This window comes from Geomicrobium sediminis (assembly GCF_016908595.1).
GTDB classification, from domain to species: domain Bacteria; phylum Bacillota; class Bacilli; order Bacillales; family Marinococcaceae; genus Geomicrobium_A; species Geomicrobium_A sediminis.
In genome coordinates this window covers 1-115,343 of record NZ_JAFBEC010000002.1, presented here as the reverse complement: position 1 = coordinate 115,343, position 115,343 = coordinate 1, and the positions used below count along the sequence as shown (strand labels likewise).

128 protein-coding genes, 1 pseudogene and 1 riboswitch are annotated in these 115,343 nt (G+C 41.3%); of the genes and pseudogenes, 79 read left to right on the top strand and 50 right to left on the bottom strand.

Annotated features, from left to right (window positions below; genetic code table 11):
• The first annotated feature begins 58 nt into the window (after positions 1–58).
• From JOD17_RS03470 to JOD17_RS03455, 4 genes are all read left to right on the top strand, one after another.
• A complete protein-coding gene (locus JOD17_RS03470) occupies positions 59–1,339 on the top strand; it encodes an aspartate aminotransferase type Ic (protein ID WP_239575195.1) in 1,281 nt (426 codons plus the stop codon).
• Positions 1,340–1,667: 328 nt separating this feature from the next.
• Positions 1,668–2,591 carry a transporter substrate-binding domain-containing protein gene (locus JOD17_RS03465; protein ID WP_239575193.1) on the top strand — a complete coding sequence of 308 codons (924 nt, stop codon included), beginning with the start codon at positions 1,668–1,670 and terminating at the stop codon, positions 2,589–2,591.
• Between the two features lie 82 nt (positions 2,592–2,673).
• Positions 2,674–3,330: an amino acid ABC transporter permease gene (locus tag JOD17_RS03460; RefSeq protein ID WP_204695728.1), complete on the top strand. Its 657-nt coding sequence runs from the start codon at positions 2,674–2,676 to the stop codon at positions 3,328–3,330.
• Entirely contained in the window at positions 3,327–4,049 is a 723-nt protein-coding gene (locus JOD17_RS03455; protein WP_204695727.1) for an amino acid ABC transporter ATP-binding protein, read from the top strand. The genes JOD17_RS03460 and JOD17_RS03455 overlap by 4 nt, the downstream gene beginning before the upstream one ends.
• 46 nt (positions 4,050–4,095) lie before the next feature.
• On the opposite strand, the gene JOD17_RS03450 is transcribed toward JOD17_RS03455, so the two are convergent.
• The 6 genes from JOD17_RS03450 to JOD17_RS03425 form a co-directional block, all read right to left on the bottom strand.
• Positions 4,096–5,265: a serine hydrolase domain-containing protein gene (locus JOD17_RS03450; RefSeq protein ID WP_204695726.1), complete on the bottom strand. Its 1,170-nt coding sequence runs from the start codon at positions 5,263–5,265 to the stop codon at positions 4,096–4,098.
• Between the two features lie 16 nt (positions 5,266–5,281).
• Positions 5,282–6,106 carry a polysaccharide deacetylase family protein gene (locus JOD17_RS03445; RefSeq protein WP_204695725.1) on the bottom strand — a complete coding sequence of 275 codons (825 nt, stop codon included), beginning with the start codon at positions 6,104–6,106 and terminating at the stop codon, positions 5,282–5,284.
• 75 nt (positions 6,107–6,181) lie between these two features.
• Positions 6,182–7,072 (bottom strand): metal ABC transporter permease, encoded by an 891-nt coding sequence (locus JOD17_RS03440; RefSeq protein WP_204695724.1) that lies wholly within the window; start codon positions 7,070–7,072, stop codon positions 6,182–6,184.
• Positions 7,069–8,340, bottom strand: a complete 1,272-nt coding sequence (locus JOD17_RS03435) for a metal ABC transporter permease (RefSeq protein WP_239575191.1) — start codon at positions 8,338–8,340, stop codon at positions 7,069–7,071. The genes JOD17_RS03440 and JOD17_RS03435 overlap by 4 nt, the downstream gene beginning before the upstream one ends.
• Entirely contained in the window at positions 8,333–9,085 is a 753-nt protein-coding gene (locus JOD17_RS03430) for a metal ABC transporter ATP-binding protein (RefSeq protein ID WP_204695723.1), read from the bottom strand. The genes JOD17_RS03435 and JOD17_RS03430 overlap by 8 nt, the downstream gene beginning before the upstream one ends.
• A 39-nt stretch (positions 9,086–9,124) precedes the next feature.
• On the bottom strand, positions 9,125–10,063 hold the full coding sequence (locus JOD17_RS03425; protein ID WP_204695722.1) for a metal ABC transporter solute-binding protein, Zn/Mn family: 939 nt from the start codon (positions 10,061–10,063) through the stop codon (positions 9,125–9,127).
• A 330-nt stretch (positions 10,064–10,393) separates the two neighbouring features.
• Between JOD17_RS03425 and JOD17_RS03420 the strand changes: the two genes are divergently transcribed.
• Positions 10,394–12,448: a Na+/H+ antiporter gene (locus JOD17_RS03420; RefSeq protein ID WP_204695721.1), complete on the top strand. Its 2,055-nt coding sequence runs from the start codon at positions 10,394–10,396 to the stop codon at positions 12,446–12,448.
• 23 nt (positions 12,449–12,471) lie between these two features.
• Here the strand turns inward: JOD17_RS03420 and JOD17_RS03415 are convergent, their stop codons facing one another.
• Positions 12,472–13,020 (bottom strand): cysteine hydrolase family protein, encoded by a 549-nt coding sequence (locus tag JOD17_RS03415; protein WP_204695720.1) that lies wholly within the window; start codon positions 13,018–13,020, stop codon positions 12,472–12,474.
• A 195-nt stretch (positions 13,021–13,215) separates the two neighbouring features.
• On the opposite strand from JOD17_RS03415, the gene resA reads away from it, so the two are divergent.
• On the top strand, positions 13,216–13,773 hold the full coding sequence (gene resA / locus JOD17_RS03410) for a thiol-disulfide oxidoreductase ResA (protein WP_204695719.1): 558 nt from the start codon (positions 13,216–13,218) through the stop codon (positions 13,771–13,773).
• Positions 13,774–13,835: 62 nt separating this feature from the next.
• On the top strand, positions 13,836–14,441 hold the full coding sequence (locus JOD17_RS03405; RefSeq protein WP_204695718.1) for a CPBP family intramembrane glutamic endopeptidase: 606 nt from the start codon (positions 13,836–13,838) through the stop codon (positions 14,439–14,441).
• Positions 14,442–14,457: 16 nt separating this feature from the next.
• Here JOD17_RS03405 and JOD17_RS03400 read toward each other — a convergent pair whose 3' ends face one another.
• Positions 14,458–14,772 carry an AzlD domain-containing protein gene (locus JOD17_RS03400; RefSeq protein WP_204695717.1) on the bottom strand — a complete coding sequence of 105 codons (315 nt, stop codon included), beginning with the start codon at positions 14,770–14,772 and terminating at the stop codon, positions 14,458–14,460.
• A 7-nt stretch (positions 14,773–14,779) separates the two neighbouring features.
• On the bottom strand, positions 14,780–15,457 hold the full coding sequence (locus JOD17_RS03395; protein ID WP_204695716.1) for an AzlC family ABC transporter permease: 678 nt from the start codon (positions 15,455–15,457) through the stop codon (positions 14,780–14,782).
• A 115-nt stretch (positions 15,458–15,572) separates the two neighbouring features.
• Here JOD17_RS03395 and JOD17_RS03390 point away from each other — a divergent pair, with 115 nt between their 5' ends.
• A complete protein-coding gene (locus tag JOD17_RS03390; RefSeq protein WP_204695715.1) occupies positions 15,573–16,127 on the top strand; it encodes a helix-turn-helix domain-containing protein in 555 nt (184 codons plus the stop codon).
• Between the two features lie 69 nt (positions 16,128–16,196).
• Positions 16,197–16,430, top strand: a complete 234-nt coding sequence (locus JOD17_RS03385; RefSeq protein ID WP_204695714.1) for a hypothetical protein — start codon at positions 16,197–16,199, stop codon at positions 16,428–16,430.
• A 34-nt stretch (positions 16,431–16,464) separates the two neighbouring features.
• Here the strand turns inward: JOD17_RS03385 and JOD17_RS03380 are convergent, their stop codons facing one another.
• Positions 16,465–17,190, bottom strand: coding sequence for an SDR family NAD(P)-dependent oxidoreductase (locus JOD17_RS03380; RefSeq protein WP_204695713.1), 726 nt, complete (start codon positions 17,188–17,190; stop codon positions 16,465–16,467).
• A 12-nt stretch (positions 17,191–17,202) separates the two neighbouring features.
• Positions 17,203–17,847 carry a DUF4328 domain-containing protein gene (locus tag JOD17_RS03375; protein ID WP_204695712.1) on the bottom strand — a complete coding sequence of 215 codons (645 nt, stop codon included), beginning with the start codon at positions 17,845–17,847 and terminating at the stop codon, positions 17,203–17,205.
• Positions 17,848–17,961: 114 nt separating this feature from the next.
• On the opposite strand from JOD17_RS03375, the gene aldA reads away from it, so the two are divergent.
• On the top strand, positions 17,962–19,404 hold the full coding sequence (gene aldA / locus JOD17_RS03370) for an aldehyde dehydrogenase (protein WP_204695711.1): 1,443 nt from the start codon (positions 17,962–17,964) through the stop codon (positions 19,402–19,404).
• A gap of 40 nt (positions 19,405–19,444) precedes the next feature.
• Here the strand turns inward: aldA and JOD17_RS03365 are convergent, their stop codons facing one another.
• Entirely contained in the window at positions 19,445–20,899 is a 1,455-nt protein-coding gene (locus JOD17_RS03365) for a spore germination protein (protein ID WP_204695710.1), read from the bottom strand.
• A gap of 129 nt (positions 20,900–21,028) precedes the next feature.
• Positions 21,029–21,193, top strand: a riboswitch (M-box (ykoK) riboswitch).
• A 230-nt stretch (positions 21,194–21,423) separates the two neighbouring features.
• On the opposite strand from JOD17_RS03365, the gene mgtE reads away from it, so the two are divergent.
• The 3 genes from mgtE to JOD17_RS03350 all read left to right on the top strand — a co-directional run bounded on the left by mgtE (position 21,424) and on the right by JOD17_RS03350 (position 24,912).
• Positions 21,424–22,788, top strand: coding sequence for a magnesium transporter (gene mgtE, locus JOD17_RS03360; protein ID WP_042419499.1), 1,365 nt, complete (start codon positions 21,424–21,426; stop codon positions 22,786–22,788).
• Positions 22,789–22,942: 154 nt separating this feature from the next.
• Positions 22,943–24,151: an aminotransferase-like domain-containing protein gene (locus tag JOD17_RS03355; RefSeq protein ID WP_204695709.1), complete on the top strand. Its 1,209-nt coding sequence runs from the start codon at positions 22,943–22,945 to the stop codon at positions 24,149–24,151.
• 14 nt (positions 24,152–24,165) lie between these two features.
• Positions 24,166–24,912 carry a TMEM164-related integral membrane acyltransferase gene (locus JOD17_RS03350; protein ID WP_204695708.1) on the top strand — a complete coding sequence of 249 codons (747 nt, stop codon included), beginning with the start codon at positions 24,166–24,168 and terminating at the stop codon, positions 24,910–24,912.
• Here JOD17_RS03350 and JOD17_RS03345 read toward each other — a convergent pair.
• A complete protein-coding gene (locus JOD17_RS03345) occupies positions 24,873–25,247 on the bottom strand; it encodes a YhjD family protein (protein WP_042419504.1) in 375 nt (124 codons plus the stop codon). The genes JOD17_RS03350 and JOD17_RS03345 overlap by 40 nt on opposite strands.
• 249 nt (positions 25,248–25,496) lie before the next feature.
• On the opposite strand from JOD17_RS03345, the gene JOD17_RS03340 reads away from it, so the two are divergent.
• From JOD17_RS03340 to nfsA, 4 genes are all read left to right on the top strand, one after another.
• On the top strand, positions 25,497–25,814 hold the full coding sequence (locus JOD17_RS03340; protein WP_052361736.1) for an IDEAL domain-containing protein: 318 nt from the start codon (positions 25,497–25,499) through the stop codon (positions 25,812–25,814).
• Between the two features lie 79 nt (positions 25,815–25,893).
• Complete coding sequence (gene dcd / locus JOD17_RS03335; RefSeq protein WP_042419507.1) at positions 25,894–26,424, top strand: dCTP deaminase; 531 nt, start codon at positions 25,894–25,896, stop codon at positions 26,422–26,424.
• 61 nt (positions 26,425–26,485) lie between these two features.
• The gene (gene allB, locus JOD17_RS03330; protein WP_239575234.1) at positions 26,486–27,880 is read left to right on the top strand and encodes an allantoinase AllB; all 1,395 of its coding nucleotides are present in this window, start codon (positions 26,486–26,488) and stop codon (positions 27,878–27,880) included.
• Positions 27,881–27,885: 5 nt separating this feature from the next.
• On the top strand, positions 27,886–28,623 hold the full coding sequence (nfsA, locus tag JOD17_RS03325) for an oxygen-insensitive NADPH nitroreductase (RefSeq protein WP_239575187.1): 738 nt from the start codon (positions 27,886–27,888) through the stop codon (positions 28,621–28,623).
• A gap of 152 nt (positions 28,624–28,775) precedes the next feature.
• Here nfsA and JOD17_RS03320 read toward each other — a convergent pair whose 3' ends face one another.
• From JOD17_RS03320 to JOD17_RS03290, 7 genes are all read right to left on the bottom strand, one after another.
• Positions 28,776–29,573, bottom strand: coding sequence for a MerR family transcriptional regulator (locus JOD17_RS03320; protein WP_204695705.1), 798 nt, complete (start codon positions 29,571–29,573; stop codon positions 28,776–28,778).
• 16 nt (positions 29,574–29,589) lie between these two features.
• The gene (locus JOD17_RS03315) at positions 29,590–30,306 is read right to left on the bottom strand and encodes an ABC transporter permease (RefSeq protein WP_204695704.1); all 717 of its coding nucleotides are present in this window, start codon (positions 30,304–30,306) and stop codon (positions 29,590–29,592) included.
• Entirely contained in the window at positions 30,303–31,022 is a 720-nt protein-coding gene (locus JOD17_RS03310; RefSeq protein ID WP_204695703.1) for an ABC transporter ATP-binding protein, read from the bottom strand. The genes JOD17_RS03315 and JOD17_RS03310 overlap by 4 nt, the downstream gene beginning before the upstream one ends.
• Positions 31,023–31,118: 96 nt before the next feature.
• On the bottom strand, positions 31,119–31,559 hold the full coding sequence (locus JOD17_RS03305; protein ID WP_204695702.1) for a DUF948 domain-containing protein: 441 nt from the start codon (positions 31,557–31,559) through the stop codon (positions 31,119–31,121).
• 23 nt (positions 31,560–31,582) lie between these two features.
• A complete protein-coding gene (locus JOD17_RS03300) occupies positions 31,583–31,903 on the bottom strand; it encodes a DUF5665 domain-containing protein (RefSeq protein ID WP_204695701.1) in 321 nt (106 codons plus the stop codon).
• A 10-nt stretch (positions 31,904–31,913) separates the two neighbouring features.
• Positions 31,914–32,192, bottom strand: coding sequence for a 4a-hydroxytetrahydrobiopterin dehydratase (locus JOD17_RS03295; protein WP_204695700.1), 279 nt, complete (start codon positions 32,190–32,192; stop codon positions 31,914–31,916).
• Positions 32,193–32,254: 62 nt separating this feature from the next.
• Positions 32,255–33,973: an ABC transporter ATP-binding protein gene (locus tag JOD17_RS03290; RefSeq protein ID WP_204695699.1), complete on the bottom strand. Its 1,719-nt coding sequence runs from the start codon at positions 33,971–33,973 to the stop codon at positions 32,255–32,257.
• A gap of 219 nt (positions 33,974–34,192) precedes the next feature.
• On the opposite strand from JOD17_RS03290, the gene accC reads away from it, so the two are divergent.
• The 3 genes from accC (at position 34,193) to JOD17_RS03275 (ending at position 37,619) form a co-directional block, all read left to right on the top strand.
• Entirely contained in the window at positions 34,193–35,533 is a 1,341-nt protein-coding gene (gene accC, locus JOD17_RS03285; RefSeq protein ID WP_204695698.1) for an acetyl-CoA carboxylase biotin carboxylase subunit, read from the top strand.
• A 17-nt stretch (positions 35,534–35,550) separates the two neighbouring features.
• Positions 35,551–36,033 (top strand): acetyl-CoA carboxylase biotin carboxyl carrier protein, encoded by a 483-nt coding sequence (gene accB / locus JOD17_RS03280; RefSeq protein WP_204695697.1) that lies wholly within the window; start codon positions 35,551–35,553, stop codon positions 36,031–36,033.
• A gap of 71 nt (positions 36,034–36,104) precedes the next feature.
• The gene (locus tag JOD17_RS03275) at positions 36,105–37,619 is read left to right on the top strand and encodes an acyl-CoA carboxylase subunit beta (RefSeq protein WP_204695696.1); all 1,515 of its coding nucleotides are present in this window, start codon (positions 36,105–36,107) and stop codon (positions 37,617–37,619) included.
• 9 nt (positions 37,620–37,628) lie between these two features.
• Here JOD17_RS03275 and JOD17_RS03270 read toward each other — a convergent pair whose 3' ends face one another.
• On the bottom strand, positions 37,629–38,078 hold the full coding sequence (locus JOD17_RS03270; RefSeq protein WP_204695695.1) for a hypothetical protein: 450 nt from the start codon (positions 38,076–38,078) through the stop codon (positions 37,629–37,631).
• 91 nt (positions 38,079–38,169) lie between these two features.
• Here JOD17_RS03270 and JOD17_RS03265 point away from each other — a divergent pair, with 91 nt between their 5' ends.
• Together JOD17_RS03265 and JOD17_RS03260 are read left to right on the top strand one after the other, a co-directional pair.
• Positions 38,170–38,748, top strand: coding sequence for an NAD(P)H-dependent oxidoreductase (locus JOD17_RS03265; protein ID WP_204695694.1), 579 nt, complete (start codon positions 38,170–38,172; stop codon positions 38,746–38,748).
• 11 nt (positions 38,749–38,759) lie between these two features.
• On the top strand, positions 38,760–39,668 hold the full coding sequence (locus JOD17_RS03260) for a fumarylacetoacetate hydrolase family protein (RefSeq protein WP_239575185.1): 909 nt from the start codon (positions 38,760–38,762) through the stop codon (positions 39,666–39,668).
• A 79-nt stretch (positions 39,669–39,747) separates the two neighbouring features.
• Here the strand turns inward: JOD17_RS03260 and JOD17_RS03255 are convergent, their stop codons facing one another.
• On the bottom strand, positions 39,748–40,929 hold the full coding sequence (locus JOD17_RS03255) for a KamA family radical SAM protein (protein WP_204695693.1): 1,182 nt from the start codon (positions 40,927–40,929) through the stop codon (positions 39,748–39,750).
• A gap of 256 nt (positions 40,930–41,185) precedes the next feature.
• Here JOD17_RS03255 and JOD17_RS03250 point away from each other — a divergent pair, with 256 nt between their 5' ends.
• From JOD17_RS03250 to JOD17_RS03240, 3 genes are all read left to right on the top strand, one after another.
• Positions 41,186–42,568 carry an aspartate aminotransferase family protein gene (locus JOD17_RS03250; protein WP_204695692.1) on the top strand — a complete coding sequence of 461 codons (1,383 nt, stop codon included), beginning with the start codon at positions 41,186–41,188 and terminating at the stop codon, positions 42,566–42,568.
• A gap of 57 nt (positions 42,569–42,625) precedes the next feature.
• Positions 42,626–43,453, top strand: coding sequence for a MurR/RpiR family transcriptional regulator (locus JOD17_RS03245; protein ID WP_204696040.1), 828 nt, complete (start codon positions 42,626–42,628; stop codon positions 43,451–43,453).
• Between the two features lie 69 nt (positions 43,454–43,522).
• Positions 43,523–43,687, top strand: a complete 165-nt coding sequence (locus JOD17_RS03240; protein ID WP_204695691.1) for a hypothetical protein — start codon at positions 43,523–43,525, stop codon at positions 43,685–43,687.
• Positions 43,688–43,812: 125 nt separating this feature from the next.
• Here JOD17_RS03240 and JOD17_RS03235 read toward each other — a convergent pair whose 3' ends face one another.
• Both JOD17_RS03235 and JOD17_RS03230 read right to left on the bottom strand, forming a co-directional pair.
• Positions 43,813–45,810: a TRAP transporter permease gene (locus tag JOD17_RS03235; RefSeq protein ID WP_204695690.1), complete on the bottom strand. Its 1,998-nt coding sequence runs from the start codon at positions 45,808–45,810 to the stop codon at positions 43,813–43,815.
• Positions 45,811–45,873: 63 nt separating this feature from the next.
• A complete protein-coding gene (locus JOD17_RS03230) occupies positions 45,874–46,926 on the bottom strand; it encodes a TAXI family TRAP transporter solute-binding subunit (protein WP_204695689.1) in 1,053 nt (350 codons plus the stop codon).
• A gap of 171 nt (positions 46,927–47,097) precedes the next feature.
• On the opposite strand from JOD17_RS03230, the gene JOD17_RS03225 reads away from it, so the two are divergent.
• The 13 genes from JOD17_RS03225 to JOD17_RS03165 all read left to right on the top strand — a co-directional run bounded on the left by JOD17_RS03225 (position 47,098) and on the right by JOD17_RS03165 (position 57,918).
• Positions 47,098–48,207 (top strand): AI-2E family transporter, encoded by a 1,110-nt coding sequence (locus tag JOD17_RS03225; RefSeq protein ID WP_239575233.1) that lies wholly within the window; start codon positions 47,098–47,100, stop codon positions 48,205–48,207.
• 5 nt (positions 48,208–48,212) lie between these two features.
• On the top strand, positions 48,213–48,578 hold the full coding sequence (locus JOD17_RS03220) for a rhodanese-like domain-containing protein (RefSeq protein ID WP_204695687.1): 366 nt from the start codon (positions 48,213–48,215) through the stop codon (positions 48,576–48,578).
• Positions 48,579–48,698: 120 nt separating this feature from the next.
• Entirely contained in the window at positions 48,699–49,403 is a 705-nt protein-coding gene (locus tag JOD17_RS03215) for a response regulator transcription factor (protein ID WP_204695686.1), read from the top strand.
• Positions 49,393–50,859: a sensor histidine kinase gene (locus JOD17_RS03210; protein WP_204695685.1), complete on the top strand. Its 1,467-nt coding sequence runs from the start codon at positions 49,393–49,395 to the stop codon at positions 50,857–50,859. Before JOD17_RS03215 ends, JOD17_RS03210 begins: the two co-directional genes overlap by 11 nt.
• The gene (locus JOD17_RS03205; RefSeq protein ID WP_204695684.1) at positions 50,837–51,829 is read left to right on the top strand and encodes a LolA family protein; all 993 of its coding nucleotides are present in this window, start codon (positions 50,837–50,839) and stop codon (positions 51,827–51,829) included. Before JOD17_RS03210 ends, JOD17_RS03205 begins: the two co-directional genes overlap by 23 nt.
• A 103-nt stretch (positions 51,830–51,932) precedes the next feature.
• A complete protein-coding gene (locus tag JOD17_RS03200) occupies positions 51,933–52,889 on the top strand; it encodes an NAD-dependent epimerase/dehydratase family protein (protein ID WP_204695683.1) in 957 nt (318 codons plus the stop codon).
• A 25-nt stretch (positions 52,890–52,914) separates the two neighbouring features.
• The gene (locus JOD17_RS03195) at positions 52,915–53,919 is read left to right on the top strand and encodes a glycosyltransferase family protein (RefSeq protein ID WP_204695682.1); all 1,005 of its coding nucleotides are present in this window, start codon (positions 52,915–52,917) and stop codon (positions 53,917–53,919) included.
• Positions 53,920–53,933: 14 nt separating this feature from the next.
• Positions 53,934–54,935: a glycosyltransferase family 4 protein gene (locus JOD17_RS03190; protein WP_204695681.1), complete on the top strand. Its 1,002-nt coding sequence runs from the start codon at positions 53,934–53,936 to the stop codon at positions 54,933–54,935.
• Positions 54,936–54,947: 12 nt separating this feature from the next.
• Positions 54,948–55,952: a glycosyltransferase family protein gene (locus JOD17_RS03185; RefSeq protein WP_204695680.1), complete on the top strand. Its 1,005-nt coding sequence runs from the start codon at positions 54,948–54,950 to the stop codon at positions 55,950–55,952.
• A gap of 58 nt (positions 55,953–56,010) precedes the next feature.
• Complete coding sequence (locus JOD17_RS03180; protein WP_204696104.1) at positions 56,011–56,154, top strand: DUF5670 family protein; 144 nt, start codon at positions 56,011–56,013, stop codon at positions 56,152–56,154.
• 119 nt (positions 56,155–56,273) lie between these two features.
• Complete coding sequence (locus JOD17_RS03175; RefSeq protein ID WP_204695679.1) at positions 56,274–56,591, top strand: hypothetical protein; 318 nt, start codon at positions 56,274–56,276, stop codon at positions 56,589–56,591.
• A 107-nt stretch (positions 56,592–56,698) separates the two neighbouring features.
• Positions 56,699–57,544, top strand: a complete 846-nt coding sequence (locus JOD17_RS03170; protein WP_338028749.1) for a YitT family protein — start codon at positions 56,699–56,701, stop codon at positions 57,542–57,544.
• A 14-nt stretch (positions 57,545–57,558) separates the two neighbouring features.
• Positions 57,559–57,918: a BsuPI-related putative proteinase inhibitor gene (locus tag JOD17_RS03165; RefSeq protein ID WP_204695678.1), complete on the top strand. Its 360-nt coding sequence runs from the start codon at positions 57,559–57,561 to the stop codon at positions 57,916–57,918.
• A gap of 19 nt (positions 57,919–57,937) precedes the next feature.
• Here the strand turns inward: JOD17_RS03165 and JOD17_RS03160 are convergent, their stop codons facing one another.
• Positions 57,938–58,390, bottom strand: coding sequence for a GNAT family N-acetyltransferase (locus JOD17_RS03160; protein WP_204695677.1), 453 nt, complete (start codon positions 58,388–58,390; stop codon positions 57,938–57,940).
• Positions 58,391–58,575: 185 nt separating this feature from the next.
• Here JOD17_RS03160 and ctaG point away from each other — a divergent pair, with 185 nt between their 5' ends.
• From ctaG to fabF, 14 genes are all read left to right on the top strand, one after another.
• Entirely contained in the window at positions 58,576–59,499 is a 924-nt protein-coding gene (gene ctaG, locus JOD17_RS03155) for a cytochrome c oxidase assembly factor CtaG (protein ID WP_204695676.1), read from the top strand.
• Between the two features lie 38 nt (positions 59,500–59,537).
• Positions 59,538–60,119 (top strand): SCO family protein, encoded by a 582-nt coding sequence (locus tag JOD17_RS03150; protein WP_204695675.1) that lies wholly within the window; start codon positions 59,538–59,540, stop codon positions 60,117–60,119.
• Between the two features lie 124 nt (positions 60,120–60,243).
• Entirely contained in the window at positions 60,244–61,278 is a 1,035-nt protein-coding gene (gene argC, locus JOD17_RS03145; protein ID WP_204695674.1) for an N-acetyl-gamma-glutamyl-phosphate reductase, read from the top strand.
• Positions 61,279–61,320: 42 nt separating this feature from the next.
• On the top strand, positions 61,321–62,532 hold the full coding sequence (argJ, locus tag JOD17_RS03140) for a bifunctional ornithine acetyltransferase/N-acetylglutamate synthase (RefSeq protein WP_204696038.1): 1,212 nt from the start codon (positions 61,321–61,323) through the stop codon (positions 62,530–62,532).
• A complete protein-coding gene (gene argB / locus JOD17_RS03135) occupies positions 62,529–63,293 on the top strand; it encodes an acetylglutamate kinase (protein ID WP_204695673.1) in 765 nt (254 codons plus the stop codon). Before argJ ends, argB begins: the two co-directional genes overlap by 4 nt.
• A gap of 16 nt (positions 63,294–63,309) precedes the next feature.
• A complete protein-coding gene (locus tag JOD17_RS03130; RefSeq protein ID WP_204695672.1) occupies positions 63,310–64,455 on the top strand; it encodes an acetylornithine transaminase in 1,146 nt (381 codons plus the stop codon).
• A gap of 14 nt (positions 64,456–64,469) precedes the next feature.
• Positions 64,470–65,552: a carbamoyl phosphate synthase small subunit gene (locus tag JOD17_RS03125; RefSeq protein WP_204695671.1), complete on the top strand. Its 1,083-nt coding sequence runs from the start codon at positions 64,470–64,472 to the stop codon at positions 65,550–65,552.
• Positions 65,545–68,700, top strand: a complete 3,156-nt coding sequence (locus tag JOD17_RS03120; RefSeq protein WP_204695670.1) for a carbamoyl phosphate synthase large subunit — start codon at positions 65,545–65,547, stop codon at positions 68,698–68,700. Before JOD17_RS03125 ends, JOD17_RS03120 begins: the two co-directional genes overlap by 8 nt.
• A gap of 4 nt (positions 68,701–68,704) precedes the next feature.
• Positions 68,705–69,655, top strand: a complete 951-nt coding sequence (gene argF, locus JOD17_RS03115) for an ornithine carbamoyltransferase (protein ID WP_204695669.1) — start codon at positions 68,705–68,707, stop codon at positions 69,653–69,655.
• A 77-nt stretch (positions 69,656–69,732) separates the two neighbouring features.
• Entirely contained in the window at positions 69,733–69,969 is a 237-nt protein-coding gene (locus JOD17_RS03110) for a hypothetical protein (RefSeq protein WP_204695668.1), read from the top strand.
• 130 nt (positions 69,970–70,099) lie between these two features.
• Entirely contained in the window at positions 70,100–70,282 is a 183-nt protein-coding gene (locus JOD17_RS03105) for a hypothetical protein (RefSeq protein ID WP_204695667.1), read from the top strand.
• Between the two features lie 75 nt (positions 70,283–70,357).
• Complete coding sequence (locus JOD17_RS21250) at positions 70,358–70,768, top strand: hypothetical protein (protein WP_239575183.1); 411 nt, start codon at positions 70,358–70,360, stop codon at positions 70,766–70,768.
• A 127-nt stretch (positions 70,769–70,895) separates the two neighbouring features.
• Positions 70,896–71,831, top strand: a complete 936-nt coding sequence (locus JOD17_RS03095; RefSeq protein WP_204695666.1) for a beta-ketoacyl-ACP synthase III — start codon at positions 70,896–70,898, stop codon at positions 71,829–71,831.
• A 30-nt stretch (positions 71,832–71,861) separates the two neighbouring features.
• Positions 71,862–73,100, top strand: coding sequence for a beta-ketoacyl-ACP synthase II (gene fabF, locus JOD17_RS03090; RefSeq protein WP_204695665.1), 1,239 nt, complete (start codon positions 71,862–71,864; stop codon positions 73,098–73,100).
• Between the two features lie 35 nt (positions 73,101–73,135).
• Here fabF and JOD17_RS03085 read toward each other — a convergent pair whose 3' ends face one another.
• The 3 genes from JOD17_RS03085 to JOD17_RS03075 form a co-directional block, all read right to left on the bottom strand.
• A complete protein-coding gene (locus tag JOD17_RS03085; protein WP_204695664.1) occupies positions 73,136–73,690 on the bottom strand; it encodes a M15 family metallopeptidase in 555 nt (184 codons plus the stop codon).
• A gap of 40 nt (positions 73,691–73,730) precedes the next feature.
• A complete protein-coding gene (locus JOD17_RS03080; RefSeq protein WP_204695663.1) occupies positions 73,731–74,654 on the bottom strand; it encodes an LCP family protein in 924 nt (307 codons plus the stop codon).
• Between the two features lie 70 nt (positions 74,655–74,724).
• Positions 74,725–77,199 carry a CBS domain-containing protein gene (locus JOD17_RS03075; protein ID WP_204695662.1) on the bottom strand — a complete coding sequence of 825 codons (2,475 nt, stop codon included), beginning with the start codon at positions 77,197–77,199 and terminating at the stop codon, positions 74,725–74,727.
• Between the two features lie 79 nt (positions 77,200–77,278).
• Here JOD17_RS03075 and JOD17_RS03070 point away from each other — a divergent pair, with 79 nt between their 5' ends.
• Positions 77,279–77,530, top strand: coding sequence for a YuzI family membrane protein (locus JOD17_RS03070; RefSeq protein ID WP_052361991.1), 252 nt, complete (start codon positions 77,279–77,281; stop codon positions 77,528–77,530).
• A gap of 63 nt (positions 77,531–77,593) precedes the next feature.
• Entirely contained in the window at positions 77,594–78,343 is a 750-nt protein-coding gene (locus JOD17_RS03065) for a DUF3603 family protein (protein WP_204695661.1), read from the top strand.
• 244 nt (positions 78,344–78,587) lie between these two features.
• Here the strand turns inward: JOD17_RS03065 and trpS are convergent, their stop codons facing one another.
• On the bottom strand, positions 78,588–79,565 hold the full coding sequence (gene trpS / locus JOD17_RS03060; protein WP_204695660.1) for a tryptophan--tRNA ligase: 978 nt from the start codon (positions 79,563–79,565) through the stop codon (positions 78,588–78,590).
• Positions 79,566–79,635: 70 nt separating this feature from the next.
• Complete coding sequence (locus JOD17_RS03055) at positions 79,636–79,818, bottom strand: hypothetical protein (protein ID WP_042360727.1); 183 nt, start codon at positions 79,816–79,818, stop codon at positions 79,636–79,638.
• A 55-nt stretch (positions 79,819–79,873) separates the two neighbouring features.
• On the opposite strand from JOD17_RS03055, the gene JOD17_RS03050 reads away from it, so the two are divergent.
• On the top strand, positions 79,874–80,368 hold the full coding sequence (locus tag JOD17_RS03050) for a peroxiredoxin family protein (protein WP_204695659.1): 495 nt from the start codon (positions 79,874–79,876) through the stop codon (positions 80,366–80,368).
• Here JOD17_RS03050 and JOD17_RS03045 read toward each other — a convergent pair.
• Positions 80,340–81,308, bottom strand: coding sequence for a sodium:calcium antiporter (locus tag JOD17_RS03045; RefSeq protein WP_204695658.1), 969 nt, complete (start codon positions 81,306–81,308; stop codon positions 80,340–80,342). The genes JOD17_RS03050 and JOD17_RS03045 overlap by 29 nt on opposite strands.
• A 168-nt stretch (positions 81,309–81,476) precedes the next feature.
• On the opposite strand from JOD17_RS03045, the gene JOD17_RS03040 reads away from it, so the two are divergent.
• From JOD17_RS03040 to JOD17_RS03020, 5 genes are all read left to right on the top strand, one after another.
• Positions 81,477–81,752: a YciI family protein gene (locus JOD17_RS03040; RefSeq protein ID WP_042420839.1), complete on the top strand. Its 276-nt coding sequence runs from the start codon at positions 81,477–81,479 to the stop codon at positions 81,750–81,752.
• 21 nt (positions 81,753–81,773) lie between these two features.
• Complete coding sequence (locus tag JOD17_RS03035; protein ID WP_204695657.1) at positions 81,774–82,934, top strand: putative glycoside hydrolase; 1,161 nt, start codon at positions 81,774–81,776, stop codon at positions 82,932–82,934.
• A 270-nt stretch (positions 82,935–83,204) separates the two neighbouring features.
• The gene (gene spxA, locus JOD17_RS03030) at positions 83,205–83,600 is read left to right on the top strand and encodes a transcriptional regulator SpxA (protein WP_169961852.1); all 396 of its coding nucleotides are present in this window, start codon (positions 83,205–83,207) and stop codon (positions 83,598–83,600) included.
• 315 nt (positions 83,601–83,915) lie between these two features.
• Positions 83,916–84,575 (top strand): adaptor protein MecA, encoded by a 660-nt coding sequence (gene mecA / locus JOD17_RS03025; RefSeq protein ID WP_204695656.1) that lies wholly within the window; start codon positions 83,916–83,918, stop codon positions 84,573–84,575.
• A 101-nt stretch (positions 84,576–84,676) separates the two neighbouring features.
• Entirely contained in the window at positions 84,677–85,804 is a 1,128-nt protein-coding gene (locus JOD17_RS03020) for a competence protein CoiA (protein WP_204695655.1), read from the top strand.
• A 1-nt stretch (position 85,805) separates the two neighbouring features.
• Here JOD17_RS03020 and JOD17_RS03015 read toward each other — a convergent pair whose 3' ends face one another.
• From JOD17_RS03015 to JOD17_RS02995, 5 genes are all read right to left on the bottom strand, one after another.
• Entirely contained in the window at positions 85,806–85,976 is a 171-nt protein-coding gene (locus tag JOD17_RS03015; RefSeq protein ID WP_193745170.1) for a hypothetical protein, read from the bottom strand.
• A gap of 73 nt (positions 85,977–86,049) precedes the next feature.
• On the bottom strand, positions 86,050–86,952 hold the full coding sequence (locus JOD17_RS03010; protein WP_204696034.1) for a ClpXP adapter SpxH family protein: 903 nt from the start codon (positions 86,950–86,952) through the stop codon (positions 86,050–86,052).
• Positions 86,953–86,979: 27 nt separating this feature from the next.
• Positions 86,980–87,363: a globin domain-containing protein gene (locus JOD17_RS03005; protein ID WP_204695654.1), complete on the bottom strand. Its 384-nt coding sequence runs from the start codon at positions 87,361–87,363 to the stop codon at positions 86,980–86,982.
• A 138-nt stretch (positions 87,364–87,501) separates the two neighbouring features.
• Complete coding sequence (locus JOD17_RS03000) at positions 87,502–88,104, bottom strand: lytic transglycosylase domain-containing protein (RefSeq protein WP_420827927.1); 603 nt, start codon at positions 88,102–88,104, stop codon at positions 87,502–87,504.
• Positions 88,105–88,170: 66 nt separating this feature from the next.
• Positions 88,171–88,743, bottom strand: coding sequence for a CYTH domain-containing protein (locus JOD17_RS02995; protein ID WP_204695653.1), 573 nt, complete (start codon positions 88,741–88,743; stop codon positions 88,171–88,173).
• A gap of 65 nt (positions 88,744–88,808) precedes the next feature.
• On the opposite strand from JOD17_RS02995, the gene JOD17_RS02990 reads away from it, so the two are divergent.
• The 4 genes from JOD17_RS02990 to JOD17_RS02975 are packed head-to-tail and all read left to right on the top strand — an operon-like array spanning position 88,809 to position 91,530.
• A complete protein-coding gene (locus JOD17_RS02990) occupies positions 88,809–89,180 on the top strand; it encodes a UPF0738 family protein (RefSeq protein WP_204695652.1) in 372 nt (123 codons plus the stop codon).
• A gap of 16 nt (positions 89,181–89,196) precedes the next feature.
• On the top strand, positions 89,197–89,844 hold the full coding sequence (gene yjbM, locus JOD17_RS02985) for a GTP diphosphokinase (protein ID WP_042360718.1): 648 nt from the start codon (positions 89,197–89,199) through the stop codon (positions 89,842–89,844).
• A 20-nt stretch (positions 89,845–89,864) separates the two neighbouring features.
• Positions 89,865–90,659: an NAD kinase gene (locus JOD17_RS02980; protein WP_042360752.1), complete on the top strand. Its 795-nt coding sequence runs from the start codon at positions 89,865–89,867 to the stop codon at positions 90,657–90,659.
• A complete protein-coding gene (locus tag JOD17_RS02975; RefSeq protein ID WP_204695651.1) occupies positions 90,652–91,530 on the top strand; it encodes an RluA family pseudouridine synthase in 879 nt (292 codons plus the stop codon). Before JOD17_RS02980 ends, JOD17_RS02975 begins: the two co-directional genes overlap by 8 nt.
• A 32-nt stretch (positions 91,531–91,562) precedes the next feature.
• Here the strand turns inward: JOD17_RS02975 and JOD17_RS02970 are convergent, their stop codons facing one another.
• Entirely contained in the window at positions 91,563–92,000 is a 438-nt protein-coding gene (locus tag JOD17_RS02970; RefSeq protein ID WP_204695650.1) for a hypothetical protein, read from the bottom strand.
• Positions 92,001–92,010: 10 nt separating this feature from the next.
• Entirely contained in the window at positions 92,011–92,781 is a 771-nt protein-coding gene (gene prpE / locus JOD17_RS02965; RefSeq protein ID WP_204695649.1) for a bis(5'-nucleosyl)-tetraphosphatase PrpE, read from the bottom strand.
• 141 nt (positions 92,782–92,922) lie between these two features.
• Between prpE and fabI the strand changes: the two genes are divergently transcribed.
• Complete coding sequence (gene fabI / locus JOD17_RS02960) at positions 92,923–93,705, top strand: enoyl-ACP reductase FabI (RefSeq protein ID WP_204695648.1); 783 nt, start codon at positions 92,923–92,925, stop codon at positions 93,703–93,705.
• A gap of 62 nt (positions 93,706–93,767) precedes the next feature.
• Positions 93,768–93,995, top strand: a complete 228-nt coding sequence (locus JOD17_RS02955) for a DUF7667 family protein (RefSeq protein WP_204695647.1) — start codon at positions 93,768–93,770, stop codon at positions 93,993–93,995.
• 41 nt (positions 93,996–94,036) lie between these two features.
• On the opposite strand, the gene JOD17_RS02950 is transcribed toward JOD17_RS02955, so the two are convergent.
• A complete protein-coding gene (locus JOD17_RS02950; protein ID WP_204695646.1) occupies positions 94,037–95,704 on the bottom strand; it encodes a glutathione ABC transporter substrate-binding protein in 1,668 nt (555 codons plus the stop codon).
• 429 nt (positions 95,705–96,133) lie between these two features.
• On the opposite strand from JOD17_RS02950, the gene JOD17_RS02945 reads away from it, so the two are divergent.
• The 4 genes from JOD17_RS02945 to JOD17_RS02930 are packed head-to-tail and all read left to right on the top strand — an operon-like array spanning position 96,134 to position 100,090.
• Positions 96,134–97,054: an ABC transporter permease gene (locus JOD17_RS02945; RefSeq protein WP_042420865.1), complete on the top strand. Its 921-nt coding sequence runs from the start codon at positions 96,134–96,136 to the stop codon at positions 97,052–97,054.
• Positions 97,055–97,066: 12 nt separating this feature from the next.
• Positions 97,067–97,987 (top strand): nickel ABC transporter permease, encoded by a 921-nt coding sequence (nikB, locus tag JOD17_RS02940; RefSeq protein WP_042360712.1) that lies wholly within the window; start codon positions 97,067–97,069, stop codon positions 97,985–97,987.
• A 49-nt stretch (positions 97,988–98,036) separates the two neighbouring features.
• Positions 98,037–99,083 carry an ABC transporter ATP-binding protein gene (locus JOD17_RS02935; RefSeq protein ID WP_204695645.1) on the top strand — a complete coding sequence of 349 codons (1,047 nt, stop codon included), beginning with the start codon at positions 98,037–98,039 and terminating at the stop codon, positions 99,081–99,083.
• Positions 99,080–100,090, top strand: a complete 1,011-nt coding sequence (locus JOD17_RS02930) for an ABC transporter ATP-binding protein (protein WP_204695644.1) — start codon at positions 99,080–99,082, stop codon at positions 100,088–100,090. Before JOD17_RS02935 ends, JOD17_RS02930 begins: the two co-directional genes overlap by 4 nt.
• Before the next feature lie 46 nt (positions 100,091–100,136).
• On the opposite strand, the gene JOD17_RS02925 is transcribed toward JOD17_RS02930, so the two are convergent.
• Entirely contained in the window at positions 100,137–100,250 is a 114-nt protein-coding gene (locus JOD17_RS02925; RefSeq protein ID WP_204695643.1) for a YjcZ family sporulation protein, read from the bottom strand.
• A 191-nt stretch (positions 100,251–100,441) separates the two neighbouring features.
• On the opposite strand from JOD17_RS02925, the gene JOD17_RS02920 reads away from it, so the two are divergent.
• The gene (locus tag JOD17_RS02920) at positions 100,442–101,140 is read left to right on the top strand and encodes a CotO family spore coat protein (protein ID WP_204695642.1); all 699 of its coding nucleotides are present in this window, start codon (positions 100,442–100,444) and stop codon (positions 101,138–101,140) included.
• A 4-nt stretch (positions 101,141–101,144) separates the two neighbouring features.
• Here JOD17_RS02920 and JOD17_RS02915 read toward each other — a convergent pair whose 3' ends face one another.
• Positions 101,145–101,639, bottom strand: coding sequence for a CotY/CotZ family spore coat protein (locus JOD17_RS02915; protein ID WP_338028748.1), 495 nt, complete (start codon positions 101,637–101,639; stop codon positions 101,145–101,147).
• A gap of 196 nt (positions 101,640–101,835) precedes the next feature.
• On the opposite strand from JOD17_RS02915, the gene JOD17_RS02910 reads away from it, so the two are divergent.
• On the top strand, positions 101,836–102,066 hold the full coding sequence (locus tag JOD17_RS02910; RefSeq protein ID WP_204695640.1) for a hypothetical protein: 231 nt from the start codon (positions 101,836–101,838) through the stop codon (positions 102,064–102,066).
• 28 nt (positions 102,067–102,094) lie between these two features.
• Here JOD17_RS02910 and JOD17_RS02905 read toward each other — a convergent pair whose 3' ends face one another.
• Together JOD17_RS02905 and JOD17_RS02900 are read right to left on the bottom strand one after the other, a co-directional pair.
• The gene (locus tag JOD17_RS02905; protein WP_204695639.1) at positions 102,095–102,523 is read right to left on the bottom strand and encodes a GNAT family N-acetyltransferase; all 429 of its coding nucleotides are present in this window, start codon (positions 102,521–102,523) and stop codon (positions 102,095–102,097) included.
• 15 nt (positions 102,524–102,538) lie between these two features.
• The gene (locus JOD17_RS02900; RefSeq protein WP_204695638.1) at positions 102,539–103,258 is read right to left on the bottom strand and encodes an alpha/beta hydrolase; all 720 of its coding nucleotides are present in this window, start codon (positions 103,256–103,258) and stop codon (positions 102,539–102,541) included.
• A gap of 108 nt (positions 103,259–103,366) precedes the next feature.
• Between JOD17_RS02900 and JOD17_RS02895 the strand changes: the two genes are divergently transcribed.
• From JOD17_RS02895 to JOD17_RS02885, 3 genes are all read left to right on the top strand, one after another.
• Positions 103,367–103,924 carry a phosphatidylglycerophosphatase A family protein gene (locus JOD17_RS02895; protein ID WP_420827924.1) on the top strand — a complete coding sequence of 186 codons (558 nt, stop codon included), beginning with the start codon at positions 103,367–103,369 and terminating at the stop codon, positions 103,922–103,924.
• Between the two features lie 17 nt (positions 103,925–103,941).
• Positions 103,942–104,121, top strand: coding sequence for a hypothetical protein (locus JOD17_RS02890; protein ID WP_042360706.1), 180 nt, complete (start codon positions 103,942–103,944; stop codon positions 104,119–104,121).
• Positions 104,122–104,252: 131 nt separating this feature from the next.
• Positions 104,253–105,551, top strand: coding sequence for a M20/M25/M40 family metallo-hydrolase (locus JOD17_RS02885; protein WP_204695636.1), 1,299 nt, complete (start codon positions 104,253–104,255; stop codon positions 105,549–105,551).
• A 65-nt stretch (positions 105,552–105,616) separates the two neighbouring features.
• Here the strand turns inward: JOD17_RS02885 and fumC are convergent, their stop codons facing one another.
• Complete coding sequence (gene fumC / locus JOD17_RS02880; protein ID WP_042420878.1) at positions 105,617–107,005, bottom strand: class II fumarate hydratase; 1,389 nt, start codon at positions 107,003–107,005, stop codon at positions 105,617–105,619.
• A 414-nt stretch (positions 107,006–107,419) separates the two neighbouring features.
• Between fumC and JOD17_RS02875 the strand changes: the two genes are divergently transcribed.
• Both JOD17_RS02875 and JOD17_RS02870 read left to right on the top strand, forming a co-directional pair.
• Entirely contained in the window at positions 107,420–107,965 is a 546-nt protein-coding gene (locus JOD17_RS02875; RefSeq protein WP_204695635.1) for an NADPH-dependent FMN reductase, read from the top strand.
• 78 nt (positions 107,966–108,043) lie between these two features.
• Entirely contained in the window at positions 108,044–108,208 is a 165-nt protein-coding gene (locus JOD17_RS02870) for a YuzK family famiily protein (protein WP_204696103.1), read from the top strand.
• A gap of 37 nt (positions 108,209–108,245) precedes the next feature.
• Here the strand turns inward: JOD17_RS02870 and JOD17_RS02865 are convergent, their stop codons facing one another.
• The 3 genes from JOD17_RS02865 to pdxK form a co-directional block, all read right to left on the bottom strand.
• On the bottom strand, positions 108,246–108,485 hold the full coding sequence (locus tag JOD17_RS02865; RefSeq protein ID WP_204695634.1) for a hypothetical protein: 240 nt from the start codon (positions 108,483–108,485) through the stop codon (positions 108,246–108,248).
• 21 nt (positions 108,486–108,506) lie between these two features.
• Entirely contained in the window at positions 108,507–108,635 is a 129-nt protein-coding gene (locus tag JOD17_RS21495) for a hypothetical protein (RefSeq protein ID WP_255343403.1), read from the bottom strand.
• A 115-nt stretch (positions 108,636–108,750) separates the two neighbouring features.
• Complete coding sequence (pdxK, locus tag JOD17_RS02860) at positions 108,751–109,587, bottom strand: pyridoxine/pyridoxal/pyridoxamine kinase (protein WP_204695633.1); 837 nt, start codon at positions 109,585–109,587, stop codon at positions 108,751–108,753.
• Between the two features lie 291 nt (positions 109,588–109,878).
• Here pdxK and JOD17_RS02855 point away from each other — a divergent pair, with 291 nt between their 5' ends.
• Positions 109,879–110,511, top strand: coding sequence for an SCO family protein (locus JOD17_RS02855; RefSeq protein ID WP_204695632.1), 633 nt, complete (start codon positions 109,879–109,881; stop codon positions 110,509–110,511).
• 39 nt (positions 110,512–110,550) lie between these two features.
• Here JOD17_RS02855 and JOD17_RS02850 read toward each other — a convergent pair whose 3' ends face one another.
• Positions 110,551–112,281: an ABC transporter ATP-binding protein gene (locus JOD17_RS02850; RefSeq protein WP_204695631.1), complete on the bottom strand. Its 1,731-nt coding sequence runs from the start codon at positions 112,279–112,281 to the stop codon at positions 110,551–110,553.
• 437 nt (positions 112,282–112,718) lie between these two features.
• Here JOD17_RS02850 and JOD17_RS02845 point away from each other — a divergent pair, with 437 nt between their 5' ends.
• Entirely contained in the window at positions 112,719–113,072 is a 354-nt protein-coding gene (locus JOD17_RS02845) for a DUF1516 family protein (RefSeq protein ID WP_204695630.1), read from the top strand.
• Between the two features lie 243 nt (positions 113,073–113,315).
• Here JOD17_RS02845 and fdhA read toward each other — a convergent pair whose 3' ends face one another.
• Together fdhA and JOD17_RS02835 are read right to left on the bottom strand one after the other, a co-directional pair.
• Positions 113,316–114,551: a formaldehyde dehydrogenase, glutathione-independent gene (gene fdhA, locus JOD17_RS02840; protein ID WP_239575231.1), complete on the bottom strand. Its 1,236-nt coding sequence runs from the start codon at positions 114,549–114,551 to the stop codon at positions 113,316–113,318.
• 120 nt (positions 114,552–114,671) lie between these two features.
• Positions 114,672–115,343, bottom strand: a pseudogene (locus JOD17_RS02835) (collagen-like protein); the annotation flags it as partial.

Below are 115,343 nucleotides of genomic sequence, written 5' to 3'. Positions count from 1 at the left end.
TTTATTGTGGGATTGTTTTACAATAGAACTATACTTATATACAAAGGAGATAATACTTTTGACACAGTTACAAGCTTTGTCCAAAGAAGAGTTACAGTCACGTCTTGAAGAGCTGACGAAACAATATGAAGATTATCAGGGCGAGAATTTAAACTTAAATATGTCAAGGGGTAAGCCAGCTCCAGAGCAATTGGATCTATCAATGGAAATGCTTGATTTATTTGATCAACATTCTACTTTACATGCAGAAAATGGAATCGATCTTCGCAATTACGGTGGATTGGACGGAATTCCAGAAGCAAAACAGTTTTTTGCGCAAATGTTAGCCGTTGATACAAAGGAAGTCATTATTGGTGGAAATTCTAGCTTAACGTTAATGCATGATACGATTTCTCGTGCGATGTTCCATGGCGTTGCTGGCGGTGCTCGTCCTTGGAAAGACGAAGCGAAGATTAAATTCCTCGCACCTAGCCCTGGGTATGATCGTCACTTTGCCATTTGTGAACACTTTGGCATTGAACTGATTGTCGTCGAGATGCAAGAAGACGGACCGAACATGGATGAAGTGGAAGCACTCGTACGTGAGGACGAATTAATTAAAGGTATTTGGTGTGTGCCTAAGTATAGCAATCCAAGCGGTGCGATTTATTCTGATGAAGTTGTCGAGCGTTTAACGAACATGGAGACGAAGGCAGACGATTTCCGTATTTTTTGGGATGATGCGTATACGGTGCATCATTTAAGTGATGAAAAGATCGAAGTAAAGAACGTATTAGAAACGGCTAAAGCATTCGGAAACAGCGATCGTCCTTACGTCTTTGCTTCAACATCTAAAGTCACGTTCCCAGGATCTGGCGTTGCAGCATTTGCGGCTAGTGAAGAGAACATTGCAGATGCCAAAAAGCATATGAGCGTACAAACGATTGGTTATGATAAGATCAATCAACTTAGACACGTACGTTTCTTTACAGATGTTATTTCTTTAGAAGCGCATATGGAAAAGCATGCAGCGATTATTAAGCCAAAGTTTGACCTTGTGTACAACACGTTCCGTGAACAACTAGGAAACAAAGGCATTGCTTCTTGGTCGGAACCTAAAGGCGGTTACTTTATTAGTCTTGATACGCCAGCAGGAACTGCGACAGACATCGTTCAGATGGCAAAAGAAGCAGGTGTAACGTTAACAGGTGCTGGTGCAACATTCCCTTATGGAAAAGACCCTGAAGATAAGAACATTCGCATTGCTCCGACGTTCCCGACGCTCAAAGAACTAGAGAAGGCGCTTGATGTTCTTTGTACGTGTATCGAATTAAAGAGTGTAGAGAAATTACTATCATAATTGTGGATCGCTTTAGGGGTAAGTCCCCTAGGCGATCTTTTTTGTCGTTGCAGACGAAAATCGTCTCGGTTAGTCGGTTGGAATATAACATTTTTAAAACGAGATTTTCATAATATGTAATAAAAAGAAAAAGTAAATTCATATAAAGCCTGAGAGAATAAGGTTTTTACGATCAGCAATTGCAAAATTGAATGTTAAAAGATCTAACAAGTATTCCGCTAAAATTCAGAATCAAGTAAAGATTTCTTTATTTTTTCTCACTTTATGGTACACTAAAGTGGATTTTAGTATTACTATATTCGGTATATTCTGTTAAGGGGGAGAAAAGATGAAGAAGAATCTATTGTTAACAGGTGTGCTAGGAGCTTCAATGCTAGCACTCGCAGCATGTGGAGATGACGAAGCAGGTACAGATGAAGAGCCTGCAGAAGAGCCAGCGGCAGATGTAGAAGACGAAGATGATGAAGTTGACGCTGAGGCTGATGACACAGATGCAGATGATGACGATGCAGAAGCTGCAGCTGGAGACGGGGACGATGTTTATGCAGATGTAGCTGGAGAAACGTATACCATTGCTACTGATAACGCATTCGTTCCATTTGCTTTCATGGATTTAGAGTCAGATGAAATGAGTGGCTTTGACATTGAACTTATGACGGCACTCGCTGAGGAAATTGGATTTACGCCTAATTTCCAAGCGATGGAATTCTCTGGAGCACTTGCAGGTATTCAGTCAGGTTCATATGACGCAGCGATCAATGCGATGTCCATTACAGAGGAACGCAAAGAAACAATCGACTTCTCAGACCCATACTACTTAGATGCAGGGATTATTTTCGCGGTCCATGAGTCTAATACAGATGAGTGGAGCTCATTTGAAGACTTAGATGTTGAAGGGGTAACCATTTCAACAGTTCAAGGAACTACTTCTCATGAATTTTTAGATGAGAATCTTGAAAACGCAACGGTTCAAACGTACCCAGAGATTGCTGATGCGTATATGAACGTAATTCAAGGTCATAACGATGCTGTACTTTATGACGAGCCAAACGTGGCTTACACGATTGAGCAAGCTCAAGACCAACTCGTTATGATTGGAGATACACTTCTAGCTGATGACTATGGCATTGGACTACCACAAGGTCACGATTTACTCGAGCCATTGAACCATGCACTAGAAGTTCTACAAGAGAATGGCACGTATGATGATTTATACGAAGAGTACTTCGGCGAGCGTCCTTTTGGAACATAATAACTAAAAAGTTTAGGCACTGCTCACGCGGTTTACTATGGCGTGAGCAGTTTTATTACATAGTGCCTGAGAGGAGATTGTCATGGTTATTAATCCACAAGCATTTATAGACGTAATCCCCTTTCTAATTGACGGTTTATGGATTACGTTGTACATTACCATATTTGGTGTTGCCATTGGTTGTGTAATAGGTACACTATTTGGTTTAATGAGCATCAGCCGCTTTCGAATTGTAAGGTTTATCGCAGTCACGTATGTAGAGGTTGTCCGCGGTACACCGCTACTTGCGCAAATCTTCTTCATTCACCTCGGGATCCCAGCCCTTATTGGACATACATTCGATCCGTACATTACCGGTGTAGCAATTATCGGGATTAACTCGGGTGCATACATTGCGGAGATCGTGCGTGGTGGAGTAAACTCGATTGATAAAGGTCAGATGGAAGCAGGTCGATCACTTGGGCTAAATTCAAGACAGACGATGCGCTATATCATTTGGCCACAAGCGTTGAAAGTGATGATCCCGCCGTTTGGTAATCAATTTGTTATCAGTTTAAAAGATACATCGCTATTATCTTCCATTGCGGTAGCAGAGCTTATGTACTCAGGTCGACAATATATGACCATTACGTTTTCAGCGTTTGAGACGATGTTCATGGTCTGTATTTTCTATCTAATTATTACCATTCCAGCATCACTCTTGCTACGGTATCTTGAACGGAGGATCGATAAATCATGATTAAAGTCAATGAGCTACATAAGAGCTTCGGCGATAATCAAGTGTTAAAAGGAATTACGACGGAAATTAAGGCTAAGGAAGTTGTTTGTGTTATTGGTCCGTCAGGTTCGGGGAAGAGTACATTTTTACGGTGCCTCAATCGATTAGAAGACATTACTTCAGGTGAGGTCATTATTGACGGAACGAACATTGCGGACAAAAGCGTGAATATTAATCGATATCGTCAAGACGTAGGGATGGTGTTCCAGCACTTTAACTTGTTCCCACACAAGTCTGTTTTGGAGAACATTACGCTTGCTCCGAAGAAGCTCGGAAAAGGGCAAAAGGCAGAATTAAATGAGAAAGCGATGCAATTGCTTGATAAAGTAGGGCTAAGAGAAAAAGCACAGGCATACCCATCAAGCCTTTCAGGTGGACAAAAGCAACGGGTTGCAATTGCAAGAGCGCTTGCGATGAACCCGAAAATCATGTTGTTTGATGAACCTACGTCTGCACTAGACCCTGAACTTGTTGATGACGTACTAGCAGTTATGAAAGATCTTGCTAATGAAGGGATGACGATGGTCGTCGTTACCCATGAGATGGGATTTGCAAAAGAAGTGGGCGATCGAGTTTTCTTCATGGATGAAGGACTTGTATTAGAAGAAGGTACACCAGAAGATGTGTTTACTAATACGAAGCATGAACGAACACAAGAATTCCTAAGTAAAATATTATAGAGACATTAACACTCCCCTAGAAGTTGTAACTTCTAGGGGAGTGTTATTAATTAATTGAGTTAGTTGCAATTTCTCGAAACAGCGCGATCGTCTCCATTTCGTGTTTCTCAAAGTCTGGATCAACACTCGTTTTGACGATAATTGTTTTAGACTTTGGATGAATATAAAGAAACTGTCCCCATACACCGAGTGCTAAATAGTCTTCGTTTTCTTTGTACGGAACCCACCATTGATATTGATAGCCAAGGTTCCTTTGTTTTCGAAGTGAACGAGTGGTATCAATCGTTGTAGATTCTTTGACCCAAGCGCTCGGAACAATCGATTCACCTTCCCAGTTGCCTTCATGTAAAAACAATCGTCCAAACTTTGCATAATCCTTTAACGTACCATTAAAGCCACAGAACGTATAATCGTTTCCTTGTCGATCTCCATTCCAGAATGCATCCCCCGTCGTTCCGATCTTTTTCCATATCTTTTCTTCAAAGTATATTGACGGTTGCATTCCAGTGACGCTTTTAATCAGCATCCCAAGTGCTTGTGTATCCATGCTTACATACTTGTATAGTTTCCCTGACGTTCTTTCAGACGTTAATTTTGACATGTAGTGATCAATGCTTTGATTTAGAGCAAGGGTTTGTTGGAATACCCGTTTAATATCAGAGGTTGGGCTACTATAGTCTTCATTAAATCGAACACCAGAACCCATAAATAAAATATGTTCAATTGGAACATTGTCATAACCACTATGTCTTAGTTGTGGCACATAATCTGTAATTGGATCTTTAATGCTTCTTATGAGACCTTCTTCTAACAGAATACCTATAAGGGAAGAAATCATTGATTTTGCGACGGACCAAGACGTGAAGGTCGAAGAAGATGTGCTTCCGAGACGGTACGTCTCATAACGAATCTTATCATCTTGAATTACAATTAAACCTGTCGTAGTCGTCTGTTCTAAAAACGATCCAAGATCTTTTGTTTTGCCTTTATACGTGTAAGTGATTGGTTTCGTAATTTCATCACGGTCGAAATAGAACGGCTTGGTAGGAGGTGTTAGTGCTCGACTAGGCATGACTTCATTCATATGTTGAAAGCGGTGGATACGCTTTTTAGGATGAAAGAGGGTAAGTGCCTCGTAGTTTTGAATAAGTTTATATCCAACCACACTTGTCGCGAGTAGCGATCCAAAAAGTGCGAGTTTATTTATTCGTTTCATAATGAACTCCTTTTAGTTATTCAAGCGAAAAAGCATATAAGTGTACAAATGTATAGCCGTTAGCTTGTAGGGTTGGTATTGCCCGTTTAACGCCTTCTGAAACATCACTTTCAGGTTGATTTAAATGAAGCAATACGATTGAACCTGGTGAAACACTTTCAATCGCATGTTGGACTTGATCCGCCGAATACGTTGCTCCCGCATCCCCAACAACATCAAAATTCACGACCTCTAAGCCTAACGCTTGGACAATTTCCACACTCACTTCATCATAAAAAGCAGTTCCTGATCGGAAGAATGAAGGAGAAGATCCTGTACGTTCTGTAATTGTCCGTTGGTTGCTCAATACTTCTTCGGTTACTTCATGCGCATGTGTCGTTCCTTGAATGCCGTAAGCTTCTTGGCCTGTGACAGAGAGCGGGACGTGCTCACTACCATGGTTTTCAATTTCGAACAAATCATCATTCGCTAAGTCTAAAAATGCTGCCTCATTGTCTAAAATCCAACGTTCATTCACGAACAAGGTTGCGGGAATTTGCTCATTACGTAGATAGTCAACAATATCTTCATCCAACTGATTCCCAAAAGGTCCACCACATAAATCAAATGTAAGCGCGACTTTCAATTCGTCGGTGTGCATTCGATTTTTCACCCCAGTAACGTGTTCGCCCCATTCTTGAGGTTCAGCGTTAAGATGGGAGTAGGGATGTGAAGGAGGTGACAATTCGTCTGAACGAATTGTTTTTGTATGTAAGTCGTTATGGTCTTCTTTTGTAGGGGTTTCACAGCTGACGAGTAAAAGCACTAAAAGAACGGTGAAGGTCTGAGTAACAAGTTTCATTCACGTCCTACTTTCCTAAGTTCTTCCCTTTAGTGTACCAAATGCAAACAAAAGAAAGAAGCTTAGGAACCATTCCTAAGCTTCGTCATTGGAATACGTCGTAAACCGATTACGGATTTTCTTAATGACTACTCCGTGTGTTGGTGAAAATAAGAACGCGGCTAAGAAGAAAAGCCCAGTCATTGTAGCCATCATACCAGCAATATTTGTGTCTAGCATGGCAGCAAAATAATAGCCTGATATTGCAGATAACACAGCAATTATTGCGCTATAGATAAACATTTTCCCTAACTGTTCGGTTAACAAATAGGCGGTAGCAGGCGGGGCGATAATCATAGCAACAACGAGAATGGCTCCGACCGCATCGAATGAAGCAACAGCTGTGATCGACGTCATCCCCATGAGTAAATAATGCAAAAAGACGACCGGGATACCGAGTGCTGCGGCAAGATGAGGATCAAATGAACTTAACTTAAATTCCTTATAAAAGACAAACAGTAAAATAATATTAATAACGAGAACAATGCTAATCATCCAGACGGCTTGAGGTACACCTTCAATGCCGAGCCAATCAACTGTCGTCCAAGGAATAAAGGCAAGTTCACCCATGATGGAATGTTCCACATCGAGATGAACGTCCCGTGCAAACATAGAGACGAGAATGACACCGATGGCAAACAAGAAGGTAAACACAATTCCAATCGCAGCATCCGCTTGAACGCCCGCAGAGTTAAGCAATTGGATAAAGACTGCGGTTAATATACCGGCAATTGCAGCGCCGATGAACATCGCTAATCCATCTAAACTTTGCGTAATTAAAAAAGCAGACACGAGCCCGAGCAAGACAGTATGACTAATCGCGTCAGAGATCATTGCCATTTTACGTAACACGAGAAGAACACCAACAATGCTACATGCAACACTAACTAATGAAGCAGTTAGTATGATCCACATCGTATAAGTCATCGATCTTCAGTCCTTTCTTGCAACACACTCGGAAACAATTCGTGCTTTGATAGCAATTCGAAAAGAGGTTGTTGTTCTGAATTTGGAAGTGATAGAAAGTCCCAGTTGTTTTTCTCCATCGGTAAATGGGCGAACTGCATTTCATGCATGGAGTACATTTGTAACATTCGCTGATTTAACGTGATTTGATGTGCTTCTTTTATGCCTTTATCTGTGAATTGATACGTTTCGGTTGAGCGTTGTAACCAGTTTCTTTTTTGTAGTCGCTTGATCGTTTGTTGAAGGCGTAAACCGCTGAGCGGTTGTACACTGATTAAATCGTCTAACGTAAGGGTGTTGCGACCGGTTTCTTCTATGAATTCATAAATCCCTTGCATGACTTGATTCTGACTCGTTGATTTACGTAATCTCATCAAGCGAATGGCTTTCGTCAACAATCCCTTTTTGGGAGCGAAGATGAGTGATAAGAAGAACAAAGAACATGACGAAACGATAATGAGTGGTCCGGTTGGCATCCCAGAAATCGGTGCACTAATGAGCGTTCCGAGTAACCCAGAAAGCCCCCCTACAACCCCGGATAAGATCACCATGACGTCAAGTCTATCAGTCCAATACTTTGCAGTAATTGCAGGTGCAATGAGCATAGCCGCCATTAAAACGACACCGACTGCCTGTAAGCCAATCACGACAGACGCAACAATCATCGTCATAAGTAACCCGTTAATGAACACGGTAGGAAGACCGAGCCCTTGGGCAAATTCACGGTCAAAAGTAATAATCTTAAACTCTTTAAATAACAAGAAGGTAATCGTTAATAATGCAATTGCAGCAATGACAAATAAATTGACGTCACTTCGAACCATTGCAGCGGCTTGCCCGAAGATAAATTCGTTTAAACCACTTTGATTACCAGTAGCGTTTCGATTGATGTAAGTGAGTAAAACAATTCCGATACCGAAAAATACGGACAGTACAAGACCAATTGCTGTATCGGTTTTAATACGAGAATGCTTAACGAACGCTTGGATGAGGTACGTCCCTATATAAGCGGTTATACCTGCGCCGATAATGAGCGGTAACATTTCTTTAGAACCGACAATAATGAAGGCAATGCAAATCCCTGGAAGCGCTGCATGACTCATCGCATCGCCAAGTAGACTTTGCCTTCTTAGTAATGCAAAGCTTCCAAGGACTCCACTTGTAATTCCGAGCAACATGGTGCCAACAAGTACCCACTGTGTATTCGGATTGGCTAATAGATCAAGCAAGGGGGTTCACCCCGTTTGATTCTTGATCTAAAAACGCTAAACGTCCACCGTACGTTTTCTGAAGATGTTCTTGTGTAAATACTTCTTCAGTTGGACCGAATGCGATTTTGCGGATATTTAACAACATAACCCAATCAAAGTAATCTTTAACGGTTTGCAAATCATGGTGGACGACAAGAACGGTTTTTCCTTTTGATTTTAAGTCTGTTAACAATTGAATGATGGCTTTCTCCGTTGCAGCATCTACACCGACAAACGGTTCATCCATAAAGTAAACGAAAGCATTTTGCGCAAGAGCACGTGCAAGGAATACGCGTTGCTGTTGACCGCCAGACAGTTGACTAATTTGACGGTTTGCAAAAGCTTCCATCCCAACTTGGGCAAGGCATTCAAGGGCTTCTTGTTTGTCTTTTTTATTGGGCCTACGAATTAAGCCGATTTGACCGTATTTCCCCATTAAAACGACATCAAGTGCATTCGTCGGAAAATCCCAATCAACCGAACCACGCTGAGGTACGTAACCAACGATTTGTCGTTGTTTTTTATATGGTTTTCCATAGATCGAGATATTTCCTGAAGCTTTAGGAACAAGCCCAAGAATTGATTTAATAAGCGTAGATTTCCCGGCACCATTAGGACCGACAATTCCAATTAGCTTCCCTTCTGGAGCTTCGAAGCTAACGTTTTGAATGACTGGTTTTCGGTGATAAGCGACAGTAATGTTGTTTGTTGAAACAGGATTCATGTTGTCGAACTCCTTCATTCCAAGTGTTAAACGACTTCGTTATTGTAGTGCGTCGACGATCTGAGAAATGTTAGAACGGTACATACCGATGTACGTAGCCTCGTCACTTCCAGTTTCACCCATAGCATCGGAGTAAAGTTCTCCGCCGTGCTCAACTTCATGACCTTGTTCATTAGCGCCTTGAATGACGGCCTCGATTGAACTGTCAGATACACTTGTTTCCCCGAACACTGCGTGAATGTCTCGATCGACCATTTCTGAGATCACGCGCTGAACATCACTTAGGCCATACTCTGCATCCGTTGAGATGCCTTGAAGTCCTAGAACGTCAAAGTCAAAAGCTGCGCCGAAATATTGGAACGCATCATGTGCAGTGACGAGTACTCTTTGATCTTCAGGGATCGTATCAACTTCTTCATACGCCCATTCTTGAAGTTCTCTTAATTCAGCTACATAAGCTTCTGCATTGGCTGTATAGTCCGCTTCATTTTCTGGGTCTACTTCAATTAATCCTTCTTTTACCGCGTCAACAGCATATACCCATAAATCAATATCAAACCAAATGTGTGGATCAGGCATGTTTGTTTCTTCTTCATCTTGCTTAATTAACTCTTCTGGAACGTGTTCGCCAACTGCATATACAGGCTTATCGTTGCCCATCTGTCTTAAAATATCTTCCATGTTCGCTTCTAAATTTAGTGCATTAAAAAAGACAAGATCCGCATCATCAAGACGTGAAATGTCACCTTGAGAGGCATTATAGCTATGTGGATCTACACCAGGACCCATTAATCCTTCAGCAGAAACGTGTTCGCCACCGACATTTTCTACAATATCGTTTAGTTGGCCAATCGTAGAGACGACAGAAACCGTTTCGTCTTGATCAACGTCAGTTGACGACCCTGGTTCGTCACTTGAACATGCACTTATTATACCTAGACTTGCGATGGATGCGAAAAGAATTCCGAACTTTTTCATGTAATTTCTCTCCCTTATTATCATAAATCATTTATATATATTTGATTAGGACAAACAAGTTTACGTAAGCTATGAAAGTTTCCCTAGGGCAAAACTTATAGCGCAATCTTACACTTTCTTAAAGGTTCTGTCAATTGTAAAAGTCTAACGCCCGCCAAGTCGGTATTTCAGCATGTATGCCTCATCGTATGATGGGCATTTGTCACATGTGACTAGTATAAAACGATGGACCTTAATTCATACGAATCAATTCTGACGCAATAATATTATAGAAGAATGCATGTCAAACTATGGAAATGGCAACAATGTAGTCGTAGTGGAGGGATGAACGTGCAAGTTTTCACAACGATTATTTTCTTATTATTGCTCGTCGTAATCGGGACGGTGTTGCATCGAAAGTTTAGTCGCATACCAGCTGCACTGTTTCAAGTGTTGTTAGGTGGGGTGTTTGGGGTACTGATGCCGAGCTTACAATTTGATTTTAAACCGGAGCTGTTTCTTTTGGCTGTGATTGCGCCTATTCTTTTTTTTGATGGTTATCACGCTTCTAGAACAGCTTTTTGGACGTATCGATGGCCAATTCTTTTAATGGCTTTTGGTTTAGTCTTTATAACGGTTGTCGGTTTAGGGTTTACAATTCATTTGTTAATTCCTGAAATGCCGATGGCAGTCGCCTTTGCGTTAGCAGCTGTGTTATCCCCAACAGATGCAGTCGCCGTAAAGTCGATTACGAAAGGAATGTCGTTACCAAAAGGGTTAATGACGATTTTAGAAGGGGAGTCGTTAATTAACGATGCAGCAGGGATCGTTTCGTTTAAAATTGCACTAGCTGCGGCAATGACTGGTGTGTTCTCAATTTGGGAAGGGTCGTCGAACTTTCTAGTCGTTGCATTGGGCGGTGCTCTGGTCGGTTTTATCGGGGCACTTTTGATCGTTCAGATCAGACTTTTATTACGGTCGTTTGGTTTTGAAGATGTCTATTCGCTCGTGTCGATTCAAATTATTACACCATTTGTGATCTACTTAATCGCAGAGGCTTTTCATGTTTCTGGAATACTTGCAGTCGTTACAGCGAGTATAGTCTACGGAATTGAACGAGATAAATTACAGCAGACTTCTTTACAAATGCAAGTCGTTGCGAACAATACATGGTCGATCGTCGGCTATCTATTAAACGGATTCGTCTTCGTTCTTTTAGGGTTTTTGCTACCAGAAGTGTGGACAGGGTTATGGCAAACCCACGAGTATCCGTTCTTCTTTATTGTGATGCTCACATTCGTCATCGCGATGGCGTTATTTATGATCCGCTTTTTGTGGGTGTACGTGCTATATCCTATTTTTCAAGGAAAAAAAGAAGTCTCGTTATGGTTTATGGAAGAGTTAAATCAAGAAGCTGCAAGTGGGGGTGTTCAATACCGCCGAGGCTACTATTCGTTGTTCGCAGCTGTTTGTGGGATTCATGGGACCATTACGCTTGCAACAGCACTGCTTATTCCTGACACGATGAATGATGGCAGTACATTCCCGCTAAGGGATACGTTTTTATTTATCGCGGCGGGTGTTGTGCTCATTTCCATGATTGCAGCAACGATTTTCTTGCCGATTCTTGGGAAGTCGGAGGTGAGTTCTGAAACGAAGCAGCGTTCAATGACTGTCGTGCATGCGGATATGATTCAGTACATGATTGAACAAATGGAGAAAAAAGCAGAAACGGATCGTTGGCTGCTCACACAAACCGTCATCGCGAAGCTCAAGCGTCAATTAATTTATGTAGAACAAGGACTTGCATTTAATTATTCAAAAAAAGCGTTAGATGAATTACGGGATTTTGTTCACGTTCAAGAGCGGGTTCTCGTGAAGAGCTATGTGAACAAGGGCAAGATCTCAAAGCGCTTATCAAGGATTTATCTCGCCTATAGGCAAAAGGTCGATGCTTATATACGAATGAATGTGATACGGCGTTATTGGCACAACATCAAATTGAGCATTTTACAAACAAAAATCCAGTCAGGCTTCAATGAAAAAGAAAAGCATGTGATGAACGTGGTGCATGAGTTGAGGTCACTAGAAAAAGAAATCCAACCACAAATTATGGACATGTTATCTGAGCATGAGCGTGCGTCCAATCGAAGGGAAATGTTGCTCGTTAAAGAAGAGCAACAAGATCGTTTGAGATTGTTCGAACAAGTAAAGTATGTCGATGAGGAAGTGAGGGATCAGTTAAAAGCCATTCACCTCGAAGGAATTGAATATGGACGATCATTCATTACACGCGAGCGAGAAGTAGGGGCAATCTCTGTAATGGAAGCTCATGAACTTCGTGAACGTTTACTATATAGTGAAATGATTGTCATTAAAGAAGGTGAGGAGCTTGATGAAAAGTAAAGACCACGTCAATGGCGTGGTCTTTACAAGATGGTAGCACCGAGGCTGTTTTTAAAGTGATTCAGTGCAAAAGTATGTCCTTCGCTACTAAAGCTTTGTACAGCTTGTTCATGTACGACGATTTGATAACCTAAATTGTACGCATCAACGGCAGTGTGAAGAACACAAATATCGGTGCATACGCCCGTAAGGTGAACGGTTGTTATGTTTCTTGCACGTAGTTGCATGTCTAGGTCGGTTCCAGCAAAAGCACTATACCTCGTCTTGTCCAGATAGAGGACAGGTGAATGTGTTTTGATCTGTTCATATTGTTGTTGAAGCGAGCCGTATAGTTGTCGTCCGTCTGTTCCTTTAATATTATGAGGAGGAAACAGTTTCGTTTCGGGATGATACGGATCATTTTCTTCATGCAAATCGACAGCGTAAATGACGAGTTGTTTCTCAGAAGAGAATTGCTCAATCAGTGCATGTATGGCAGGTTCAATTTGTTGTCCCGGTTTCCCACACGTCAACTTGCCGTGATCAGCAACAAAGTCAATCGTAAAATCGATGACGAGTAATGCTTCTGACATAATGATTTTCACCCTTTTCTTTGTAGTATACTAAACATTTAAGAAGGCGGATAGCTCTTTAGCACACGAATAAGTGTGCAGAGTGGTTACCAAATTGTAGGCGAAATTGTTACAGTAAGTGTGAAGGCTTGATAACAATCCATGAAATATGAGATGCTAAACGATGAATAAGACTTTGAAAGATTGAGGTGGATTATGGAGAAACAAGACCGTATAAAGCGAAAACGTCGCAGGTTGTTTATGCGCGCGGCCATTTTGTTTTCCATTGTCGCTGCAGTCGGCTATGTGTTTGTTACGAACTTCTTTATGGCCGAAGCAAGCATTGTAAATGAAGGAGACGACGCTCCGAACTTCTCTCTCGTTAATATGGAAGGAGAAGTGGTCGAACTGGCTGATTATGAAGGCCAGGGTGTTTTCTTGAATTTCTGGGGAACATATTGCCCGCCATGTGAAGACGAAATGCCTTACATGGAAGCAGAGTGGCAAAATTATAAAGACAAAGACGTTGAAATTTTAGCGGTAAACGTCGGTGAGAGTGAACTTCAAATCGACCGTTTTGCCAATCGACATAGCTTAAACTTTCCAATCTTAAAGGATAGTAATCGTGACGTACTTAACGCTTATGGTGTAGGGGTATTGCCTGCAACATTTCTCATTGATGAGCATGGAGAAGTGATTCTTAAGCGTGAAGGCGGAATGAGTCAAGAGCATGTCGAGAATTTCATGGAAATGATCGACCCAGCTGCCTCTTAGTGAAGGGGCAGTTTTTCTTAATTTATACGCGTGTATAAGGAACTACAAAAAGAGGGATCACAATGAATGAGTCGATCGACAGGAAGTTATTATTCGCAGTCTGGCAAGGCTTCGGTCTCATGGTTCTGGTTGGTTTTATTCTTATTATTGTTTTTCGTTTTGGAGAAGTCTTACCGTTTGTGCTTGACTTGTTCGACACATCAGACTTCGGAATTATACTTGCATTAGCAATCGGATTAGTCAGTGGGCTTTTGATGGCGTTACTTGTAACAGGGGTGATGGTGCTAACAGGTACCGAGTTACCGAAAAACGAGATGACCGAATTGCTCGAACAGATCGTCCGAATGCCAGGGGGACTTTTGACGATCAGTTTAGGAGCGGGGTTTGCTGAAGAGTTCTTGTTTCGAGGTGTGCTCGTTGGATTAGTGATTGAAGTGTGGCCAGTGTGGCTCGTGTTAACGTTAAACGCACTGTTATTCATGGCTGTACATGTTCCTCAATATCGAGGGAAACCGTTGATGCATCTGACGATCTTTATTATGGGTCTGTGGCTTGCATTTCTGTTTTATTGGACGTCTTCATTACTCGCACCGATTATCGCACATGCGATTTACAACGGTGTGTTAGGGTATCACCTTAAAAAGCAAGGAAAAGCTTCTGACAACTAGTGCACAGAACTAGTTGTCAGAAGAGCATTCGAGTGACGATTCCACAGATCATTCCAATGATTAAAGACAGTAGTAAGGATTTAGAGAAAAACATCGTAAGCCCACTTGAAATTGCTGCGACTGTAATTGGAATGGAGACATATGTTAAGCCTCCTTCAGGAGTCATAATTTGTATGACGACAAGAGCTGTAATGATGCTAATTGGGACGAATTGTAAATACGTTTTAATAGTAGGGGTAACATGAATCTTAGTCATAACTTCCAGTCCGATGAGCCGCGACAAGTAAGTAATGATTGCAAGTGTAATTATGAGTAGAATCGTGTCATTCATCGTCAAGTTATCGTCCTTTCCTAGAAAGGAATAGTCCAAGGAAAGGTGCGACAATTCCTACAATTATGATTGTGAATTGATTCGTTGGAAATAGTACTTCGAGACTAATGGTGAGTAAAACCGCAAGCCCCATTGTTGCAAAAGCCGGATAATTGGTTATCGATTGCACGAGCAAGGCGGCAAATGTTACAGGGAAAGCTAAATCTAATCCATAAGCGACGGGATCAATGACATTTCCTAGACTTGCACCAACGATTGATGACAAAAGCCAGCTCACATAAAACGTAATTGCTGCTCCGAGGAAAAAGCGTGGAGCAGGACCAATCTCTTTAAATTTACTCGTGCTAAGTACGAACGACTCATCATTAATCCCAAATGCATAAAGAAAGCGAGTCGAACGTTTGAGTTGGTGAAATCCATCAGAAAGGGCTGCGCCATATAGAAGATTCCGTAAATTCAAAAGCGATGTTGCAATCACTAGGTTCATAAACGATGCGCCAGAAGCTATCATAGCAACAGCAACGAGCTGTACGGAGCCTGAAAATACGAGGATCGACATGAGAATTGCTTCAAAGTAACTCATCCCAGCTCCAATCGCAAGTACACCGTAAGACACCCCATAGGTTGCAATGGCGAGCGCTAAAGGTAAAGCGATGATGATGCCATATCGAAAGTAAGACGTCAAAAAACACCCTCCTTATATATTATAATATACTTTTAGTTAATTGTAATATAACTTAAAGCATTATGGTATACTGAAAATTGAACATAAAACTATAAATCTTAGGTTGGAGTAGACAATGGACGATCAGCGAGCAGAACATTTATCAAGAAAACTCGGCGAATCGATTCGAAAAGTTAGAACCTCACGTAAAGTAAGTATGGAAATGATGGCAAAAGAAATAGGTATTAGTAAATTAACGCTATTAAAAATAGAAAAAGGCGAAGGTAATCCAACGCTTGCAGTCGTTTGGAAGATTGCAAATGCCTTACAGCTACCGATTGCTAGCTTATTGCAAGAACAAGAAGAAGGAGAAGTTGTAAAACGAGGTGGGTCGTTTACGTTATCAAGTGTACAAGAAGATTTTACCGCAGAGCTTTTGTTCCAAACGAAAAACACAGAAGTGTACCAAGGCTATATCAAAGCAAATAGCATGTACCAATCTGAACCTCACCGTGAAGGCGTCGTTGAATGCGTAACGGTACTAGATGGGCGGATTACAATTAAAGTAGAAGATCGAACGTATCAACTGGAAACGTATGATAGCATTCGTTTTGATGGTGATCGTATTCATTCTTATTGCAATGAAGAAATCGAGGGAGCAAAGTTGCACTTTGTCATCACACATTCATAATTTCAGTATGTGGAAGCAATGTTTAGCGTTTAAAATGAGAAGAGATTCCACGAACAGGGGTGCCATACGTTGAAACAAGTATTCATTTTAGTAAGTAGTGTAGCTATATTGTTTCTACTACTTCCTTCGTTTGACGCTTATGCAAACGAATTGACCGAATTTACAGCGCAAGGAAATAATGAAGAAGATGGTACGATTCCTTATATTGTAGCAAATATCTCATCGATGGTTGGGGCAATGATTCTTGCTGCGATTACGTTGTATTTCCTTATACGACGAGAACGTAAAAATAAAAAAGATTGAGCAGGCATTACGTGCCTAGCTCAATCTTTTATTTTTATAGGTAATCACGGATGCTTAGCAATGCGCCATTTTCATGGGAGTCTTTTAGAACACCATGAATGATGCGGTCACTCACAACTTCAGGTTTTACAAGATTACCATCTTCTTTATATGCCTTAAATTTATCAACATGTTTAAAACGACTTTGATCTGCACTGCGAATCGTTGATTGCATATTCGTATCGATAATTCCCGGTGCTAAGGAATAAAAACGAATCGGGTATGTGGCTTCTTCTTGTTCAACCGCAGCTGTTTTCGTGAACATATCCAGACCAGACTTCCCGCTACAATAAACATTCCAGCCGTCCATAGGACTTCTTCCAGCACCAGAGCTGATATTGAGGACAGTTTTTGGTACTAAATAGGATTCACTAAGTTTCACGAACAGGTTCGCCAAAATAACAGGTGCCGTTAAATTCACGGTGAAATGGCTTGTGATGTCTTCATTTTGTAGAGAACCGACGCGACCGACAGGTTCAACGACCCCTGCATTGTTAATGAGTAAAAGCTCTGTAGCGTTGCCTTGAAGTTGCTCAAAAATCATCGTCATGACGCGCTCTAATTGATCTAACTGACCGATGTCAACTTGGTAAGCATTCACGTCTTTAAGTGAGACTTCAGAGCGAGAGAGCGTATGGACGACAGCACCTTCTTCTACGTATTGTTTTGCAAGTGCAAAGCCGAGTCCTTTTGATGCGCCAGTAATGATCACGTGTTTCATCGTAAATTCCCCCTACGTGCGATTAGATTGTTGGTTCGTTAAGTTGCGAACAACAAAGATGGCTAAGATTCCTGCAATAAACAAGGTGAACTCAGACAAGCTTGTTGTGAGTGCATCATTTTGAATCATGCTAATCGTTGCATTCTCGACGGTGAAGAACCCACTTGACATCGTCATCAACATAGAGAAAAGGAAAAACACCCACCAAAAGATAATGAGATAATTTTGCTTCTTATCTTTTTCTCCGAGTTGCTTAATTGCCATTTTCTTTGAAAGATCGAGAAATGCAAGCAGTGGCAAGAAGAAGTTCATGAACGGGATAATGAAAAAAGAAACGATCCAACCGGCGTTGTTCACTTCCCCGTCTTCAAGGTTCTTCTTTGCTACATTAAATAGTAAGTATGTCCAACGCAAAAATACGACCGCTGTTATGAGAAATAATACGAGTCGAGGAAAAATGACGAACAACGTCATTTGTCCGAGTGTTTCTCTCAAATCGTGAGGAATCGATTCCGCACGATTTTCTGAAGGAAGAGATTGAAGTGATGTGTACTCATAGATGCCAACAATCGCTGTGAGTAAAGCGAAAAGCGATGTAATCAACAAGAGGACAATCGTAAAGCGTTTTGTACTGTGTAGCTTTTGTAGTTCATTCATGGTTACATGCATCCTCATTTCTAACGTGCTAGGTTAACTATAGCATTTCCACATTTGATGTGTAAAAGTTTCTTCTATCGGGAAAAAGAAGGGCATGAAAGGAAGTGGCAAATCATGAATAAACTATATATAAATGGCGATTGGGTAGAAAGTACATCAAATGAAATAATCACGGTTTTAAATCCGGCAACAGAAGAAGTCATTGGTGAAGTGCCGAAAGGAACGAAAGAGGATGTTGATCGAGCGGTCGATGGTGCCTTTACCGCGCAAAAAAAATGGGCAAAAGAGTCAGGTGCTACGCGTGCGGAAGTTGCAAGGAAAATCGGCGAGGCTATTGAACGAGATAAAGAAGAATGGATTCGTTTGCTCGTGCAAGAACAAGGGAAAACGATGGCTTATGCACGAGGTGAGATCGACAAGTCCATACAGTATTGTCACTATATGGCAGGCTTCGGATTACGTATGGAAGGTGACACGCTACCTAGTGAACGAGAAAACGAGATGCTTCTCGTTTTGAAGAAGCCGATCGGTGTTGTAGGTGGCATTGTTCCTTGGAACTTCCCGGTATTTGTAATGCTAAGAAAGGTCATTCCACCTCTTGTAGCAGGCTGTTCAGTTGTCATCAAACCGAGTACAGAAACGCCACTAACTGCTTATAAATTTGCAGAACTCGTACATGAATTAGGTTTAGCGCCAGGGTTGTTTCAACTCGTGCCAGGCTCAGGTTCAGAGGTCGGTAATGCAATTGCAGCTCATGAGAAAGTGAGTCTCGTCACGATGACAGGAAGCTTCCCAGCAGGTTCTAAAGTGATGGAAGCCGCAGCTACCAACGTAAAGAAAGTGAACCTTGAATTAGGTGGTAAAGCTCCTGTCATCGTTACACAAAATGCTGACATCGATGAAGCGGTTGAGCATATTGTGCAATCTAGAATTGTTAATACTGGTCAAGTATGTACGAACGCTGAGCGCGTCTACGTTCAAGAGAGTGTTATTGACACGTTTAATGAGAAAATGGCAGACCGTATGAAAGCAGTGAAGTATGGTGATCCGTTAAAAGATTCGTCCGTTGAAATGGGACCACTCATTAGTCAAGATCAATTGGATGATGTTGTTTCTGCAGTTCAAGAAGCGAAAGATGAAGGCGCAACGATTGTTGTCGGTGGACAAGCAGTTACAGATCGCAAAGGATTCTTCTTTGAACCGACGGTGATTACAAATGCGAAGCATGAGATGAAGATCATGACAGAAGAGATCTTTGGACCAGTCCTTCCGATTACGTCCTATGAAACGTTAGATCAAGTCATTGATTGGGCAAATGACTCTGAGTATGGCCTATCTTCTTCAATATTTACGAATGATTACAATGAAATGATGCGAGCGATCAATGAGCTTAACTTCGGAGAAGTTTATGTGAATCGTGAGCATGATGAAGCAATTCATGGTTATCATGCCGGTTGGAGAAAATCTGGTGTTGGCGGTGCTGACGGTAAGTATGGGTTTGAAGATTATTTAGCGACGACGGTGGCTTATTTGCAATACGATCGAAACAAACAGTAGATGAACGAACAAAACGAGCTGTATAGTCAGCTCGTTTTGTTTAGGATTGTCGTTTTTTATCCATTGGATTAACGATCGATGGTCGGTTGTTTTTGTATGGCTGTGGAATTCGGAATAAGAAGTCAACAGCAGCACGTGCGTTAAAAGGTAGAAAAGGCCACATATAAGGAGTGTTTAATGTCTTCGTTTTGACGAGTGTAATTAAGAAGAACATGCAAGCAATCATAAATCCAATCGGACCAAAGAACCCGACACTAAACACTAAAACGAGGCGAATAATTCGGTTACATAAGCCCATCTCATAACTTGGCGTTGCATAGCCTGCCATCGCTACGACAGCCGTATAGAGAACGACTTCCCCTGTGAAAACACCGACTTCAATGGCAATTTCACTGATTAGAATCGCAGCAACGAGACCGAGTGCTGTTGCTAACGCATTTGGCGTATGAATTGCTGCCATACGGAGCACTTCTAAGCCGAACTCAGCGATTAAGACTTGGACAAAAATGGGAATTGTAAAGTCATCACTTACCCCAATGAAATCCCAAGCTGTCGGTCCGAGTGCTGCATATTCTTCAAGAAGAAACCAACCGGGTAATAAAAAGATCGAAAAAAATACGGCGATAATTCGTACCCAGCGCAAAAACGCACCGACGATCGGTTCTTGCCGGTATTCTTCCGCATGTTGCATATGATGCCAATAGGTTGTCGGGAAGATCATGACACTTGGGGAGCCGTCGGTAATGATAATGACATGACCTTCTAACATGTGAGTGGCTGCAGTGTCAGGTCGCTCTGTGTAGCGAACTCGCGGATAAGGAGAAAGCGATTCTTTGAACAGAAATTCTTCAAGGGTTTTTTCACCCATTGTGAGTCCATCAATATTGACGGATTTTAATTTCTTTTTTAATCGCTTAGCAATTTCTGGATCTGCAACTGAGCTAATATAACCGATCACAATGTCAGTTTTTGAGCGGGTTCCAACTTGCACATGTTCCATAATTAACGAAGGGTCTCGCAATCGTCTTCGAATGAGTGCACTGTTAAAAACGAGGGTTTCTACAAATCCGTCTCGAGGTCCTCGAACAACGCGCTCAAGATCAGGTTCTTCTGGGGAACGGACGGGATATTCCCTTGCGTCAATCATGAGTGCTTCGTCATAACCTTCAACGAGTAATGCGCTCTGACCTGCGAGGATGTTCGTTAAGATTTCATCAAGGTCATTTGAACGTTCAATTTCAGATTGGGGAATAAACCGATGCTCAAGGTGAGCCATCACATTATCCTTGATGTTATCGATCCGTGATAGGTTTTCTAATGTGTGTATGATTGCTAAATCGTTTCCGAAGCCGTCAACGAGAAACATACAAAGTTTGATATCACCAATTTGAAAGTTGTGTTGAACGAGGTCGAAGTTTTTATCAACACGTAATTCTTTGCTTAACGTCTCGACATTTTGTTCGAAATCATTGCTTAACGTGCGTTTTCGTTTCATCGCTCGCCTCCTTGTCGGGTTTATTATGAGCGGAGAACGGGTAAGCAATTCATGATAAGGAGATTTATTACATTTATGGTTGACAGTTTTCTTAGACAAAGGTATAGTCGGAAACGGTATGAACTTCATAAACAACCTCGTTAGGTGAGGCTCCTGTACGGAGATATGCTGCTGCCCAAAAATGTCCAAAGACGCCAATGGGTGAACAGGAATTATCGAGCTAAGGTAATTTTTAATGTAGCTGGCAATGGTCCTATGCCGTACAGTGCTAAAGCTCTACGACGGAGACGTATAGAAAAAAGCAGCAGTATTTTGCATGCTTAATTTTGGTGAGCCGTCTTCTCGTAGAAGATGGCTTTTTTGTATGAGTAGAATAGAGTTTTGGTAACTTATATAGGAGGTGAGGGAACGTTGCGTCCCAGGATGAAGAGTGTTGATGATGAAGATAGGTATTGGATAACAACTAAGAAGATCGCTGTCCCTCACCTTATACGTGAAGGTACGGCTGATTAGGAGGTTTAGCGATGGTTAAATTAAATGAAGAAACTCGCGCTGCCTACAGCCGCTATTTACTGGAATTACTTGAAGCAGAACAAACGACGGTATTTCGCTTAAAGTTCTTAGATCTACACCCGGTTGACCAGGTTGAAGTGTTTCAACAAATGGATCAAGCACAAAAAGAAAAGTTCTACAAATTGATGACGCCATCAGAACTTGCGGACATCTTCGAAGAGCTTGAACTTGAAGAACAAAAAGATGTCGTGAATGACTGGGAAGACCAAGAGATGGGCGACGTTTTTAATCATATGAACGCCGATGATGTCGCTGACTTTCTAGGGGAGCTTCAAGAAGACCAACGTCAAGGCATTTTGACATCAATGGACGATGAAGATGCAAAAGACGTACAAGAATTATTAACGTACGAAGAAGAAACCGCTGGTGCAATTATGACGAAGGAAATTGTCAACTTGCATGAGTTGGAAACTGTACATTCGGTATTAGATCGACTCCGCAATGAAGCGCCTGATGCGGAAATGATCTATTATTTATATGTTGTGGATGAAGAAGAAAAATTAACTGGGGTTGTTTCCCTTCGTGACTTAATGGTTGCGCAGCTCGATGCCAAAATTGGTGAAGTGATGAGTCGTCGCGTTGTCTCTGTGCATGTTAACGAAGACCAAGAAGATGTAGCGCAACTCATTAAGAAGTACGACTTCCTCGCAGTACCAGTCGTGTCAACGAGTGAGGAACTGTTAGGGATTGTAACCGTTGATGATGTCATGGATGTATTAGAAGAAGAAGCGACCGAAGATTTGGCCGAGTTCTCAGCTACTCGTGGTGCGACGGATGTCAACATTACTGCTTTTCAGGCAGCTAAAAAGCGTTCGCCTTGGATTATTCTTCTCATGTTGTTTGGAATGATCACAGCAGGCATCATTGGTTCTTTTGAAGAAACGCTTGAGCAAGTCGTCTTACTGTCTGCGTTTATTCCGATGCTCATGGGTTCAGCGGGTAACGTCGGAACACAATCGCTTGCGATTGTTGTACGTGGTCTAGCACTTGGCAACTTCGAGAAAAAAGGGTTGATGCGTGCGCTCGTTCGTGAATTTGGTACTGGTCTATTGATCGGACTAAGTTGTGCAATCGTACTTTTATTAATCATTCCGATCTTTTTTGATGATAGTCTTTATTTAGCTGGAATTGTTGGCGTGTCATTACTCGTATCCTTAGCGATGGCAGCGGTTGTTGGATCAATCGTTCCGCTTGTAATCAACAAGTTCAAATTAGACCCTGCAATTGCATCTGGTCCATTTATTACGACATTTAACGATATCGTTTCAATTACAATTTACTTTTCGATTGCAACGACCCTATTGCAATTTCTATAAAAAGAAGGCTTGGTGAGATGCCAGGCCTTTTTGTATGTGTAAAAGCAGGAGAGATTGTTGCTTGAATTCATTGACTTTTTTGTCAAATGAGCTAAAATAAAAGGACTTTTACAATCTACTGTGAAAAAAGACAACTAAGGAGACGGGTTTTAACATGAAATATGCCTTTGCAAAACGAGTGCGTCATTTGCAGTCATCTGCAGTGCGAGATATTTTGAAAGTGGTCAACCAAGGAAACGTTCTTTCGTTTGCTGGGGGGCTTCCTGATGATGAATTGTTTCCTGTAGAGGCGATTGATGATTCGTTTCGTCGCGCATTATCTAAAGGAAAGAAAGCGATGCAATATGGGGAAACTGAAGGGTATTATCCGTTACGAGAAGTCATTATTGAACGAATGAAAAAGAAGCAAATTAGCGGATTTACACCAAATCACGTGTTACTCACGACAGGCTCACAACAAGCGATTGACTTGTTTTCTCGTGTGATGATTGGACCGGGCGATGTCATTTTTACAGAAGAACCGACATATTTAGCTGCGTTACAAGTGTTTCAATCCTATGAGGCAAAGATCGTACCAATTCGTTGTGATGAGTTCGGAATGGATTTTGAAGATTTGCAAGAAAAAGTGAAAGTATACCGACCGAAAGTTGTGTACGTCGTTCCTACGTTTTCAAATCCGACTGGCCGTGTATGGAGTTTTGAGCGAAGAGAAGCACTCGTTCGACTTGCTCACAGACAGAATTTCGTCATTTTTGAAGATGATCCGTATGGTGATATTCAATATACACCAGGTGGCTATACGCCAATGGCGGCACTTGATGATGGAACGCATGTCGTCTATACGAGTACGTTCTCTAAAACGGCTGTGCCTGCACTTCGAACAGGGTGGATTGTCGGCCCTTACCAGATCATTCGCATGATGTCTCAAGCGAAGCAGGCGAACGATCTTCATTCGAATTCACTTGCTCACCAAGCGTTGTATGAGCTTTGTATGAATTTCGACTTAGATGAGCATATCAAAACGATTAGTAAGTTGTATGGTCATCGCAAAGACGTTATGGTTGATTCACTGCGTTCATCTGGACTTGAAACGATGTCGTTTGTTGAGCCAGAAGGTGGGATGTTCTTATGGTTGGAAGTAGATCCGCAAATCAACACAGAGGAATTGCTTCAAGAAGCGGTTTCTAGAGGGATTGCGTATGTTCCAGGTGCACCGTTTTATGCAGGGACACCTCAATACAATACGTTGCGATTGAATTATACCCATGCGACAGATGATGACATTCGTTTCGGAATGAAAACGATGACGGAGTTGTTTAAAGAAGTGGAACAAAAGCAAACTGATAAAGTTCCGCTGAGCTAAAGGTAGGCGATTTGGTGTCTTGGTTTCAATATTCTGGGCAAACCCCTGATTTCGTGTGGTTTGGACCAGCGCATGTTGCAGTACTAGTTGGTCTTTTGATCATCTGTATCTGCATGACAAAGGCGCGTCGTTCAATTCGAACGAACAAAGGCGTCGATCGTTCCTTGCGTCTAGGCATGGTTGCAACATTGATCATTTTAGAAGTGATGTATCAGACATGGTATGTCGTAAATGGTGCGTGGGGAGCTCATTTTGCATTGCCTTTGCATTTGAGCAGTATTACGTGGATTACGGCTGTTATTATGTTGCTAACTCTTCATAGACGCTGGTTTGAAATGACGTTCTTTGCTGGAGTGAGCAGTGCGTTGTTAACGATGATTACACCGGACATTGGGAATTTTGGCTTTCCGCACTTTCGGTTTTTCCATTTCTTTTTGACGCACGGTCTCGTTATCGTAGCAGCATATTACGTACTCGTCGTTCATCGAACCGAGCTCACGCTTCGGTCGGTGTTAATCGTTTGGGGATATTTAAATGCGTATGCCGCAGTCGTTTTTGTTATAAACCTTATCATTCCTAATGCGAATTACATGTATTTAATGATGAAACCGCCAAGCCCTACTCCGTTTGATTGGTTCGGTCCTTGGCCGTATTACATTTTCGTACTACAACTCGTTTCATTGCTCTTGTTCTTGCTCATGTACGCTAGTTATTGGTGCATTCAGTGGCTCGTCATTAAATCTTCAACTCGTTTGCCGTGAAGATACAAGCTCATGCATTCACTCGTCTGTCGCTTCAAGTTTGCGTTTACGTATCGGTTTTGACCTTCATATCGACCGCAAACGTATCCGTAACTTGAGAACGTTTCATCAGAATCGATTCGGTAAATGCGTAAGTTACGAGAATGTTGTTCTTTTTTTAGCTGGCGTAAGTCAAGGTGTAAAAGGGAAAGAGCTTCATCAATCAATTCGATGTAAGGTTCATGTACTCGGAACATTTCGGGCACTTGCTGCAGATTTTCTTCGAAAGACCGTTTAACGAGCGGTAAGATAATCGCATAATGGATGAGCGTGAGATCGTCATTTTGTAGTGGCATAGGATCGTCTCCTTTTCCAACTCGTATGATTAGTATACGAATACACGTTCGTATTTACAACCGGGAATCAAAGGAAATAAAAAAATTGATCAAAAAAAGCAGGAATGAAAGCTACAAAAGTCAAATAAAATAACAGCACACCTTTCTTGATCAATGTTTGAAATTGTCGGAATAAGGGTATTGACTGGCAAGGATGAACGTTTCATACTCCGTTTAAAAAATGATGAAGAGAATAGGGAGGGAGCATCAATGGCAGGTTCAACTTACGAGAACGAACTCTTTGAGAAATTGAAAATGATCCGTCAAGGATATCGAGCACCGAGACAAGTGCTACAATCACTCTACGCACGCATGATGTTGGAGTACTCTGTATACGAGTTTACGAAGGCTCGATTTGAACGGCTCATTGACAAGGCTCTCGATGACAAAGACGAGGATGCTTTTCATACATTAACGAGTCAATACAATGACTGGGTTGTGAAGTATCAATCGGGTAATACGATCTCTGAACATGGGTATGAACTAGAATGTAATTTCGAAGCTGTGAAACCTCCAATCAGTAGCTAACGATTAGCTACTGATTTTTGTTTTTTTTCACGAGCAGATCAGGTATAATTGGGATAGTAATTTCAGGAGGTAAGACGCGTTGATATTATCTGACACAACTATTAAGAAGATGATGGCCGAAGATGAACTACGAATCGATCCAGTTGATGAGACTCAAATCCAGCCGGCATCGGTCGATATTCGACTCGGTACTCACTATTTAAAGATCGATGAAAACGCCATCGAGTCTATTGCATTAGACGCACCTGCGCAGTATGTAGAGTTTGAAGCAGATGAAGTGATTGTTCCACCGAACTCATTTTTACTTGCGACGACGAAAGAATACATTAAGCTTCCAAACGATCTAACGGCTTTTGTTGAAGGACGAAGTTCAATTGGTCGCATGGGCTTATTTATTCAAAATGCAGGGTGGGTCGATCCAGGCTTTGAAGGTGAGATTACATTGGAACTATACAATGCCAATCGCTTGCCCATCCGTTTGAAATCGGGGAGAAGAATTGCTCAACTCGTTTTTGCTCGTATGGACCAACATGCATCTGCTCCATATGATGGAAAGTATCAGAAGCAAAGGAAAGCGGTCGGAAGTCGTGTTTATAAGGACGTAAACTGACGAAAAGCCGCTACCTTTATGAAAAGGTCGCGGCTTTTATTATGGAGGACGGGGAAACGTGATGTATGATACGAAGATTGTAAATGGAACAATTGTGAATGGACAAGCGTCTTTTCTTGGAAATATCTACATAACAGATGGTAAAATTAATGCCGTAACTGAGCCTGAAGATGATCGTGAAGCAGTGGAAGTGATTGACGCAAAAGGTCAATACGTCTTGCCTGGTCTCATTGATACGCATGTTCACTCTAGGGATCCTGGTCCAACACATAAAGAAGATTTTTATACGTCAACTCAAGCTGCAGCAGCTGGAGGGATTACGACGATTTTTGAAATGCCAAATACGACACCACCAGTGAAAGACAAAGGCACGTTTGATGCACAAGTTGAGAACTTAAATGAAAAAGCGATCGTAAATTACGGACTATGGGGCATTTGTTTAGGGCCATTAAATCGTCATGCTTTTGCAGAACTTTCTGAGCGTGGTGTCATTGGGTTCAAATACTTCTGGGGATACGGCATTCATCAAGAAACATTCCAGCTCCTTTATAATGTCGATGCCAAAGATGAGCAAATTATTGAACCTTACGATGACGGTGAAGTGTTCGCAATGATGCGAGAAGTGGCAAAAACAGATCAAGTATTTGCTGTTCACGCTGAAAACCATGAGTTAATCCGTCAATTAAGTGAAGAAAAAGATCCAAAAGACGAGTCATACGATGCCCTTCTCCGCTCGAGGCCTGCACTGGCCGAGACGTTAACGGTCAATACGGGATTGTCGCTCGCAAAAGAAGCTGGGGTCCATTTTCATGTGTTGCACGTGAGTGCGAAAGAAAGCGTAGAGTCCATTCGTGCAGCAAAAGCAAACGGTCAGAAAGTCACGGTTGAGACGTGTCCACATTATTTATTTTTAACGAATGAAGATTATGAAACGGTCGGTCGTGACATGAAGATCTTCCCGCTCGTAAAAGAACAAAAAGACCAAGATGAGATTTGGAAAGGCATCCAAGATGGAACGATCACTGTCGTTTGTTCAGACCATGCTCCTCATACCGCGGAGGAGAAATATTCTGGATCTTTAAGTGAAATACCAGCTGGAATGTGCGGAGTCGAAACGCTTGCACCTCTACTTTTAAATGAAGTTCATACCGGACGTTTGACGATTAATCAAGTCGTGCAACTGTTATCTGAAAATCCAGCGAAGTTGTATGGGATTGACAATCAAAAAGGAACGTTAATGCCAGGGACGGATGCAGATATTACGATCGTTGATTTAAAGAAAGAAGGTACGATCCAAAAGGCAAACCTTCACAGCAAAAGTAAAATCTCTGCTTATGATGGTCGGAGTATTACCGGCTGGCCTGTACGCACGATCGTTCACGGTCATACGGTGATGGAAGATGGCAACATTGTTAATGATCAACCAAAAGGACAGCTCGTGAAGCCTGGGAGGTAATGATGATGAAGGAAACAAGAGATCTAATCCAAACACACCAATCGATTCGTAAATACAAGCAAGAAGAAGTTTCAGAGGAAATCGTTCAAGATTTGATTGAATCTGCACGTTGGGCACCGAGTTCCCATCACGTTCAAGCTTATACGGTAATTCGTGTAACAGATGTAGAAAAGCGCAAAGCACTTAAAGAAATTACCGGTGGCCAAAAATGGGTAGAAGAAGCACCCCTATTCCTCGTGTTCGTAGCGGATTGGCACAAACATAAAGTAAATAACGAGAAATGGGACGCTTCATTTGAAATGGAAGAAACAGAAAACGTCATCGTTGGTGCCGTAGATGTTGCATTAGCTGCCCAAAATGCATTGCTTACTGCCCGCTCTTACGGTCTCGGTGGCGTAATGATCGGAGGAATCCGAAACGATTTGCACGAAGTTGCGAACATTTTAGATTTGCCAAAGCATACATTCCCAGTGATGGGGATTTGTCTTGGGTATCCAGATCAAGACCCTGGACAAAAACCGCGTTTTCCTAAAGAAGTCGTACTACATGAAGATCGCTATGATGGAGAGCGAATTACTGAAGGGCTTGAGCCGTACGAGCAAGAGACGAGCGCATACTATGAGCGTCGTACAAAAGGGAAGCGTACAGCCGGCTGGGGAGAGAATATGGCTGAGTATTTGAACAAACCTCGCCGTCAACAAGTAACGACGTTTTTGAAAGACCAAGGATTTACGCTTAAATAAACGTACATGTATTGACTGAAAGCGTGCGGAATATGACTAAGCTCCGATCAAAGAAAAGAAACTTTGATCGGAGCTTTTTTTCTCGAGTCTAGCACCACGCCCCTCGGCTCTAGCACCGCGCTCATCATGTCTTGCCCAAAACTATCCGGTTTTTAATCTTCGTGACTAAGGGGGAATTGGACTTCGGTTAACCACCGTGTAGGCTCAAGTTCATTCCAGATGCCGTCAATGACAGCTTCTCTAGGGGGACCAGCAAGTGAATAATCACTTTCTTCAAGCCACTGGTAAAGTTTTGCGTGGGATTCGCCAATCGTTTCGTACGGTCCGCGGTGCAAGAGGCAGGCAGCAAAGGGCACTTTGGCAATGTCTTTGAAAATAAGCCCATCATGATTGTCTTTCTTTTCGGTTACTGCTTCGCAAATTTCAAGGTTGATGTTCGTTTCTTTGAATTCACCGTCGTAAAAACGTGTGAAGCAGTATTGAATGGGATCGACTACTGAATTGGTTTCACGCATTTTATCCCCCATGGCTGGATAAGCCACGAATAAGTCATCGTAATGAGGTAGCGTCAACTTCATAGACGCTACTGTAACCTTTGGTAAACTTTTTACGATGATTTCTGGTGGGGAATGGTCAAGCAAGTAGTAGTTCGCTTGTTGTAGTTGACGATTTAATAAGACAGACTTTTTTTCTAGTTCTTCTTTTTTCTTACCAATCATGGTTTGCCAGTCTTGTTGTTTTGATATCACTTCTTGAATCTCTGCAATTGAAAAGTCGAGCTGGCGCATGGCCAGTACTCGATGCAGTGTTTCAATTTGGTTAGAACGATAGTAGCGATAACCTGTATTTGGATCGGTGTAAGCAGGTGTTACAATGCCGACTTGATCATAATACCGTAAGCGTTTAACAGTAACTCGATTCATTTTGGAAAATTGACCGATGCTGTACATCGACTGAACTCCTTTCTTATTCCCACCTGAAAAATCGCAAGGAGAGGGTTGTAGCGACAGTCGTAATTACTAATAAAAGCAGCAACGAAGAATAGGAGGTAAACGGCGACCCTAAGGCTTGACCTTGCAATAACTCGATGCCATGAGTTAATGGAAGAAGTTGCGCAATCGATTGTAAAACGCTCGGTAATAAATCAAATGGAATGGTCGCCCCGGATAAGATGAGCATGGAAAAGAACAATAAACTGCTCATTGCAGCCGTCGTCTTTTCTCGCGGAGAAGTACTTGCGATCAGCATACCAATCGAGTGAATGCTAATCATCACAATCAGATACGAAATAAGGAAGAGTCCGATCGAGCCAGGGAAAATCATGTTAAAGCCAAATGTTGCAACGAGAAAAACGGTAAACATAGACAAGATGCTTAAGCTAAAACAATAAAAAACATGGGCAACGAGTAACTGTACTGGGCTAATCGGTGTAACTTTGTATCGCTTTAACACTTTCTTTTCACGGTAGGAAGAAAGGGACAAGGGTAAGCTCATGACACCTGTAGATACGAGCCCGAGCGTTGCAACGGCAGCAAATGTTGTCACAAGTTCTTCATTCGTAGTGGAGAGGTAGCCCATAATCACCATAATACCGACAGGAAGAAACAACCCGAAGATAAATGACGACATCTCCCGAAATGATAGTTTAAACTCTGCGACGTAGAGTAACCAAAATGTTCTCATCGTATTCCCTCCCCTGTTAGCTGTAAATAAGCGTCATCCATCGATTTCGCTCCACTTTTTGATAACACTTCTTGAACAGTTCCTTCCATAAAGACGTTGCCATGTTTGAGCAGCAAAATACGGTCACAAAGTGTTTCGATCTCATGCATATCATGGGAGGTTAATAGAATGGTAACCCCCTCATCGTTTAATCGACGTAAATTATTCCAAATCTGTCGTCTAGCAATGGGATCTAATCCGGTCGTTAATTCATCTAATACGAGTAGTTTTGGTTGACCCATTGTAGCAAGGAGAATGCACAATTTTTGGCGTTCACCACCTGAGAGAGTAGAAATGGACGAGCGTACGTGGTGTTCAAGTTGATAGTCCGCCAGTTTCGTTCTCCAATCGATTGGATTCTTGTAAAGAGAGTGTGTGATTTCACAAATTTCCTTAACGGTTAAGCCGTTTTGAAACGCACTTTCTTGAAATTGAACACCGATCTGCTCAAAGTGAGATTTCTGCTTTGGATTAGGCGAGTTCCTGAGAATTTTCACCGTACCTTGATCAAGCTTTTTCGTTCCGAGCAAACAATCAATGGTTGTTGATTTGCCTGCACCATTGGCGCCGATTAGGCCGAAGATTTCTCCAGCCTTCACGTTCATATTGAGACCATGTAAAACCTGATTGTTGCCGTAGTATTTCACGAGTCCCTCTGCTTCAATTGCGTATGTCATAGAATCCCTCCAATAAGATTTGCTATTGAAGTGTAGACCCTCCCTTAACAGGAGAGTCAACTCGTGAACAAAAAAACACGTAATGGAAAAATTCCATTACGTGTTTTGCGTTGCTTCGTTGTACTCTTTTTTCTTCTGATTTAAGAAATAAACAAATGCTGCGAGACCATATAGACCGCGAAGGTCTTTGTTGTCAGTCATTTTTGCAGCAGCGTTCGTTTGTTTACGCATGCTTTCTGTTAAGTCAACGAGACTTGATGAAACTTTGCGCGATGCCGTTCCGGCGTCTTCAACCATTCCGAAGATAGGGTTGAGCGTTTTAATCTTTTCATTAAGGTCAAGAATGGTTTCGTTTGTGTTGTGCAAAATTGTTCCTGTTTCTTTGCTGATTTCATCAAGTTGGTCAGGCAACTTACCGATCGTATCTCCGGTTTTAGAAAGTACATCACTGAGATTGTTCAATACTTTCCCGAGAAAAATGACAAGTACAGCAAAAGCGATTGCGGCGATGAGTGCGGCAATTCCTAAAAAGTCCATGTAACTTGCTCCTTTCCATCGTATTAGTCTTGCATGTAGCGATCTACTTCTGTTTGTAAACTAGCAATCCATTCCCCAATCACAGGCATGTCAATAAATAGGGTAGCTATGTAAGCAAATAGGGCAAGGACGACGGCCGTACCGAGCGTAAGACCAACGCCTCTTGCAACCCCTGCGATAATATTAACTTTAATGACTTCTTTTTTATCTGTAAAGTGGTATGCGATATCTTTGAGTCTAGCACTTGTCGTCATGTCTTCTAACCGGTCGATTAACTGTTCTAATTTAGTGATGTCTTCACTACGCTTTTCATCATCACGCTCTTTACTCGGTAACTTCCGCATAGCAGCCTCCTTACTGTCCGTTTGCTTGATAAAGATTGTCCGCTGCATGAGCGCCGTCGATGTCTTTATCCGTTAATTTACCTTCATCAACCGTCGTCCACACAATCGTAACGTTCGTATGGTCAATGGTAATTTGAGGGTGGTGTTGGACAGCTTCAGCAAAAGCTGCAAGTCGTTCTACGAATAGTATACCCGTTAAATAGGCATCAAAGCCAAACGTTTTGGAAATTTGTTCTTGATGACGTTCCCAACCGTCTAATTTTTGTAATTGTTGTTCAAGTGTATTCATACGTTCACCTCCAAAGGATTCTTGTTACATATTCCTTTTATCCTTTGAAGGCAAACCTGAAATTAAATTAATGTTTGTTGAGCGTTGTAAAGTCTGCTGTAATGACCACCTTGAGCGAGTAGCTCCTTGTGGTTACCTTCTTCAGCGATTCCTTCTTTAGTAATGACAACAATGCGGTCAGCATGTTTAATCGTCGTCAGGCGGTGAGCAATGACGAGTGTCGTCCGACCGACGGATAACTTTTCTAAAGCACGCTGGATCGCAGCTTCTGTTTCCGTATCAAGTGCAGATGTGGCTTCATCTAAAATGAGAATCGGTGGGTTCTTTAAGAACATCCTTGCAATCGACAGACGTTGTTTTTGTCCACCAGACAGTTTGACGCCTCGTTCTCCAACGACTGTATCCAAACCGTCTGGTTGATCTTGAATGAAATCTTCTAGTTCTGCTAGACGAGCAGCTTCCATGACTTCTTCATCACTTGCATCAAGGTTCCCGTACCGGATGTTATCCCTTAGAGTACCAGAGAACATAAATACGTCTTGTTGTACGACGCCGATTTGTTCCCGTAACGATGTGAGTGTAATATCTTTAATTGAGTGTCCGTCAATTGTAATATCACCGTCCAACACATCATAAAAACGTGGTAGTAGGCTACAAAGTGTCGTTTTTCCTGCACCAGATGGTCCGACAAAGGCAATCGTTTCTCCTTGCTCAATGTCTAGATGGATATTTTCTAGCACTGGACGCTCTGCATCATATCCGAACGTAACGTCTTTGTATTGGATGTTTCCTTTTAGTCCTTGAACGTCTTCCGCTTCAGGACGGTCTTGAATTTCTGGCTCTGTGTCCATAATGGCAAGGTAGCGTTTAAAACCAGCGTAGCCTTTCGGGTAGCTTTCAATAATGGCATTGATTTTCTCAATCGGACGGAAGAAAATGTTCGTAAGTAGAATAAACGCCATGAAATCACCGATCGACAATTGGTTTTGAAGCATAAAGTACGCACCAGTGAGTAGAACGAACAGCGTCATAATACGCATCATCATGTAGCTTAAGGAGTTGTTAACTCCCATAATTTTGTAGGAGCGAATTTTAGCTTCTCGGAAGTTCTCGTTGTCTTCTTTGAACAGTTTTTGCTCATGCTTTTCATTTGCAAAAGCTTGCACGAGACGGATGCCTCCGAGCGTATCTTCAACACGAGCGTTGAAATTCGCCATTCGTTGAAACATGAGACGCATCGCTCCAGACATTTTTCTGTTGCAATACACAACAATCCAAGTTAACAATGGAACGACAATGAACGTAATGACGGCTAATTGCCAGTTAATGTAGAGCATGACACCGAAGGAACCGAATAACGTCATAATTGCAGTGAACACATCTTCTGGTCCGTGGTGAGCAACTTCACCGATCTCGAATAAGTCATTTGTTAAGTTCGATAATAAATGTCCAGTTTTATTATTATCATGATAGCTGTAAGATAAATTTTGGACGTGAGCGAACAATTCGCGTCTCATATCAGTTTCGATATTGATTCCAAGTATATGTCCCCAGTATGTAACGATATAATGAGCACCAGAGTTAAAAATATAAATGACAAAAAGTGCGAGGCAGGCGAGGATGATAATGGAAATTTCTCCTTGAGGGAGAAGGCGGTCGACGACTTGGTTGACGATGATTGGAAACGCAAGCTCTAAAAGCGCTACAAAGATGGCGCTAATAAACGTAATCGTAAAGAGTTTCTTGTAAGGTTTATAATAAGAAAAGAAACGACGAAGCATAAGTACCTCCACTGAACATTAATTGATAATGATTTTCAATTACCTATTACATTCTATGAAATATTTGTGCGATAGTCAATCGTTTCTCGTTACAGTCATTGACGGATGGGTGGGTTTTTTTTACACTTTAAAAAGATGGTGAAGTTGTCTTGCTTGACTCACCCTTCCAAAGTTTGGAAGCAGGCGGTTTGCCTGATATCAAGAAGGGAGCTCCATGAAATGATTAATAAAGTACTAATTGCGAATCGTGGGGAAATCGCGGTTCGTATTATTCGGGCATGTCGCGAACTAGACATTGAAACGGTGGCAGTATATTCAGAACCTGATCGCGAATCATTACACGTTGTAATGGCGGATGAAGCGTATTGCATCGGACCGAGTACTGCGACTGAAAGTTACTTAAAGAAAACGAATATTATAGCTACGGCTCTAAAAACAGGCTGTGATGCCATTCATCCAGGGTATGGTTTCTTAGCAGAGAACGCTGAATTTGCAGAGATTTGTGAAGATCACGGTCTCATATTTATCGGTCCTTCACCGAGTGCGATTAACCGAATGGGTGATAAATCGCAAGCAAGAGACACGATGAAGGCAGCAGGGGTGCCAATTGTTCCTGGAAGTGATGGCCTCATTGAGCGTGAAGATGAAGCGATTGAGATTGCCAAAGACATTGGTTATCCTGTCATTATTAAAGCAACTGCAGGGGGCGGCGGAAAAGGGATGCGCGTCGCACAAAATCGTGATGAGCTCGTCCGCTCGATCCAAACTGCAAGGCGAGAAGCTGAATCAAACTTCGGCAATGCTGGTATTTATTTAGAGAAGTTTATTGAAGAGCCTCGTCATATTGAAATTCAAATTGTCGGTGACAGATATGGGGATGTTGTACATTTCGGAGAGCGAGATTGTTCGATTCAGCGTCGTCACCAAAAGCTGATTGAAGAAGCGCCTTCACCAGCATTGAATGAAACAATTCGCGAAGAAATGGGTCAAGCTGCGATTGCTGCTGCAAAAGCGGTAGAGTATTGTGGCGCAGGAACGGTTGAGTTTTTACTCGACAAACATAAGAATTTCTATTTCATGGAAATGAACACTCGGATTCAAGTAGAACATCCGGTTACAGAAGAAATTACCGGTGTTGATCTCATAAAAGAGCAAGTGCTCGTTGCAAACAAACAGCCTTTGTCTGTGAAGCAAGAAGAAGTCGTTGTACGTGGACACGCAATTGAGTGCCGTATTAATGCCGAGAATGCTCGTAAAGGGTTCAGGCCTTCCCCTGGGAAGATTTCAATGTGTGTACCTCCAGGTGGACCGGGAGTGCGTGTTGATAGTGCTGCGTATACAGGCTACACAATTACACCATTCTATGATTCAATGGTTGCCAAACTCATCGTCCATGCAAGTACGAGAGATGAGGCGATTGCACGAATGAAACGTGCGTTATCAGAGTTTGTCATTGAAGGTGTCGATACGACCGTCCCATTCCATTTAAATCTAATGGATCATGATGTGTTTAAATCGGGAGAATTTGATACAAGTTTTCTAGAAAAATATACGGTGTAATGTAAAGGAGAGCGAACATGTATAGCATTAAAGAAATAAAAGAACTCATTGAAGCAGTCAATGCATCGGAAATTACACAATTGGAAGTACAAGGCGAGAAAGATATGTCGATTACGATCAAGAAAGAAACGAAAACGGTTGTTGAAACAACACAAGCAGTAGCGGCACCTAGCACACCAGCAGTATCACAACCTGTTGCAACACCTGAACAAAAACAAGAGCAACCTCAAGCAGAGAAACCAAATGCAGAAGCGACTGACGATTCTGTTGAAATTACATCACCGATGGTCGGTACGTTCTACCGTGCATCATCTCCAGATGCTGATCCATACGTACAAGTTGGGGATCAAGTTCACTCGGAATCAATTGTTTGTATCGTTGAAGCAATGAAACTAATGAATGAACTAGAAGCTGAAACAAAAGGTGAAATCGTAGAAATTCTCGTTGAAAATGGTGAACTCGTCGACTACGGTCAACCACTTTTCCGTGTGAAAGTTTAAAAACCTCTATAGTAGCAAAACCTAAGAAACGATGATCATCATCGTTTCTTTTTTTATACTTAGGAGGATTTATGAGCCGTTATTTAGATGATTTATATAAACGTAGAGAAGGTGTCTCCCTTGGAGGCGGTGTCAACAAACAAAACAAACAACGGCAACAAGGCAAACAATCGGCAAGAGAGCGGATTGAGCAATTGTTAGACGATGGTACATTTCGAGAACTTCAACGTTTCGTTCGTACCTCTGGAACCGATTATCAATGTGAAAATGTCATTACCGGTTACGGCAAAGTTTTCGGCCGAACGGTTTGTGTTTACGCTCAAGACTTTACGATTCAAGGTGGTTCGCTAGGGGAGATGCACAGCCTTAAAATTACAAAACTAATGGATTATGCATACAACTTAGGTGTACCGATTGTCGGACTTTGTGATTCTGCAGGAGCAAAGATTCAAGAGGGGGTAAAGGCTTTAGGAGGATACGGGGAACTTTTTTATCGCAATGCGAAATACTCGGGTAAGATTCCACAAATCTCTGTGATTATGGGGCCGTGTGCTGGGGGTGCGGTCTATTCTCCAGCATTGACTGATTTTGTGTTTATGGTAAAGCAAACGTCACATATGTTCCTGACAGGCTCCAAGGTCGTAAAAGCAGTAACCGGGAAGCATATGAGTCATGAAGAGTTAGGTGGAAGTCAGCTACATGCAACGAAAAGCGGAGACGTTCATTTTGTTTCTGAAAATGAAACCGATTGTTTGCGGCAAGTGCGCAAATTACTATCGTATTTACCGCAAAACAACAAAGGTTCAAAACCGATTGCATCCAATTGGGTTACCGAGCAAAAACAAAACCAAATGGAAAGCGTCGTACCAGATGATCCAAAAAAAGTCTACAATATGGTTCACGTTATTTCTGCTCTGTTTGATACCGGCTCTTATATCGAAGTGCAAGCGGCTTTTGCAGCGAACATTACAGTTGGATTTGCGAAGCTTGACGGAAACACAGTTGGTGTTGTTGCAAACAATCCGAAGTACAAAGCAGGCGCACTAGACGTGGATGCGTCGGACAAAGCTGCACGCTTTATCCGGTTTTGCGATTGCTTTCACATTCCCATTGTGACACTTGAAGACGTTTCTGGCTTTATTCCAGGCGTATTACAACAAGAAAGTGGCATTATTCGTCACGGTGCGAAACTGTTATACGCGTATGCAGAAAGTTGTGTCCCGAAAGTGACGGTTATTTTACGGAAAGCGTATGGAGGTGCTTACGTTGCGATGAATAGTAAATCAATCGGAGCTGATTTGGTGTTTGCGTGGCCTACAGCTGAAATTGCAGTCATGGGGGCGGAAGGTGCCGTCGATGTGTTGTATGGCAAAGACATTCAGCAAGACGATCAGCCAGAATCAAAACGGGAGCAATTAATCGAGCAATATAAGAAAGAGGTGATGCATCCGTACATTGCTGCTGAGTTAGGGGTTGTAGATGATGTGATTAGTCCCTCTGAAACGAGAAGTGTACTCATTGAGAGTTTGGATATGTTACGATCAAAAACAAGGAATGATGAATGTCATGGCAATATTCCACTTTAATAAACGATATTAAATCGTGCTTGCCATGATCATCGTAAGAACACCGCTGCAACCGATGAATAAAGATAGGCTGTTCGCAAGTTGTGTTCCCCCTGATTTTTCACCTAGAAGGGATAACGCTCGATCGACAAGGAAGAACAGCAATGTGGCAACAACTGCAAGAATGGTCAAATCAATATTCGCAGTTGCGAAATAAACGATCATACCTCCAGCAATATGAATGCTTAACGACATTGTTTCGCGGAAACGAGTATAATGTTTGGCAATCCAATCTGCCATAAAAGATAAGAATCCACCATAAAAAACGATCGGGATTAAAGAAAAGAAACCATAAATCGTATAACTGTGTAACACTTGAGTTACATCGCTCGCACCGTTTGTTAATTCAATTGGGAACATCACACCTGAAATGAAGATAAAGATGGCCCACACAGCAAGTGCTGTTGAGAACTTATGCATAAGGACACCTCTTTAATTTATTTGCATTGTTAATCTATCTATAACCGATATTTTTGTAATCGAAACAAAAATATAGAAAGGAAGTTGCTTGATGCACTATATTATTTACATGCACCCATCGAAAGATAGCTTTAATGGACAAGTGTTACATACGTTTGAGCAAGCGCTTAAACAGAAAGGGAATGAAGAGGTTTACGTTAAACATCTGTATGAATCGTTTACGGATGTCGTTCTTTCTGAAACTGAATACGAAGACACCCTTAAGGGAGTGTATGCGGATGATGTACAACGCGAGCATCAAATGCTACAAGCAGCAAAAACGATCACATTGATCTTTCCGATTTGGTGGGGAGGTTTTCCGGCAATCGGTAAAGGATATTTGGATCGCGTGTTGTCTTACGGATTTGCGTTTGAGTTAGAGAATGAAACGCCAATTCCTAAAATGAATAATAAGCCGTTAGGATTAATCTACACGACGGGCTCACCAGAAACAGAATGGAACAAGGCGGAAAAAGATCATTTCGAAGGAATTGTAAAACACTCAATTAGCGATTTTTGTGGATTCGATCTCCTTAAGCCGTTACACTTAGGATATGTTGTCCAAGCAAGTGAGAAAGAGCATCAAACGATGTTGCAGCGAGTGAGCGATTACGCTGAGCACTATGAATAGGAGAGGGTTTTATGCACTTATTAGTGGTTTCACACGAAGGAATTGAAACGTTAGCTGCAAAGCAAATGTCAAGCGACAAAGCATTACTGTTAGAAAAAGCATTTCAACTATACAGTCCAGGAACGGAATGCCCTGCAGATATGATATCAGCGATTTCACTTGGTGAGCCTTTCCTCACTACAGTTGATTCAGTATATGAGCAAGCGGTACATAACGAAGCTGTTAACAACGATGTATTTGTAAAAGACGGAGAATTTCAAACGCTCACACCAATTAAGCACCCTCCAAAAAATGTTATGTGTGTAGGCAAAAACTATGCAGCGCATGCGATTGAAATGGGTTCTGCTAAAGACATCCCAGATCATCCTTTAATCTTTACGAAAGCTCACACGACGATCTGTGCACATCAAGACAACGTCTCGCTTCACAGTGACATTACAGAGCAAGTTGACTATGAAGGTGAACTTGCCATCGTTATTGGTAAAAAAGGTACGAAGATCGAGCGAGAAGATGCTTGGGATTACATTTTTGGATTCACATTATTAAATGATATTACAGCTCGTGATTTGCAAGCGAGACATAAACAGTTTTTTGTTGGTAAGAGCTTGGACGGGTTCTGTCCAATTGGTCCATCAATCGTTACACGTCTAAGTGAAGAAGAATTGCTTAAAGAAACGATTACGACGACTGTGAATGATGAGGTACGTCAACAAGCGCCGCTTACGGATATGATCTTTGATGTTCGCGAATTAATTCACGTATTGTCAAAAGGAATGACGCTCGAGCCTGGTGATATTATCGCAACGGGTACTCCGTCAGGTGTTGGGAAAGGAATGAAGCCACCGAAGTTTCTAAAAGCCGGGGACGAAGTGGTCATTACGATTCCTGCAATTGGAGAGTTACGTAATCAGATGGTGTAAAACGTATAGAACATGTAAACGCCACATCCTAAGCGCTTCGTTTTTGAAGTGTCAGGATGTGGCGTTGATGGTTTGGTTATTAAGAGGTTTTAACTTTACGCTTTCTTTTCTCTGGCATGTCAGACATTTGGTTGACGCTTGCAACGTCTTCGACTTTCTTCTTAGGCATCTCCCAATGAGCTTCACTTCCTGGTAAATCATCAAACCAAGCAGCATCATCTGGACAATCTAAAACCATAAACTTCCCATAATTCCCATCACGTGACTGGTGGTATTTTAAATACGCCTTTCCATCTTCAATGGCAAGAATTTCGATTTTCCCAGATGTGTGACTCATCGACAGACGAATCCGTTTGCCAAGGCCGCTCGTAATTGCTTTTGCTTTCTCAACGGCTTCATACGCTTCTTTAAGAGTGAGCACAAAATCGTTATTACCAGCAACTGGACGGTTAATAAAGAAGTAGTAAGGGGTGACACCAGCCCATGATAAACGATTGAGTAGTTCTCCTAAATCTTCAGGGTTATCATTAATTCCCTTTAATACAGGTGTCTGGTTTACAACGATGACACCAGCATCGTGAAGCGCTTCAAATGCTTTTTTCGCTTCAGCGGTAATTTCACGCGGATGATTAACGTGAGCCATCACATAAATCCGGTTGTCAGGTGTTGAGTACTCTCTAAATAGATCAAGCAGCTCTTGATCTTCATAAATACGCATCGGATTAAATACAGGTAATTTCGAGCCGATTCGGATAATTTTCACGTGCTGAATGTTGCGCAATTCTTCAATAATGTATCGCAACTTCTTTGTAGCCAAAATCATCGGGTCTCCACCTGTTAACAGGACGTTGTTAATCTCTGGGTGATTACGAATGTACTCAATACCAGGATCAACATCGCTCATTGCTTCTTTTACGTCGTTTCTAAATAAGCGCTTTCTAAAACAATAACGACAATAAGCACCACAAACTTCAGAACATATTAAGAGGGCAGTCGTTTCATATTTATGCTGGCAACCAGAAACAACATAGTTCGTATCTTCATCAGAAGCATCCCAACGACCGTATTCTGAGAGCTCTTGTTCATTTGGGATTACGAGGTTTTTAATAGGATCATTTGGGTCTTCCCAATCAATCAGACCTAAATAATAATCATTTACTCTAAAAACAAATTTATCAGTGATCTTACGGAGTTTTTCTTTTTCTCTCTTTGGAATTTCAGGAATTTTATCAATATTAGTAATATATTTCGGCTGTGCCATAAACATCCTCCTTTAGTATTGATCATTGATAGAATGAGCTTAGTATAACAAGAGGAGTGTACAAGGTCAAAAAAGAATAAAAAGATTCAAAATAGTTTTAAATGAAAGATCTCCTTCATATTTTTGAAATAAAAATTTCACAAAATGAATAAGTTGAAATAATGGGTTCACAAAAAAGGAATTTTCGCTTAAAATGAAGTAAATCATTCATTTTATTATTTTTGTGAAATTAATCTTTTATTACTGGAGGAGAACAATGGGGATAGCGAACAATCGCCTTTCTTATGAAGCGCAAACAATGATGTCAAAACGACATATGGAGCGTGCAAAACAAGTCATGCCTGGAGGAATGACTGCGAATATAAAGCATTTTGAGCCATATCCAATTGCAATTAAGCGAGCACACGGCAGTCGATTGTTTGACGTTGATGGTCATGAATACATCGACTATTTAATGGGATACGGGGCCTTAATGCTCGGTCACGGTCATGAAGAAGTGAAATCCGCAATTCAGCAACAAATTGAACAAGATGGTACGTGGCTGTTCGGAACACCTCATGAAAAGGAAGCCGCATTTGCAGAACGATTGTTACGTTATTTTCCTTCAATGGAAAGCGTAAGATATACGAATTCAGGAACAGAAGCAAATTTACTTGCCCTTCGTTTGGCGATGGCGCATACAGGTAAATATAAGATTGCGAAGTTTGAGGGTCATTACCACGGTGCGATCGATTCTCTACTCATTAGTGTAAGCCCGAATGAACAGGATGCAGGCACTGCACATGAGCCAAATCGTGTTGCAGATTCTTACGGTATGGATGAGTTAGCGATGCAAAATACGTTCGTCCTTCCGTTTAATCAGTATGAGCACTGTGAGAAAATCTTAACTGAACATGCAGCTGAAATTGGAGCACTTATTGTTGAACCGCTTGAAGCGGGGATCATTGCACCTACGAACGATTTTCTACAGAAGCTTCACACATTAACAAAGAAATTAAACATCGTCTTGATCTTTGATGAAGTGAAAACCGGATTTAGAACCGGTATGGGTGGTGTTCAGAACCTCTACAATGTTGAACCAGATTTAACGACGATGGGGAAAGTCGTTGGTGGAGGGTTTCCTTTCGGTGTTGTTGGTGGGAAACAAGAAATTATGGGGCGTACGTCTCCGCTCGCTGGATTTGATTTCTTTGCCGACCAAGACCAGACCGACCGTAAGCAACTCGCGTTGTTCCATAGTGGAACGTATAACGGACATCCGCTCGTTCTAGCGGCAGGTTTAGCAACGCTAGATGTTTTAGAAGAAGAGATGAGTGACTTATTAATTCGTACAGAACAGTTCAAATCGGAACTTGAAGCGGTATTTAAGAAACACAGTCTTCCTATGAAAGCGGTTGGCATCGGTTCATTGTTTAGTGTATTATTTACAAATAAGGAAAGTCTCAGTAACTATCGATGCTTCGAACACGTAGATAAGAAGCTTCGGACAGAAATGGATCGTGCCCTATTCCAAGAAGGGATTTATGTTAAGCCTGGTAATCGCTATAGTATGTCAGTTGCACATGATGATGAAGCAATTGAGAAAACGATCATGGCTTATGAAAAGGTAGTTCCAACCCTTTTTCCTTCAAACGATTAACATGTAGGGTTTCGCGGTCTGAAGGGGGATCTTGAATTGTCTGATGTATATGAACAAATGATCGCGAGACAGCATGAGATGAGTAAATCTCAATTAAAGATTGCCAACTATTTGATCGATCATCAAGAGACCGCACCGTTTCTTACCGCATCAAAACTAGCCAAAAATGCAGAAGTAGGCGAGGCGACCGTCGTGCGCTTCGCTTTCTTTTTAGATTATAAAGGCTATCCAGATTTGCAACGCCACATGCAAGCTGCATTGCAACGGAAATGGACCTCTGCAGAAGTGTTTGCGTCAACGACTGAGCGAGGCGATTCTCCAGAGGATACAATTCGAGAAGTGCTCGCTGATGATATGAACAATTTAAGCACAACGCTCCAACAAATTGATGTTGAACAGTTCCAAGGTGCCATCGATGATATTGTTAACGCAAAGCGAATTTACATTATCGCTTACCGAAGTGCGATGAGCGTTGGGTTATTTCTTGAATTTTATTTGGATCTCGTATTACAAAATACTGAGATGCTTCGTAGTGCAGATGGGGTATCAGAACATTTGATTGATATTAAAGAAGATGATTTGGTTATCGCTTTTGGCTTCTCTAGGTATACGAAACGAACGGTAGAAGTGTTGAAATCTGTCAAGCAAAAGAATGCTAAAACGCTCGTTATTACGGATCATATGCTATCTCCACTCGTTCCATACGGTGATCGGAAGTTACTTGCGGCAACTGAAATTAATTCATTTATTGATTCGTTTTCAGCACCTCAAAGTATTGTAAGCGCATTGATTACAGCTGTAACAAGATCACAACATGAAAAGGTTGAAAAGCGCTTAGAAAGTTTAGAAGAGCTTTGGGATGCGTTTGATGTCTTTCACAAATAACATGTTTCTAAAGAGAACATTAAGGTAATATAGGGGATATAGATGTCTATCGATTTTAGGAGTATATCTATGTCAAAACTGGAGAGATCGATGTTTCGAAGAGATTTAGAGTTTCTGCGTCAATTGCAGCAGAAAATTACGGACAAGGAGCGACAATTAGAGGATGGTCTTAGAGACCAAATTGCGCACCTTGAACAAGTTCTCGATGACACAAGACAACGGAATTATGATTAGTGTATAGGGTGGAGTTTCCTCCATCCTACATACTGGGTGTGTGTCGCTCGGTTGCTAGTCTACGTAGACTCTCCATTACATTGTTAAAGAGCCCGTCCTTTAAGGACGGGCTCTTTAACGTTTGCTTAAGCTTCAACTGTACGTTCAGGCGTACGTGGTGTTTGGTTACGTTTATTGCGAATGTGTTGAACGAGGGCGATCAAGGTAAGAATACCAATTCCAGCCAATGAAATTGGAATGCTATTTGGATAAACAGCCATAATTCCACCGACTATTAGACCGAGACGTTCATAGATTTTAGGTTTTGCGACAAAGTAGTTCATGATCGCAGCACTAATTGCAATCATTCCGATAATGGCTGTAATTAGCGGTGGCATCAGTGTCATAAACGTAGCATCTTGCAAGAGCAACACAGGGTTTGCTACAAACACATATGGAATGATAAAGGCAGCAATGGCCAATTTGAAAGCGATGATCCCTGTTTTCATCGGATTGGCTCGGGCAATACCTGCACCTGCATACGCTGCCAAGCAGACCGGAGGCGTAATATCTGCTGCTAGACCGAAATAAAATACAAACATATGTGCAGCGATTGGTGGAACATCAAACATTAAAATTGCTGGTGCTGCAACGGTTGCGGTAACAACATAATTTGCAGTTGTCGGCAGACCCATACCGAGTATAATACAAGCAATCATCGTAAAGAACAGAACAAGGAAGAACTGGCCATCAGCAAGTACGATAATACCTCGTGCTAATACGCCACCAAGCCCAGTAAATACAACAATTCCGACAATAATCCCTGCAGAAGCACAGGCAGCAATGACTGGAACGGCAGTTCTTGCACCTTTCTCCATCATATCAAGGACACCGAGCAGCGTCGGGCGTGTATCTTTTCGAAATAAACTGATGACAAAAGCTGCTAGAATGCCCCATAATGCAGCGAAAGTTGGGGTAAAGCCTATAAGCATTAAGCCAATAATCGTTACAAGTGGTAAAATCATATCAATTCTCGTAATAAATGAACGTATTTTTGGAAGTTCAGAAACTGGCACACCGACAATTCCTTGTCGTTTTGCTTCAAAGTGAATTCCAAAAAATACACCCATAAAGTAAAGCAATGCCGGAATGATGGCATAAATAATAAGTTCACTATATGGAATACCTACATACCCCGCCATAATAAAGGCAGCTGCCCCCATAATCGGCGGCATAATTTGTCCACCCGTTGATGCAGAAGCTTCTGCCGCACCTGCAAACTCAGGTTTAAACCCAGAGCGTTTCATCATTGGGATCGTAAAGGAACCTGAACCGACCGTATTGGCTACTGAACTTCCTGTTACCATTCCTTGTAAACCACTTGCTGCAACAGCTGCTTTAGCGGTTCCCCCTGTATAGCGACCAGTAAGTCGAAAAGCAATGTCGTTGAAGAACTGGCCAATGTTAGTTCGGACTAAAATGACACCAAAGAATAAAAACAAGTAAATAAACGTCGAGGACACTTGGATCGGTGTACCGAAAATTGCCTCAGTCGTAAAAAACAATTGCGTAGCCATTCCGGTCCACGTAAAACCAGGATGAGCAAATGTCCCGAGCCATGACCAAGAACCATACACACCGTAAAGGAGTGCAAGAATGGCAATAACGACGATTGGCATACCGACAGCTCGTCTTGTTGCTTCAAGTAAAAGAGCGATCGCGCCTAGTGCTACGAGTTGATCATGAAGTGAAAAACCAAAAATGACTGCACTTGTCAAATAATCATAATTCCAAACGATATAAAAACAACAGTACAGTGAAAGAAGTGCTAAAATCGCATCGTAAAATGGCACACCGACTTTTTTATCTGCTTTTTTACTAATGGGATATAATATGTAAATTAATGCAAGACCACTACCAACGTGAATAGCTCCTTGCATTAATGATCCATAGCCCCCGCGAAGACCGGTGTACAAGTGAAATGAGGTGAGAGAGATTCCGATAATAAACGCAATCCAAATCCACTTACCAAGATCGGTTCTCGTGTTCGATTCTTTGTCGTATTTTTTGAGTAGTTCTTCTTTTTCCTTTTCGGTCAATTCTCGTTCTGGTGCGTCATTGAGATGAGCGTTGGCATCAGCCATCGCAGGTCACCACCTTTCTTCAATAACGAGAGCCGGGCTTTAAGCGCCCGGCCCTACAGTTTTTTAATTTAACAAGCCTGCTTCTTCAAAGTAACGCTCGGCTCCTGGATGCATCGGAAGACCTTCATTACCGAGTAATAAGTTGTCGGTGTCTTCCATATGCTCCCCTTGATTGTGAGTGATGCTACCTGCATTTTCGTAAAGTGCTTTCGTAATTTCATAACCTAAGTCTTCATCGATCGTTTCATTAGAACCGATGAGGACTGCGTAAGCAGCGATTGCATTGACATCTTCCTCTAAAAACTCATACGTGTCAGCTGGAATGACAATTCGTTCATACATGCTATTCGCTTCAATTGTGTCGAGTGCTTCTTCATCAATTGAAAGTAGTTCAATGTCAATTTGACTATCCAGCTCTGTAATGTTATCAGCAGGTAAGCCTAAGAGACCAAACGTAGCATCAATGTTGCCGTCTTGAAGCATGCCTGCTCCATCACCAAAGCCTTCTTCATACACTTCAATGTCGTCTTCAGTAAGACCGTAAGCTTCAAGAATCATCAATGACGCAGATTGTGAAGCTGAGTTTGGAGGACCAAGGTTCACGCGCATACCTTCTAAATCTTCAATTGATTCAATCCCGCTATCTGCTCGTACGGCGATTTGATTCGTTTCAGGGTAAATGTAACCCATATAGCCAAATTGATCGAACTCTCCTTGTCCTTCAAAGTCACCAGCACCTTCTAAGGCATCAAGCGCAGGGATATGGACAGTCATCCCTAAGTCAAGATCACCGTTATGTACACGGGCGATGTTCTCATTAGAAGCACCTGTCGAAACCGCATTCACAGTGACGCCGTCAGCATTATCTGAAATGACGTTTGCCATTTCTTGACCTAATGCGTAATACGTCCCTCCGGTAGAACCGGTACCAATTTGTAGTTGTGTTCCGTCCCCGCTCGAAGCGGCATCATCACCATCGTCATTACCGGCATCTGTATCCCCGACGTTAAGATCATCTTCGTCAAGTTCATCCACATCAATATCGCTGTCGCAAGCGGCGAGGATGGCAACAGAGAGAAATGTCCCCGAAAGTAAAGCTGTTTTATACTTGTTCATCAAAAGACCTCCCATATCATAATAATGTATTTTCGTCTATTTAACCAAAAGTTAAGACTATTGTCAAAGTTTGTGTTACTTTGACGCGGTGAAGGTAAATGTTTGTTTATGAGGAAATTATTGCGTATAATAAATGATTAGGACAGGAAACATATTGGATAAATTGGAGTGATGAAAGTGCCTGACGGTAAGTATTTCCGCTTTGGCTATGCAGTGGCTTTAATCTTGCTGATCATTTTTTTAGGAACACTCGTTGATTTTATATTCACTCCAGTCGTTATTCTCATTCAAACGGTGTTCGCACCGCTTGCGTTAGCTGGTGTACTTTTTTACTTATTCAGGCCCGTTGTTAAACTACTAGCAAGGAAGATGCCGAAAGTACTCGCCATTACTGTCATATACCTAGTGTTTATCGGGTTGATGACACTTCTTGTAATCTTAGTAGGTCCTGAGATTCAACGGCAGTTCTACAGTCTCGTTGATGTGGCACCTCGTTTCATTAACCAAGCTCAAAATTGGTTTAATGATTTTATGCAGAGTGACATTATGCAACGTTTCCAAGAAAATGAAACATTTAGTTTGGAAGAGATTATTCAAAATGTCGGTAACTATTTGAGCGATGCTTTTGCGGATATCGGTTCAAATATCGCAAGCTTTATCGGTGCGATTACTAGTGCTGTCATTGTCATTGCGATTGTACCTTTTATTCTATTTTATATGTTAAAAGAAGGAGAAAAGGCGCCACAACAAATTCTACGTCTACTTCCTTCAAAACAACGTAATGAAGGTAAGCGAATCCTTAGTGACATGGACGGTGCGTTAGCGAACTTTATCCAAGGACAAATTATCGTTAGTTTTTGTGTAGGTGTGCTCGTTTATATTGCGTATTTAATTATCGGAATCGAATATTCCTTAGTCCTTGCTTTGATTGCGATGTTCACAAACCTGATTCCATTTATTGGTCCGTGGATTGGTACAGCACCAGGTGTTATTGTCGCCTTGTTTGACGGTTGGTTGACCGCAATTGCAGTCATTGTTGCTGTCGTCATCATTCAACAATTTGAAAGCATCTTTATCTCACCACAAGTGATGGGAAGGAAGCTTCAAATCCATCCAATTACTGTCATCTTTATTTTGTTAGTAGCTGCGAACTTTGCAGGTATTATCGGGATGTTACTCGCGGTGCCAACGTATGCTGTTGCCAAAGTGATCGTTAGTCATACGTATCGACTCATTCGGTTACGCTACAAAGAAACACATAGTGAAAATAAAGGAGGTTGATTAGAATGAAATCAGAAAAAGAAGGCATTACACAATGGGATTATGAAGAATTACAGAAGCATTTACATGATGAACACCTCGTTTTTATCGATGTAAGAGAACCTGATGAATACGAAGAAGGTCACATTCCAGGCGTACCACTCATGCCTATGGGAGAAGTACCTGAGCGATTAACTGATATGGACAGTGAAAAAACACACGTCTTCATTTGTAGAAGTGGTGGTCGTAGTCAACGGGTCGCACAATATGCAAAAGAAAATGGTTTCAATCGTGTCATTAACTTTGATGGTGGGATGTTGAGCTTTGAAGGTGAGAAGAACACTGGAGAAGAAAAACGAATTGACCAAACATCAGAACTATATTCAAAATAGCGTTAAAGGCTAAGAGTCTCGTACAAAAATGTACGAGGCTTTTTTTTGTAAATTAGTAATGATGTGTGACAAAAAATGTCGTATAATGGAACTAGTTAAGAAAAATGGAGCGATCGTCTTATGAAACCAACCATTCTCGTAGTTGAAGATGACTATGAAATTGCTAGCATTATTCGCGATCATTTGCAATCGAAAGGATTCCACGTAACGGTTGCAACAACAGGTATTGAAGGGTTTCAAGATTTTGAACGTGGGCTATTTGACTTAGTGATCGTTGATATAATGCTTCCTGAATTAAGTGGCTTTGAGTTGTGCCAACGAATCCGATTAAAGAGCCAAGTCCCATTGCTCATTTTAAGCGCCAAGATGAGTAATGATGATAAAGTTCGCGGGCTTAATATTGGGGCAGATGATTACATGACTAAGCCTTTTTCATTGCATGAGTTAACTGCGCGAGTACAAGCGCAAATTCGCAAACATTCGCGATATAGAGAAAAGTATAAACAGAAACGAATGCTATTTGGTGCTGATTATGTCGTGGACCATCAAGCGAATCAACTTTTCTTCCAAAATGAAGAAGTGTCGTTAACGCCAAAAGAATTTGAAATATTATTGTTGTTCGTGAAAAATCCTAACAAAATGTTTGCCAAAAAAGAAATTTACCGGCTTGTGTGGCATGAAGACTGTGATGACGAACAGACGGTAACTGTACATATGAAAGGGTTAAGAGACAAGTTAAACGAAGACAAAAAAAACCCTAAATACATCGAAACCGTATGGGGAAGCGGCTATCGCTTCATCGGAGAAGTCAAGTATGAAAATTAGAACTTGGCTTTTCTTGTCTTTGCTTTTTGTTATGGTCATCCCTTCGCTTGCCGTCTATTCATTGTATACGCTTTTAACGAATTGGAATGAACAACAAAGCTTGGACGAGTACTTAGACTTTATTTCCACGTATCGAGAAATTAAAGAACCTCTTCAAAACCCTGATCTCTACACTTTCCATCCGACCATTCATGAATCCCTTCAAGAAACTATCGAACACGTCGCACAAATTACGCTTTATCGAAATGATGGTTATGTTGTCTATGAAACAACATCAGATACGATCGGGACGAGGCAAGCAGAATTAAGAGATCTATATGATGGTTTATATGAAGGGAATATGACGTACCGTTATTTTACAATTAAAGAGCCGGTATTTGTGGATGAGGAGATTGTCGGGTTTTATGAAGTAAGTATGCAAAGAGACGACCGCGTTGAATACGTTCAATCACGTTCTACATCGATACTTGTATTAAGTGCAGCTCTGTTTTTCTTAACGGGATTACTCGTTTGGTTTCAAATCAATCGTAGAATTAACAAACCGATCAAGTATTTAAAAAATGACATGAACGAATTTGTCTTACGCCCTAAGAAGATGACGACGTTAGCACATCCCAAAAACGATGAGATTGGCGACTTAATTAAGCATTTTAATTATATGAAACAAGAGGTCGTACACGCGCGTGAAGAAATCCTTCGAGAGCAAAAGGAAAAGGAAATGATAACAGCAGCGCTGTCACATGATTTAAAAACACCGCTTACTTCTGTGATGGCGTATACAGAATCGATGCAACAAAGGCCGCTTACGAAGTCGGAAACCGATCACTACTTAACAATTATTCGAAATAAGTCGATACAGATGCAACGATTAATTGAAGACATACATACATTCACACTATTAAAAAACCAGCAGTCTGTTGAACAGAAAGTAGCTGTTAACGGGCAAGAGTTTTTTGAAATGCTCGTAGACGGTTATGATGAGCTTGCTAGTCAACATGAAATTAATCTTCAAAAAGAAGTGAAAACCTTTGATAGTTTTGACGTACAAGTGAACCATATGATGCGTTTAGTCGATAATTTAGTATCGAATGCAATTCGTTACACCCCCCCTACAGGCAAACTATACATCGGTATTTATGATCAACAATTACCATCGTGGTTGTACAAACCGATTGACGTAAATTTCTCCACGCACGGGGTGTTAATCGTTCAAAATGAAGGAGCAACAATTTCTGAAAAAGAAAGCAAAAAGATCTTCGAGGCTTTTTATCAAAGTGAAGAAAGTCGAACGAAAAAAGCAGGACAACATTCAGGATTAGGGTTGAGTGTTGCAAAGATGATTACCGAAAATCACGGTGGGGACATTCAATTTATTCCAGTACCTAACAAAGGAACAATCTTAATGAGTACGTTTGTAAAAAGGAAGGATTACGATGAAAAAAACGTTGATGAGTAGTTTATTGCTTGGAAGTGTGTGCATGTTGTTCGGTTGTCAGACGCAATTTTCGCCTCAAGAAATTGTTGCAAATGCAGCAGAAACTCACCAACAACCGGATCAATTTTATATTGAATCGAAAATTATTTACGAAGGTGAAGAAGCGATTAATTTGTTTGAATGGCGAAATCAAGATTATTACCGCATAAACATTGTAGAATCTTTAGGACAGACGGTTACGATCGAGAATCCTGAGCAGAGCTTAACGTATCTAGAAGATGAAAACATAGCGCTCATATCGAACAATCACGGGGAAATCGTTGATGAAGTTCATTATTTGAATGATTTTTATCAGCTTGACGATCTGTATGACTTAGACGTTCAGCTCGTTGATGAGGAAAAGTGGATTGGCCGTGATGCCTATCATCTATTATTAGAAGGAGCAGATGAACAAGTCAAACTTGTCGTCGATCAATCAACGTGGATGATTCTAATGTGGGAACGCGGTCCATTGCGTACAGAGATTATTAATTTTGAGACGAATCCTGACTTTGATGGGGTATTTGATTTTGAAGTTCCAACGAGTGCAGAAGTGCTGCATTTGGATCATGAACAAAATGTGCTCACACCTGAAGAAGCTCAGCAACTATTTGCATCTGATGTGAGATTGCTCACTGACGATTATGAACTATGGGAAATCTATGTGTTAAGCGAAGAAGAAGTAATGCTTGAATACTTTAAAGATCAATCGCCCTATGTCGTCATGACGATTGGCGAAACACAAAATGATACGGTCGTTGAGAACAATGAGCTGATCGATCAACTAGAACTGTTTACGATGGTTGACGTTTATGAGTTGCCTGGTGAAACGTTCGTATTAACGTTTGAAGAAGAAGGAAATTATTATGAAGTGTTTGCAGAAGATGCGAACGTTACCGTCGATGATTTAATCGCCTTTATCGAATCTCTATATAGCTTAAATGAAGAATAATCTTTAATTCCTCCTCATATAGTGCATGTAGTGTGCTTGATTTTGAATCGGTAATGATTCATTTCAATTGTTTAGAAAAACTCAAAGCAGGGAGTGTTTCTGATTGTCAATTCAAGCGTTTCCGTATAAACGTGCACTCGTTACTGGAGGAGGAGGGTTTGTTGGAAGTCACCTCGTAGAAGAATTGTTGAATTTAGACGTTGAAGTGATTTGCTTGGACAATTTTAGTGCAGGAAAAAAGAAGAACCTGTCTACATTTGATTCGCATCCGTTATTAACAGTCGTAAAGTCAGATGTGACGGATTTTGATCATATGTCTCGGTTCTTTAAAGATGTGGACGTTGTTTTTCACCAGGCGGTATCGAAAAATACCGTCTGTATGAAAAATCCTCGTCTTGATTTAAAAATAAATGCGGAAGGAACCTTTAACGTATTAGAAGCATCACGCATTCATGCGGTAAAAAAGGTCGTTCATGCGTCAACGGGCTCCGTCTATGGTGAGCCCGTTTATTTTCCAGAAGATGAAGCGCATCCGACCAATCCTGTTTCGTTTTATGGAACGAGCAAACTCGCAGCGGAAAAATACTGTTCTGTATTCAAAAATTTATACGATATGGACATTTCAGTCTTGCGGTATTTTCACGTATATGGACCAAGGCAAGAGGATAATGATGACGGAGGAGTTGTCTCAATATTCATACGAAGGGTATTGGCTGACCAACCGCCGGTCATTTTCGGGGATGGAAAACAGCTACGTTCGTTTACATTCGTTAAAGATGTCGTAAAAGCGAATATTCTTCTTGCTACGAAAAAAGAGACGAACGGAGAAGTCTACAATTGTGCTTCAGGCTTGAAGATTACGATTCAACAATTAGCAGACCTCGTCTTAGAGCGGTTCAAAAGAACAGATCTCACGGTTGAATATTCTGGTTGGAAGCCTGGTGACATTCGTTATTTTGAGATCGACAACAGCAAAATCAAAAACTTAGGCATGAACTTTTCTTGGGGTTTTGAAGATGGTGTGGATGAAACGATTAAATGGATGAAAGACAATAAGTAATGAATCTTCGTTCGAGGAGGTTTTTATGAGAGTCTTGCACCTTCCTTATGGCATAGGTATGAGTACGATGGCAAAGGCTTTGCGTACAAAAGGAATTGACGCACAGTCTTGGAGTCTTAGAACGCATCATTATGCGTACATGGCTGATGAGCGGATCCATTTTGATCAATATAAACCTGAAGAAGAAGAGGAAAAGCGTGAAGCTTATTTACAAAAAGCACTCAAAGAATTCGATGTGTTCCATTTCCATTTTGGTGAGAGTTTCTTTCCAGACCGTCGTGATTTAGAGACAATCAAAAAAGCGAATAAAAAAATGATCGTGCACCACCGAGGTTCTGAAGTGCGGATGTTAAAGAAAGCACAAAGCTTTAACAACCCATATGTACGCGTAAAAAAGTCTTGGCCTGAAGACAAAGTAAAAAGTAATTTAGAGTTTCTATCGCACTATTTTGATCAAGCAATTGTCAATGACTATGAGCTTTATTATTACGTTGAGCCTTATTACAAATCCATTCATGTTGTTCCTCACACGATGGATTTAAGTAAATATACGCCTACCTATCCGAAAGATCATGAGCGTCCACTTGTCGTACACGCACCTTCACGGCGAGATACGAAAGGAACACAATATGTGCTACCAGTGCTAGAAAAGCTAAAAGATGAAGGGGTTGCGTTTGATTACGAGCTTGTAGAAGGAAAGTCACACGAAGAAGCATTAGACATTTATAAAAAAGCTACGGTAATTGTCGATCAATTGCAGTTAGGGGCGTACGGTCATTTAAGTATGGAAGCGATGGCACTCGGAAAGCCGGTTATTTGTTACATTCGAGACGATCTTGTTAAGAAGTATCCTAAAGATATGCCAATCGTGTCAGCTGATCCGAAAAACTTTGAAACCGTGCTTCGTTCTTTCCTTAAAAATAGTGACCAATATCAAGCAATTGGAAAAGCTGGGCGCAGTTATGCAGAGCATTACCATAGCTTTGACAGTGTGGCGAATAAGCTGATTACCATATACAACAAGCTTTAGGGAGGGCGGTTTTCATGAAGGTTTTGCATATGCCTAGTGGCTCAGATATTAGCATGCTTGCAAAACAGATGCGTGCTCTCGGTGTAGATGCGACATCAGCTAGTTTTAGTTCAAAAGATCTTTACGGCTATCGTGCAGACCGCAATTTAAATGTCGACCAGTTTCCGCCAGAAGAAAAGAAAGCGAAGATTGAGCAAATCTTTCAAGAAGCGATGAATGAGTTTGACGTGTTTCATTTTCATTTTGGCAAGACGTTCAATTCAAAATCTGACATTGCAATTCTAAAAAGCAAAGGTAAGAAAATGGTTGCTCACCATCGTGGTTCAGAAGTACGTCTCTTATCTTTGGCTCAGAAGAATAACCGTTTCGCTTCAATAAAATCGAAATGGCCTGAAGAAACGGTTCATAAGTATGTTCGCCGATTGTCTGCGTCGATTGACCACGCAATCGTACCGGATTATGAAATGCTCCCTTACGTTGAGCCTTATTACAAACATGTGCACGTCGTTTTGCGCGCCATCGACGTATCATCGTATACACCGGTTTATCCGAAAGAAACGGATAAACCGGTCGTCGTTCATGCACCTTCGCACCACGAAATTAAAGGCACACCATTCGTTTTAGAAGCGGTAGAGCAATTAAAACAAGAAGGATTAGACTTTGAGTTTAGAAAGATTGAGAACCTCTCCCACGAAGAAGCAATGAAAGCTTACCAAAAAGCAACGGTCGTTATTGATCAACTACGAATTGGGAGCTATGCAAATTTAACGATGGAATCAATGGCTTTAGGGAAGCCAGTCATTTGTTACGTCCGAGAAGACTTGGTCTCTAAATTTCCCGGGAAATTGCCGATTATCAACGCAAACCCTGATACATTGACTTCGGTGCTACGAAACTTTCTGATGAAGAACAATGATTGGAATAAAATTGGTAAAGAAAGTCGTGCTTACGTTGAGCAATATCATCATGTTGAGCGTATTGCAAAACAGATGATCGACATTTATAAATTGCTGTAATAGGAGGGCGCTTTGAAGGTCTTACACTTACCGTATGGAGCAGGTATCGCATCATTATCTGAAGCGTTGCGAGAAATTGGCGTCCATGCGGAATCGTGCAGCTTCTATTCTACGAATACGTACAACGATCTAGCCGATTACAAATTAGATTTAGATCGTCTATCAAAAGTCAAAAAAGAAGAGAAGTTAAAGCAATTTTTTGAGCATGCAAAAAAAACGTATGATGTCTTTCATTTTCATTTCGGTGAGACATTCCACCCAATGTTTCTAGATGTAAAAGAATTAAACGAAAAAGGAAAAAAAGTCGTGGTTCACCATCGTGGTTCCGAAGTGAGAAGGCTCTCGATTGCTCGTCGGAATAACCCTGATGTGGTTGTGAAAAAAGATTGGTCAGAGCAACGAATTAAAAAGCGTCTTCAAACATTGTCGAAATATGTAAAAGTTGCGATCGTGAACGATCTTGAGCTCGTACAGTATGTTACAGATAACTATGAACGAGTAGAGGTTGTTCCTCATGCGTTGAATCATCACAAGATTAGTCCTGCCTTCCCTAATGAAAACGATGTACCTATGATTGTTCATGCACCGAGTCATCAAGAAATTAAAGGTACCACTGAAATCGAAGCTGCGATTCGACGCTTACGAGACGAGGGATATGAACTTAATTATCAACGACTTGAGCATAAGACACGTGAAGAAGTAGTAAGAGAATTAGCTGAAGCGACGATTGTGATTGATCAACTGAAGATCGGTACGTATGCGAATTTAACGATGGAAGCGATGGCTTCTGGAAAGCCTGTGATTTGCTTCATTCACGAACAATACCGAAAGTCTTACCCAAATCAGTTACCAATCGTTCAAGCAACGATCGACACGATCTACGATGTGCTTTTAGATTTGTTGCGACGTCAATCGGAGTGGGCGCAAATCGGTCAACAATCTCGAAACTATGTGGAGCAGTTTCATAGTTATCCGGTTGTAGCGAATAAACTAAAAAAAATCTACGAAACGCTTTAATTCATGAACGTCCCTTTTTGTTCATACACATGTGGTACGAAGGTGAGGGGGCGTCAGGGTGATCTGGACATGGGTAGCAATGATTATTTTGTTATGGCTTCTCGGATTTGGGTTTGAAGTTGGTGGTGTATGGATTCATGGCTTACTAGGAATTGTTTTTTTGTTAGTTGCCTTCCAAGTATTCCGTTATATAAAGCGTTAATCTTTGTTTAGGAGCTCCAAATTCGGAGCTTTTTCTGATTTTGTAGTTTAATCTTTCAAAGAAGGGGAAACGTTATAGTAAGAAACAAAAGTTTAATCTTTGTAGGAGGATGAGACGTAATGGGTAAATCAAAGTACGTATGGACATCAGCAATTGTTGCAACTGTCGCAGCTGGAGCAACTTATTTGGTAAAGAATCCTGATAAAGGACGACAACTCATGGACGGTGCCAAATCACGGTATCATAAGCTCGTTGGATCTGCCTCTAACAAAGGATCTGACATTCCATTAGAGCAACGAATTGGCAACCCAGATCCACTAGACATTAACGATAATGAAATGGTCGCTGAAGGGTCAACGTTCTCAGTCGATTATTATAATAAAGCACACGAAAACGATCCTGAATACGAAACATCTTCTGAACAGAAGCCGCATTAGAAGCAAGGAAATGAACCGTTTCCTTGCTTCTTTTTGCTAACATCGGTTATACTGCTGTTTACATGATTTTTACACCCAAGATTACATAATGTTCGAGGTGTCAATCAGTGATAACAAACCATACGACAATTAGTACTGAAATGAAACGCATCGCGATCATTATATTTGGCGCGATCGCTGTAGCATTCGGATTGAACTTTTTCTTAATCCCAGCAGATGTATTTGCTAGCGGATTAACCGGGGTTTCACAGTTTATAAGCGCCTTATTTCCAGTTTCAACAGGGATTGTCTTGTTTCTCTTAAACATACCTGTTGCGATTTTGGGTTGGTTAAAAGTCGGTCGATTGTTTACATTTTATAGCTTCTTGCACGTCGCATTGACGTCATTTTTTTTAGAAGTGATTCCTGTACAAGCGTTAACAGAAGACATTATGTTGAACGCTGTTTTTGGTGGAATCATTGCCGCTATTGGTACGTCACTACCGCTTCGTTATGGTACTTCAGCTGGAGGGCTAGACATTATAGCGCTCGTCTTAGCCCGAATGAGTGACCGTCCAATTGGTGTGTACTTCTTTATGTTAAATGCGTTGATCGTCATTACCGCAGGCTTTGTATTTAATTGGGAACAAGCGCTATTTACACTCGTGTCGATTTACGCAACGTCAAGAATTATGGACATGATTCATACACGTCACGTCAAATGTACAGCGTTTATCATTACGAAGAAAGCGGATGAACTTCGAGAGAAGATCCATGAGAATGTTACAAGAGGTATAACACGAATGCCGGCTAAAGGTGGATTTGACTCAGAAGAAAAAGAAGTGCTCATGATCGTTATTACACGCTATGAACTATTCAAGTTACGACAGATTACAGAAGAAACGGACCCTAAAGCGTTTACGAATATTGTACCAACTACAGAGATTGTCGGTTCATTTAGAAAAGATGATTAGTTGAGGTGGTCATGATGTTAGCGTTGAAAGTGAATGCCGTTAATGAGAAGAAAGGCGTTACAGTGTGGGTTAGTGTGACAAACGAAAGTGAGGAAGTCGCTGAACTACTGTTTAACACGAGTCAGCGTATTTCAATTGCGGTATACGATGACAATCAAAAGCGCGTATACCGCTCTGAATCAGAGTGGATGTATTTGCAAGTCGTTGAACATGTCATGTTACAAGCAAATGAAGAAGTGGTGTTTCAAGAAAAGATGCCCTCCTCGTATTTCGAAGAAGGGCATACGTATAAAGGAAGCGTTCGACTTGCTGTTCATACGATTAATGATGAGAAGACGTTACAGCAGCCACAAACGTTCACGTTTACACGTTAAGAACTTTCTTGACGTGTTTTTAAAATTGGAAACCATACCGCTTTGAGACGACATCATAAAAACCTAATGAATTGTAAAGTCGTTTCGTAGCGATGTTATTAATTCCAGTTTCAAGCTCAATCCCTTTGTAATCATGTTGTTCTGCCCAATGGATAATAGCAAGAAGCATTTTTTTGGCGATCCCTTTGTTTCTTTGGTCTTCACGAACGTATAAGTCATTAAGCCAAACGTAGCGCCCGCCTTTTCTTATGCTATACATCGTATTAAGAAATGCAGCGCCAACCATGATTCCTTGATCTTCTGCAATGAAGAGCTCTGCGTTCGAATCAGGATCTTTGACTTCGTGCAACGTCGTTAAGATGTTATCATAAGCGTGTTCTCCGCCAATTGATTCCATTTGGCCCATGAGTAGCTCTGTCGCTTTTTGTACTATTTGCTGATCATGTTGTTCAGTTAGTGCGTAGATCTTCATTTCGCACCCCTTATCTTTATTAATGAATGACCCTTTTCCACAAGGGAATACTTATCTATGATAGCATAGCTTGAGGAGATTCGGAATGTCCTTCTCCTGCACAAAAATGTAACAACTTGTTCAAAACTGAAGAGATCTCATGTGGTAAGATGAGTATAGCTCGGTTGATCATTTGGAGGGTCAATATGGAAGAATTGTTTGAAGTATTATCATTTCGGGCACTTTGGACGCCAGAATTGATTGCAATATTAACACTCGTTGCAGTTGCATATTTTTTAATTACACGTCGTTTTCGATCACGATTTACGACAGAAGCGAAGCAAACACCTAAGCAAGACATTATGTTTTTAGGTGGTCTTCTCAGTTTGTATTTAGGATGGGGAAGCCCATTATATAGTATCGGGCACATGCTCGTTTCCATCCATATGATTCAGATGGTTTTTGCTTATTTCTTCGCCGTTCCATTATTCATTTTGGCATTGCCTAAATGGTTGCTCTCCAATGTTTATGAATGGCTAGGAAAGAAAGTCAAGCCCATCAGGGATCTTATGTTCCATCCGATTATCGGCTTAATCTTTTTTAATGCGTTATTTTCTATTTATCATATTCCTGTCGTATTTGACTTTTTGATGCTTAGACCTGGGGTTCATAGCGTTTATGAAATCTTCATGTTAGTTGCGTCGTTTATGATGTGGTGGCATATGCTTGCTCCGTTGCCTAGTAAACAATACTTACATGACTTTAGAAGAATTATTTATATATTTGGTAATGGTATTTTGATTACACCAGCGTGTGCGCTTATTATCTTCTCAGGTACTGCGTTATATGATACGTACACAGACCTTAACTATTGGTCACAAGTAATGGCATTTTGTATTCCAGGAGGTGCAGCTGTACCTGCATCGATGTTTGGTGGGTTCGGATTTTTAGGTGGATTAGATGCATACAGTGATCAACAACTCGGTGGTGTAGCAATGAAAGTGGGTCAAGAGCTCGTTTACGGTACTACGATTGGGTTTGTATTTAAACAATGGCTACAAAAAGAAAGCCACCAAGAAGGTGAACTGACAATTAGTGATATTCCTTCTCACATCAAGACAAACCGCTAGGAGGGATTGTCATCTTTAAGAAACCAATGCTGCTATTTATGATAGGAGCAATCTTCTTAACTGGTTGCGGTTGGTTGTATGAATCAGGGGCAACGACTAAAAACGGAACGGATACATCTGACTTAGATTTATTTATGATACCGTTTGAGGCAACAAATCAACACGAAGAGACGATTACAGAGCAAGATATGGATGGCGAGTATTCGGTAGTCAATATGGCATTTACTCGATGTCCATCCGTTTGTATGATGTTGACACCGAACATGGCTCAGGTACAGTCTGGATTAGAAAACGAAGGAATTGATGCTTCGCTATATACGTTTTCTGTCGACCCTGAATTTGATACACCAGAACGGTTAGTCAGTTACGGTGAAGCGTACGCTGCTGATTTTGAGAGTTGGCATTTTCTTACGGGTTATGACTTAGAGGTCATTCAGGAGATTGCTACAGAATCGTTTAATACGATTGTTCAGCCAGCGGAAGATGATATTATGCATACGACTTACTTTTTTATTTTAGATCCTGACAATCAAGTTATCCGTTTTTATGATGGACTTGAAAACGACGTAAGCCCGATTGTTGAAGACTTAAAGGGACTAACAACCGAAAATGAATCGTAAACACACAGTGATTATGCTGTGTGTTTTTTTTCGTTAATTATTATAAAAATACACTTGAATTTATGTTTACTCACGTTTATAATCAAATCAATAGATGCATAAATATAAATAGGAGTGAGGAATTATGAAGGTTGCGATCGTCGGAGCTACAGGTTATGGAGGCATAGAGTTGATACGTTTACTCAGACAGCACCGGCACGTATCTGAACTTTCCGTGTTTTCCTCATCACAAGCAGGCACGAATTATGATGATATTTACCCCCATGTCCAAGACATTTATCAAGGGGTTTTGAAAAGTGTAGATGCACATCAATTAGCTGATGAATACGATGTGATTTTTGTATCGGCACCTCCAGGGGTTGCGGCAGAACTGATGGAATACTTAATAGATGGTCAAGCGAAAGTGATTGATTTGTCAGGAGATTTTCGTTTGCTCGACGGTTCAATCTATGAAGACTGGTACGGTCGACCAGCGGCGAAATCTTCCCTCGTAGAAAAAGCAGTATACGGTCTTAGTGAATGGAATCGCGAAGAGATCGAGAAGGCGAAATTAATCGCAAATCCAGGTTGTTATCCAACCGCGGTGCTTTTAGGACTCGCGCCGTTAGCGAACGACAATGTGATTGATACCTCAACATTAATTATTGATGCGAAATCGGGAACGACTGGAGCGGGTAAAAACCCGAGTGAAATGACACACTTTGCCGAAATGAATGACTCATTGAAAGTTTATAAAGTAAATCAACATAAACATACACCTGAAATTGAACAACAACTTGAGCAATGGATTGGCACGAAGGAGCCGATTACGTTTACTCCACATCTAGTCCCGATGTCTAGAGGGATTATGGCGACGATGTATGCAAAAGTTAGCGACTCATTAACGAAAACAAAAGTTGAACAGATCTATCGAGATGCCTATGAAAAAACACCATTTGTTCGCATAAATTCATCAAGATATCCAGCTACAAAAGAAGTATACGGTAGTAATTTCACGAACATTTCATATCATCTAGACGAAAGAACGGGGAGGATTACCGTCATATCAGTGATTGACAACCTCGTGAAAGGTGCAGCAGGGCAAGCGATCCAAAACATGAACTTAATGCAAGGTTTCGAAGAAACTGAAGGGTTGTGGGCAATGCCTGTATATCCTTAAGGATAAGGAGTGAAGGACGTGGCAAACGCACAAACAGTAGCAATGCAAGCCATTGAAGCAGTGAACGGAACGATTACGACGCCAAAAGGATTTAAAAGTGACGGCATTCATACGAAAGTGAAAAGAAAGCGTAACGACCTGGGTGTCATTTATTGTGACCAACCTGTTGCAGCAGCAGCAGTCTATACATTGAATCAAATTCAAGCAGCGCCGATCGCTGTTACAAAAGAAGCGATTCAAACCAATGGGAAGATCCAAGCTGTCGTTGTAAATAGTGGTCATGCAAATGCATGCACAGGAAAACAAGGGTTAACTGATGCGTATGAAGTGCAGGAAAAAGTCGCAAAAACATTCGTGATTCAACCAGAAGATATCGCAGTCGCTTCAACGGGCTTAATCGGTGAGCGAATGAAGATGGAAAAAATCATTCCAGGCATCGAAAAACTTGAACCTGTCGCAACAAATCAAGGTGCAGAGCAATTTGCACAAGCAATTCTTACGACCGACACGTTCACGAAGTCGGCGTGCGTACAAACGATGATTGACGGGGAAGTCGTTACAGTAGCGGGTGTCGCTAAAGGCTCAGGAATGATCCACCCGAATATGGCGACGATGCTCGGGTTTATGACTACTGACGCGAACATCAGCCATGAGGCGTTACAACGTGTATTGTCGAACGTGACAGATCAGACGTATAATCGCATCACTGTTGATGGCGATACTTCAACGAATGATATGGTGCTTGCGCTTGCAAGTGCAGAAGTTGATCATGCGGAGTTAAGTGAAACACACCCAGAGTGGCTGCAATTTGTTAGTGCAATGCAGGCGGTTAGTGAATCATTATCCAAACAAATTGCCCGAGATGGAGAGGGAGCAACGAAGCTAATTGAAGTTCAAGTTAGTGGTGCTCCAACAGATGCGGATGCGGGTAAAATTGCAAAGCAAATCGTCGGTAGCGATCTCGTGAAAACAGCAATTTATGGAACAGATGCCAATTGGGGACGAATTATATGTGCCATCGGCTATGCTGGCGTAACGATTGATCCAGACACGATTGATATTGCCATTGGATCATACGACACATTGTTAAACAGTGAACCTGTCATGTTTAGTGAAGAAGAAGTGCTCGCCTACTTAAAAGGTGAAGAAATTACGATTCATGTTCATTTACATGTAGGTGAAGGTGTCGGTAAGGCTTGGGGATGCGATTTAACGTACGACTACGTTCGCATTAATGCGGGGTATCGAACATGAGTAGTGATTATGTTGTCATCAAATGTGGTGGCTCTGTCGTAAATAAATTGTCAGCTCCATTTTTTCTAGCAATTAAAGAGTTGCAAGACCGAGGCAAGAAGCTCGTCATCGTACACGGCGGTGGAAGCGATGTGAATGACATGCTAGAAACGATGGACGTCACGTCAACGTTTGTTGATGGACTTCGCAAAACAACGCCTGAAGTGATGGCAGTTGCTGACTTAGTGTTTAACGGTAAAGTGAACCCAGCGATTTGTCGTGGTGTTCAAAAAGCTGGCATGAAAAGTGTAGGGCTCTCTGGATACGACGGCCCCCTCATTCAAGCGAAGCTACTAGACGAAAAAAAATTCGGTCTCGTAGGAGTTGCTGAACATGTGGACCCTACGCTGATTGAACTGTTAGCAGAAGCTGGATATGTTCCGGTCATTTCACCAATCGTCGCAGGTCCAGATGGAATGCGGCTGAACATGAATGCAGATACGGCGGCTTCTCATTATGCTTCTGCATTGAAGGCTGAAGAAATCGTCTTCGTTACGGACGTACCCGGAATTATGAAAGACGATCAATTAATTGACCATCTTACCGATGATGAGGTTAATACGCTCATGGAAGACGGCACGATTTACGGTGGGATGATTCCAAAAGTAAAAGCAGCACTGCATTCGTTATCAGGGCGCATTCAGACAGTACGAATCGTCGGAGCATATAGTCGAGGATTAGGAACGTCGATTACGAAACAAGTTCAACTTCACGGTTCTTAAATAGGAGAGTATTGGTATGCAAAATCACCTTTTTAATACGTATAAACGATGGGATTTAACCTTTGAGAAAGCTTTTGACAGTACGATTATCGCAAATGGTCAACCGTACCTCGATTTAATGAGTGGAATTGGAACCGTAAATCTTGGCCACAACCATCAAGGTGTTACCGATGCGATACAAGAACAGTTACAAAAAGGGATGCATGGATCGAATCTTTTTCATTATGAGCTCCAACAACAAGCAGCAGACAAACTAGCTTCCTTATCAGGCTTAGATTATGTGTTTTTCGCAAATAGTGGTGCTGAAGCAAATGAAGCAGCGATCAAACTTGCTCGAAAAGCAACAGGAAAACACGAAATTATAACGTGTGAACAATCGTTTCATGGTCGAACGTATGGTGGCATGGCAGCGACAGGCCAGGAGAAAGTTCGGCTTGGTTTTGGACCGAATTTGCCTGGTTTTTCTTACGTACCTTTCAACGATGTAGAAGCCATGAAAGCGAAGATTACTGAAGATACAGCGGCAATTATGATTGAAATTGTGCAAGGTGAAGGTGGTGTTCATGAAGGGATCACTGAATACTTACAAGCGATCGAGCGGATGGCAAAAGATGTAGGGGCTCTTCTGATCATCGATGAAATACAAACAGGAAACGGGCGTGTAGGTGCTGCATTTGCGTATCAACAAATTCCATTGTCGCCTGATATTGTGACGACTGCAAAAGGTGTTGCGAACGGATTTCCCGTCGGTGCAATGATCGGTAAGAAAGAACTTGCAGATTCATTTAGTTACGGAAGCCATGGCAGTACATTCGGTGGGAACCCATTGGCAATGGCAGCGGTGAATGCGACTTTAAATGAGATGAATGATCATCTATTTGAATCCGTAAAAGAAAAAGGTGATCTCACGTTATCGCTCCTAAAAAAAAGGCTTGGACAGAACGATGCAGTGAAAGAGATCCGCGGTAAAGGACTTATGATTGGGATTGAACTTGACATAAAGTCCAGTGATGTCGTTTTAGAACTACAAAAGAAAAACATTCTTGCATTGCAAGCGGGTGAGTACGTAGTAAGGTTGTTGCCACCTCTCACCATCGATTCAACAATGCTTGAAGAAGGAATACAAACGGTTATACAGACGATTCAAGAGTTGTCAGCATAAAGGAGATGAAGACGATGAAAGGGTATATTGTTTTAGAGAATGGTGAAGTGTTCACAGGTAAGATCATCGGTGGTAATGAGTCAGGTACATACGGTGAAGCAGTGTTCTTCACGGGGATGACTGGCTATCAAGAAGTGGCGACCGATCCATCTTACCGGGGTCAAATTGTCATTTTCACGTACCCGCTCATCGGGAATTACGGCATTCAAGATTACACATCTCAAAGCGAAGAGTGGCAAGCGAATGCGCTAGTCATTGGCGAATGTTCGGAAGAAGGATACCACTATTTATCAAAGAAAAGTGTCATGAATGAAGCGAATAACATGAATGTTCCAATCATTGTCGATGTTGATACGAGAGCGCTCGTGAAATGTTTAAGAGAGCAAGGAGCGATGGGTGCTGTTATTACAACAGATTTGGATGGTATTGATTGGTCGAATTACCAACCTGTCGATGAATACCCGTTCGTAAAGGAAGTATCAACAAAACAAATCGAAACGTATGGAGCGGGAGAAACGCATATCGCATTGTACGATTTCGGTCATAAAAGAGCGATGATTCAAGAGCTTACTCAATTAGGTGCCAAAGTAAGCGTCGTTCCATTTGATACACCGTATGAAACGATTCAACATTTGGATGTCGATGGTGTATTGTTCTCAAATGGTCCAGGTAACCCGAAACAACTGGAGCATGAATTGCACATTTATCGAAAAGTAGCGAGTGCTTATCCAACGTTTGCTATTTGTCTCGGTCATCAACTTTTAGCGCTAGCATTCGGAGCGGATACGAAGAAGTTAAAGTTCGGTCATCGAGGAGCGAATCAACCCGTATTAGAAATTGCTACACAAAAAGTTGATATGACGGCTCAAAATCACGGTTTTGTCGTTGATGATGAGACGATTGGTCACAGTGAAATGCAAGTGACACACGTCAACATTAACGATGGGTCAATTGAAGGGTTAAAGCATGAAGAGCTTCCGCTTTTTACCGTTCAATATCATCCAGAAGCAAGCCCTGGACCGAAAGACAGCCACCCACTTTTCCATCAGTTTTTTGCATCCATTGAGAAAAAGAAAGAAGTGACCATCCATGCCTAAACAACAACATCTTAGAAAAATCCTCGTATTAGGATCAGGCCCCATTGTAATCGGGCAAGCAGCAGAGTTCGACTACGCAGGTACTCAGGCATGTTTGGCTTTGAAAGAAGAAGGGTGTGAAGTTGTTCTTTTAAACAACAACCCTGCCACTGTCATGACTGACGAACAATGTGCAGATCGTGTCTATTTCGAGCCATTAACTGTAGAAGTATTAACCAAAATTATAGAAAAAGAGCGACCTGATGGACTGCTCGCAAGTGTTGGCGGTCAAACGGGCCTCAACTTGGCTCTTGCAGCTTACAATGAAGGCATTTTTGAACAATACAACGTTCAGTTGTTAGGAACATCCATGCAATCAATTCAACAAGGAGAAGACCGCGAATTGTTTCGAGCGTTAATGCATGACATTAACGAACCCGTTCCTGAAAGTGAAATTGTATCGACTGTAGATGAAGCCGTACAATTTGCAAATGTTGTCGGGTTTCCGATTATCGTTCGCCCTGCCTATACGTTAGGAGGCGCAGGAGGCGGTCATGCATACTCAAAAGAGCAACTAAAGGAGATTGTTGCTGGAGGACTAGCGGCGAGTCCGATTACTCAATGTTTAATTGAACAGAGCATTGCAGGGTTTAAAGAAATTGAGTACGAAGTGATGCGTGATGATAACGATACGTGCATTACGATTTGTAACATGGAAAACATCGACCCTGTAGGTGTTCATACAGGAGATAGCATCGTCGTTGCACCATCGCAAACGTTAAGTGACCATGACTATCAAATGCTTCGTTCTGCTTCAATCAAAGTCATTCGAGCACTCGGTATCGTTGGCGGATGTAACATTCAGTTTGCGCTTGATCCGTCAAGTAATCAATATTATCTCATTGAAGTAAATCCCCGTGTCAGTCGTTCTTCAGCGCTTGCTTCAAAAGCAACAGGTTACCCAATTGCAAGAATTGCAGCGAAGCTTGGTGTCGGTTATCACCTTCATGAGTTGAAAAACCCAGTTACTGCACATACGTATGCTAGCTTTGAACCTGCACTTGATTACGTGATCGTGAAGTTCCCTCGTTGGCCGTTTGATAAATTCAAAGATGGAAATCGAGAACTTGGAACGCAAATGAAGGCAACTGGCGAAGTCATGGCGATTGAACGAAACTTACAAGCTGGTCTTCAAAAGGCTGTCCGTTCATTAGAAATACCAGTCGATGGCTTAAAAGTAGCAAGCATTGAAGCAATTGCAACCGATGAACTAATCCAACGAATTGAAATAGCGGATGATCAGCGTTTCTTTACATTACTTGAACTACTCCGAAGAAACGTGACCATTGATACATTGCACGAACAAACAGGCATTGATCATTTCTATTTGCAACACTTCAAGCGTTTAATTGAGTTAGAGCAGTCAGCGGAGAGCCTGGAGTTTGAAGGCGTTGACCGTGATACATTATATGAATTAAAGAAAAGCGGTTTTACAGATGTGGCGCTGGCGAAAGCGTTGAATACAACCGAGCAGAATATTACGCAGTTACGAGAGCGTTATGATCTGTATCCGAGCTATCAACAAGTGGATACGTGTGCGGGAGAGTTCATGGCAGAGACGCCGTATTATTACTCTACTTGGGGTACAAAAGGTGATCATCACTTAACAGAGAAACCGTCTGTGCTAATTGTCGGTTCAGGTCCAATTCGAATCGGGCAAGGGATTGAATTTGATTACTGTTCTGTGAGTGCCGCCCATTCATTAAAGCGCATGGGTTATGAAACGATTATGATTAACAATAACCCAGAAACGGTGAGCACAGACTATGAAACTGCTGACAAACTCTATTTTGAACCACTCACTGCAGAGGACGTCATTCACGTAGCAAAACGTGAAAATGTTCAAGGTGTGCTATTGCAGCTTGGAGGACAAACAGGCGTTAAGTTAACCGAAGCGCTCGAAAAAGCTGGAATTCCTTTATACGGGGCAACATTTGATGTAATCGATCAGTTGGAAGACAGAGGAAGATTCTATGAGTTAATGCAAACGTTAGACATTCCTCACATTCCTGGTACAACCGGGATGAACGCAGCGGATACTGAGATGAAAGCAAGTGAGATCGGATATCCAGTGTTGTTGCGACCATCGTACGTAATTGGTGGAGAAGGCATGGCGATTTTTACGAGCGAGGCTGAATTAAAAGCGTATTTGAACGACTCACTTAATGAAGTCGCATACCCGATTTTAATTGATCGTTATGTTGCAGGGAAAGAGCTTGAAGTAGACGTTGTTACAGACGGTGAGCAGTGTTTTATACCAGGAATCTTTGAACACGTTGAAAAAGCAGGTGTACACTCCGGTGACTCGATGGCCGTGACACCACCGTACTCCATCCCTGATTCATTGAAAGAAACCATTGTTTCATATACGACGAAGATCGCAAAGCATGTAACATTTGTCGGCTTATTCAACATTCAATTTGTTTATGAAAATAACACGTTGTACGTAATTGAAATCAATCCGAGAGCTTCTCGTACAGTCCCGATTTTTGCAAAGATTACTAATATAGATCTCGTTGATTGTGCTGTTCAATTGTTGCTCGGTAAACCATTTGAAGCGTGTGTACCGTCTGTTGGTCTTCTAGAAGAGCCTTCATTTTACTCAGTAAAAGCTCCGGTTTTCTCAACCGAAAAATTACCAGATGTTGATATGCTCTTAAGTGCTGAAATGAAATCAACAGGTGAAACGCTCAGCTTCGGGTCAACCGTCGAAGAGGCATTCCAACAAGCCTTTGCATGGAAAGATGATCAAACACCGAAGATCTACACAGAAAAAAGCGGCTCGATCTTTGTGGATGCTGGAGACGCGCAACAATCACTTATTCGTACCGATCTAGAAAAGCTAGAGCAAAGTGGGTTCACAATCGTTCAAGGCTCTAGTGAACAATTCAATGAGTGGATAACGACAGAAGATGCACGTTTATACGTGAGTATTCCAGACCTCGGATCAAAACATTATAAAGATCAGCGCGAAAAAGCAAAGCGCAATCGAATTCAATTAACGACGCATAGCGAAACATTACATGCACTCGTTCAAGGAATTGACTTTAAAGAACGACATTCTTTATCGCTTGATGAATGGCAAAAGAAAGACTTACAAAGGACGTGAGACGATGCAACAGCAACTGACAACAGGTGGTATGGTCGGTAAAGATGTGTTAACATGGCTTGATTTTACAAGTATTGAAATCGAACGATTGCTTCAACAAGCACTCGTTTTAAAAGAGCAATTACAAGAAGGAATTCCCCATGAGACGTTAAAGGGGAAGTCACTCGGAATGATTTTTCAAAATGCATCGACGCGTACGAGAGTCTCTTTTGAAGTCGGCATGACACAACTTGGTGGCCATTCATTATTTTTAAGTGGCAAAGATATGCAAATCGGTCGAGGAGAACCGGTTCAAGACACAGCGAGAGTCATGTCTAGGTATGTGGATGCGATCATGATCCGCGCCAATGATCACGAAATGGTCAAGAAACTCGCTGAAATGAGTGAAGTTCCAGTCATTAATGCTTTAACAGACGAAGATCATCCTTGCCAAGCCCTTGCTGATGCGATGACATTGAAAGAGCAATTCACCGATTTGCACGGTCTGAAGGTTGTATATGTTGGGGACGGAAATAATGTTGCGATTTCCTTAATGATCATTTGTGCCAAGTTAGGCATTCATTTTACGATGGCAGCACCAGTTGGCCATACTGGAGACGAAGCAATGTGGGAGAAAGCAAAAGCTGTCGCAAAGGAAACCGGCAGCATCATCGAACACATCGTAGATCCTCATGAAGCAGTTCAAAATGCAGATGTGATCTACACGGACGTATGGACGAGTATGGGTGCGGAAGAAGAACAACAAAGTCGCATTGAAATCTTCAAAACGTATCAAGTAAATGAGTCGCTTATGGAAGCGGCAAAACCTGAAGCGAAATTTATGCATTGTTTGCCTGCACACCGCGGCGAAGAAGTAACAGAAGACGTACTAGAAGGAGAGCATTCCATCGTCTTCGACCAAGCAGAAAATCGCTTGCACGTTCAAAAAGCAATCTTGCAGAGTGTTATTGGCTAATGTAGCTGGTTGAGAGGCGAACCTCTCAACCGGTTTTTTTGTATGGATTAAGTCTGGGGTGCGGCGGGTGAAGAGTGATGAAGCGTGGAACAAGAGTTGAGGAGCGCGGAACAAGAGTCGAGGAGCGTGGAACAAAAGAGTGTGTGCGCGTAGCAAGAGTCGTGGGGCGCGGAACAAGAGTCGAGGAGCGTGGAACAAAAGAGTGTGTGCGCGTAGCAAGAGTCGTGGGGCGCGGAACAAGAGTCGTGGGGCACGGAATAAGAGTCGTGGAGCGTGGCACAAGAGTCGTAAAGCGCAGAACAAAAGTGGGATAACGGTTATAGCGCTTGGTTGGCACTTCGGGCTTGGCTTGATCTATAGCAATCACCAAGTAATACCAACAAAAAATTCTCACGTCAACACTGTTACTTTTTAGCTGATGAAAGTTGCGCTACAATGGAGAGAGTGAACCAGAGAGTAGTGATGAAATTGAATCGACACGTTTTAGGTATAATTTTATTTGGAATTGTTGCGATTAGCAGCTATTTAATGCTTGATCTATTCACGCCTTTGCCAGAGTGGGGAAATATTCTAATGGCAATTGTAGCTGGGTTTCTCGTTGAGTTTCTCGTATTACGTCGTTCGTGAAATCTTTGTCCGTTGTACAGGCGCAAAACCCTTGTTTAATCATAGGATAGTTAACGATTAGAAAGGGAGGTACCCATGCAACGAACGTACGCAGATACAGTGAGGAACGGGCGGTATAGTGGCTATGTAGAATACCCTTATCGCCAAGCGTATAGTCAACGTCCTGTTCGCCATCAAGGTCACCATGGTCCTCATGGAAAAGATGAACGATTTTTTGGTCCATTCTTGCCCTTTTTGGCAGGCTTAGCGGTCGGACCATTGTTCTTTGGCGGTTTTGGTGGGGGATATGGTAAGTACGGTCCACCAGGACCTCCTGGGCCACCGGGACCCCCAGGACCACCGGGATATTTTTATGGGGGACCGAACTACGGTCCTAATTATGGTCCGAATTTCGGACCCAACTACGGTCCGGGTTTTGGACCGAACTTCGGCCCGAATTTTGGACCGAACTTTGGTCCATACGGACGACCAAGACCGAAATGGTAACCTTTTGCCACAGATGAATCTATTCATCTGTGGTTTTTGTCATTGAAGTCGACGATGATCTGCATTATAATTGGTACTAGGTCATAATACTAAGTGTAAACTAAGCTAGAACTAGGGAGGCACGGGGATGCGACGAGCAGGGATTTATGGTGTAGGGCGTTATACGGACGGAAAAGTTGTCAAGAATTCGGAATTTGAACAATCACTTGATACGTCAGATGAATGGATTCGTTCAAGAACGGGCATTGAACAACGTGTATTTGCACATGATGATATAAATACTTCGGACATGTCATATTATGCGGCATTGGATGCATTAAAAAATGCTGAAGTAGATCCTTTAGAGCTTGATTTGATTGTTGTAGCTTCAGTAACAGGAGACTATTTGTTTCCATCAGTATCCACATTGATCCAAGAGCGACTCGGTGCTAAAAATGCTGCTGCAATGGACGTTGGTGCAGCTTGTGCAGGGTTTATATACGGAGTCGTTACAGCGAGTCAATTTATTCAAACAGGTACATACGACAAGATTCTCGTCGTAGGTGCTGAGAAGCTTTCTAAAGTAACGAATTTTGAAGATCGCAACACGGCAGTATTATTTGGAGATGGTGCAGGTGCTGCTGTAGTTGGACCAGTTGCAGACAACCGAGGAATTGTTTCCTTTGAGCTAGGCGCAAATGGTGCAGGTGCAGATCACATTAAAGCGGACCCGCAAATTATTATGAACGGACGTGAAGTGTTTAAGTTTGCCGTTCGTCAAATGGGTGACACGTGTATGAATCTCGTTGAAAAAGCGAACTTAACGAAAGACGATGTGGATTTCCTCGTTCCGCACCAAGCGAATATACGAATTATGGAAGCTGCAAGACAACGATTGGATTTGCCGAAAGAGAAGATGGCTGAGACCGTTCACAAGTATGGGAATACATCAGCGGCATCCATTCCAATTGCTCTTGTTGAAGAGTTAAATGATGGTAAGATTAAAGACGGAGACCTTGTCGTCATGGTAGGCTTTGGCGCCGGCCTTGCATGGGGTGGAATTGCACTTTATTGGGGTCGTTAAATCATTTTTTGTATTAAAGGAGAGAAGAAAATGACACGTCGTGTAGTAGTTACAGGGATGGGTACGGTTAATCCTTTAGGAAATGACGTTGAACGCTCGTTTGGTCGGGCATTAGCTGGAGAAACTGGAATTGACTATATGGAACGCTTAGATCGAGAACTGTTTAATGTGCATGTCGCAGGGGAAGTGAAAGACTTCAATCCAGAGCAGTATATGGATAAAAAAGACGCGCGTAAAATGGACCGCTTTACTCAATACGCGGTTGCTTCTGCGAAAATGGCTCTTGATGATGCGAAGTTTGAGATTAACGACGACAACGCTACGAGAGTTGGCGTCTGGATTGGATCAGGAATCGGTGGTATGGAAACGTATGAATCACAATTTCGCACGTTTTTAGAAAAAGGTGCTCGAAGAGTGAGTCCGTTTTTCGTACCGATGATGATTCCGGATATGGCTGCTGGACAAGTATCGATTCGATTTGGAGCAAAAGGAATTAACTCTTGTACAGTAACCGCATGTGCTTCAGGAACAAATGCGATTGGGGATGCGTTTCGCGTCATCGAACGCGGCGAGGCAGATGCGATGATTACAGGGGGTAGTGAAGCTCCGATTACGAGCATGGCAGTAGCTGGTTTCGCATCGGCAAAAGCAATTACGACGAACGACAACCCTAAGGAAGCATCGCGACCATTTGATGCAAATCGTGATGGATTTGTAATCGGTGAAGGTGCTGGAATTTTGATTCTTGAATCATTGGAAAGCGCACAGGAACGTGGTGCTCATATTTATGCAGAGATCGTTGGCTACGGGGCAACAGGGGATGCGTATCATATGACTGCGCCTGCACCTGAAGGCGAAGGTGCTAAACGTTCAATGGAACTTGCAATTCAAGATGCGGGTATTGATAAAGCAGACGTTGGTTATATCAATGCGCATGGAACGAGCACACCATACAATGATAAATACGAGACGATGGCAATCAAGGACGTGTTCCAAGATCATGCCAAAGAGCTAATCGTAAGCTCTACGAAATCGATGACCGGCCATATGCTCGGTTCGACGGGTGCAGTAGAGTCAATCTTTACAATTAAAGCGTTAGAGAACCGAATCGCACCACCGACGATTAACTTGCATGAAAAAGATCCAGAGTGTGACTTGGATTATGCGGCGAATGAGAAAAAAGCGTTTAACGGAGATGCCGCGTTGAACAATTCATTCGGTTTTGGTGGGCATAACGCAACCCTACTCTTTAAACGATTTAATCAATAGTAAAAAGGCTTGTCATGTAAATGGCAAGCCTTTTTTTATTCCGTGTGAACCGTTTCATGTGCTTCTTGAAGCTCGCGGATGGAGAAGTCAAACGTCATCTGCAAATGGGGGTAGTCAGGAAAGTGCGTCCAGCGGCCACCCCATTCAAACCCGAGAGATTCAGCAATTTCAGCGACTTCGTACCAATCCGATTTGCCATTTCCATTTCCGTCATAGTCAATGTCCCAAATGACTTCTCCAGCATCATTCATGAGGGCGTAATCGATTGCAAGCCCATAATTGTGGTACGATTCACCGCCTTGTGCGTGGGTGACAATTTGTCCGTCATCTTGCCTGCCTCTTGCATAAAGCTCATCTTGTTCAGCGAATGTTCGATACCCATCTGTTATGACGATTGTAATTCCGATGTCAGAAGCTTGTTCAATTAACGTTTCTTTCTTTGAGACAATTTCTCGGTGTAATTCTTCTTCTACAATGATTTCTTCAGCGAGTGCTTTGCGTTCAGATTGTTGTTCTTCATAAAAATGAATAACGAAAAAAATAACGAGTACAAACGATAATGTAAATAAGAAAGAAAGGAATGCTCTCACCTGTACACAAGTCTCCTACAGAAAAAAAACTCGCCATGAGTTATTCGATGTCATGGTCGAGTTCATCTAATGATAATTGTTCATCTAAAAACGAATGAAGGTAATCTTTGTTTAATTGTGAGTCGAAAGAAATGATTTCTTCATCTTTATTCAAAGAGTATTCATAAGTGTAACTATCTCTATATGGAATGGTAGTGGCTGCGATTGAATCAGATGCTGAATTAATATAATCCGTGCTGATTCTAAACAATTTACCAGTAGGTATATTCGTTTCTAGATGTGTCGTGAACGCTGCAATTAACGTTTGTGCATCACGAACGGTCATATTGTCGAGCAAATAATCGTGAATGTGCGATACGATTTGTTGGTGTCGGTTTGTGCGATCAAACTCCCCTTGACTTGCGTCTCGAATATAGTGCACGAAATCTTCTCCATAATATCGTTGATTGTCAAGGTTGATTCCTGTTGGAGCAATCGTATTAACCATGCTCGCGAATCCTTCTATATCTACCTTAACGAAATAGTCAACTGATAATTGGAAGTTTTCTAGTAGTGTGTCTTCTAAAAGCTCTAGTCCCCCTAGTTGATAAACAGAGCCTAGCTTATGATTCTGATGTCCAGGTACTGATACGTAGCTGTCACTAAGCAATGATACGATTCTTGTATCGCCATCGGCCGGGTCAAATTGAGCGAGCATAATTGCTGAACTGTTATTTGACTCTTGATCATTAACTGAGAACATCAGCACTTGAAACGGTTCGTCGACCGCCTCAATGTCACTAACAGATTCGTTGATCGCTTGTTGAGCATGTAATGTTTGCTCATCCAACTCATCAGATGCAATGAGACTGTTCGTGCTTTGAAAACCCAGTGGAATCGCAACCAGCAGAATGACAAGAACAAGAAGGAAATAGACCTTGTTGATTGTAACTTTGCCAAATAAAAGGTCGTTAATCTTTCTCATTGCTGTCCCCCTCCGTTTCGACTCATAATTATAACAGAAAGATTGCGATTATAAAATATCTATTACAAATTTATAAAGATAATTTTTTTATAAATGCAATGGACTCTTCTTTTGTTAAGGACGGGTTGTCTAATTGTTTGCATTCCAGCTGTAGAAGTTGTCTTGAGATTTCAGGACCTTTCTGAACGCCGAGTTCAATGAGCTCTTCAGCTCGCAATCGCACGTCCAAGTGTTCACGTTTTGTAACATAGCTCTTTAATGAAATTGGCAGTGAAACTGCGCAATTAAAAAGTAACAGTGATGACTGCTGCAAGTGATGCGTTTTTTCATGCCATGAACCGTATGTTTGTAGGGATTGAACGTCTAAGTGATCTAGTTCAATAAGCTCTTTGGTGGTTCTTTTTTCATGTTTTGTTTTCGCGATAAATTGTAAAGAAGAGACATTTTGCACATACAGTGGATATAATGTAAAAAACGGGTGCTCATCTAAACGCTCATTAGCTATACAAGTGTAGACGCTTGCAACCTTTGACGCGTACGTGGCGCCGGGAAAGAATGCAGTGAGTAAGTTTAGTTCATCAAGTCGTTTTGCGATGCGTTGATAGCTTTTTTCTTGAGTGACTTTTGCCCACTCTTGGCCAATGCGTTCAAACGAAAGCTTTGAAATAGCGCTTTTCGCATCAGAAGCAAAGCGTTCAGCTTCGTCGGTCAACCGAAAGCCAAAACGACCTTCAAACCGCAACCCTCGAAGAATTCGAGTTGGATCTTCAATAAAACTAAGATTATGAAGAGGGCGAAGCAATTGTTTTTCAAGGTCTCGCCTTCCGCCAAAAGGATCGATGAGCTTCATAAATGAATCATGATTTAAGGAAATTGCCATCGCATTAATCGTAAAGTCTCTACGGTACATATCTTCTTTTAAGTGAGTACGAATGACTTGTGGTAATGCTGAAGGGTGGTCATAATACTCTGCACGAGTCGTTGCTAAGTCAATCGTTAAGTCATCTGTGATTTTTAACTTTGCAGTTTGGAACGATTCATGAACAACCACTTCCTTTTCCCATGAACGTCCTACAAATTTAGCAAACTGTACGGCGTCTCCTTCAACAACTATATCGATGTCATCATTTGCTTTCTCTAATAAAAGATCTCGTACAATCCCGCCTACAAGATAAATGCGAACACCATAGTCATCCGCGAGGCTACCGAGACTTTCTAGGTCTTTTTGAATAAAAGTAGGAAGCTGAACACAGTCATCAGACTTTTGTTCAGTTGGCTTTCTTGAATAAAGCGATTGAAGGAGGTCTGACCTCGTTAAAATTCCAACTAATCGATCATCTTCAATAATAGGAAGGCGACCGATGTCATGATGAATAATAAGGGTTTCAGCTTCTTCTAATGCGGTGTCTACTGTAACCGTAATTACGTTCTCAGTCATGTGACCTTTAACAGGGGCATGGCCAAGACCGTGATGGTGTGCTTTGTTTGCATCCCGAACGGAAATGATGCCGCGTAAGTGATCTTCATCGACAACTGGAAAACCTGAGTGGCCAAATCGTAACGAGCGTTGTAATACATCATCGATCGTAGCGTCGATTGCAACTGTTTTTACCGGTGTGCTCATCACTTGACGAACGGTCGTTGCAGACTTAATGGATGATTTATATTGCTGAATGATAACGTCAACTACGTCTTCAATCGATTGGTCTTTAATTGTTGCTGCAGCAGCAGCGTGATGACCGCCTCCTCCGAGTAATTCCATTAAAGTACGAACATCAAAGCGTTCATGTGAACTTCTTGCGACGACAAAAATGGTGTCTTTCATCTTAACGATGGCAATGCAGCCGTCACCACCGATTAATGGTACCCACCGTTCTACGATCGCACTTAAGTTTGAAACATGTTGATCGAGTTCAATCACACTGTATACGAAGGAGATCCCTTCATGATTAATGGATTCATAGTGGTCCAACAGACGCTTTAGTATGTGTTGTTGCGTTTCTGTTAACGTTTGAGAGTGAAACTGGTTGACGGTTAGCAATGAGATTCCGTCTGTGAAAAGTTGATTTAACATTTTTACGTCGCGTGCTGTCGTTGATTCGAACATAAAAGAGCCCGTATCGCTATACAATCCAAGTGCAAATAATGTTCGTTCCCAAGGTTCAATCGTCAAGTTCTGCTTATAAATTTCCTCTAACAATAGTGTGACACACGCACCTGTCATTGCCACAATGCCCTTGGCATTAGGGGCATTTGGGTGATGGTCGTAAATGATCGTTTCTAATGGATGGATGTCTTGTAGCTTATTACTGCAACGTGCGGGATCTGATGTATCAACGAGAATTAATTGATCAAGCTCATCAATACGTAATTCCCGTTCCTCGATGTACGAGAAATTGTTGCGATGCAAACTTACATACTGCTGAACTTCAGGGCTTAGTTGACCCGAGAGTAAGATTGAAGCTTCGGGGTGGAGCTTTTTTGCGGCTAGTAAAGAAGCAAGTCCATCAAAATCGGTTTGTTTATGCGTTGCAATGAGCTTCATATCACACACTCGTTTCTGCACATGTGCATCATTTTTTGTGCATAAAGTTTAGTAAGAAGAGAAGAGAGGAGAAGGTGCCATGCTGTTTCGCATTTGTATGGCAATACTTGGCATTAGTGTAGCAACAGTTGGTGGTGTTGGTATGGTTGCTTACCTCAATTTAATCGTGTCAGGTTATAGCTTACACGAATTTTGGGATTTCATCATCCGTCGACCGGAATTATACTTTTTATTTGGCGGTTTATCGTTAGCTTTTATCTCCCTCTACCGTAGGAATGGAAGAAAAAAGAAAAAACATGAAATTGTTAATCATAGGAGTGAGCACGAATAAAATAATTCGTCCCCGACTATACTGTAGGTACAATTTTAAATGGTAGAGGAAGGGGGCGTCCATATGGCACGGATTCGTGATGTGTGGGTCAATTGGTTTGAAGGCGAAGAGAATGGTTATAATATATGTTCATTCCATGAATGGAAGAGCGAAGATAAGATTGAGGTATTAGATCAAGCAGAAGTCGTCAAAGTCAGTGAGACGTTATTCTTTCAGTTAGAAAACAGTTTAGAAGAAATTCCTAGATTGCTCTTAGATGCGGTGTACAAAAAAAGTGCACTTCGTAAAAATATGTCAAAGTTGCCACTTGATTATTGTTTCGTTGCAACAAACGGGAAGAACGCAATTGCCATTGATACGTTAGGATATGAAACGCCGATTCGGAAAAGCCGTTTAACACCTAGACAAGAGAAGCTTGCTTTAGAAGCGATTGTACAACTTGAAGACGAACGAGAATATGAGGCACTAGAAAAATCAGAGAAGCAGTACCATATCCTTTCACCACATCCTGATGATATGTATGGATTAACGAGAAGAGAACGTCAACTGAAACAATTATTATTTATGGCGGTCGATCAATTAAAAACGACGGGGTATGAATCTGAGGTACGGTATTGGTATACCGAATGGTCACCAGATAAATACATGGACATTCAAATGCTTACAAAAGATGAAGCATGGGATCATATGTATACTGAAATTCGCAAAGGCTGGTCCGAAAAACATTATGAACTATGTGAAGCACTAGTAAAGGGCCAACCGTTCTTTGAAAAGCTCTGGGACATGCAACATGAGAGCGAAATGCATAAATAACATTTTTGCGAACATAGATGTCCTCCATTTACATGAAAACAATCTTTCATTATAATGAAATGAGTGTAGGTTTACGGACAAGGAGGAAGAACATGGACGGTCTTGCGATTACAATCATGCAAGTGTTTACCATTCTTTTGGCAGTAGGAACAATTGGCGGAAGCCTTTTTGTAGGAAAAGTTTGGAGAAATGACACGAAAAAGAACTAATAAAAAAACACCAGCGTACATACGCTGGTGTTTTTTTAGTCTCGAAGTAATCCCATCGCTTGTTCTGCTTTTTGTAGCATTGGAATTGCAATTTCATTTGCGCGATCTGCGCCTGCATCAAGAATACGATCTACTTCATCAGATTCATATAACTCTTTAAACCTCGCCTGGATCGGTCGTAGTGCTTCAACAGCTACTTCAGCTAGGTCGGTTTTAAAAGCCCCGTATCCTTTGCCTTCATAATCAGCCTCAAGTTGACTAATTTCTTTTCCAGAAAGAATGGAGTAAATCGTCAGCAAGTTGCTAACCGCTTTTTTGTTGTCCTCATCGTAACGAATGAGATTGTCTGAATCGGTTACGGCGCTTTTGATTTTCTTCGTAATCGTTTTTTCATCATCCAGCATTGAAATGAATGCTTTTTGATTTTCATCAGATTTGCTCATTTTCTTTTCAGGTTGCTGTAGAGACATAATCCGTTTTCCGAGTACGACCGTTTCAGGGACCGTAAAGATCTCTGCATATTGGCGATTAAATCGTTCAGCAAGTGTTCTTGTAAGCTCCAAGTGTTGTCTCTGGTCATCACCAACAGGCACAACGTCAGTGTTGTATAAAAGAATATCTGCTGCCATTAGAGGTGGGTACGTAAGAAGTGCAGCTGACACGCCATTTTTTCCTTCTGATTTATCTTTGAACTGCGTCATACGCTCTAGTTCTCCGATATAGGCAATGCATTGCATCATCCATCCGAGTTGAGCGTGAGCCGGAACTTCTGATTGGTTAAAGATAATTGATTTGTTAGGATCTATTCCTGCTGCTAAGTAAAGACTTGCAAGCTTGCGCTTATTGTCTTTTAGTGTTTCAGGGTTTTGAGGAACGGTTACCGCATGTTGGTCGACAATACAAAACAATGACTCATAGTCATGTTGGAGATCGACAAAATGCTTTAACGCCCCTAAATAATTGCCGAGTGTAATGACACCACTCGGTTGAATGCCAGAGAATACTCGCTTCATTTTTTTTCATCCTTTCACAATGGCCATACATGGATCTGTCGTGAATCGTATAACCTAAAAACGGTGGTTGTTATTGTTCGTTATCTTTTAATGTACGTTCTTGCTTTCTGTTACGCCATCGTTCATAGACGAACGTTGGAATCAGTATGAGTAAAAAGGCAATTGCAATTGCTCTAAACGAGTATCCTGTCGTGTAATCTAAAATGACGAATACAAGTAGACAGACTGCAAGCACCATCGTTACGATCCTCACGTCAATGACCACTCCCTTAAACACTGATTATAGCAGAAACGAAGGAAGGGTTGCTATGGAATTCATGAAAAGCATTGTCTATCTCTGCTTCATCGGTCTTATGCTTTGCTTTCCGTTGCAAGCAGCTGCAACTGGACCAACGAACTTTACTTTAACAAGTACAGACGGTGAGCAAATCGAACTGAGTGATTTTGATGGAAAGCGAAAGTTGGCTGTATTCTTTACAACGTGGTGTGAAGTATGCCAAGAAGAAATTGCAGAACTTGCATTAACGTACGATGAATTAGTAGATAAAAATGTACAAGTATTAGCCATTAATATGACTCATGAAGAACGAAGCAAAGAAGAAGTGAAAGTAATTGGTGAGCAGCTACCTTATCCAGTGCTCTACGACGAAGGGGGTTCTGTAAGTAAACAATACGGTGTGTTAGGTGTACCACTAACCGTGTTACTTGATGAAAAAAATGAAGAATCGGCCCGTTTTTTTGGACCGATTCAAAAAGAGAAGCTGCATTCATTTCTTAACGAAGCAGATAGAGCAGCACCATAGAGGAAGCGTAAAACAAGAGCATAAATAAGGGAAGCGCAATGCTCAGTCGTTTCGTTTGTGCTCTAAAAATGGCAATGGTGACGACAAGGCTGCTTAAAAGTAAGAACCCTCCGGTGTAAATGTTCGTCGGTGAAGCGGCAAGTAAGATTGAACCAGGGTAAAGAAAGTCGCAAAGAACTAAGATGAGTAAGTTAAATAAATTGCTACCGAAAATAGACGCTGCTGCAAGGTTGTGGTTGTTCAGTTTAAGCGCAACATAAACGGTTACAACTTCAGGTAGGGATGTACTCGTAGCAATTAAAAAGCTTCCGACAAAACTCGAACCTAAACCTGTTAAGATCGCGATTTGGTCGCCACTAAACGTTAAAACGCTACCTGAGATTAAGATGATAATCGCAGCTATAATAAATCCGGTAATAGCATGTTTTAACGTATATTTCTCCTCTGTCACTTTTTCGTCACCAGCATCACTATTCTGTTCATCAGCACCGCGTAAAAGCCAGATGCTTAGTCCATAAAGAACGAGTAGAACAAGTGATTCAATCCCGATGTTTACAACAGGGATTTCAATCGTATAAAAGAGGGCAACAACGACGAATGTTGTCATTAATACACCTAAGATTGCGGTGTGTCGTTGTTCTTTGTGAACAGAACTTAAGATTGCGCGATGTCGATAAATAATTAGAAATACAGCAAGAATTGATAAGTTAAATAAATTGCTGCCGAGTACGTTTCCAACAGCCATATCAGGGTTTTCTAGAAATACAGCGGTAACACTTGTCGTCACTTCCGGCAAAGAAGTTGCTCCAGCAAGAAGGAACGTTCCGACAAACAGGGAACCGACTGAAGAGAGACGGGTGATTGCATCGGCATACGTACTAATCTTGATTGCAGCAAGAACAGTTACGATAACAGCTAAAATAAACAGAAAGTAAACCATGTATCGACATCCTTTATATGTATTTCCAAGGATAGTATACCCAAAATTCACAGTTTCACACAGAAACCTGTCATGAACACGTTTGTTTTAATACGTTTAAAGGGAAACAAATAATTACCAGCCATAGACGTTGGAACATTTGAACATAGTAAAAGGAGACGATTATTCATGGCAACTTATGCAGTGTTTTTACCATTAAAAGACGAAGAGAAATCGAAAGAACACCGACCAGCACATCTAGATTACTTGGAACGGTTACACGAAACAGGGCATGTACTTGCTAGAGGTCCTTTCGTTGACGGTTCTGGAGGTCTTATTATTTACGAATCCCCATCTTATGACGCTGTGGAGAAATTGGTGAATGAAGACCCATACGTTGTACACGGTGCAAGAGATTATGTGATTCATGAGTGGGCGCTCGTCGGACATCTTCGAACTACTTAGTAGCGAAAGGAAGTTTTGAGGATGCGTCATGTTGTGTTGTTAACTACAATAGGACTTTTTCTATTCTTTTATTCTCCTCTGACGATTGAAGCCCATCAATCGATTTCAGGAAAAGAAATTCATGAATTAGAGAAGCATTCAATGTTGAACGTTGAACGCTTCTCTAATGATGATGCAGTTCGTGGCATTTACGTATCAAGCCATTCTGCAGGTAGTAGCAGATTCCATTCATTATTATCTCTTGTAGATGAAAGTGATTTGAATGCAATGGTGATTGATATAAAAGATGACTACGGGAACGTAACGTACAACCCTGGGCATTCGACTACATATAAAGAAATTGCAACGAACTACATTCAAGATTTAGATGCAGTGATGAAAGAACTTAACGATCATAACGTGTATCCGATTGCGCGAATTGTCGTTTTTAAAGACTCACTTCTTGCGAACAAAAAGCCAGAACTTTCGTTTCTAAATGAAAGCGGTGACGTTTGGCTTAATGGAAGAGGAGAAGCGTTTGTAAACCCTTTTCTCGAGGAAGTTTGGCACCATAACATCATGATTGCAAAAGAAGCGGCTAAGGCAGGGTTTAAAGAGATTCAATTTGATTATGTTCGTTTCCCTGAAGGCTTTGAGACGAGAGATCGTGAGCTTGAGTATTCAATTGGCAATTATGATCGCTTTGATCGTGTCCAAGCAGTCACAGACTTCGTATCGTTTGCAAAAGAAGAATTAGAGCCGTTTGATGTTGATGTCTCTGTGGATCTATTTGGTTATGCAACGGTTGAGCAAGAATCGGCAGGGATTGGACAGAACTTCTCCCGAATTGCAGAATCAGTGGACGTGATTTCCTCAATGATTTATCCGAGTCATTGGAGTGGGAATTTCGGTATTGAAGCACCGGACACGATGCCGTATGAGCTAATTAGTGCGTATGCAAAGGTTGAAAATCAGCGGATAAGCGAATTATCATCACCACCGATTACACGTCCGTGGATTCAAGATTTTACTGCTTCATGGCTCGGCGAAGGCAATTACATTCCGTACGGACCCAAAGAAGTTGAAGCTCAAATTCAAGCGCTACACGATCACGGAATTGATGAATACCTTATTTGGAATGCTGGAAATACCTACTCGGAAGGGACAAATTACGCGCCGAAACGCATATATTCTACAAAGTAATCTAAGCTTTTGTTTGTTTTTTTAGGAAAAAAGGTTTAGGGAAAGAGTGTGAAGGGTACAGGTCATACGTGAAGAGAAAATCAGGTGAATTGCTCACAGAATTGACCTTGCTTAGATTAGAATAATTATTGTATAATGAATGTAATCTCACTTTTTTAAAGCAAAGCAAGTGTGTACTTACGAGCAATTTGCTTTATGGAATACACGATGAAATGAGAATAGTAATCATTTTAGTATTGAACTTATTTGCAAAAGGGAGAGGGTCCTACTATGGTGACGTTGTTAACTTCGCCGAGCTGTACTTCTTGTCGAAAAGCGAAAAGTTGGTTAGAAGAGCATAACATCCCGTTTCAAGAGCGCAACATTTTTTCAGAACCTCTTTCAGTTGCTGAGGTGAAAGATATTGTTCGCATGACTGAAGATGGAACCGATGAGATTGTCTCAAAGCGCTCGAAGATTTTTCAAGAGCTTAATGTTGATGTGGACACGTTACCACTCCAGCAACTCTTTGAGTTAATTAGTGAACACCCTGGTTTACTAAGAAGACCGATCATTTTTGATGAGAAGCGTCTTCAAGTCGGATACAACGAAGCGGAGATTCGCCGTTTCTTACCACGCCAAATTCGCACGTATTTCTTGCAAGAAGCGCAGAAGCTCGTTAATTGACAAAGTAAAACTTCTATCACCTTGCGGGTAGAAGTTTTTTTCTTTAAATGAGCAAATTACTTCATAAATGTATGCACTCTGATATACACTAATAAAACACCTTTTAAGATCACATTTCATGACAGATGTGGCTCTTGAAATTCCATTTGATAAATGGTATAAATGAACAACCTTAGGAATAGCATTCTTTTCATGAGAAATGGTACAGTTATCCTTAACAAAGCCGGAGAGTTCGTATAGAATATAATGTAGAGACCACGAACACATCTCCATGAAGAATGTGAGCATCCACTTTAACCCGAGGAGGGAGAAATCGTGGAAATAGAAAGAATTAATGATACAACCATTAAATTTTATATTACCTATGCTGATATTGAGGATAGAGGTTTTGACAGCGAAGAGATCTGGTACAATCGTGAGCGTGGAGAAGAGTTTTTCTTTGAGATGATTAATGAAGCGCATGATCACGAGAATTTCGAGATTGAAGGCCCTCTATGGATTCAAGTTCAGGCATTTGATAAAGGACTGGAGATTGTCGTTACACGTGGCCAGATGAACGATGGCAATGTGAAGCTTGAAATCCCTGTTTCTAAAGACAAAGATGATGATATGGATGAGAGCATTGTAGATATGCTTGATGAGCAGTTACGTAGTCGTAAGAAGGAAAGAGATGCGGCGACTGTTGAAGATCCGTTAAGTATCGTCATTGCGTTTGCTGATTTTGAAGATCTAATTCGATTGAGTCAATCCGTCACATTGAACCAAGTTAAAAATGAAGTTTACTCAATGGAGAACACGTATTACTTGCATATTGAATTTGATGATTTCTACGATGAAGATGAGCAAGACAATATTTTAAGTCGCGTGTTAGAGTTCGGAAATGAATCAGACGTATCGATTTATCGTATTAAAGAATACGGCAATACAATTGTTAGTGAAAATGGATTGCATGTCATATCCACGCACTTCTCATAAAAAAAGTGAATCCAACTGGATTTGCTTTTTTTTTTTGCAGGATTTTTTATTCCTATGACGAATTACCTATTAATTAAAGGGATTATGAGAGGAAGTGGACAATGTTCACAGCGATTAATAGTCATGGTGAAACGATTTGTCTTTTACATTTACAAAAGGATTCAATAAAAATGCGAGCGACTACATGGCATTGCCCCCAATGTCATGAAGAAGTGATCTACAAAAATGGACTTGCTAAGCGACCTCATTTTGCGCATACAAGTCAATCAATTTGTTCAAAGAAAGAAGAAGAGACAGAGGAGCATTTGCAAGGAAAACAACAATTGTATGAGTGGTTGCGTCCTTTTGCCGATGATCTTGATATTGAAAAGTGGTTGCCCAATGTCAATCAACGACCGGATGTCTGGTGCGTTATAAATGGGACGGTATATGTGTTTGAAGTACAATGCTCAGCAATTGAAAGAAAAGAAATTAAACGACGCTCGTCTAACTACTTTAACCATGGAATTCAAGTCATTTGGGTTTTGCCAGAGCGGTATTTGCATCGTTCATCAAGTTCTGTGTATTTGCAAGAATGGCAACTTGAGACGTGTAGCGTTTTCCCACATTCTTATCCTCGTTTGCTGTTCATCGGAAAGCAGTTGCAAATGGTAACGCTTGTGAGTTATCTTTCTCCTCGGAAATCCTCTGCATTTACAGAATCACTGCCTTACACATATTCCAGTTTCAAAAAGATCATTCAACCATCCTCAGTTAATTTAGAGCAATTATCTGGCCAGCTGATCTATAAAAATGAGTGCCGTTATGGGAAGAGGCAACTAGCAAAAGGGTTGTCGTTACTCGTGCAGGAGGAGCTATTGGCTGCCCGGTGTCCAATCCACTTACACCCTTCAGAAGTCGGATGGTATGTTCCGGCACAAGTGTATATTAATGAACCCCCGTTAATTTGGCAATTGTACGTCTATTTAAACTTGCAAAAGCATCAAGATCAAGGTTTAGAGGAATGGATTGAAGGGGAAAGATCAGAAATAGCAAAACAATTGCAAATTACCGAACGCCAGGCGGAACTCGCGATGGTTCAATACTTTTATTTGTATAAACGAATGACCACCTTGGCGAATCGAGGAGTCACTCACCCATTCCCAAAGTCAGCGGATGAAGGTCATCGTTACGATCAAACGTGCTTTTTATATTCGAACTGCTCAATTACGAGAGCAGAGCTCGGTTAATTTAAGAAAAGCCTTTAAATCGTTTACGTTCATTGAATAAATGAACGGTAAATAAAATTGATATGAATAGCAATGGAACAGCAACCCATAAAGGAATAAACCGAAGTACAGACATTAGAAAGAGAACGTAGCTAACTACGATTGTTGTAATTCCTAAAACGAATGGTTTCATCATGCTACCTCCAATCTAAGTACAGTATATGTACGTAGTAATGGTAAACATGCTAAAAAAAACGGAAGAGTCATCACTCTTCCGTTCGACAATTGTATTTCCAAAATTCACCGTGCTTTACAGGAACGCATTCAACTTTTTGTTGAAGTTGTAGTCGTTTCATCGCTGATTTGGTTTCTTTTGTCGTCAAATCAAACACTTCCGCAATTTCTGCGGTTGCAACGAGTGAATAATGCCTGACGAACGACAATAAATCATGTTTCATCTCGGGCACTGGTGTTTTCCCTAATACCTCAGTGAGAATATCTTCATACACATCATACGAATGTAGCCCCGAGATCATCACACCTGCATCTTCAATACAATCATTAAAGAAAATCATAGAAGGTACTTCACTGACTCCCATTTCATTCTTCGTTCGAAGATCACTTTCTAATGCTTGTTTAGCTAAGTCAGAATGGAAGTCTTTTTGAAATTCAATCTCGTCTAGACCTGCTTCTTGTGCACACTTGAGTAATACATAATCGTCTGTCACATCTTGCTTGTTTAGAAATAACGCTTCTCGCACGCGCCTTAAAAAGCGCATGCCACATTGTCTGCCTTGCATCTCAGCTGCTTTTATAGCAATCGACGGTGTTTCAGGAACAGAAATCGGATTCTCGTACCAGAAATCTCCGTCACAACACATCCCTGTTTGCGTACTCGTAATGTCCCATAGATCTGAAAGTGTACGTTGGTTTTGTTCATGAATTCGTGCACTTGCGTTTTCCGGCATGACTACATACCGTACTTTAATATATTGATTATACTCATTGAGTAATTTCTTTAGTTTCGGCTCAATGCCCCAACAGAGTGGGCAAAGAGGATCAGTAAATACATAAATTTCTACACGATGATCGTTGATGAGGTGCTCTCGTTGTTCGCCGTCAGCCTCACCGCAAGTCCCTGTAGAATAATTGCACTGTTCTTTTGTCATTACCAAGGTACATCCCCCTTTCAAGATCTAATGTTGATTTACCATGTGTGAAGCTGTAAGTGTTAATCGATGAAACCATTCTTCTGAAGCTTTTTGTGGTAGGTCATGATCCTCGATGGCAAGCTTCATACATACGAGCCATGCTTCTGCGCGTCTCGGTGTAATTTCAAATGGTAAATGTCTTGCTCGAAGTCTCGGATGCCCATGCTCTGCAGTATATAAGGGTTGTCCCCCTGTGAATTGTGTCATAAATTGAACTTGTTTCCGCTTCGTTTCGGTTAATTCTTCTGGAAATAATGGACTAAGATCAGGATGCTCAGAGACGTAATCATAAAAGGTCCCAATCACTCGCTCAAGAGCTTCTGTTCCGCCAAGACGTTCAAATAATGACGTTGGTTGAATGGATGTCATAACTTGTTAGCTCCCTTATAACGAACTATTATCATTGTAGCAACGAGTGAAGATCTCGGCAAATAGTATGAACTGGACAAAAATAAGCATGAACTGTCGGTCGTTCATAATGACAGTTCATGCTTATTTTTTAATTAGTTAGGCAAGTCCATTGTATGTGTTTAGTACTTTAGGAACATACCGCTCTGTTTCCCTAAATGGAGGAACGCCATTGTAACGATCAACATTACCAGGCCCAGCATTGTAAGCAGCCAAAGCGAGTGTTACATCCCCATTGTAGCGATTCAACATGTCGCGTATGTATCGAGTACCACCATCAATATTCGCTCTTGGATCATAAGGGTTGTCGACATTTAATGATCGTGCAGTACCAGGCATGAGTTGCATTAACCCTTGCGCGCCTGCATGACTAGTAGCATTAGGATTAAACGATGATTCATTTTCAATAATTGCATAAATTAGACGTTCATCTACCCCATATTTAGTAGCACTTTCTTGGATGTAAGCGTTAAAAGGCGTCGTTGGTAATGAGTTAGACATCCCATCTGTTACATTGCCATGCAGAAGCGTTGGGAATGTAGGTGGGCTCATGTTTTGGTCATTTGTGGCTATGCCACTATGAACCGATTGCGTTTGTAACGATTGCAAAATGGACGCAAAAGATAACGTAGCCGTTTGCTCTTTTACAATACTTGGTGCCTTTAGTGAAGATGTCGTGGGAAGGTGTGACAAAGGATGGATAGCTTTCAATACAACCCGCTCCTTATTCTGTAGTATACTTTGACTATAGCAAATGTTTTATTGTTTTTATAGCTTTTCTTTCCGTTTGAAGAAGCGTTTGACTTTCGGATCAGGTTCATCGGCAATTGACAAGTTAAATGATGACTGGATCGTATTCATTACGGAGTCGACATGTTGTTTTGATGTGCCTTCGAATTCTAGTTCATAATCATCCATCCCTAGATAGCGACTATAATCAAAGAACAACGTCCCGCCTTCATATGGAAAGCTCGCACGATTGGTTTCTAAAGACCCTAAATGAATAAGTTGAGCGCTTTCTATGGACCATTGTTCTTTCAGCCAAGTGAGTAACTGTGACTGATCGCTTTGTGGCAATACATTCGTATGAAGAGTTTCGTGTCGCTCCAAAGAGCCACCTTTTTCTTTAATTTTCAAGGTTAGCACATAGCTCCCTAATTTTTCGCGAATGCGTAACACAGCGTTTCGTTCTTTTATTTGAAAGCTTCCTGTGTCAAAATAATGATTGTGCTGTGACTGAAAGTCCTCTTTTTTCAGCTTGAAATGATTACATAGCTTTGTAAACTCATCTGTTGTAAGTAATTGTTTCGCTTCAATTTCAAATTCTTCATGAGTTGTCATGATCATCAACCTCCTGTTGCATTATGTCATAATCTAGGAGTAGTAAGCAAAGGAGATTAGCATTTATGTCCAATATAACCGTAGATCAAATTGCAATTGTCGATCAAAAAGCGATGATCATTCCAAAAGACGATTCGTTTAAAGTGTCGACATTTAAAGATGCTGAGCGAATGTTAGCTGATTCAGATGAATTAGCGTTCGTCTATGTCGTCGAAAACGAAGGATCATTTTATCAAGTTAGGTTGCCAGAGATGTTTTGGCCAATACTCGAAGAAATTTATGAACATCATTATCCCGTTTATCTAGGTAAAGAAGAGTTATTGCTTGACTCTTTTCAAGATGAAATGGAATATTTACTTGATAATATCCCAGATAATAATAACTACGGAAGTGAAATGGCTGACGCTGTTGTGAAACATTTTCTCGAAAGAAAGTGACTAAGGGAGAAGGTGTATGATGGAAAATTGGGAGTTAGACTTACAACCGTATAAACAAGCCGTTGAAGAATTAAAAGTGAAACTTAGAAGTTTACGTGAGCAATACCAACGCTCTTCTAGACATACACCGATTGAGTTTGTCACTGGAAGGGTAAAGCCGATTGGTAGCATTGAAGAAAAAGCGAAACGGAAAAACATTCCTTTACGTGAATTAGAGCAGCGGATGCAAGATATTGCTGGGATCCGTATTGTTTGCCAATTTGTAACAGATATCGATACGATTGTAGACATGATTCGAAGTCGTAAAGACATTACGATCATTAACGAGCGTGACTATATAAAGGAAAAGAAATCGAGCGGGTATCGTTCATTCCATATGGTGATTGATTATCCGGTTCATACGATCAAAGGAACGAAACATATTCTCGTTGAAATTCAGGTGCGAACGATGGCAATGAATTTCTGGGCGACGATTGAGCATTCTTTGAACTATAAATATCGTGGTGAAATTCCAGACGATATTAAAGAGCGATTGTATCGTGCTTCTGAAGCTGCTTATAATTTGGATGAAGAAATGTCAAAAATACAAGGTGAAGTGCGAGAGGCTCAGTCGATCATTGCACTAAGGCAAGGTGAACATCGAACATCATTTAAGAACGGATGATAAGGAGGGAACTTGTGAACATGAAATACGACGTCACATCTCGTGGCGATGACACGTCTAATGAGATTGCTGAGTTAATTCGTAAAGGCTTAAATGAGCATCAGTTACAACAAGATGAACAAGAACCCGAGATTGTTATATCAGTTGGGGGAGATGGAACGTTACTTGAAGCTTTTCATAAGCATAAGCATCGGCTTCAACATACCTGTTTTGTTGGTGTACATACAGGACATTTAGGTTTTTACGCAGATTGGATTCCAGATGAAGCAGAAAAGTTGGTCATCCATATTGCAAAGACCCCTTTCCAAGTTGTAGAGTACCCGTTACTTGAAGTGACGGTTCGTTATCATCGTGCAGGATCATCAGATCGCCATTTGGCGCTTAATGAATGCACAGTTAAAACGACAGAAGGATCACTCGTTTGTAACGTTGAGATTAAAGGAGAAGTGTTTGAAACGTTTCGTGGAGACGGGTTGTGCATTTCTACACCTTCTGGGAGTACGGCATACAACAAAGCATTAGGAGGAGCGATTTTACATCCATCACTCGCTTCGATGCAAATTGCTGAAATGGCATCGATTAATAACCGTGTCTACCGAACAATCGGTTCACCACTCGTACTACCAGAGCATCATACGTGTTTGTTAAAACCATTAAATGATGTGAGTATGCAAATGACGATTGATCATTATTCGCTCGTAAACAAGGATATTGAATCCATTCAGTGCCGCGTTTCTGATGAATACGTGCGCTTTGCACGTTTTCGTCCGTTTCCATTTTGGAAGCGAGTAAAAGAGTCATTTATTGGTGAGTAGATTACTACATTGGGAATGGGAAGTACGTTCACAGCATCATCTGCTAAAGAACTTTCTGCAAGAGGAAAAGAAGATGTCACGTCGAACGATTACACTCATTAAACGTTTTGGGGAACTTCGTGTAAATGGAATAAAAACAAATGTTAACACAGTGATTACGAATGGGGATCTCGTCACTGTTGGCATGCCATTAACGGATCACCCTGAACACTTTAGTGAAAACAACCAAGCCATTGACATTCTATTTGAAGATAAACACCTCATTGTTGTAAACAAGCAACCAGGGATGAGTACGTTACCAACCCAAGGTGTACGCGGACGTTCATTAGCAGAAGCAATCATGCACTATGCGTGTATAAGTGAGCAACATTTTGGTGTGCATCCAGTAAATCGACTCGATCGCTTTACGAGTGGCATAGTAGTGTTTGCAAAACACCGGTACGCACATGACTTTTTAACAAAGTCTTTTCATGATAAACGTTACATCGCAGTAGTTGATGGACAGTTTCCGGATGAAGAGAAGAAGATTTCATTACCGATCGGTCGCCATCGATCATCAATTGTGGAGCGGCAAGTGACGGTAACAGGCAAGCCGGCAAAAACAATAGTTAAACGTATGGAAGAACATAAACGGTACACAGTATTATCAGTAAAATTGTTTACGGGCCGTACACACCAAATACGTGTCCATCTAAGTGCGATTGGCTATCCAATTGTAGGCGATACATTGTATGGTTCATCGAATCAGTTCAATCGGCAAGCTTTGCATGCAGCCAATTATGTAACGGTTCACCCGATTACTCAAAAACCAATACAATTTCATGCACCTACTCCAAAAGACATCGTTCAACTTCTAAGTACCAACCTATAAAAACAACCAGACGCCTAAGCGTCTGGTTGTTTTTAATCAGTTTCAGCGTGATCGAAAGTGAAGCGGTAAATCTCATTGCCTTCATCGTCTTCAACGTAAGCTTCAATTCCAGTTAGCACGTGTTCCTCTTCTATAGGTTCTGAAAGAGGGAATGAGGCATTCACGACAAAACTCCCTTCAGCGCTAATGGAAAATTCTTCGCCGTCTGTAGCGATTGCATCGTAATCAATAATCTCTTGAAGATCTTCGTCTACAACATCAAAGTATAAATAAATATCCTCAGTTGGCGTATCTTCCTCATTGATCATGCGAGCATGGATTGTCATAGAAGGTGGATCAGTCGTCAAATAAAGGGCGGACTCTTCAGGGTCATGTTGAACAATTCCATCAGTTTGCTTGGGGGTAGCACCACAAGCAGTAAGAAGACTGAGTGTTAGTGCCAACGGTAAAATTCGTTTTGTTTTTTGCATAATCTATTCCTCACTTATAGTCATCGATGGTTTCTTCGTGTTCATAAGAATTAAATTTGTCTACTTGTAATGGCTGGTTGGAGCTAACCGTTGAAAATGTTAACTCAGGGTAATGAAAAGCGGTTAACTTGCCACCAAATACACAACCAGTATCAATATTAATGGTAGCGTTAACGACTCTTGGCGAAATGACGGGAGTATGTCCGTATATTACCCAAGGCATAGTACGCTTTTCATTTAACGCCCAATCGCGGCGTATTGGCGGCTGTCCTTTTTTTGTTGATTGATGATCAACGTCACCATAAAGCACAAAGGATTGTATTTGGCGTCCGTTCTTACCGATGTCTTGTCGCTTAATGCCTGCATGACTACAAACAACGTTTCCATGATCTAAAACTAAGTATAACGAAGACTGCTCATACAATTGCATAAATTTCCTCTTGATGAGTTGATTTTCGTCTTGAGAGAGGGCATGGAGCTCCGCAACAGTCGTTTCGAGTCCGTGATTAATGACGACTCGATTGCCTTTAAAGTAGCGGTACAATTTGTTGCAATGGTTCCCAGGAACATAAAGGGCTGTTTTACGCTCATATACGAGCCAGTGAACGAGATTAATCATTTGTAATGAGTCGGGACCACGGTCTGTAATATCACCGATAAATACGAGCGTACGGTTTTCTGGATGTATTCCATTTTTGTAACCACAAGTTCGTATTAATTGTAAACATTCTTCATAACAACCGTGTGTGTCGCCAATGATGTCATAGAACTGTTCAGACATAAAACGATTCACCTCTGATTAAAAATGATAGCAGTTTCAAATGGAGAATTCTAGTGAACGTATCGTGATTTTTCATTTCGACTATGTTATAATTATGACCAGGTACTAGAACGTGCATACAACCGGAAGGGGAAATGAATGATGGCTTTATCATTAGAAGGACGTACATACGTCATTATGGGAGTTGCCAATAAACGAAGTATCGCTTGGGGAATTACTCGCAGTTTAGCAAATGCAGGGGCAACACTTGTGTTTACGTACGCTGGTGAGCGGTTAGAGAAAAATGTGAGAGAGCTTGCGAGTTCAATTGGACAAACAGATTTTATTTACCCTTGTGACATTACGAGGGATGAAGAAATCGATGCAACGTTTAAACAAATTAAAGAAGAAGTAGGCGTCATTCATGGACTTGCTCATTGTATCGCATTTGCAAAGTCCGAAGATCTAGACGGTTCTTTTGTTGAAACGTCAAGAGAAGGGTTTAAGCTTGCGCATGACATTAGTGCATATTCATTAACAGCAGTTGCTCATGCAATTGATCGCCACGAACTAATGGCTGAAGGCGGTTCAATTGTAACATTGACTTACCTAGGTGGAGAGCGTGTTGTTAAGAATTATAACGTTATGGGAGTCGCAAAAGCCGCACTAGATGCGAGTATGAAATATTTAGCGAACGACTTAGGAGCTAAAGGCATTCGTGTAAATGCGATTTCGGCAGGACCGATTCGTACACTTTCTGCTAAAGGAATTGCAGGGTTTAATAGTGTACTAAAAGAAATTGAAGATAAAGCACCTCTACACAGAACCGTAACGACAGAAGAAGTTGGTGACACGGCACTGTTCTTAATGAGTGATCTATCTAAGGCAATTACTGGTGAGACAATCCACGTTGACGCGGGATACCATATCATCGGTATGGGATAATCGCTTGTAGTTTTGGCTATGCTTCTTAGTAAACGTATAGAGAAGCAAAGTGAGTGATGGGTATGTATTCAGCAGTTTCAGAACGTTTTCTTCGTCTCGTCCTTGAAGAGGATTATCGTCCTTTAACCGATATGGAACGAGCAGAGCTAAATGAAAGTAAAACGTATTTACAAAACTATTATTGGGAAAAAGAGAAGCTACAAGCGATGAGTTACTTGGCTTATGCAACCGAAGACGATGCATGGCAACAAACGATTCATGAACAAGTCGATCGCTTAAATGGTCAATAAAAAAGCATGCGCTATATTGCGCATGCTTTTTGATGATGAAATTAGTAGCTAGAGCCACCAGCTTCTTCAGAGATTGTTACATCAGATAAGTCGAATTGACCGTTTGGATGTTGGACAAACCCTTCTACTGAATCAAGAATACCAACACGAAGGTCATCAAAAGCAGTATAAATCATTGGAGCTTCATCAACGAGAATTTCTTGCACTTCACTATAAAGTTCTTCACGTTCTGCCGGATCTTCTGCTTGACGTGCTTGATCTAATAACTCGTCAACATCTTCATTTGTATAGAATGAGCGGTTACCAACTTCACCATGGTTATCAGAATGGAACAATGAGTACATACCATAGTCTGCATCACCAGTTACAGTAACCCAGCCAAGTACGAACAATTCACTGTCGCCTTCTCCAGTTTCTTCAAGGAATGCACCCCACTCAACTTGTTCAAGTTGTGCATTAATTCCGTTTGCATTTAACTGATCTTGAATGTATACAGCTGTTTGTTCACGAATAGGGTTACCAGCGTTCATTTTAATCGTAATATCAAACCCATCTTCATAACCTGCTTCTGCTAACAATTCTTGAGCACGTTCAGGATCATAGCCAATGTCTTCTAATTCAGGATCGTAACCAAATACGAGTTCGTTAATTGGTCCCTTAGCACCTGAACCGTATCCTTCGTAAATACCTTCAACTAGTTCCTCATTATTAATTGATAGAGAAATCGCTTGACGTACACGGACGTCATCTAAAGGTTCAGCTTCTGTATTGAAACCAACATACGTTAAACTTAAGCTTGGTACTGCCAAAAGACTTGCACCGTCAATTGATTCAACTTGATTTACAAGTGCCGGTTGAATTTGGTCAGCAATATGAATGTCACCATTCGTTAAGTTTCCAATTCTTGTTGGTTCTTCTTCAATGACTTGGAAGACAACGGAATCTACATTCGCTGCATCTCCCCAATAGTTTTCATTAGCAGTAAAGCGAATGTCAGAACCTTGACTCCAAGAATCAAAAACGAACTGACCAGTTCCTGCTTCTCCTTCACCAATATCAAGGTTAATTTCACCTGCATCATGTTGTTCAATAGCTACTTCACTAATAATTCCACCTGCATTGTGTGCAAGGTGATTTGGAAGTGGTGCAAATGGGAATTCAGTCGTGATTTGTACAGTTTGCTCGTCTACGGCTTCAACAGATTCAATCATTTCGTAAAGAAATGCGCCCTGTGAAGCGACTTCTGGATCTCTGATTCTGTCAAGAGTTGCAACGACATCATCAGCAGTTAATTCTTCACCGTTATGAAATTCTACGCCTTCATGCAAAGAAAATTCCCATGTTGTATCATCAACTTGTTCATAACTCTCAGCTAGACCATCTGTTGTTAATTCATTTGTTTCTGAATCAAGTGTTACGAGTGTTTCATAAACAAGAGAGCGGTATTTAGCAGATGGATTATCATTCGATCCGTGTGGATCCATTGAAACCCCATCTGCTGCAACAGCGATCACTAGCTCACCGCCGTCACCAGCTGCTGCTTCACCATCACCTTCGTCGTCGCCATCTTCAGTTTCTTCTGTCTCTTCTGCGGTGCCGTCGCCACCTACATTTTCTTCTGTCTCTTCTGGATCGGATGAACAAGCAGCAAGTGCCAATGTAGCTGCTAATGATAGCGTTACGACACTTGATTTTTTAAACTTTCGCAATTTTTATCCCCCTTTTAATGTAAAACAAGTTTAGAAATACTATAAACTACGAATTAAAAACTTTCAATACTCTTTTTTGCGAAAAAAATATTAAAACAATACATTTATTTACGATTTACAACAATTTATTCCTGTTGTAAGCTTTGTATTATTGATTTTCGTTAAGTATATGTAAAAGGGGGCAACATGTAGGTATTAGTTTCCAATAGTTTTTTATTGGAAATGAGTGTACATTAAACGAATATCAATCACATTCAAAGAGAGAACGCATCGTAAACGGAGGAATATGACAGAAAAATTAACAGATTATATTGTATTCAGACTGAACATTGATATAATTAAACGAACCATGTAAAATCATGTCGATGTTTCATTGTGCATGTAGCGCTTGTCGCTAAAGAATCATAATAAGAAGGGGTTGAGCAGCACATGGGGTCAACCGTTAACCAAAGCCCGGGAAAAGCAGAAATTGCAGCTCCGGAGTCTCGGTTTAAAGGATTAATGAAGCAACTTATTCGTAACAAATCATCTTTATTCGGCGGGATCATTCTCATTTTCTTCTTATTGATCGCGCTATCAACGGTGCTTTCCCAATGGATTCCAGGTTGGAACTTCTCTTTAATGACGCATAGTCCAACCTCAACAGACGTTTTAAATCGTTTTGCACCACCGTCTGCAGATCATTGGTTTGGTACTGACCAAAACGGACGAGACATTTACAGTCGGATTATTTTTGGTACACATCTTACGATTTGGATTGGAACTTCTGCAGTACTTATAGGTGCCGTTTTCGGAATATTTTTCGGTCTTTTAGCAGGCTACTATGGAAAGATCTGGGACACAATTATCATGCGTGCAGCAGATATCCTACTTGCGTTCCCAGGAATTCTTTTAGCACTTGCAATCGTTAGTGCTTTAGGTGCAAGTATGAACAACGTAATTATCGCACTTTCCATCTATAATATTCCTGTATTTGCAAGGATTGTTCGTGGTTCCGTACTTGAAGTGAAGAACATTGAGTACGTAGAAGCGATTCGAGCACTTGGTGCAAGAGACGGCAAAATTATTTTCCAACATATCTTACCGAACGTATCTTCACCAATCATTGTACAAGCCTCTTTACAAATTGCGACGACAATTCTAAGTGCCGCAGGTTTATCTTTCCTCGGTGTAGGGGTGCAACCACCGCTTCCTGAGTGGGGTGCAATGTTAAATGATGGAAGATCGTACATGTGGGACAACCCACACTTAACTATATTCCCAGGGATTGCAATTGTGTTACTCGTACTCGCTTTCAACATGTTAGGTGACGGTTTACGAGATGCACTTGATCCGAGATCGAAAAAGTAAGGAGGAATAGACGTGCATATTTTCATTTTACGCCGCTTGTTACAGCTTATACCGGTATTGTTCGGTGTTACCCTCGTTGCCTTTTTGATCATTCAATTAGTACCTGGGGACGTAGCCCAAGTTATGGCAGGGGAAGCTGCTTCTGAAGCTCAATTAGAACAAATGAGAGAAAATTTAGGTTTAAATGATCCACTCGTCGTTCAGTACGGTCGTTTCTTAGGAGATCTCATCATGTTTGACCTTGGAGAATCGGTTCGAACTGGACAACCAGTAATGGATATCATAGCACCGCGCTTTATAATAACTGTTGAACTGGCCCTTTGGGGTATGGTCGTAGCTGTTTCTGTAGGTCTGTTCTTCGGAATTCTTTCAGCGACGTACCGTAATACAATTCGTGACTATGGAACAATGACGTTGGCCGTTGTAGGTCTGTCAATGCCGAACTTCTGGTTAGGTCTTCTTTTGATCTACTGGTTCTCGATACAACTCGGAGTTTTACCTACTTCTGGTTGGGGGACGTGGCAGCAAGTCATCATGCCAGCCATAACGATGGGTACAGCAGGTGCCGCAGTTATTGCAAGAATGACACGTTCGAGCATGTTAGAAGTCATTGATCAAGATTATGTACGTACAGCTCGTGCTAAAGGTGTAAGTGAGCGCTTTGTCGTCTATAAGCACGCATTTCGTAATGCATTAATACCTGTTGTGACAGTTATTGGTCTACAATTCGGTTATTTCTTAAGTGGAGCTGTACTTACAGAGAACGTATTTGCGATTAACGGACTAGGGCGACTCGTTGTAGATGCCATTAGTCAACGAGATTTTCCAGTTGTACAAGGTGCAGTAATCGTACTTGCAATCACGTTTGTTTTCGTGAACTTCCTCGTCGATATTGCGTACCGAGTATTAAACAAACGAATTGATTTGAACTAATTCATGGTAGAAGCCCACGATCCGATATTGTATAAAGGAGGTCATGGACATGGCTTCAAACGAACAGACACCTGTACTTGAAGTAAAAGGATTACAAACATCATTCTTTACGCCTGATGGAGAAGTTAAGGCCGTTGACGGCGTTGATTTTAGTGTTAATAGTAACGAGACATTAGGAATTGTAGGAGAGTCAGGTTCAGGTAAGAGTATTACGTCACTTTCAGTTATGCGATTAATCCAACATCCTGGTAAAATTGTTGGGGGAACGATTGAACTAAGCGGCGAAGATTTATTAAAGAAATCAAAGCAACAATTTGCAAAGTATCGAGGCAACCGTCTTTCAATGATTTTCCAAGAGCCAATGACATCGTTAAACCCAGTGTTTACAGTCGGTTCTCAAATTGCTGAAGCGGTTCGTATTCATAAGAAACTCGACAAAAAAGCAGCATGGCAAGAAGCGGTTAACATGCTGAAACTAGTCGGAATACCAGCGCCAGAGGACCGTGCTAAGCGTTATCCTCATGAGTTATCTGGAGGGATGCGTCAGCGTGTGATGATCGCGATTGCACTTTCATGCGACCCTGAACTTCTGATCGCTGATGAACCAACAACAGCACTTGACGTAACCATTCAAGCGCAAATTCTAGAACTGATCAAAGAGCTTCAAGAGAAGTCAGGAATGGCCGTTCTAATGATTACACACGATTTAGGTGTTATTGCTGAAACGGCAGATAAAGTTGTTGTAATGTACGCGGGTGAAGTAGTGGAGCAAGCAGATGTGAAGACATTGTTTAAGCGACCATTACACCCTTATACTCAAGGATTGATGAATGCCATTCCACGTCACGATATTGACCTTGATGAGCTTGAAATGATCCCAGGAACGGTTCCAACTCCACAGAACATGCCGAGCGGTTGTCGCTTCGCAGAGCGTTGCCCTTATGCTAGAGAACTTTGTGTAGAGAAGCATCCAGAACTTGCAACACCTTCTAACAATGTGGATGAAGGTATTACGACAGGTCAAACACGTTGCTGGATTTATACGGATGAATGGGATGGACCGAACCCGACGAAAGGGGTTGCAACGAATCAATGACAACACCGTTATTTGAAGCAAAGAATTTACAAAAGTACTTTCCAGTAAAAGGCGGAATTCTAAATCGTACGCAAGCCCAAGTTAAAGCGGTCGATGACGTATCCTTCGCTATAAATCCTGGTGAGACACTTAGTATTGTAGGAGAATCTGGTTGTGGTAAATCAACGACAGGTCGAGCGATTTTACGACTTGATGACCCTACTGACGGAGAAATCCTTTTTGAAGGGCAAAACCTTATGGAGCTTAGCAAATCTGATTTACGTCAAAAGCGTAAAGAAATGCAGATTATTTTCCAAGATCCATATGCGTCTTTGAACCCACGACAAAAGGTTAAGCAAATTCTCGATGAAGCGATGGCAATTCAAGGTGTTGTGCCTAAAGCAAAGCGCCCTGAGCGTATTCGTGAATTGATGGAAGTTGTTGGTTTAAGGCCAGAACAAGCAGAACGTTACCCATTCCAATTTAGTGGGGGACAACGTCAAAGAATCGGGATTGCCCGAGCTTTGTCTGTAGATCCTAAACTCATTGTTTGTGATGAAGCTGTATCTGCCCTTGACGTGTCAACACAAGCACAAGTATTAAACTTGTTAAAGAAACTACAAAAAGATCTAGATTTAACGTATTTGTTTATCTCTCACGATTTAGGGGTTGTTCGTCACATCTCTGATCGAGTGATCGTTATGTACCTCGGTAAGATCGTCGAAATTGCTGATAAAAAAGATCTCTTTGATAGTCCAAGACATCCATATACTCGTGCATTGTTATCAGCGATTCCAATTCCAGATCCATCGAAAACGAGAGAACGAATCGTTTTACAAGGTGATGTTCCTTCACCAATGAATCCGCCATCTGGCTGTAGATTCCACACTCGTTGCCCGTTTGCAACAGATATTTGTAAGACAGAGGAGCCAGAACTTCGTTCAACGACGTTCATGAATGAAACTCATAAGGCTGCATGTCATCATATCGAAAAGATTGCGGAAACTGAAAAGACTTCAATCGTATAAGTAAAACAAGTCGCTCTAAGGAGCGACTTGTTTTTGTTTATTTGCATTAGCAGTATGCAGAACCTACGATTACGAGTAAGATGAAAAGCACAACAACAAATGCAAATCCGCCTAAACCGTTTGATCCACCATATCCACCGCTGTGACAACATTCTGACATGTAGCATTCCTCCTGGAATCTTGAATTCTTAGAGAACCGCTTGCTCTCCATACTAACCTATGCAAAGCACCTAAAACGGGTGTGTAAGAAATTTGAAATCGGGCGCTTTACCTACTCAGCTTTGAAAGTAATCATAGCTTGTAATTCCATGAATACAATGTGGTAATACGATGGGTAAAGGGAGGAAGGGTATGAGTACGAAAAAAAGACACAATCAAGTTCAACCTCTTCTATATATTGATAATCCAAACCATTCAATGCCAACGGTTGGTGATAATGAACTTGAACTTCTATACAAAAGAACGGTAAAAGAACATTTGGAAGAAGTTGAGGAAAAAGAGCCTGTAAAAGAGCTTTCTCCAACGCATGTGAGTGACGAACTAGTGTCAGAACAAAACGATGTAAGTGAAGAAGTTTTACCTGATTCCAATGAAGATGAGGTGCCAAAGAAGCGATCGTTTGATTTGAATCGACATCTTGGACCGAATTGGCAGAAGTCCATTGAATCCCCAAATTCTAAAGCAAATGAAATATTGCGTGATGCGATTGAAGAAAGAGTTAGAAAAACGAACGAGACGAACAAAAAAGAAGAACGAACGAGTGAAGAAAAGACGCATTCACGCAAATCTTCAGAACAGCTCGTCCAGCCTTCACGTAAAAAAGGGTTTGAAAATCGTTCGACAGAAGATAAAGTAAGGTTGCTTTATAAAATGAGAACGTTAAATCCAACCGTTTGTATTTGCCAAACGAAAGAAGAAACATGGGTCGGCAACGTAACTGATATTGAAGAAGATCAATTTACGATGCAGACCCAACAATTACCTTATCAAGTAACGATACGGTACGAGGATGTCATTGACTTAACCCTCGACCATTTCTCTAGTGTTTAATACCTTACATGCCAGGTGCTGGTGGAATTGTCCCGATAGGGTTATCAACAAGGCCTGGATCTAAACATTGGATTGCGCAGAAGCAGCTTAAATCTACTTCAATGCAGCAGTTCGTGCGTTCTAGTGAAACAACATCTGATAAAGATGTTGGATCTACGCAACAAGATTGTGTAAAGAGAATGTCGCCTGTTGGACGAAGTAGTGATAATGTCGCACAGCAAGACTTTTCACAAATGTTCTCAACTCTGAAGAATACAGTTTCAAAAACATCTGGGAAGTCGGCTGTTAAACCACCAGTTGCCCAAAACAATTCACCTGTTTTACCTTTTAACATGAATGGGATCGTATCATTGAAACGCCCGTTCGGCTTTAAGAGATTAGTAAAACAACTGTTTGCGCAGCTCCCTTTTTTTTCTACGGCATCTTGTGCTTCACTAATCGCAAGCACTGCATCGCACACGCAGTTGCCAGTATCGAAATCTTTGCGACCGCAGCTCACGCTCATCACTCCTTTAGGTTTTCCTTCATGTTCGCTATATCGTATGTACGTTTACCCTAAAGCGTGTGTAGTTTTATTTTCGATTAAAAAAATCGCTTCGTATCAATGGTTTACGCCGATTAATTTTAGCTGAATTGATCTTGAAATGTGTTTGATTTCTAAAATATGGGTAAATGATTTGTAAGGAGTGATGATGATGGGTTATGTTCCACAAGTGCATAATGATGTCGCAATTCAATACGGCTCACGTTTGTCAGGAAAACAATCTAATCACGCGTCTGTCCTTCAAGTAGCAAGAGTAAATCGGTACTCACGTGAACAACAGCCGTCTTCTTATGTAAAGAACATGGAACAAAGGTGGTTGCACCAACGAAGGTTACAAGCGAACGTAACCGGTAAAGGGAAGCAAATCGATCGTATCATATAAAAAATCCGACCCGTTAAGGTCGGATTTTTTAGTTTATCGTTTTCTCCATCGTTACGTGCGGAATTCCTGCATCCAAAAATTCTTCTTCAGACGTTACAGTATAGCCAATACGCTCGTAGAACCCGCGAGCTTGGGTTTGTGCATTAAGCTTAACCTTTTCTCCATTATTCATAGCTACATAACTCTCAAGTGCTTCCATAACCGCTTTACCTGCGCCAGTTCCACGGTGTTGTTCCAATATACAAATCCGCTCGGCTTTTCCAGTCGTTCCAAGCCAGCGTACTCGTCCTGCTCCAACGTATTGTTGATCACTTTCTAGAAGGAAATGAACGCTTTCATCTTCAAATTCATCCCACTCGTCTTCTTCAGACACTTCTTGTTCAATAACAAAAACGTCGTAGCGGATTTGTTGGACTTGTTTCATTTCTTCTTCAGTTGTTGCGATGATTGCTTTCATAGTATTCTCTCCTTTTTAAAGCCAGTGGAATTCAAGTGCTTCCGGGAGTAAAGGCCCCCAAGTGAACCACGTATGGTTGCCTTGATCGATCTTTTTGTAGTCGTAGGATTGAAGTTTATTTGCGAACAATTCATGAAGTGATTCATTCATCTCAATAAAGTCCAAGACTCTACCGTCTGTCGCTTTTACTTCACGCTCATCACTTCCAAATTGGTGATATATCTTAAGTGAATGTAGGGAGTTGCTTTCAGCGACCATCGTTTTTAATTGATCATCAACATAGGGAGAGAAGAGAACGGCTCGTTGGAAAGTATCAGGGTAAGTTAAGCAAGTCATCAATGCCAAAGATGCTGAAAGTGAGTCACCCATTAGTAATCTCGAATCAGGATTTTGATTTAGGTTGTAGTGATCTTCAAGCATCGGTAAAAGTTCTTCTTTGATAAACCGTAAATAATCGTTCGTATGCTCTCCATCAGGAGCATACCATTTCCGTCTCATGGCGACCCGTGGGTATGGAACTCCAACGACAATCGTTTCAGGACCGCTGTCTTCTAGAATAAAGTGTTCAACTTTTTGGTCGACTTTTCCGAGTTTAAAGAAGTCTTGTCCATCGCCAGTAATGATTAGGTTATAGCTGAAATTTTCATGATAGTTCGGTGGAATATATACGTGCAAATCAAACTCATGATCAAGCAATTTACTTTGTAAATGAAGGGTTTCAACAGTTCCGTCCAAGTGAAAATCGCTCCTTTTATGACTTCAAATTCTCTCCAAGTATAGCATATTACAGTAAAACTTGGCGTTGTATGTGAATATGTTACATTAATGACAGGGGGAATGATCGTGAGGGATGAAAAAATTATCGTTACTGGCGATATCATTTCACATCACGCACGAACGAAGTTACAAGAACGGGGAGTAGAGATTGACGCAATCGCAGAAATTGTATATGCTTTACAACATCCATATGCACCTAATCTTACGATGGCGGAGTGTGTTGAAAGCGTTGATGCTGTACTCATAAAAAGAGAGATCCAACATGCGATACTCGTTGGCATAGAATTGGACGTATTAGCAGAAGAAGGTCGTTTAAGTGAGCCGTTGTTATCATTAATTACTGGCGACGAAGGTTTATTTGGAGTTGATGAAACGATCGCCCTTGGTTCTGTTTTTGGTTTCGGTAGCATTGCTGTGACATCATTTGGGTATCTTGATAAAGAGAAGACTGGGATTATACGAGAACTGGACCGTTCAACGGATCAGGTGAATACGTTTTTAGATGATTTAGTGTGTAGCATTGCAGCGAATGCTTCTGCGCGGTTAGCGCATCGACTTCGTGATCGTGATGAAGCAACGACAGTCGTCATAAGAAAGCCTGAAGATGAGGAACTGATCGGTTAGTTAAAGGAGCAATAGGAATGAAGCGTGGACCACATTGGATTTATTTTAAGCAAACATTCCGTTCTAAATTTCAAGCTGGTTGTATAAAAGCAAAGCTTGAAGACAATTGGCAAAATGGGTATGAGGTTGGTCCACTTGTCGAGATCATCCGCCTGCGAAATGATAAATATGTCGTACGTTATACGTATGATGAATAAAGACTCCTTGATAAGAGGGAGTGTGGAACATGGTATGACTCAGACGAGTCATACCATGTTTCATTTTAAGATAAATGTAGTCTCGTTGAGTAGGTTGAAAAGTTGGATAGGGTGCGAATGAAGAAGAGTATTTGAATCTTTTATTTGAGTTGTTAAGACAACCAAGCATAAGTGCTCAACAAATTGGTGTAGACAAATGCGCACAGATTTTAAAGCGTCAATTGTTAGATTACGATATTAAAGCTACGATTTACGAAACAAAAGGTAGTCCGATTGTATATGGTGAAATCATTAATCCGAAGAACACAAAAACAATTTTGATTTACGGACATTACGATGTGCAACCTCCAGAGCCAATTGAAGCTTGGGAGACACCACCATTTGAACCATCAATTAGGAATGGAAAGATCTATGCAAGGGGAGTTGGGGATAATAAAGGGCAAATGCTTGCACATGTCTTTGCAATTAAGACGTTGCGAGATCTTCAAATTGACTTTTCTGTCAATGTTAAATTTTTATTTGATGGGGAAGAAGAAAGCAGTAGCCATAGTCTTCCTGAGTTCATAAAAGAGCACCAAGAGTTGTTAGTTGCAGATGTGTTGTACAATGCAGATGGTCCGCTGGATAGTACAGGTCGTCCAATCGTTTATTTAGGGAATCGGGGAATGTTGTATGTCGAGCTTACAGCGATTGGTGCGACACAAGACAATCACTCAGGCAACAAAGGCAATATCGTACCAAACCCTGCATGGAAATTAATCAATGTATTGCAGTCGATGCGAGCAGGAACTGATGGAGAAGTTCTAATTGAAGGGTTTTATGATGATGTTCGTCCAGTGACGATCGAAGATATTCGGCATTTGCAAGAGCAGCCATTTGATCTTCAAGAGACGGGGCGAGTTATTGGGTATGAAGCGTTAGATATGAGTGGTGAAGAATATTATGAGAAGTTAACACTTACACCGACATTTAACATTAGTGGTCTATCAAGTGGCTATTCTGGAACTGGGCAAAAGACGGTCATTCCAAGTGAGGACAAAGTGAAAATTGATATTCGACTTGTCGCTGATCAAGACCCTGACGATATATATAGGAAACTCGTTGCTCATATTCAGCAGGTGGATCCGTCTTTAGACATTGTACGGGTCGGTGCGAGTAAGCCAACAAGAACATCAATGGAACTTGAAAGCGTTAGGCAAATCATTTCCTCCGTACACGATGCTCATGAATTGCAGCCAATCGTTTTACCAGCGATTGGAGCAACGTTTCCTGGTTATCTTTTTCAAGAGTTACTCGGAACGCTATCACTGTTAATTCCATACGCAAATGCAGATGAAGATAACCACGCACCGAATGAAAATATGGATGTGGAGTTGTTTTTCAAAGGAATTGAAACAACGTGTCATGTCATCCTTAATATTGGGAAGTGACAGCCATAAACACCAATAGAAAAAACCTAGCATTCGCTTATGCTAGGTTTTTTCCTAAGTACGCTTTACGCGTTTGGTTGAACCATCTTCGCAGGATCTACCCATTCGTTGAATTGCTCTTCAGTAAGGTGACCGCTTTGAAGTGCTGCTTCTTTAAGTGTTAATCCTTCTTGATGAGCATGCTTAGCAATCGCTGCAGCGTTCTCATAACCAATGTGTGGATTTAACGCTGTTACAAGCATCAGTGAGTTCTTCACGTGGTTTGCAATGTTTGCTTCTTCAGCTTCTAATCCTTCGATACAACGATCGTGGAACGAGTGCATAGCATCTGTAAGAAGTTGAACAGACTGTAAGAAGTTATAAATGATAACTGGTTTAAAGACATTTAATTCAAAGTTCCCTTGGCTAGCGGCAAAACCGATTGCAGCATCGTTACCCATCACTTGTGTCGCGACCATCGTAAGTGCTTCGCTTTGAGTAGGGTTTACTTTCCCAGGCATAATTGAGCTTCCTGGTTCGTTCGCAGGAATCGTTAACTCGCCGATCCCAGAACGTGGACCGCTTGCTAACCAACGAACGTCGTTGGCGATTTTCATAAGGTCAGCAGCAAGTGCTTTAATTGCACCGTGAGCGTAAGTCGTGTCATCGTGACTCGTTAACGCATGGAATTTGTTAGGTGCAGAACGGAATGGGAATGACGTGTATTCACTAATGAAGCCGGCAGTACGATCACCAAATTCTGGGTGAGCGTTAATTCCTGTTCCTACTGCTGTTCCACCAATAGCCAAGTCGTGCAAGTGGCGAATACTTTCGCTAATCATCGTTTCGGATTTACGAAGCATTTCATACCAACCGCTTACTTCTTGTCCGAGTGTAAGTGGTGTTGCGTCTTGAAGGTGTGTACGACCAATTTTAATGATCGAGTCAAACTGCTCTGATTTTTGTTGTAGCGTTTGTTTAAGTTTTGCTAATGCGGGTAGTAATCTCTGGTTGACATCGCTTACAGCTGCAATGTGCATTGCAGTTGGGAACGTATCGTTCGAGCTTTGTGAACGGTTCACATCATCGTTTGGATGAATGGTAATGTCTTTTCCTTGTTCTTGCAGGATTTCTGTTCCTCTTCGCGCAAGAACTTCGTTCATGTTCATGTTTGATTGCGTTCCACTACCTGTTTGCCAAACGACAAGCGGGAAGTGGCTGTCCCATTTACCTGCGAGAACTTCATCTGCAGCTTTTGCAATGGCATCTGCACGTTCGCTATCGAGCTTGCCGAGACTTTCATTTGCTCGTGCTGCAGCTTTCTTTAAAATTGCAAAACCGAGTACCACTTCACGTGGCATTTTTTCTGAACCGATTGGGAAGTTGTGAACACTACGTTGTGTTTGGGCACCCCAATGTTTATCTGCTGGTACTTGCATTTCACCTAGCGTATCTTTTTCAATACGATATTCCATCTAGTAATCGCTCCCTGTAAATAAGAATAAACATGGATTGACAGATTTCACTGTCCTTTCTATCATAAACCACTTTTCATGGAAGAAAAAGAGAGCGATAAATAAAAACAAAAAAATAATGATTTTTTTTATAAAATCTGGTTTAAAAGGTAAGTTATTGAGGTATATAAGAGCTAACAGGGTAAATGGTGAATACGAGAAGCGTAAACACGTTATCGGGTAACGTGCTTGTACACATAACTTCTTAACAGTATCAGGAACTACGCCCTCCTGAAGATATAGCATATGTCCCCCTGTAACGTGTGCGACTATCATTTACTGTTATTCCCACCCTGCCTGCATCCCTCATCCTCTGTTGTGACTCCGCCGTCCCCTGCGGAGTCACTTTTTTTGTTTAAAAAAGGAGTGTATACGATGAAGATCATTGCAATTAGTGGCAGCTTACGACAGCATTCGTTAAATTCAAAACTATTAGCAGAAGCGGTATCAATGAAACCAGATGATGTAACGATCACTGCGTATGAGATTCAAGAGATTCCGCTATTTAATGGAGATTTAGAAGAAGATGGTGATCCTGAGGCTGTATTGAGTCTTAAACGAGCGTTGAAAGAAAGTGATGGTTTGTTGATTGTAACGCCTGAATATCATGAGAGTATGCCGGGGGTTATCAAAAACGTGCTTGATTGGGTAGGTAGTGATGCGAATGAAAACGTATTAAGGAACTTACCCGTTGGTGTAATTGGCGCATCACCGACACGATTTGGTACAGCGCATGCGCAAAAGCAAGTGAAACAAGCACTCATTGCCGCAGGTTCGGAAGTGTTCCAAAAACCTGAAGTGTATGTCGCAAAGGCTAATGAAAAGTTCGATGATAAAGGTAATCTAACTGACGAACGCACAAAAAAAGCAGTAACGCGTTATTTGCAATCATTTTCTTCTTGGATCGGTAAGAAAATCTAACGTTTAAATCATAGTAGAGCGGGAATAGCCATAGTAAGGCCATTTTTTGAAATGGTTAAACTTAGGAGGCTATTAATCGTGAAAAGCAATGAACAGCCCATGAATTACACAGAACTTATGGAAAAGGCAATGCACCAAGCTCACGGAGTAAGCACGCAGGAATATCAATCAGACGTAGACAAGATGATTGAAGTTGAAAAGAAGCGTGAACAGAGCTACGAACAAGCTAAAAAGGTCATCTAATATGAAAAACCCTTGAACAATTTTTCGTTCAAGGGTTTTATTTTGTATTCATAAAGAGATCCCAAACATCGCCAAAGCGCATGTTAGCGACTTCTTTAAACATTTTATCTTTGTCTTTCTTTTTACTTAAATCACCTTGAATGATAATTTCCACCGTTTGATTTCGATCAACTAAGATCGCCCTCACACTCAAGACATTCGTTAATAACCCTGCAATCACAGCGATCTGTTCGGGTGTAAGTTGATTTTTGTTGGAATTCTTTTTATCTCCACTCATGATTGCAGCCTCCCTAGTGAATTAGGATAATGCTACGACTTCCAACTCATCGTCATCACCAGCATCTCTTGAATAGCCAAGAGAGAAAAGACCAAATAGTAAGATGACGATAAATAAGAGGAGTTCTTGGTTATCATTTTGATCGCTCAAAGAGACCAGCTCCTTCATTGTCTTCATATTAACCTATGCAAAGAGTAGGCGAATGTGAAGGCGTGAAACAATAAAAACGTCTCCTCATATTAGAGGAGACGTTTTATTGAAGTCATTATATGGTACGCTCAGTAATCTTTGTTTCTTGACCACCAAAAGTACGGTATGCACCGTGACGGACTGCACCGACATACTCATTCAAGCGAACACCGTGTTCAATGGCAGCTGTCACAAAAGCTTTAGCTGTACGAATTGCGTCGTGTACATCGTTTCCTTTTGCTAATTCTGCTGTAATTGCAGCGGCGAATGTACATCCAGCACCATGATTGTACGTTGTGTCGATTTTCTCGGTTTCAAGGACAATAAAGGATTTACCATCGTATACAACATCGACCGCACGATCGTGTTCGAGTTGCTTTCCGCCTTTTACAACAACATATTGAGTACCACGTTCGTGAATTTTGCCTGCTGCTTCTTTCATTTGTTCAATCGTAGTGATTTTCTCCATTTGAGCAAGTTGAGAAGCTTCGAATAAATTCGGTGTTGCAACTTTCGCAACGGGTACGAGCACTTCACGTAATGCATCTGCAGTTTCTGGGTGTAGTACTTCGTCCTCGCCTTTGCAAACGAGTACTGGGTCTACGACAGAGTTTGTTAGGTTGTGTGCTTTTATTTTATTTGCAGCAAGTTCAATGACGTCAACAGAACCGAGCATGCCTGTCTTCATGGCATCTACACCAATTGATAAAATGGTATTTAGTTGGGTTTCGACTGTATCGACAGGTTGTGGAAATACTTGATGATGCCATCCTTCAGGTTTCATCGCAACTATCGTTGTTAATGCGTTCATTCCATAAACGCCGAGATCTTGAAAGGTTTTTAGGTCAGCTTGTATTCCTGCTCCTCCGCTTGAATCAGATCCTGCAATCGTTAATGCTTTAGCAATTGACATAATCGTTATAGATCCCCCTTGATGATAAGCTCATACTACGTTTATTATAAGCTGTTTTGTAGAACATTGACAACAATTGTAACTGAATAAAGACACATGTATAGCTGAACACGTTCATCGTAAACTTGTGTGCTTGATTAAGAGCTCATTGCTTAGAAATTTTATGAGAGAAAATCAGAACAGTTTAGAAATGTAGACATGTTTGCCAAGCTGTTGCATATTCCTCAAAGTAGAGAATTGTTTACGAAAGAGAACCCCAAGACGACTACTTAAAGGAGGAAGGAACGTTATATGAAGAAACGATGGGTGTTTGTGAGCGCGTTAGCATTAACGTTAGTATTAGCAGCTTGTGGATCTTCAGAATCATCCGATGTTGAGGGTATGGAAGATGCGAATGAAACGGCTGCAGTAGAACAAGAGTCAGAGGCAACAGGATTGCATGAATTTGAGTATATGAATCAAGATAATGAAGTCGTTACAAATGAAGATTTGAAAGGGAAGTATTCCCTCGTCAATATGGTCTTCACACGTTGCCCAACTGTTTGTAATTTAATGACACCGAACATGACGAATTTGCAAAATGAGTTAGATGAAAAAGGGTTGGACGTAAACCTTGTTTCGTTTACGGTAGATCCTGAACACGATACACCTGAAAAACTTAAAGCGTATGGTGAACAATACGATGCAGATTTCTCTAATTGGGATTTCCTAACAGGATATGACCGTGAAGAGGTTGAAAGCTTTGCAGCTAGTTCATTTAATAGTGTCGTACAATCTCATCCTGAAAATGATGATATTATCCACTCGACACAAACGTATTTACTCGATATAAATGGTCAAGTTGTTGAACAATTTGACGGATTAGAAGTCGATAAAGAACCGATTATCGATGCAATTGAAACACTTGTAGAAATGGAAAAATAAAAAAACTGAGCTGACGGTTGTTCCGTCCAGCTCAGTTTTTTAGTCATTCATCATTTGATGATCCACAAGTTCTCGATAAAGCGGATGATTTTCATATAATGCTTGGTGGTTGCCAGCACCAGTCACGACCCCGCGTTCCAACACAATGAGCTGATGTGCATCTTTCACGGTTGAAAGCCGATGTGCAATCACAAGCGTTGTACGGTTTTTCATGAGTGATTGTAGTGCTTCTTGAACTAACGCTTCAGAGTGACTATCTAAATGAGCGGTCGCTTCGTCTAGTAGTAGCAGTTCAGGATCACGAATAATTGCTCTAGCAATTGCTAGTCGTTGTCTTTGTCCACCAGATACGCGTATACCTCGCTCACCAACTTCGGTTGAGTATCCTTGCGGAAGGTCTTCAATAAAGCTTGATAAATTCGCTTTTAAAACGGCGTCTTTCACAGTCTGTTCATCAACATCGTCCAAGCCGTACGTGAGGTTTTTGTAGATGCTTCCTGCCATTAACGGGGAATCTTGTGAAACGTAAGCGATTTTGCTACGCCAATCATGTAATTTATACGACTGAATATCTGTACCATCGTAATAAATGTTTCCTTCATTCGGGAGGTAAAACCGCTCAATCAAAGAGAATAACGTAGTTTTACCTGCGCCACTTGGACCAACAAATGCTGTCATTTGTCCAGAGCGTGCGGTAAAAGAGACGTTAGATAAAATCGTTTTCTCGGTATTGTATTGAAAAGATACGTTGTTAAACGTCAGGTCCGTTAAATCGGTTTTCTCCGATGAATTGAGTTTTTCTTTCTCAGAATTAAATTCAAAGATCGATTGAATACGATCGGTGGCGCCCATTGCTTTTTGAAACTGTGTATAAAATTGAGCCAATTGTGTCACAGGGAAGATAATCTGGAAAATGTAAAAGACAACCGCAACGAGTGCACCAGCGGTCAATGTTCCTTGAGCGACTTGAATGCCTCCATATCCAAAGACGATAACGAGTGCTACAAGGGTTACCGTCGTCATGAGTGGCATAACAATAGCCATAATCTTGCCTTCCCTCATCCCGTAACCAAACAATGATTGAATCCGTGTTTTTCCTTGTTTCTCTTCCACAGGTTCTGCAATGGACAATTTCACGAGTCTGATCTCGCCTAAAACACGCCCTAAATCCCCTTGAAATGCAGCCGTTTCATCTTGCAGTGATTTAGAAACCGTATACATGCGACTACCTAATGGTAAGATTACGAGCATCGCTAATGGTAAAAAGAGGACAAGAAGAAGCGCCATTTTCCAATCGATCACAAAAAGTAAAATGACAGAACCGATAATCGATATGAAGCTTGAGAAAAATGGAATGAGTTGCATCGTGAAGAAGTCCTTAATTACATTCGTATCATTTGTGACTCGGCTCATCGTCTCACCAGATGAATGTTGATCGAAGAATTGAATCGGTAAATACAATATTTTGTTCCACAACGTCGTACGTAATCTTGCTACGATCGTTTCTCCAACATAAATCATCATATAGAGTGAAACACCGGATAAAATGATTTGTGCGACAAAAACAACAACAAGGGTAGCTATAATTAGAAGTTGAAAGCCTTCAGCGACCATGGCGTTCACGATATTCATCGTAATTAAGGGTACGATTAAAGAAAGTAAAGACTCGCCTATGACGAGAGCAATAGCTACAATAACGATCCACATACGTGGTCGATACTGTTGGAATAAATGATAGAAGTCTTTTATGGTGCGTTTCTTTTCGGACATTATAGTCTCCTTATGTAGGTGTAATGGAATGATGAGCATACATTCAATGTTTATTGTATGTCATTACGTAACGTTAGGGGCAAAAAAAATATATTAAAACACACTAGACAGATTGGAATTTAATGATTAAAATATACTTACTCCTGTAACTCCTTGAGTAAATTGCATGGATTCACTTTGACTCCTACTAATCCGTTTAGTAGGAGCTTTTTTATGAAATCTAGTATTCATTTTAACTTGCGTTTTATTAAACTTATAAAAATAGTAGGGTATATCCCCGGCATCTAGAATTTTTTTGTCTTAATGTTCGTTTGTTCATGAGATGTTCATATTCAATTGCGAAGATAAAGAGAGTAAGAGGTTTATCAGTGCTTGTAATCGGCAATCCTGTTAAACTAAAGATGTCATTGTAATTCATAAAGAGGGGAGATGAGAGCATGTTTAATATGTTTTTTGCTTCACATCAAGGATCTTGGGCATTTGTAGCGATTTTCTTTGTAATTGCTTATTTCCTTTACAAAGCACATAAGCGTAAAGCAGGTACGATTTTGCATATGATTTTACGTCTGTTCTTTATTATTATGATCGTTTCAGGGATTGGAATGCTTATCGAGTATAATTGGGCAGCGATGTATGTTATTAAAGGAATCTTAGCCATTGTTATGATGGGATTAATGGAAATGTCTTTAGGAAAGACAAAACGTGGAGAAAACGGTATGGGTGGATTCATTGGTGCCGTTGTTATTCTAGTTATTGTCGCTCTTATGGGCTTTGGAGTGATTAGCTTCTAAAAAGGGTGTCATTAGACGCCCTTTTACTAGTTCAATCCACTTATTTTTGTTGTTTTCTGTTTGAAAAACGGTCAATGTTGGTATACATAAGTACGTCAAACAAAAAGAGGTGTGCGCTAATGTTACGCACGATCCTTATGATTATCGGCCTTATTGTAGTCATCAGTATTGTACTTAGCTTAATCTAATTCAAAAAGACACCGACAGGCGGTGTCTTTTTGATTGTGACATGAAAAATGAAAGTTAAGAGTTGACCATTCCGTGTGGATCAATAACAAATTTCTTTGCGGCACCTTTGTCGAAATCTTCATATCCCTTAGGTGCTTCATCAAGTGTAATTAACTGAGCGTTAACTGCTTTTGCAATTTGTGCTTTTCCTGAAAGAATTGATTTCATTAAGTTGCGATTGTACTGCATTGCAGGTGTCTGACCTGTCGCAAACGTATGAGCTTTCGCCCAACCAAGACCAAACCGTACTTTCAAAGAACCAGTCTTAGCATCTTCATCTACGCCACCAGGGTCATCTGTAACGTAGAGTCCTGGAATTCCAAGCCCGCCTCCCGCTTGCGTCACGTCCATAATTGCGTTCAGCACCGCAGCAGGCTGTTCACCACTCTCGCCGTGACCTGAAGCTTCAAAGCCGACCGCATCCACTGCAGCATCAACTTCAGGAACACCTAAGATTTGTTCAATCTGCTCTCCTAAACGATCATGTTCTTTTAAATTGACTGTTTCACATCCAAAACTCTTGGCTTGCTGTAAACGCTCTGCATTTAAATCACCGACGATAACAGCAGATGCACCGAGTAGTTGTGAAGAGTGAGCAGCAGCTAGTCCAACCGGTCCAGCTCCTGCAATATAGACTGTAGATCCCATCTTAACGCCAGCAGTATAGGCGCCGTGGAATCCAGTTGGAAAGATATCGGTTAACATCGTTAAATCCATAATTTTTTCTAATGCTAAATCCCGATCTGGGAAGACGAGAAGTTGGAAATCGGCGTAAGGAACCATCACATACTCTGATTGTCCACCAACCCATCCACCCATATCCACATAACCATAAGCAGCCCCAGGTCGTTCAGGGTTAACGTTCGTACAAATATGTGTTTTTTGAGTTTGGCACATGACACAACGACCACAAGCAATATTAAATGGAACGGAAACGACGTCACCTTTCTTGATGAATTCAACATCTCGTCCAACTTCAATTACCTCACCAGTGATTTCGTGCCCGAGAACGAGACCTTCAGGAGCGGTTGTCCGACCTCTGACCATGTGTTGGTCACTACCACAAATATTCGTCGTAATGACCTTTAAAATGACGCCATGTTCACATTTTCGATCAACATTTGATTTCGGGACACCTGGACCATCTCGTAATACGAGTTCCGGATAAGGCGTATCTTGAACTTCAACACGACCTGCACCTTTGTAAACAACTGCACGATTGTTCGTCAATGTAACTGATGCCTCCTCCAACAATAAATTAGCCAACTAGGCTATAATTTTAATACCCTGAAAATTGATGTTTAAATCCGAAAGTTCGGTAAATATAAGCGAAAAAACGACTCTCAATCAAAAGACGAGAGCCGTTATTAATTAAGTTGTTGTAATTAATGTGCCTAAAAACCCTGGTGCAAAGCGGAAAATACTTACGTGACCTGCGCTATTCGCTTGGTTAGCCCCGTTGACAATGTTTACTGTGAATGTTGATGTGTTTCTAATTTGAATGGTGTCGCCAGCGGCATAGTTTTGGACCCGAATTACTGATATTTGACCACTAGTAGCAGAATTTGCTCCAGGAGCTGCTGGAGTAACTGTATTGTTATTAATAATAAGAGAAAATACAGCTCCTGTCGTCGTAGGGTTAGCAGTGTTTAAAGTAACTTCAATAAAGTATAGACCTGGCGTAACAACAGTAAAGGTTCCGTTCGCTGCATTGTACGTTATCCCTGCGTACTGATTAGGGGTTAACTGAAGTACGTTTGCATTCGAAGCGATCGCTTGTGGTTGAACATTGCTATTAAAAAATGGTTGAGCAAGTGTTGGAACTATTCCTGTGACACCAGTAACACCCGTGATGCCCGTAGCGCCCGTAACGCCGGTAGCGCCCGTGATGCCCGTAGCGCCCGTAATGCCCGTAGCGCCCGTAACGCCGGTAGCGCCCGTGATGCCCGTAGCGCCAGTAATACCGGTAGCGCCCGTGATGCCAGTGGCCCCAGTAATGCCAGTAGCCCCCGTAATACCAGTGGCGCCTGAAATACCGGTAGC

Bases quoted from the DNA above. Each gene is read 5' to 3' on its own strand.
- mgtE (WP_042419499.1), top strand. From the start codon at position 21,424: ATGGTTAAATTAAATGAAGAAACTCGCGCTGCCTACAGCCGCTATTTA.
- JOD17_RS21250 (WP_239575183.1), top strand. From the start codon at position 70,358: ATGCAACGAACGTACGCAGATACAGTGAGGAACGGGCGGTATAGTGGC.
- fabI (WP_204695648.1), top strand. From the start codon at position 92,923: ATGGCTTTATCATTAGAAGGACGTACATACGTCATTATGGGAGTTGCC.
- JOD17_RS03150 (WP_204695675.1), top strand. From the start codon at position 59,538: ATGATAGGAGCAATCTTCTTAACTGGTTGCGGTTGGTTGTATGAATCA.
- trpS (WP_204695660.1), bottom strand. From the start codon at position 79,565: ATGAAGCGAGTATTCTCTGGCATTCAACCGAGTGGTGTCATTACACTC.
- JOD17_RS03210 (WP_204695685.1), top strand. From the start codon at position 49,393: ATGAAAATTAGAACTTGGCTTTTCTTGTCTTTGCTTTTTGTTATGGTC.
- JOD17_RS03320 (WP_204695705.1), bottom strand. From the start codon at position 29,573: ATGTACAGCATCGGTCAATTTTCCAAAATGAATCGAGTTACTGTTAAA.
- JOD17_RS03270 (WP_204695695.1), bottom strand. From the start codon at position 38,078: ATGCATAAGTTCTCAACAGCACTTGCTGTGTGGGCCATCTTTATCTTC.
- JOD17_RS02850 (WP_204695631.1), bottom strand. From the start codon at position 112,281: ATGTCCGAAAAGAAACGCACCATAAAAGACTTCTATCATTTATTCCAA.
- JOD17_RS03380 (WP_204695713.1), bottom strand. From the start codon at position 17,190: ATGAAACACGTGATCATTACTGGCGCATCAAAAGGACTCGGCTTTGCA.
- JOD17_RS03220 (WP_204695687.1), top strand. From the start codon at position 48,213: ATGAAATCAGAAAAAGAAGGCATTACACAATGGGATTATGAAGAATTA.
- JOD17_RS03075 (WP_204695662.1), bottom strand. From the start codon at position 77,199: ATGAAGCTCATTGCAACGCATAAACAAACCGATTTTGATGGACTTGCT.
- JOD17_RS02875 (WP_204695635.1), top strand. From the start codon at position 107,420: ATGAAGATCATTGCAATTAGTGGCAGCTTACGACAGCATTCGTTAAAT.
- yjbM (WP_042360718.1), top strand. From the start codon at position 89,197: ATGATGGAAAATTGGGAGTTAGACTTACAACCGTATAAACAAGCCGTT.
- JOD17_RS03005 (WP_204695654.1), bottom strand. From the start codon at position 87,363: ATGACATCCATTCAACCAACGTCATTATTTGAACGTCTTGGCGGAACA.
- JOD17_RS03160 (WP_204695677.1), bottom strand. From the start codon at position 58,390: ATGAAGATCTACGCACTAACTGAACAACATGATCAGCAAATAGTACAA.
- JOD17_RS03315 (WP_204695704.1), bottom strand. From the start codon at position 30,306: ATGAGAACATTTTGGTTACTCTACGTCGCAGAGTTTAAACTATCATTT.
- JOD17_RS02910 (WP_204695640.1), top strand. From the start codon at position 101,836: ATGGGTTATGTTCCACAAGTGCATAATGATGTCGCAATTCAATACGGC.
- JOD17_RS03400 (WP_204695717.1), bottom strand. From the start codon at position 14,772: ATGAATGACACGATTCTACTCATAATTACACTTGCAATCATTACTTAC.
- JOD17_RS03045 (WP_204695658.1), bottom strand. From the start codon at position 81,308: ATGGTTTACTTTCTGTTTATTTTAGCTGTTATCGTAACTGTTCTTGCT.
- JOD17_RS03355 (WP_204695709.1), top strand. From the start codon at position 22,943: ATGAAATATGCCTTTGCAAAACGAGTGCGTCATTTGCAGTCATCTGCA.
- JOD17_RS03240 (WP_204695691.1), top strand. From the start codon at position 43,523: ATGTCAAAACTGGAGAGATCGATGTTTCGAAGAGATTTAGAGTTTCTG.
- JOD17_RS03250 (WP_204695692.1), top strand. From the start codon at position 41,186: ATGGGGATAGCGAACAATCGCCTTTCTTATGAAGCGCAAACAATGATG.
- JOD17_RS03190 (WP_204695681.1), top strand. From the start codon at position 53,934: ATGAAGGTTTTGCATATGCCTAGTGGCTCAGATATTAGCATGCTTGCA.
- JOD17_RS03035 (WP_204695657.1), top strand. From the start codon at position 81,774: ATGCGTCATGTTGTGTTGTTAACTACAATAGGACTTTTTCTATTCTTT.
- JOD17_RS03010 (WP_204696034.1), bottom strand. From the start codon at position 86,952: ATGACAAAAGAACAGTGCAATTATTCTACAGGGACTTGCGGTGAGGCT.
- JOD17_RS03080 (WP_204695663.1), bottom strand. From the start codon at position 74,654: ATGAGAAAGATTAACGACCTTTTATTTGGCAAAGTTACAATCAACAAG.
- JOD17_RS03300 (WP_204695701.1), bottom strand. From the start codon at position 31,903: ATGCGGAAGTTACCGAGTAAAGAGCGTGATGATGAAAAGCGTAGTGAA.
- JOD17_RS02905 (WP_204695639.1), bottom strand. From the start codon at position 102,523: ATGAAAGCAATCATCGCAACAACTGAAGAAGAAATGAAACAAGTCCAA.
- JOD17_RS03040 (WP_042420839.1), top strand. From the start codon at position 81,477: ATGGCAACTTATGCAGTGTTTTTACCATTAAAAGACGAAGAGAAATCG.
- JOD17_RS03340 (WP_052361736.1), top strand. From the start codon at position 25,497: ATGGCAGGTTCAACTTACGAGAACGAACTCTTTGAGAAATTGAAAATG.
- JOD17_RS03345 (WP_042419504.1), bottom strand. From the start codon at position 25,247: ATGCCACTACAAAATGACGATCTCACGCTCATCCATTATGCGATTATC.
- JOD17_RS03235 (WP_204695690.1), bottom strand. From the start codon at position 45,810: ATGGCTGATGCCAACGCTCATCTCAATGACGCACCAGAACGAGAATTG.
- JOD17_RS03125 (WP_204695671.1), top strand. From the start codon at position 64,470: ATGAAAGGGTATATTGTTTTAGAGAATGGTGAAGTGTTCACAGGTAAG.
- JOD17_RS02935 (WP_204695645.1), top strand. From the start codon at position 98,037: ATGGCTTCAAACGAACAGACACCTGTACTTGAAGTAAAAGGATTACAA.
- ctaG (WP_204695676.1), top strand. From the start codon at position 58,576: ATGGAAGAATTGTTTGAAGTATTATCATTTCGGGCACTTTGGACGCCA.
- JOD17_RS03260 (WP_239575185.1), top strand. From the start codon at position 38,760: ATGCACTTATTAGTGGTTTCACACGAAGGAATTGAAACGTTAGCTGCA.
- JOD17_RS03110 (WP_204695668.1), top strand. From the start codon at position 69,733: ATGAAGCGTGGAACAAGAGTTGAGGAGCGCGGAACAAGAGTCGAGGAG.
- JOD17_RS02845 (WP_204695630.1), top strand. From the start codon at position 112,719: ATGTTTAATATGTTTTTTGCTTCACATCAAGGATCTTGGGCATTTGTA.
- JOD17_RS03065 (WP_204695661.1), top strand. From the start codon at position 77,594: ATGGCACGGATTCGTGATGTGTGGGTCAATTGGTTTGAAGGCGAAGAG.
- JOD17_RS03405 (WP_204695718.1), top strand. From the start codon at position 13,836: ATGAATGAGTCGATCGACAGGAAGTTATTATTCGCAGTCTGGCAAGGC.
- JOD17_RS03275 (WP_204695696.1), top strand. From the start codon at position 36,105: ATGAGCCGTTATTTAGATGATTTATATAAACGTAGAGAAGGTGTCTCC.
- JOD17_RS03175 (WP_204695679.1), top strand. From the start codon at position 56,274: ATGGGTAAATCAAAGTACGTATGGACATCAGCAATTGTTGCAACTGTC.
- JOD17_RS03130 (WP_204695672.1), top strand. From the start codon at position 63,310: ATGCAAAATCACCTTTTTAATACGTATAAACGATGGGATTTAACCTTT.
- JOD17_RS03415 (WP_204695720.1), bottom strand. From the start codon at position 13,020: ATGTCAGAAGCATTACTCGTCATCGATTTTACGATTGACTTTGTTGCT.
- aldA (WP_204695711.1), top strand. From the start codon at position 17,962: ATGAATAAACTATATATAAATGGCGATTGGGTAGAAAGTACATCAAAT.
- JOD17_RS03195 (WP_204695682.1), top strand. From the start codon at position 52,915: ATGAGAGTCTTGCACCTTCCTTATGGCATAGGTATGAGTACGATGGCA.
- fabF (WP_204695665.1), top strand. From the start codon at position 71,862: ATGACACGTCGTGTAGTAGTTACAGGGATGGGTACGGTTAATCCTTTA.
- JOD17_RS03230 (WP_204695689.1), bottom strand. From the start codon at position 46,926: ATGAACAAGTATAAAACAGCTTTACTTTCGGGGACATTTCTCTCTGTT.
- JOD17_RS03375 (WP_204695712.1), bottom strand. From the start codon at position 17,847: ATGAATGAACTACAAAAGCTACACAGTACAAAACGCTTTACGATTGTC.
- JOD17_RS03445 (WP_204695725.1), bottom strand. From the start codon at position 6,106: ATGAAACTTGTTACTCAGACCTTCACCGTTCTTTTAGTGCTTTTACTC.
- prpE (WP_204695649.1), bottom strand. From the start codon at position 92,781: ATGTCTGAACAGTTCTATGACATCATTGGCGACACACACGGTTGTTAT.
- JOD17_RS03225 (WP_239575233.1), top strand. From the start codon at position 47,098: ATGAAAGTGCCTGACGGTAAGTATTTCCGCTTTGGCTATGCAGTGGCT.
- JOD17_RS03465 (WP_239575193.1), top strand. From the start codon at position 1,668: ATGAAGAAGAATCTATTGTTAACAGGTGTGCTAGGAGCTTCAATGCTA.
- JOD17_RS03440 (WP_204695724.1), bottom strand. From the start codon at position 7,072: ATGACTTATACGATGTGGATCATACTAACTGCTTCATTAGTTAGTGTT.
- JOD17_RS02865 (WP_204695634.1), bottom strand. From the start codon at position 108,485: ATGAGTGGAGATAAAAAGAATTCCAACAAAAATCAACTTACACCCGAA.
- JOD17_RS03050 (WP_204695659.1), top strand. From the start codon at position 79,874: ATGGAATTCATGAAAAGCATTGTCTATCTCTGCTTCATCGGTCTTATG.
- JOD17_RS02890 (WP_042360706.1), top strand. From the start codon at position 103,942: ATGAAGCGTGGACCACATTGGATTTATTTTAAGCAAACATTCCGTTCT.
- JOD17_RS03290 (WP_204695699.1), bottom strand. From the start codon at position 33,973: ATGCTTCGTCGTTTCTTTTCTTATTATAAACCTTACAAGAAACTCTTT.
- JOD17_RS03015 (WP_193745170.1), bottom strand. From the start codon at position 85,976: ATGAAACCATTCGTTTTAGGAATTACAACAATCGTAGTTAGCTACGTT.
- JOD17_RS02955 (WP_204695647.1), top strand. From the start codon at position 93,768: ATGTATTCAGCAGTTTCAGAACGTTTTCTTCGTCTCGTCCTTGAAGAG.
- pdxK (WP_204695633.1), bottom strand. From the start codon at position 109,587: ATGTCAATTGCTAAAGCATTAACGATTGCAGGATCTGATTCAAGCGGA.
- JOD17_RS03215 (WP_204695686.1), top strand. From the start codon at position 48,699: ATGAAACCAACCATTCTCGTAGTTGAAGATGACTATGAAATTGCTAGC.
- JOD17_RS02970 (WP_204695650.1), bottom strand. From the start codon at position 92,000: ATGCAAAAAACAAAACGAATTTTACCGTTGGCACTAACACTCAGTCTT.
- JOD17_RS03205 (WP_204695684.1), top strand. From the start codon at position 50,837: ATGAAAAAAACGTTGATGAGTAGTTTATTGCTTGGAAGTGTGTGCATG.
- JOD17_RS02855 (WP_204695632.1), top strand. From the start codon at position 109,879: ATGAAGAAACGATGGGTGTTTGTGAGCGCGTTAGCATTAACGTTAGTA.
- JOD17_RS02925 (WP_204695643.1), bottom strand. From the start codon at position 100,250: ATGTCAGAATGTTGTCACAGCGGTGGATATGGTGGATCAAACGGTTTA.
- spxA (WP_169961852.1), top strand. From the start codon at position 83,205: ATGGTGACGTTGTTAACTTCGCCGAGCTGTACTTCTTGTCGAAAAGCG.
- JOD17_RS03120 (WP_204695670.1), top strand. From the start codon at position 65,545: ATGCCTAAACAACAACATCTTAGAAAAATCCTCGTATTAGGATCAGGC.
- allB (WP_239575234.1), top strand. From the start codon at position 26,486: ATGTATGATACGAAGATTGTAAATGGAACAATTGTGAATGGACAAGCG.
- JOD17_RS03245 (WP_204696040.1), top strand. From the start codon at position 42,626: ATGATCGCGAGACAGCATGAGATGAGTAAATCTCAATTAAAGATTGCC.
- JOD17_RS03365 (WP_204695710.1), bottom strand. From the start codon at position 20,899: ATGAAACGAAAACGCACGTTAAGCAATGATTTCGAACAAAATGTCGAG.
- argB (WP_204695673.1), top strand. From the start codon at position 62,529: ATGAGTAGTGATTATGTTGTCATCAAATGTGGTGGCTCTGTCGTAAAT.
- JOD17_RS02920 (WP_204695642.1), top strand. From the start codon at position 100,442: ATGAGTACGAAAAAAAGACACAATCAAGTTCAACCTCTTCTATATATT.
- JOD17_RS02980 (WP_042360752.1), top strand. From the start codon at position 89,865: ATGAAATACGACGTCACATCTCGTGGCGATGACACGTCTAATGAGATT.
- JOD17_RS03070 (WP_052361991.1), top strand. From the start codon at position 77,279: ATGCTGTTTCGCATTTGTATGGCAATACTTGGCATTAGTGTAGCAACA.
- JOD17_RS03460 (WP_204695728.1), top strand. From the start codon at position 2,674: ATGGTTATTAATCCACAAGCATTTATAGACGTAATCCCCTTTCTAATT.
- JOD17_RS03425 (WP_204695722.1), bottom strand. From the start codon at position 10,063: ATGAAAAAGTTCGGAATTCTTTTCGCATCCATCGCAAGTCTAGGTATA.
- fumC (WP_042420878.1), bottom strand. From the start codon at position 107,005: ATGGAATATCGTATTGAAAAAGATACGCTAGGTGAAATGCAAGTACCA.
- JOD17_RS02995 (WP_204695653.1), bottom strand. From the start codon at position 88,743: ATGACAACTCATGAAGAATTTGAAATTGAAGCGAAACAATTACTTACA.
- JOD17_RS03255 (WP_204695693.1), bottom strand. From the start codon at position 40,929: ATGGCACAGCCGAAATATATTACTAATATTGATAAAATTCCTGAAATT.
- argC (WP_204695674.1), top strand. From the start codon at position 60,244: ATGAAGGTTGCGATCGTCGGAGCTACAGGTTATGGAGGCATAGAGTTG.
- nfsA (WP_239575187.1), top strand. From the start codon at position 27,886: ATGAAGGAAACAAGAGATCTAATCCAAACACACCAATCGATTCGTAAA.
- argJ (WP_204696038.1), top strand. From the start codon at position 61,321: ATGCAAGCCATTGAAGCAGTGAACGGAACGATTACGACGCCAAAAGGA.
- JOD17_RS03165 (WP_204695678.1), top strand. From the start codon at position 57,559: ATGTTAGCGTTGAAAGTGAATGCCGTTAATGAGAAGAAAGGCGTTACA.
- JOD17_RS03265 (WP_204695694.1), top strand. From the start codon at position 38,170: ATGCACTATATTATTTACATGCACCCATCGAAAGATAGCTTTAATGGA.
- JOD17_RS03455 (WP_204695727.1), top strand. From the start codon at position 3,327: ATGATTAAAGTCAATGAGCTACATAAGAGCTTCGGCGATAATCAAGTG.
- resA (WP_204695719.1), top strand. From the start codon at position 13,216: ATGGAGAAACAAGACCGTATAAAGCGAAAACGTCGCAGGTTGTTTATG.
- JOD17_RS03390 (WP_204695715.1), top strand. From the start codon at position 15,573: ATGGACGATCAGCGAGCAGAACATTTATCAAGAAAACTCGGCGAATCG.
- accC (WP_204695698.1), top strand. From the start codon at position 34,193: ATGATTAATAAAGTACTAATTGCGAATCGTGGGGAAATCGCGGTTCGT.
- accB (WP_204695697.1), top strand. From the start codon at position 35,551: ATGTATAGCATTAAAGAAATAAAAGAACTCATTGAAGCAGTCAATGCA.
- argF (WP_204695669.1), top strand. From the start codon at position 68,705: ATGCAACAGCAACTGACAACAGGTGGTATGGTCGGTAAAGATGTGTTA.
- JOD17_RS02930 (WP_204695644.1), top strand. From the start codon at position 99,080: ATGACAACACCGTTATTTGAAGCAAAGAATTTACAAAAGTACTTTCCA.
- JOD17_RS03020 (WP_204695655.1), top strand. From the start codon at position 84,677: ATGTTCACAGCGATTAATAGTCATGGTGAAACGATTTGTCTTTTACAT.
- JOD17_RS03430 (WP_204695723.1), bottom strand. From the start codon at position 9,085: ATGAATCCTGTTTCAACAAACAACATTACTGTCGCTTATCACCGAAAA.
- JOD17_RS03295 (WP_204695700.1), bottom strand. From the start codon at position 32,192: ATGAATACACTTGAACAACAATTACAAAAATTAGACGGTTGGGAACGT.
- JOD17_RS03305 (WP_204695702.1), bottom strand. From the start codon at position 31,559: ATGGACTTTTTAGGAATTGCCGCACTCATCGCCGCAATCGCTTTTGCT.
- JOD17_RS02990 (WP_204695652.1), top strand. From the start codon at position 88,809: ATGTCCAATATAACCGTAGATCAAATTGCAATTGTCGATCAAAAAGCG.
- JOD17_RS03095 (WP_204695666.1), top strand. From the start codon at position 70,896: ATGCGACGAGCAGGGATTTATGGTGTAGGGCGTTATACGGACGGAAAA.
- JOD17_RS03310 (WP_204695703.1), bottom strand. From the start codon at position 31,022: ATGACATACGCAATTGAAGCAGAGGGACTCGTGAAATACTACGGCAAC.
- JOD17_RS03450 (WP_204695726.1), bottom strand. From the start codon at position 5,265: ATGAAACGAATAAATAAACTCGCACTTTTTGGATCGCTACTCGCGACA.
- JOD17_RS02945 (WP_042420865.1), top strand. From the start codon at position 96,134: ATGGGGTCAACCGTTAACCAAAGCCCGGGAAAAGCAGAAATTGCAGCT.